Source organism: Sphingopyxis sp. LC363 (assembly GCF_000756385.1).
Lineage (GTDB): Bacteria > Pseudomonadota > Alphaproteobacteria > Sphingomonadales > Sphingomonadaceae > Sphingopyxis.
Genome location: NZ_JNFC01000023.1, coordinates 1 through 115,343, shown reverse-complemented (window position 1 = coordinate 115,343; position 115,343 = coordinate 1). Strand labels below are relative to the sequence as shown.

At 64.8% G+C, this 115,343-nt stretch carries 102 protein-coding genes, 2 tRNA genes and 1 pseudogene (1 of these 105 running past the window's edge); 54 read left to right on the top strand and 51 right to left on the bottom strand.

Going from position 1 to position 115,343, the window contains the following annotated elements:
* On the bottom strand, window positions 1-341 hold the 5' portion of the coding sequence (locus FG95_RS10165) for a hypothetical protein (RefSeq protein ID WP_052182275.1). Its footprint begins 331 nt before the window's first position; the window shows 341 of its 672 coding nt (coding positions 1-341); it begins with the start codon at window positions 339-341; its stop codon lies off the left edge, out of view.
* A 172-nt stretch (window positions 342-513) separates the two neighbouring features.
* Here FG95_RS10165 and ispH point away from each other — a divergent pair, with 172 nt between their 5' ends.
* The 3 genes from ispH (at window position 514) to rnhA (ending at window position 3,194) form a co-directional block, all read left to right on the top strand.
* Window positions 514-1,494 carry a 4-hydroxy-3-methylbut-2-enyl diphosphate reductase gene (ispH, locus tag FG95_RS10160; protein WP_052182274.1) on the top strand — a complete coding sequence of 327 codons (981 nt, stop codon included), beginning with the start codon at window positions 514-516 and terminating at the stop codon, window positions 1,492-1,494.
* A gap of 267 nt (window positions 1,495-1,761) precedes the next feature.
* Window positions 1,762-2,724, top strand: a complete 963-nt coding sequence (gene thrB, locus FG95_RS10155) for a homoserine kinase (protein ID WP_037555817.1) — start codon at window positions 1,762-1,764, stop codon at window positions 2,722-2,724.
* Window positions 2,721-3,194, top strand: coding sequence for a ribonuclease HI (gene rnhA / locus FG95_RS10150; RefSeq protein ID WP_037555650.1), 474 nt, complete (start codon window positions 2,721-2,723; stop codon window positions 3,192-3,194). Before thrB ends, rnhA begins: the two co-directional genes overlap by 4 nt.
* 10 nt (window positions 3,195-3,204) lie before the next feature.
* Here the strand turns inward: rnhA and FG95_RS10145 are convergent, their stop codons facing one another.
* Window positions 3,205-3,381, bottom strand: coding sequence for a YegP family protein (locus FG95_RS10145; RefSeq protein ID WP_081933099.1), 177 nt, complete (start codon window positions 3,379-3,381; stop codon window positions 3,205-3,207).
* 87 nt (window positions 3,382-3,468) lie between these two features.
* Window positions 3,469-4,599, bottom strand: a complete 1,131-nt coding sequence (locus FG95_RS10140; RefSeq protein ID WP_037555648.1) for an NAD(P)/FAD-dependent oxidoreductase — start codon at window positions 4,597-4,599, stop codon at window positions 3,469-3,471.
* 93 nt (window positions 4,600-4,692) lie between these two features.
* On the opposite strand from FG95_RS10140, the gene FG95_RS10135 reads away from it, so the two are divergent.
* The 7 genes from FG95_RS10135 (at window position 4,693) to FG95_RS10105 (ending at window position 11,774) form a co-directional block, all read left to right on the top strand.
* The gene (locus tag FG95_RS10135) at window positions 4,693-5,175 is read left to right on the top strand and encodes an A24 family peptidase (RefSeq protein WP_037555647.1); all 483 of its coding nucleotides are present in this window, start codon (window positions 4,693-4,695) and stop codon (window positions 5,173-5,175) included.
* 54 nt (window positions 5,176-5,229) lie between these two features.
* Window positions 5,230-6,270 (top strand): Flp pilus assembly protein CpaB, encoded by a 1,041-nt coding sequence (gene cpaB / locus FG95_RS10130; protein ID WP_037555646.1) that lies wholly within the window; start codon window positions 5,230-5,232, stop codon window positions 6,268-6,270.
* Window position 6,271: 1 nt separating this feature from the next.
* Complete coding sequence (locus FG95_RS10125; protein ID WP_037555645.1) at window positions 6,272-7,753, top strand: type II and III secretion system protein family protein; 1,482 nt, start codon at window positions 6,272-6,274, stop codon at window positions 7,751-7,753.
* Between the two features lie 25 nt (window positions 7,754-7,778).
* On the top strand, window positions 7,779-8,420 hold the full coding sequence (locus tag FG95_RS10120; protein WP_037555643.1) for a CpaD family pilus assembly protein: 642 nt from the start codon (window positions 7,779-7,781) through the stop codon (window positions 8,418-8,420).
* The gene (locus tag FG95_RS10115; RefSeq protein WP_037555642.1) at window positions 8,417-9,688 is read left to right on the top strand and encodes a pilus assembly protein CpaE; all 1,272 of its coding nucleotides are present in this window, start codon (window positions 8,417-8,419) and stop codon (window positions 9,686-9,688) included. The genes FG95_RS10120 and FG95_RS10115 overlap by 4 nt, the downstream gene beginning before the upstream one ends.
* A gap of 57 nt (window positions 9,689-9,745) precedes the next feature.
* The gene (locus tag FG95_RS10110) at window positions 9,746-10,714 is read left to right on the top strand and encodes a type II secretion system F family protein (protein WP_037555639.1); all 969 of its coding nucleotides are present in this window, start codon (window positions 9,746-9,748) and stop codon (window positions 10,712-10,714) included.
* A 103-nt stretch (window positions 10,715-10,817) separates the two neighbouring features.
* Window positions 10,818-11,774 carry a type II secretion system F family protein gene (locus FG95_RS10105; RefSeq protein WP_052182284.1) on the top strand — a complete coding sequence of 319 codons (957 nt, stop codon included), beginning with the start codon at window positions 10,818-10,820 and terminating at the stop codon, window positions 11,772-11,774.
* Between the two features lie 57 nt (window positions 11,775-11,831).
* On the opposite strand, the gene FG95_RS10100 is transcribed toward FG95_RS10105, so the two are convergent.
* Window positions 11,832-12,833 (bottom strand): fumarylacetoacetate hydrolase family protein, encoded by a 1,002-nt coding sequence (locus FG95_RS10100; protein WP_037555638.1) that lies wholly within the window; start codon window positions 12,831-12,833, stop codon window positions 11,832-11,834.
* A 59-nt stretch (window positions 12,834-12,892) separates the two neighbouring features.
* Window positions 12,893-13,306, bottom strand: a complete 414-nt coding sequence (locus FG95_RS10095) for a hypothetical protein (RefSeq protein ID WP_037555813.1) — start codon at window positions 13,304-13,306, stop codon at window positions 12,893-12,895.
* Window positions 13,307-13,455: 149 nt separating this feature from the next.
* On the opposite strand from FG95_RS10095, the gene FG95_RS10090 reads away from it, so the two are divergent.
* Window positions 13,456-14,679 (top strand): ATP-binding protein, encoded by a 1,224-nt coding sequence (locus tag FG95_RS10090; protein WP_037555811.1) that lies wholly within the window; start codon window positions 13,456-13,458, stop codon window positions 14,677-14,679.
* Here FG95_RS10090 and FG95_RS10085 read toward each other — a convergent pair.
* Complete coding sequence (locus FG95_RS10085) at window positions 14,676-15,992, bottom strand: aspartate aminotransferase family protein (RefSeq protein ID WP_200880183.1); 1,317 nt, start codon at window positions 15,990-15,992, stop codon at window positions 14,676-14,678. The two genes, FG95_RS10090 and FG95_RS10085, sit on opposite strands and share 4 nt — an antisense overlap.
* Window positions 15,993-16,141: 149 nt before the next feature.
* Between FG95_RS10085 and FG95_RS10080 the strand changes: the two genes are divergently transcribed.
* The 7 genes from FG95_RS10080 (at window position 16,142) to FG95_RS10050 (ending at window position 24,232) form a co-directional block, all read left to right on the top strand.
* Complete coding sequence (locus tag FG95_RS10080) at window positions 16,142-17,488, top strand: glutamine synthetase family protein (protein WP_037555636.1); 1,347 nt, start codon at window positions 16,142-16,144, stop codon at window positions 17,486-17,488.
* Between the two features lie 14 nt (window positions 17,489-17,502).
* Window positions 17,503-18,729 (top strand): NAD(P)/FAD-dependent oxidoreductase, encoded by a 1,227-nt coding sequence (locus FG95_RS10075; protein WP_037555809.1) that lies wholly within the window; start codon window positions 17,503-17,505, stop codon window positions 18,727-18,729.
* A 10-nt stretch (window positions 18,730-18,739) separates the two neighbouring features.
* Window positions 18,740-20,131, top strand: a complete 1,392-nt coding sequence (locus FG95_RS10070; RefSeq protein WP_037555635.1) for a glutamine synthetase family protein — start codon at window positions 18,740-18,742, stop codon at window positions 20,129-20,131.
* Window positions 20,132-20,222: 91 nt separating this feature from the next.
* Window positions 20,223-21,329, top strand: a complete 1,107-nt coding sequence (locus FG95_RS10065) for an ABC transporter substrate-binding protein (RefSeq protein WP_052182273.1) — start codon at window positions 20,223-20,225, stop codon at window positions 21,327-21,329.
* A gap of 22 nt (window positions 21,330-21,351) precedes the next feature.
* Window positions 21,352-22,257: an ABC transporter permease gene (locus tag FG95_RS10060; RefSeq protein WP_037555634.1), complete on the top strand. Its 906-nt coding sequence runs from the start codon at window positions 21,352-21,354 to the stop codon at window positions 22,255-22,257.
* A complete protein-coding gene (locus FG95_RS10055) occupies window positions 22,257-23,099 on the top strand; it encodes an ABC transporter permease (RefSeq protein WP_037555633.1) in 843 nt (280 codons plus the stop codon). The genes FG95_RS10060 and FG95_RS10055 overlap by 1 nt, the downstream gene beginning before the upstream one ends.
* Before the next feature lie 2 nt (window positions 23,100-23,101).
* Window positions 23,102-24,232 (top strand): ABC transporter ATP-binding protein, encoded by a 1,131-nt coding sequence (locus FG95_RS10050; protein WP_037555632.1) that lies wholly within the window; start codon window positions 23,102-23,104, stop codon window positions 24,230-24,232.
* A gap of 5 nt (window positions 24,233-24,237) precedes the next feature.
* Here FG95_RS10050 and FG95_RS10045 read toward each other — a convergent pair whose 3' ends face one another.
* The 4 genes from FG95_RS10045 to FG95_RS10030 all read right to left on the bottom strand — a co-directional run bounded on the left by FG95_RS10045 (window position 24,238) and on the right by FG95_RS10030 (window position 28,683).
* A complete protein-coding gene (locus FG95_RS10045) occupies window positions 24,238-25,176 on the bottom strand; it encodes a DUF808 domain-containing protein (protein WP_037555631.1) in 939 nt (312 codons plus the stop codon).
* Between the two features lie 20 nt (window positions 25,177-25,196).
* Complete coding sequence (locus FG95_RS10040; RefSeq protein WP_037555806.1) at window positions 25,197-26,570, bottom strand: aspartate aminotransferase family protein; 1,374 nt, start codon at window positions 26,568-26,570, stop codon at window positions 25,197-25,199.
* A gap of 182 nt (window positions 26,571-26,752) precedes the next feature.
* On the bottom strand, window positions 26,753-27,493 hold the full coding sequence (locus tag FG95_RS10035) for a gamma-glutamyl-gamma-aminobutyrate hydrolase family protein (protein ID WP_037555628.1): 741 nt from the start codon (window positions 27,491-27,493) through the stop codon (window positions 26,753-26,755).
* A gap of 215 nt (window positions 27,494-27,708) precedes the next feature.
* On the bottom strand, window positions 27,709-28,683 hold the full coding sequence (locus FG95_RS10030) for a glucokinase (protein ID WP_037555625.1): 975 nt from the start codon (window positions 28,681-28,683) through the stop codon (window positions 27,709-27,711).
* A 223-nt stretch (window positions 28,684-28,906) separates the two neighbouring features.
* Between FG95_RS10030 and FG95_RS10025 the strand changes: the two genes are divergently transcribed.
* The 4 genes from FG95_RS10025 (at window position 28,907) to FG95_RS10010 (ending at window position 36,296) form a co-directional block, all read left to right on the top strand.
* Window positions 28,907-32,122 carry an autotransporter outer membrane beta-barrel domain-containing protein gene (locus FG95_RS10025; protein WP_037555623.1) on the top strand — a complete coding sequence of 1,072 codons (3,216 nt, stop codon included), beginning with the start codon at window positions 28,907-28,909 and terminating at the stop codon, window positions 32,120-32,122.
* Between the two features lie 235 nt (window positions 32,123-32,357).
* Window positions 32,358-32,879, top strand: a complete 522-nt coding sequence (locus FG95_RS10020; RefSeq protein WP_037555622.1) for an RNA polymerase sigma factor — start codon at window positions 32,358-32,360, stop codon at window positions 32,877-32,879.
* Window positions 32,869-33,801 (top strand): FecR family protein, encoded by a 933-nt coding sequence (locus tag FG95_RS10015; protein WP_037555621.1) that lies wholly within the window; start codon window positions 32,869-32,871, stop codon window positions 33,799-33,801. The genes FG95_RS10020 and FG95_RS10015 overlap by 11 nt, the downstream gene beginning before the upstream one ends.
* Entirely contained in the window at window positions 33,783-36,296 is a 2,514-nt protein-coding gene (locus tag FG95_RS10010) for a TonB-dependent receptor domain-containing protein (protein ID WP_235211524.1), read from the top strand. The genes FG95_RS10015 and FG95_RS10010 overlap by 19 nt, the downstream gene beginning before the upstream one ends.
* A gap of 205 nt (window positions 36,297-36,501) precedes the next feature.
* Here the strand turns inward: FG95_RS10010 and FG95_RS10005 are convergent, their stop codons facing one another.
* From FG95_RS10005 to FG95_RS09975, 7 genes are all read right to left on the bottom strand, one after another.
* Entirely contained in the window at window positions 36,502-37,641 is a 1,140-nt protein-coding gene (locus FG95_RS10005; RefSeq protein WP_037555619.1) for an acyl-CoA dehydrogenase family protein, read from the bottom strand.
* A gap of 93 nt (window positions 37,642-37,734) precedes the next feature.
* The gene (locus FG95_RS10000) at window positions 37,735-38,928 is read right to left on the bottom strand and encodes an acyl-CoA dehydrogenase family protein (RefSeq protein WP_037555618.1); all 1,194 of its coding nucleotides are present in this window, start codon (window positions 38,926-38,928) and stop codon (window positions 37,735-37,737) included.
* A gap of 147 nt (window positions 38,929-39,075) precedes the next feature.
* The gene (locus tag FG95_RS09995) at window positions 39,076-39,975 is read right to left on the bottom strand and encodes a PAS domain-containing protein (RefSeq protein ID WP_037555802.1); all 900 of its coding nucleotides are present in this window, start codon (window positions 39,973-39,975) and stop codon (window positions 39,076-39,078) included.
* A 91-nt stretch (window positions 39,976-40,066) separates the two neighbouring features.
* Entirely contained in the window at window positions 40,067-41,695 is a 1,629-nt protein-coding gene (locus FG95_RS09990; RefSeq protein ID WP_052182271.1) for a TadG family pilus assembly protein, read from the bottom strand.
* Window positions 41,696-41,697: 2 nt separating this feature from the next.
* Window positions 41,698-42,141 carry a TadE/TadG family type IV pilus assembly protein gene (locus tag FG95_RS09985; protein ID WP_052182270.1) on the bottom strand — a complete coding sequence of 148 codons (444 nt, stop codon included), beginning with the start codon at window positions 42,139-42,141 and terminating at the stop codon, window positions 41,698-41,700.
* 168 nt (window positions 42,142-42,309) lie between these two features.
* Entirely contained in the window at window positions 42,310-43,185 is an 876-nt protein-coding gene (yghU, locus tag FG95_RS09980; protein WP_037555616.1) for a glutathione-dependent disulfide-bond oxidoreductase, read from the bottom strand.
* 74 nt (window positions 43,186-43,259) lie between these two features.
* Window positions 43,260-44,438 (bottom strand): CaiB/BaiF CoA transferase family protein, encoded by a 1,179-nt coding sequence (locus tag FG95_RS09975; protein ID WP_037555614.1) that lies wholly within the window; start codon window positions 44,436-44,438, stop codon window positions 43,260-43,262.
* A gap of 142 nt (window positions 44,439-44,580) precedes the next feature.
* Here FG95_RS09975 and FG95_RS09970 point away from each other — a divergent pair, with 142 nt between their 5' ends.
* The 4 genes from FG95_RS09970 to FG95_RS09955 all read left to right on the top strand — a co-directional run bounded on the left by FG95_RS09970 (window position 44,581) and on the right by FG95_RS09955 (window position 49,753).
* On the top strand, window positions 44,581-47,814 hold the full coding sequence (locus FG95_RS09970; RefSeq protein ID WP_037555613.1) for an amidohydrolase family protein: 3,234 nt from the start codon (window positions 44,581-44,583) through the stop codon (window positions 47,812-47,814).
* A 92-nt stretch (window positions 47,815-47,906) separates the two neighbouring features.
* Window positions 47,907-47,996, top strand: a tRNA-Ser gene (locus tag FG95_RS09965).
* Between the two features lie 603 nt (window positions 47,997-48,599).
* Window positions 48,600-48,968, top strand: coding sequence for a VOC family protein (locus tag FG95_RS09960; RefSeq protein WP_200880182.1), 369 nt, complete (start codon window positions 48,600-48,602; stop codon window positions 48,966-48,968).
* A gap of 41 nt (window positions 48,969-49,009) precedes the next feature.
* Window positions 49,010-49,753: a DUF899 family protein gene (locus FG95_RS09955; protein WP_037555611.1), complete on the top strand. Its 744-nt coding sequence runs from the start codon at window positions 49,010-49,012 to the stop codon at window positions 49,751-49,753.
* A 45-nt stretch (window positions 49,754-49,798) separates the two neighbouring features.
* Here FG95_RS09955 and FG95_RS09950 read toward each other — a convergent pair whose 3' ends face one another.
* Window positions 49,799-50,704 carry a LysR substrate-binding domain-containing protein gene (locus tag FG95_RS09950; protein WP_037555610.1) on the bottom strand — a complete coding sequence of 302 codons (906 nt, stop codon included), beginning with the start codon at window positions 50,702-50,704 and terminating at the stop codon, window positions 49,799-49,801.
* A 64-nt stretch (window positions 50,705-50,768) separates the two neighbouring features.
* Here FG95_RS09950 and FG95_RS09945 point away from each other — a divergent pair, with 64 nt between their 5' ends.
* On the top strand, window positions 50,769-52,688 hold the full coding sequence (locus tag FG95_RS09945; RefSeq protein ID WP_052182269.1) for a TonB-dependent siderophore receptor: 1,920 nt from the start codon (window positions 50,769-50,771) through the stop codon (window positions 52,686-52,688).
* Window positions 52,689-52,862: 174 nt separating this feature from the next.
* Complete coding sequence (locus FG95_RS09940) at window positions 52,863-54,698, top strand: cation:proton antiporter (protein WP_052182268.1); 1,836 nt, start codon at window positions 52,863-52,865, stop codon at window positions 54,696-54,698.
* A 24-nt stretch (window positions 54,699-54,722) separates the two neighbouring features.
* Here the strand turns inward: FG95_RS09940 and FG95_RS09935 are convergent, their stop codons facing one another.
* Together FG95_RS09935 and FG95_RS09930 are read right to left on the bottom strand one after the other, a co-directional pair.
* Window positions 54,723-55,907 carry an SGNH/GDSL hydrolase family protein gene (locus FG95_RS09935; RefSeq protein WP_052182267.1) on the bottom strand — a complete coding sequence of 395 codons (1,185 nt, stop codon included), beginning with the start codon at window positions 55,905-55,907 and terminating at the stop codon, window positions 54,723-54,725.
* Window positions 55,908-56,038: 131 nt separating this feature from the next.
* A complete protein-coding gene (locus FG95_RS09930) occupies window positions 56,039-56,665 on the bottom strand; it encodes a Yip1 family protein (protein WP_037555608.1) in 627 nt (208 codons plus the stop codon).
* A 178-nt stretch (window positions 56,666-56,843) separates the two neighbouring features.
* Between FG95_RS09930 and hspQ the strand changes: the two genes are divergently transcribed.
* On the top strand, window positions 56,844-57,218 hold the full coding sequence (gene hspQ, locus FG95_RS09925) for a heat shock protein HspQ (RefSeq protein WP_037555607.1): 375 nt from the start codon (window positions 56,844-56,846) through the stop codon (window positions 57,216-57,218).
* A gap of 146 nt (window positions 57,219-57,364) precedes the next feature.
* Here the strand turns inward: hspQ and FG95_RS09920 are convergent, their stop codons facing one another.
* A complete protein-coding gene (locus tag FG95_RS09920; protein ID WP_037555606.1) occupies window positions 57,365-58,237 on the bottom strand; it encodes an ABC transporter permease in 873 nt (290 codons plus the stop codon).
* A gap of 118 nt (window positions 58,238-58,355) precedes the next feature.
* On the opposite strand from FG95_RS09920, the gene FG95_RS09915 reads away from it, so the two are divergent.
* A complete protein-coding gene (locus FG95_RS09915) occupies window positions 58,356-59,036 on the top strand; it encodes a GcrA family cell cycle regulator (protein ID WP_037555605.1) in 681 nt (226 codons plus the stop codon).
* A gap of 9 nt (window positions 59,037-59,045) precedes the next feature.
* Window positions 59,046-59,444, top strand: a complete 399-nt coding sequence (locus tag FG95_RS09910; RefSeq protein ID WP_037555604.1) for a PaaI family thioesterase — start codon at window positions 59,046-59,048, stop codon at window positions 59,442-59,444.
* A gap of 201 nt (window positions 59,445-59,645) precedes the next feature.
* Here FG95_RS09910 and FG95_RS09905 read toward each other — a convergent pair whose 3' ends face one another.
* Complete coding sequence (locus tag FG95_RS09905) at window positions 59,646-60,479, bottom strand: outer membrane protein (RefSeq protein WP_037555603.1); 834 nt, start codon at window positions 60,477-60,479, stop codon at window positions 59,646-59,648.
* A 171-nt stretch (window positions 60,480-60,650) separates the two neighbouring features.
* Here FG95_RS09905 and parE point away from each other — a divergent pair, with 171 nt between their 5' ends.
* The 4 genes from parE (at window position 60,651) to FG95_RS09885 (ending at window position 65,137) form a co-directional block, all read left to right on the top strand.
* Complete coding sequence (parE, locus tag FG95_RS09900; protein WP_037555793.1) at window positions 60,651-62,630, top strand: DNA topoisomerase IV subunit B; 1,980 nt, start codon at window positions 60,651-60,653, stop codon at window positions 62,628-62,630.
* A gap of 82 nt (window positions 62,631-62,712) precedes the next feature.
* Window positions 62,713-63,237, top strand: a complete 525-nt coding sequence (locus tag FG95_RS09895; protein WP_200880181.1) for an RNA polymerase sigma factor — start codon at window positions 62,713-62,715, stop codon at window positions 63,235-63,237.
* The gene (locus FG95_RS09890) at window positions 63,234-63,824 is read left to right on the top strand and encodes a hypothetical protein (protein ID WP_037555601.1); all 591 of its coding nucleotides are present in this window, start codon (window positions 63,234-63,236) and stop codon (window positions 63,822-63,824) included. The genes FG95_RS09895 and FG95_RS09890 overlap by 4 nt, the downstream gene beginning before the upstream one ends.
* Window positions 63,821-65,137, top strand: coding sequence for a class A beta-lactamase-related serine hydrolase (locus tag FG95_RS09885; RefSeq protein ID WP_235211523.1), 1,317 nt, complete (start codon window positions 63,821-63,823; stop codon window positions 65,135-65,137). The genes FG95_RS09890 and FG95_RS09885 overlap by 4 nt, the downstream gene beginning before the upstream one ends.
* A gap of 29 nt (window positions 65,138-65,166) precedes the next feature.
* On the opposite strand, the gene FG95_RS09880 is transcribed toward FG95_RS09885, so the two are convergent.
* From FG95_RS09880 to uvrC, 7 genes are all read right to left on the bottom strand, one after another.
* Window positions 65,167-65,961 (bottom strand): LysR family transcriptional regulator, encoded by a 795-nt coding sequence (locus FG95_RS09880; RefSeq protein WP_037555599.1) that lies wholly within the window; start codon window positions 65,959-65,961, stop codon window positions 65,167-65,169.
* The gene (apaG, locus tag FG95_RS09875; protein WP_037555790.1) at window positions 65,958-66,359 is read right to left on the bottom strand and encodes a Co2+/Mg2+ efflux protein ApaG; all 402 of its coding nucleotides are present in this window, start codon (window positions 66,357-66,359) and stop codon (window positions 65,958-65,960) included. The genes FG95_RS09880 and apaG overlap by 4 nt, the downstream gene beginning before the upstream one ends.
* Before the next feature lie 17 nt (window positions 66,360-66,376).
* Window positions 66,377-67,585 carry a trans-sulfuration enzyme family protein gene (locus FG95_RS09870; protein ID WP_037555598.1) on the bottom strand — a complete coding sequence of 403 codons (1,209 nt, stop codon included), beginning with the start codon at window positions 67,583-67,585 and terminating at the stop codon, window positions 66,377-66,379.
* 5 nt (window positions 67,586-67,590) lie between these two features.
* Entirely contained in the window at window positions 67,591-68,637 is a 1,047-nt protein-coding gene (gene leuB, locus FG95_RS09865) for a 3-isopropylmalate dehydrogenase (RefSeq protein WP_037555597.1), read from the bottom strand.
* A 164-nt stretch (window positions 68,638-68,801) separates the two neighbouring features.
* A complete protein-coding gene (gene recO / locus FG95_RS09860; RefSeq protein ID WP_037555594.1) occupies window positions 68,802-69,539 on the bottom strand; it encodes a DNA repair protein RecO in 738 nt (245 codons plus the stop codon).
* A complete protein-coding gene (locus tag FG95_RS09855) occupies window positions 69,527-69,919 on the bottom strand; it encodes a PaaI family thioesterase (RefSeq protein WP_037555592.1) in 393 nt (130 codons plus the stop codon). The genes recO and FG95_RS09855 overlap by 13 nt, the downstream gene beginning before the upstream one ends.
* 111 nt (window positions 69,920-70,030) lie before the next feature.
* A complete protein-coding gene (uvrC, locus tag FG95_RS09850; protein ID WP_037555591.1) occupies window positions 70,031-71,962 on the bottom strand; it encodes an excinuclease ABC subunit UvrC in 1,932 nt (643 codons plus the stop codon).
* 68 nt (window positions 71,963-72,030) lie between these two features.
* Here uvrC and FG95_RS09845 point away from each other — a divergent pair, with 68 nt between their 5' ends.
* Window positions 72,031-72,750, top strand: coding sequence for an SDR family oxidoreductase (locus FG95_RS09845; protein WP_037555590.1), 720 nt, complete (start codon window positions 72,031-72,033; stop codon window positions 72,748-72,750).
* 277 nt (window positions 72,751-73,027) lie between these two features.
* Here FG95_RS09845 and FG95_RS09840 read toward each other — a convergent pair whose 3' ends face one another.
* The 6 genes from FG95_RS09840 to FG95_RS09815 form a co-directional block, all read right to left on the bottom strand.
* Window positions 73,028-74,167, bottom strand: coding sequence for a zinc-binding dehydrogenase (locus FG95_RS09840; RefSeq protein ID WP_081933097.1), 1,140 nt, complete (start codon window positions 74,165-74,167; stop codon window positions 73,028-73,030).
* Between the two features lie 118 nt (window positions 74,168-74,285).
* Window positions 74,286-75,044: an SDR family oxidoreductase gene (locus tag FG95_RS09835; protein ID WP_037555588.1), complete on the bottom strand. Its 759-nt coding sequence runs from the start codon at window positions 75,042-75,044 to the stop codon at window positions 74,286-74,288.
* 114 nt (window positions 75,045-75,158) lie between these two features.
* Window positions 75,159-75,905, bottom strand: a complete 747-nt coding sequence (locus tag FG95_RS09830; RefSeq protein WP_037555587.1) for a 3'(2'),5'-bisphosphate nucleotidase CysQ — start codon at window positions 75,903-75,905, stop codon at window positions 75,159-75,161.
* Between the two features lie 9 nt (window positions 75,906-75,914).
* Window positions 75,915-77,816 carry a sulfate adenylyltransferase subunit CysN gene (gene cysN, locus FG95_RS09825; protein WP_037555586.1) on the bottom strand — a complete coding sequence of 634 codons (1,902 nt, stop codon included), beginning with the start codon at window positions 77,814-77,816 and terminating at the stop codon, window positions 75,915-75,917.
* Entirely contained in the window at window positions 77,816-78,667 is an 852-nt protein-coding gene (cysD, locus tag FG95_RS09820) for a sulfate adenylyltransferase subunit CysD (RefSeq protein WP_052182283.1), read from the bottom strand. The genes cysN and cysD overlap by 1 nt, the downstream gene beginning before the upstream one ends.
* A 224-nt stretch (window positions 78,668-78,891) precedes the next feature.
* Window positions 78,892-79,794, bottom strand: coding sequence for a LysR family transcriptional regulator (locus FG95_RS09815; RefSeq protein ID WP_052182265.1), 903 nt, complete (start codon window positions 79,792-79,794; stop codon window positions 78,892-78,894).
* Window positions 79,795-79,894: 100 nt separating this feature from the next.
* On the opposite strand from FG95_RS09815, the gene FG95_RS09810 reads away from it, so the two are divergent.
* Genes FG95_RS09810 through FG95_RS09790 form a run of 5 tightly spaced genes read left to right on the top strand, consistent with a single transcriptional unit; the run spans window position 79,895 to window position 82,500 of the window.
* A complete protein-coding gene (locus FG95_RS09810) occupies window positions 79,895-81,064 on the top strand; it encodes an isovaleryl-CoA dehydrogenase (protein ID WP_037555584.1) in 1,170 nt (389 codons plus the stop codon).
* Window positions 81,061-81,411 (top strand): hypothetical protein, encoded by a 351-nt coding sequence (locus FG95_RS09805; protein ID WP_052182264.1) that lies wholly within the window; start codon window positions 81,061-81,063, stop codon window positions 81,409-81,411. Before FG95_RS09810 ends, FG95_RS09805 begins: the two co-directional genes overlap by 4 nt.
* A complete protein-coding gene (locus FG95_RS09800; RefSeq protein WP_037555583.1) occupies window positions 81,408-81,827 on the top strand; it encodes a VOC family protein in 420 nt (139 codons plus the stop codon). The genes FG95_RS09805 and FG95_RS09800 overlap by 4 nt, the downstream gene beginning before the upstream one ends.
* The gene (locus FG95_RS09795; RefSeq protein ID WP_037555582.1) at window positions 81,824-82,216 is read left to right on the top strand and encodes a VOC family protein; all 393 of its coding nucleotides are present in this window, start codon (window positions 81,824-81,826) and stop codon (window positions 82,214-82,216) included. The genes FG95_RS09800 and FG95_RS09795 overlap by 4 nt, the downstream gene beginning before the upstream one ends.
* Entirely contained in the window at window positions 82,213-82,500 is a 288-nt protein-coding gene (locus tag FG95_RS09790) for a hypothetical protein (RefSeq protein WP_037555581.1), read from the top strand. Before FG95_RS09795 ends, FG95_RS09790 begins: the two co-directional genes overlap by 4 nt.
* Window positions 82,501-82,521: 21 nt before the next feature.
* On the opposite strand, the gene FG95_RS09785 is transcribed toward FG95_RS09790, so the two are convergent.
* On the bottom strand, window positions 82,522-84,615 hold the full coding sequence (locus FG95_RS09785; protein ID WP_152567619.1) for a M13 family metallopeptidase: 2,094 nt from the start codon (window positions 84,613-84,615) through the stop codon (window positions 82,522-82,524).
* Between the two features lie 145 nt (window positions 84,616-84,760).
* Between FG95_RS09785 and FG95_RS09780 the strand changes: the two genes are divergently transcribed.
* Genes FG95_RS09780 through FG95_RS09765 form a run of 4 tightly spaced genes read left to right on the top strand, consistent with a single transcriptional unit; the run spans window position 84,761 to window position 89,509 of the window.
* Complete coding sequence (locus tag FG95_RS09780; RefSeq protein ID WP_037555579.1) at window positions 84,761-86,359, top strand: carboxyl transferase domain-containing protein; 1,599 nt, start codon at window positions 84,761-84,763, stop codon at window positions 86,357-86,359.
* 5 nt (window positions 86,360-86,364) lie between these two features.
* Complete coding sequence (locus tag FG95_RS09775) at window positions 86,365-88,206, top strand: acetyl/propionyl/methylcrotonyl-CoA carboxylase subunit alpha (protein WP_037555784.1); 1,842 nt, start codon at window positions 86,365-86,367, stop codon at window positions 88,204-88,206.
* Complete coding sequence (locus FG95_RS09770; RefSeq protein WP_037555578.1) at window positions 88,206-88,658, top strand: MaoC family dehydratase; 453 nt, start codon at window positions 88,206-88,208, stop codon at window positions 88,656-88,658. Before FG95_RS09775 ends, FG95_RS09770 begins: the two co-directional genes overlap by 1 nt.
* Window positions 88,658-89,509, top strand: a complete 852-nt coding sequence (locus FG95_RS09765; RefSeq protein ID WP_037555577.1) for an HpcH/HpaI aldolase/citrate lyase family protein — start codon at window positions 88,658-88,660, stop codon at window positions 89,507-89,509. The genes FG95_RS09770 and FG95_RS09765 overlap by 1 nt, the downstream gene beginning before the upstream one ends.
* A gap of 118 nt (window positions 89,510-89,627) precedes the next feature.
* Here the strand turns inward: FG95_RS09765 and FG95_RS09760 are convergent, their stop codons facing one another.
* The 5 genes from FG95_RS09760 to hisI all read right to left on the bottom strand — a co-directional run bounded on the left by FG95_RS09760 (window position 89,628) and on the right by hisI (window position 94,433).
* A complete protein-coding gene (locus FG95_RS09760) occupies window positions 89,628-91,121 on the bottom strand; it encodes a phospholipase D-like domain-containing protein (RefSeq protein ID WP_037555783.1) in 1,494 nt (497 codons plus the stop codon).
* A gap of 46 nt (window positions 91,122-91,167) precedes the next feature.
* On the bottom strand, window positions 91,168-92,970 hold the full coding sequence (locus tag FG95_RS09755) for an acyl-CoA dehydrogenase C-terminal domain-containing protein (RefSeq protein WP_037555576.1): 1,803 nt from the start codon (window positions 92,968-92,970) through the stop codon (window positions 91,168-91,170).
* 73 nt (window positions 92,971-93,043) lie between these two features.
* Complete coding sequence (locus FG95_RS09750) at window positions 93,044-93,466, bottom strand: MerR family transcriptional regulator (protein ID WP_037555574.1); 423 nt, start codon at window positions 93,464-93,466, stop codon at window positions 93,044-93,046.
* Window positions 93,467-93,532: 66 nt separating this feature from the next.
* Entirely contained in the window at window positions 93,533-94,066 is a 534-nt protein-coding gene (locus FG95_RS09745; protein ID WP_037555573.1) for a hypothetical protein, read from the bottom strand.
* Complete coding sequence (gene hisI, locus FG95_RS09740; RefSeq protein ID WP_037555572.1) at window positions 94,053-94,433, bottom strand: phosphoribosyl-AMP cyclohydrolase; 381 nt, start codon at window positions 94,431-94,433, stop codon at window positions 94,053-94,055. The genes FG95_RS09745 and hisI overlap by 14 nt, the downstream gene beginning before the upstream one ends.
* A gap of 155 nt (window positions 94,434-94,588) precedes the next feature.
* Between hisI and purF the strand changes: the two genes are divergently transcribed.
* From purF to FG95_RS09725, 3 genes are all read left to right on the top strand, one after another.
* The gene (gene purF / locus FG95_RS09735) at window positions 94,589-96,046 is read left to right on the top strand and encodes an amidophosphoribosyltransferase (RefSeq protein ID WP_037555571.1); all 1,458 of its coding nucleotides are present in this window, start codon (window positions 94,589-94,591) and stop codon (window positions 96,044-96,046) included.
* Between the two features lie 4 nt (window positions 96,047-96,050).
* Entirely contained in the window at window positions 96,051-96,785 is a 735-nt protein-coding gene (locus FG95_RS09730; RefSeq protein WP_037555570.1) for an SDR family NAD(P)-dependent oxidoreductase, read from the top strand.
* A gap of 64 nt (window positions 96,786-96,849) precedes the next feature.
* Window positions 96,850-97,236, top strand: a complete 387-nt coding sequence (locus FG95_RS09725; RefSeq protein WP_037555569.1) for a hypothetical protein — start codon at window positions 96,850-96,852, stop codon at window positions 97,234-97,236.
* A gap of 38 nt (window positions 97,237-97,274) precedes the next feature.
* Here FG95_RS09725 and FG95_RS09720 read toward each other — a convergent pair whose 3' ends face one another.
* The 5 genes from FG95_RS09720 to FG95_RS09700 form a co-directional block, all read right to left on the bottom strand.
* Window positions 97,275-98,450: a serine hydrolase domain-containing protein gene (locus FG95_RS09720; protein WP_037555568.1), complete on the bottom strand. Its 1,176-nt coding sequence runs from the start codon at window positions 98,448-98,450 to the stop codon at window positions 97,275-97,277.
* Between the two features lie 19 nt (window positions 98,451-98,469).
* The gene (locus tag FG95_RS09715) at window positions 98,470-99,750 is read right to left on the bottom strand and encodes an SAM-dependent methyltransferase (RefSeq protein WP_037555567.1); all 1,281 of its coding nucleotides are present in this window, start codon (window positions 99,748-99,750) and stop codon (window positions 98,470-98,472) included.
* Between the two features lie 77 nt (window positions 99,751-99,827).
* The gene (locus FG95_RS09710) at window positions 99,828-100,781 is read right to left on the bottom strand and encodes a metal-dependent hydrolase (protein ID WP_037555566.1); all 954 of its coding nucleotides are present in this window, start codon (window positions 100,779-100,781) and stop codon (window positions 99,828-99,830) included.
* Window positions 100,782-100,819: 38 nt separating this feature from the next.
* The gene (locus FG95_RS09705; protein WP_037555565.1) at window positions 100,820-101,857 is read right to left on the bottom strand and encodes a 2-oxoacid:ferredoxin oxidoreductase subunit beta; all 1,038 of its coding nucleotides are present in this window, start codon (window positions 101,855-101,857) and stop codon (window positions 100,820-100,822) included.
* Between the two features lie 100 nt (window positions 101,858-101,957).
* Window positions 101,958-103,823, bottom strand: a complete 1,866-nt coding sequence (locus FG95_RS09700) for a 2-oxoacid:acceptor oxidoreductase subunit alpha (protein ID WP_037555563.1) — start codon at window positions 103,821-103,823, stop codon at window positions 101,958-101,960.
* A gap of 184 nt (window positions 103,824-104,007) precedes the next feature.
* Between FG95_RS09700 and FG95_RS09695 the strand changes: the two genes are divergently transcribed.
* Together FG95_RS09695 and FG95_RS09690 are read left to right on the top strand one after the other, a co-directional pair.
* Window positions 104,008-104,955, top strand: coding sequence for an alpha/beta hydrolase (locus FG95_RS09695; RefSeq protein WP_037555562.1), 948 nt, complete (start codon window positions 104,008-104,010; stop codon window positions 104,953-104,955).
* Complete coding sequence (locus tag FG95_RS09690; RefSeq protein WP_037555561.1) at window positions 104,952-105,428, top strand: RNA pyrophosphohydrolase; 477 nt, start codon at window positions 104,952-104,954, stop codon at window positions 105,426-105,428. The genes FG95_RS09695 and FG95_RS09690 overlap by 4 nt, the downstream gene beginning before the upstream one ends.
* Here the strand turns inward: FG95_RS09690 and FG95_RS09685 are convergent.
* Entirely contained in the window at window positions 105,389-106,078 is a 690-nt protein-coding gene (locus tag FG95_RS09685) for a uracil-DNA glycosylase (RefSeq protein ID WP_037555560.1), read from the bottom strand. The genes FG95_RS09690 and FG95_RS09685 overlap by 40 nt on opposite strands.
* Before the next feature lie 23 nt (window positions 106,079-106,101).
* Here FG95_RS09685 and folK point away from each other — a divergent pair, with 23 nt between their 5' ends.
* The gene (folK, locus tag FG95_RS09680) at window positions 106,102-106,623 is read left to right on the top strand and encodes a 2-amino-4-hydroxy-6-hydroxymethyldihydropteridine diphosphokinase (RefSeq protein WP_037555559.1); all 522 of its coding nucleotides are present in this window, start codon (window positions 106,102-106,104) and stop codon (window positions 106,621-106,623) included.
* A 43-nt stretch (window positions 106,624-106,666) separates the two neighbouring features.
* A tRNA-Lys gene (locus FG95_RS09675) sits at window positions 106,667-106,742 on the top strand.
* A gap of 75 nt (window positions 106,743-106,817) precedes the next feature.
* On the opposite strand, the gene FG95_RS09670 is transcribed toward FG95_RS09675, so the two are convergent.
* The 3 genes from FG95_RS09670 to FG95_RS21085 all read right to left on the bottom strand — a co-directional run bounded on the left by FG95_RS09670 (window position 106,818) and on the right by FG95_RS21085 (window position 108,839).
* A complete protein-coding gene (locus FG95_RS09670; protein WP_037555558.1) occupies window positions 106,818-107,708 on the bottom strand; it encodes a hypothetical protein in 891 nt (296 codons plus the stop codon).
* A gap of 62 nt (window positions 107,709-107,770) precedes the next feature.
* Window positions 107,771-108,346: a PIN domain-containing protein gene (locus FG95_RS09665; protein WP_052182263.1), complete on the bottom strand. Its 576-nt coding sequence runs from the start codon at window positions 108,344-108,346 to the stop codon at window positions 107,771-107,773.
* A gap of 1 nt (window position 108,347) precedes the next feature.
* A complete protein-coding gene (locus FG95_RS21085) occupies window positions 108,348-108,839 on the bottom strand; it encodes an excisionase family DNA-binding protein (protein ID WP_037555557.1) in 492 nt (163 codons plus the stop codon).
* Between the two features lie 1,309 nt (window positions 108,840-110,148).
* On the opposite strand from FG95_RS21085, the gene FG95_RS09655 reads away from it, so the two are divergent.
* Together FG95_RS09655 and manD are read left to right on the top strand one after the other, a co-directional pair.
* Window positions 110,149-113,148, top strand: a complete 3,000-nt coding sequence (locus tag FG95_RS09655; RefSeq protein ID WP_037555556.1) for a TonB-dependent receptor — start codon at window positions 110,149-110,151, stop codon at window positions 113,146-113,148.
* A 129-nt stretch (window positions 113,149-113,277) separates the two neighbouring features.
* Window positions 113,278-114,486: a D-mannonate dehydratase ManD gene (gene manD / locus FG95_RS09650; RefSeq protein WP_037555555.1), complete on the top strand. Its 1,209-nt coding sequence runs from the start codon at window positions 113,278-113,280 to the stop codon at window positions 114,484-114,486.
* 72 nt (window positions 114,487-114,558) lie between these two features.
* Here manD and FG95_RS09645 read toward each other — a convergent pair.
* Window positions 114,559-115,343 (bottom strand): annotated as a pseudogene (locus tag FG95_RS09645) (mannitol dehydrogenase family protein); the annotation flags it as partial.

Below are 115,343 nucleotides of genomic sequence, written 5' to 3'. Positions count from 1 at the left end.
GTGCGCGCCGGTCCGGCCTCGCGCCGCGTCGCGACGACTTCGAAGCTCGCTAGCTGATAGACTTTCTCGCCCGTTTCGTTGCACTGCGGCGTCACATTGGTGATCGCCGCGACGACGTCGATCGCGCGCGCGTCGCGGCTGGTCGCGGGATCGAACAACGTGATATCGCCCGTGTGCAGCGGCACAGCGACCGCCGGACACGCGCTGCGTGTCGCGGTGATGCCGACGCCGCCCGAAAGCTCGATTTCATTGTCCTTCGCACAGCCCGCCGCCGTCGCCATGGCTGCCGTGCCGCACAGCACAGTCAGAAACTTACGCGACGGGAACGAATTGGACATCATGATAATCGGGCTTTCCAAACAGGCGCTTTGACAGGTGCCGGGACGATTGATCCCGCTTCATGCGCGCCGCTTCTTATCGGTGCGATGAACGCGGCGCAACAAAGAGAACGACCAATCGACGGGACGAAGCGGCTTTACCCCGTGGGACTTGCTGCGCTAGAGCGCGCGCATCATGAACGCACCCCACCCGACGACGCCTGCGCCCGGCCATGAAGCGGCGGAACTCAAGGTTTTGATCGCCGCGCCGCGCGGTTTTTGCGCCGGGGTCGATCGCGCGATCCGTATCGTCGAACTCGCGCTGCAGAAATATGGTGCGCCGGTCTATGTCCGGCACGAGATCGTGCATAACCGCTATGTCGTTGACTCATTGAAAGCGAAAGGCGCGATTTTCGTCGAATCGCTCGACCAGGTTCCCGATGGCGTTCCGGTCGTGTTCAGCGCGCATGGCGTGCCCAAGGCGGTTCCCGCGAAAGCCGAGCTGCGGGGGCTCGACTATATCGACGCGACCTGCCCCCTGGTGTCGAAGGTGCACCGCCAAGCCGAACGCGCGCATGAAGCGGGACGGCATATCGTCTTTGTCGGACACGCGGGCCATCCCGAAGTCGTCGGCACGCTGGGCCAGCTTCCCGAAGGCGCGATGACGCTGGTGGAATCGGTCGACGATGTCGCCGCGCTCGTACCCGCCGACCCCGCGATGCTGTCCTATCTGACGCAGACGACGCTGTCGGTCGACGATACGCGCGACATTATAGCGGCGCTTCAGCACAAATTTCCCGCGATCAGCGGGCCGCGCGGCGAGGATATCTGCTATGCCACCTCGAACCGGCAGGACGCGGTGAAGGCGATCGCCGGGCAGTGCGACCGTATGATCGTGATCGGGGCGCCGAACAGCTCGAACAGCCTGCGCCTTGTCGAGGTGGCCGAGCGGCTCGGCACCCCCGCCCATCTCGTCCAGCGCGGCAGCGACATCAATCCGGCCTGGCTGGAAGATATTGCAACGCTCGGTATCACGGCCGGCGCGAGCGCGCCGGAAACGTTGGTTCGCGAAGTGATCGACGCCGTTGCGGCCGTGAGGACGATCGTCGAAGATATCGTCGTGACCGCCGAAGAGCATATGATCTTCAAGCTGCCGCGCGGGCTCGAAGCGGCATAGGGTCAAAACCCGCGTATGACGCGGTCGAGGTTTGAAGCGATTTTGTTCACGGCAAGGAAGTGAGACGTAGGCATATGAATATATTCCAAGGCTCGCTGACGCAGCCGTGGACAAAATCGATCAAATCCCCTCGGGACATCGAAATGGCTTCGATCTCGTCTCCGCGCCCCCTTGAAGATGGAACCACCATCTTCGGCGGTCACGCAAAGCCGATATCTTCGCCATTTCGACGCCTCGATCGCGTCATACGCGGGTTTTGACCCTGCGATGGCGGTCTATACCCACGTCGAGCCCGACGACCTTGCGGCGCTGGTGGCGCGTTACGACATCGGCACCGTCGTCTCGTGCAAGGGCATCGCCGAGGGCGTCGAGAACAGCAACTTCCTGCTCGAAACCACGGGCGGCCGCTTTATCCTGACGCTTTACGAAAAGCGCGTCAGCGAAGGCGACCTGCCCTTCTTCGTCGATCTGCTCGACCATCTCGCAAACCGGAGCTGCCCGGTTCCGGCGATGATCCGCGACTGCGAGGGCGTCGCCATCCAGCAGGTTTCGGGACGAGCCGCCTGCGTCATCCAGTTTCTTCAGGGCATTTCGCTGACCCAGCCGACACCCGGCCAGTGCGAAGCCGCCGGCGCGGCGCTCGGCGCGATGCACCGCGCGCTCGAAACCTATGCCGGCGCGCGCGAGAACAGCATGGGCCATCGTCACTGGCGCACGGTGGCCGAGGGGGCGGGCGATCTCGACGCGGTTCTCCCGGGGCTGCAAGCGATCGTCGACGGCGAGCTGGAACATCTCGACAGGCACTGGCCGACCGGTTTGCCGGCGCATGTGATCCATGCCGACCTGTTCCCCGACAATGTTCTGATGCTCGGCGATCGCGTCACCGGCTTGATCGACTTCTATTTCGCCGCGAGCGATTTTCGCGCCTATGATCTTGCCATCACCCACGCGTCCTGGACTTTTTCGGCCGACGGCAAAGCGTGCGATCCGGCGCGCGCGCGCGCGCTGATGCGGGGCTATGCTCGCGAAATCGCGCTGACCGATGCGGAGATTGCCGCCCTGCCCCTGCTTGCGCGCGGCGCGTCGCTTCGCTTCCTGCTGACCCGCGCGCACGACTGGGTGCACACACCCGCCGACGCGCTCGTCACGCGCAAGGATCCCTCGCCCTTCCTCGCCCGCCTGCAGCGCTATCGCGCCGCCGACGCTGCCGACCTGTTCACGCTCGCATGACGACAAGCACCGGCAAGACCGTGATCGTCGCCACCGACGGCGCGTGCAAGGGCAATCCCGGCCCTGGCGGCTGGGGTGCCGTGCTGCGCTGGGGCGACGTCGTGAAGACCCTGTCGGGGGGCGAGCCCGATACGACGAACAACCGCATGGAACTGATGGCCGCGATCGAGGCGCTCGCCGCGCTTAAGCGCAGTTGCAACGTCGAGTTGTCGACCGACAGCGTCTATGTCCGCGACGGCATCACCAAATGGATATTCGGCTGGCAGAAGAACGGCTGGAAAACGGCCGCCAAAAAGCCCGTCGCCAATGCCGATCTTTGGCAGCGGCTGGTCAGCGAAAACGCGCGGCACAAGGTCGAATGGATCTGGGTCAAGGGCCACGCGGGCCACGGCGACAACGAACTCGCCGACCAGCTCGCCAGCGATGCCGCGATCGAGGTCGCGCGGGCGCGCAGGGCGCCCGCGCGCTAACCCCTGAAGATCACTCGGCCTCGCGAACTTCGGCGCCGGGACCGTTTTTCAGGATCGAGTCGATGGCATTTTGCGCGGAGGCTTTGCTGCTATAGCCTTCGGTCCAGAAGATCGGCTCGCTGTTATATTTGAAATAGGCGACAAATTCGCCGGCCTTGTTCTTCTTGATCTCGAAATAATGGGCCATGCCATCCTCCACACGTCGCGCCGCGCCGGGGGTGGCGGGCTAAACATATGTTAATTCGCTCGTTTCGCCGTGCAAGACAAGATCGGCTCAGGTGAAGCGTGCGGGAGCGAAGGGCAATGGGTCGACCCGTCCGATCGCGCCCGGTGGCGGCGGCGCTCCCAGTTGCGCCGCGAGCAACCCGGCGATCGCCGGCGCGGTCTGAATGCCGAACCCGCCCTGCCCCGCGCACCAGATGAAACGGCCTTCATGGGGATCCGGACCGAAGACGGGGATCCGGTCGGGGGCGAAGCTACGCAGCCCCGCCCATTTGCGCTCGACGGCGGCGACCGGCCAGTCGACGACCGATTGCATGCGCTCGATGGCGGTTGCGACGTCCCAATCTTCGGGCGCCACGTCATGCGCGATGCTTGGGGTCTCGTCGTGCGGGCTCAGCCATACACGCCCGACACTTTCGCCCTTGAAATAGAATTGGCCGCCGACATGGATCACCAGCGGCAGTTCGGCCGGAACCGCGACGTCGAGACGAACCTGCAGAACTGTCCGCCGATACGGCTGGATCCCGAGCGGCGCGATACCGCAAGCGGCCGCGACCGTGTCGGCCCATGCGCCCGCGGCGTTGACGATCACCGCTGCGTCCACCTCCTCCTCACCCAGCGCGACCCTCCATCCGTCGCGGACGCGGCGGGCACTGCGCAGCGGCGCGCGGGTGGCGAGCAAGGCGCCCGCCCGCTTCGCGGCGCGAAGATAGGCGGCGTGGAGGCCGCCGACGTCGATATCCCGACACGCCGCCTCATAGGCGGCTTCGCTCCATTCGGAACGCAGCCCCGGAACTCTCGAGGCAACGGCGGCGCCCGACATGCGCTCGACATCGACACCCTTCGCCCGGAACTCGGCGACGAAGGCATCGACCGCTGCCGCTTCGGATGTCCGTCCGATCGTCAATGCCGAGCGCGGCGACAGGAAAGCACGATCAGAAAAGGCCGGATCTGGGTTCCGCAGCGTCCCCAGCGAAGCCAGCGTCAGGGGTTGCACTGCCGCCCCGCCATAGGTTTCGTGCCAGAACGCTGCAGACCGGCCTGTGGCGTGATAGCCGGGTATATCCTCGGCTTCGACCAGCACGACGCGGCGCCAGGGCGCAAGCGCAGCCGCCAGGCTCGCGCCGGCGATACCGGCGCCTACGATCAGCACATCGGTGGCGGAGGGCGGCCGGTCGGTCATGGCCCGCCGCATATCGGCTGGACCGCGGAATGCAAGCCGCGTCGCCCGCAACATGGTTACTCTTTGGTAAGCCATGTTGCGTAGGAGGAGCCGATGAATAGCGACGCGATCTCGCTCGGCCTGATGGCCCTACTCGGCCTGCTGATGATTGCCGCGGCGATCAGCGATGTCGGGTCGCGAACGATTTCCAACCGGCTCAACGCCGCGATGGCGCTGCTCGCGATCCCCTTCTGGATCGCTTCCGGCCTCGCGCTCTGGCCCGAGGTCGCGATCCAGTTCGGCGCGGCCTTTCTGGTTTTCCTTCTCTTCGCCGGATTGTTCGCGATCGGAGCGATGGGCGGCGGCGACGTGAAAATGATCGGTGCGGTAATGCTCTGGATCCCGCTTCCGCTGTTTCTGTCGATGCTGACGGTCATGGCCATCGGCGGCGGCATCCTGTCCGCCCTGATGCTTATCCATATGAAATTGCGACCTTCGGACAAGCCGGTCGAGGTGCCCTACGGGGTCGCTATCGCCGCGGCGGGCCTGTGGGCGCTTCACCAACACTATCTTAACCAGTTTCAGGTTATCGGATGACCTGAGGGAAAAGCACGACCGTCTCTGGTGGGTGCAGGAGGGCGAAAACTCGTCATGGATACGCGAAAGATTATGCTGATCGTCGGCGCGCTGGTGATTGCCATCGGCGCGGCGTTCGGGGTCAACAAGATGATGCGCGGCGCCGCCGCTCCGTCGGCACGCGCCGCCGCGGCGCCGGAAATTACGGGCCCGATGATCCTTGTCGCGACGCGGCAGCTGCCGGTCGGCACGATCATCGGCCCTGACAGTTTCCGGTTTCAGCCATGGCCGAAGGAATTGGTCGAACAGGCCTATTTTCTGAAGGACAAGACCGACGTGAACACGCTGGTCGGCACCGTCGTGCGTCACGCGATAACCGCCGGACAGCCGCTCACGCAGGGCGCCCTCGTTCATCCCGACGACCGCGGCTTCCTCGCTGCGGCGCTTGGTCCGGGCATGCGCGCGGTCACCGTGAAGGTTTCGCGCGAAGAGGGCGTCGGCGGTTTCGTCTTTCCGGGCGACCGTGTCGACGTCGTGCTCGCGCAGCAGATCTCGGTCGATTCCGAAACGTCGTCCTACCCGGACAAGGAATTGTTCACCGCAGAGACGATCATCCGCAACGTTCGCGTTCTGGCGACCGACCAGCGCTTTAATGCCGAGGACGAGACGGGCAAGACGCCGGTACGCACCTTCAGCTCGGTGACGCTCGAAGCAACGCCGGAGATCGCCGAGAAAATCGCCGTCGCCCAGGACATGGGAAAGTTGTCGCTCGCGCTGCGGCCGCTGGCCGAAAGCGCAGGCGAACTCGAAGCCGCGATCGCCTCGGGCGAGATTGACGTCCCCGCAGGGGCCGATACCGCCGCCGAAAAGAAGATGCTGGCCCAAGCCGCCGCGCGTCCGACCGCCAGCCGCTCGTCGGCGACGACCGGCGGCGACGTGTCGCGTTTCTGGATCCCGGTGCGCGGCCGCGTCACCTCGCCGCGCCCGCAGCAGTCCGAGAACAGCGGCGGCTATGCACCGTCCAATGCTGGGCGACAGGCGGCGGTGCCGACCGGCCCGGTCGTGCGCGTCACCCGCGGCGACAAGATGACCGAAGTTCCCGTGGGGGGTAAGTAAGATGAACAGCAACGCCAATTTCAAGGTGGCGGCACTGGCGCGCACCCTGGCCATCGGCCTGGTGGCGGCGACGCTCGTCGCGGCGCCTTCGCAAACCGCTATCGCCCAAGCCGTCCAGAATGCGAGCGGCAGCCTCGAACTCTCGGTGGGGCGCGGCCGCCTGGTCAGCCTTCCCGCCACGATGTCCGACGTCTTCGTCGCCAATGACGAAGTCGCCGACGTTCAGGTCCGCTCGGGCCGCCAGCTCTATGTCTTTGGCAAAAAGCCGGGCGAAACCAGCATCTATGCTACCGATGCCAGCGGTCGGGTCGTCTTTTCGACCGTCGCCCGCGTCGGCAACAATATCGAAACCATCGACCAGATGCTGTCGCTCGCGATGCCGGAAGCCAGCATTGCGGCGAACCCGATGAACGGCTTTGTGCTGCTCACCGGAACGGTTCGGTCGCCCGACGACGCCGCCGAAGCGGAACGGCTGGTTCAGGCCTTTGTCGGCGAGGAAACCAAGGTGCTCTCGCGCCTGCGTACCGCCACGCCCCTGCAGGTCAATCTGCAGGTCCGCATTGCCGAAGTGAACCGGTCGCTGGTCAAGGAAATCAGCGGCAACCTCCTGACCCGCGACACCGACGGCCCGCTTGGCAACGGCTTTCTGGGTGGGGTTTTCGGAGGGCGTCAAGCGGGCACGATCACGACCGATGCCAATGGCAACACCACCTATACGATCAACACGCCAGCGGGGACGCGCAGCCTCGCCGGTGCCGGCCGCCTGTTCGGGCTCGATCTGATTGCCTCACTCGATATCGGCGAGCGATCGGGCTTGGTCGCAACGCTGGCGCAGCCCAACCTGACCGCAATTTCCGGCGAAACCGCCGACTTCCTGGCGGGCGGTGAATTCCCGGTACCGATCCCGGGGAATTTCGCGGGCACGACGATCGAATATCGCAAATATGGCGTCAGCCTCGCCTACACGCCGACCGTATTGTCGAACGGCCGGATCAGCCTGCGCGTCCGCCCCGAGGTGTCCGAACTGTCGACCGAGGGCGCGATCGAGATGCAGGGCTTTCAGGTCCCCGCGCTGACAATCCGCCGCGCCGAAACGACGGTCGAACTCGGATCGGGCGAAAGCTTCATGATCGCGGGGTTGCTGAACAACCGCTCGATCGGCGCGATCGACAAGATGCCCGGACTCGGAGACGTCCCGCTGCTCGGCATGCTGTTCAAGTCGGACAGTTTCCGCCGCGGCGAAACCGAACTCGTGATCGTCGTGACGCCCTATCTGGTCCAGCCCGTGTCGGCGAATGACATCAAGCTGCCGACCGACGCCTTCCAGGACACGCACGACCTGCAGCGGTTGCTGCTCAACCAGACGAGCGACGGCGTAACCGGCGGCGACCGCCCCAAACCGCGGCTCGATACCAATGTCGGCGACGCCGACCGTCCGCGGACCGGCAGCGGCAACGCGGCGCCCGGTTTCAACATCAAGTGACGCGCTGGATCTCAGGAGCAAAGTGATGAAGAAAATCGCAACTTGGACGGTCCTGGCATGCGCGACCTCGCTCGCCGGATGCACCGGCGCAGCATATAGCAATCGCAGCCTGGAATCGGTGCATCAGCCGGTGGTGCGCAACAATCTTTATCAATTCGACGTCGCAACCGCGAATGGCGAACTGCCGCCCGGCGAGCAGGGCCGGCTGCAAGGCTGGCTCGACGCGATGGGCGTTCGCTACGGCGACCGCATCGCGGTCGAAGACCCCTCGACATATGGGGCAACGTCGGCGCAGGCGACCGTCCGTGCGATGGTCGAACGTCGCGGACTGTTGCTGAGCCGGGACGTGCCGGTGACGACGGGCGCAGTTCCGGAAGGATATTTGCGCGTCGTCGTGACGCGCGCGTCGGCTTCGGTTCCAGGATGTCCCAACTGGGAAAGCAAGTCCTCCTTGAACCCGGCCAATGCGACCTCGTCCAATTATGGCTGCGCAATCAACAGCAACCTCGCCACGATGGTCGCCGATCCCAACGACCTCATCAAAGGCACGCGCGACACGGGGCATGACCCGCTCGCTGCGACGCGCGCGATCCAGACCTATCGGACGAAACCCCAGACCGGTGCCGGCGAGTTGACCAAAGCACCCACCAGCGGAGGTGGCCAGTGAACGCTCCTTTCAAATCAGCAGGACTGCGTGATCCTTTCAACGCCTTCGTCTGCGACGACGATACGCTGGAGTTGATCCGCGCGGCGGCGGGCGACATGGGCTGGCCGATCGAAAAGTGCAACAAGGGCGGCCTGCGCAACGCGGTGCAGTCGCTGTCGGTGTCGGCGAGCCCGAATATCCTGTTCGTCGACATGTCCGAATCGGGCGACCCGATCAACGATATCAATGCGCTGGCTGAAGTCTGCGAGCCCGGAACGGTCGTGATCGCCGCCGGTCAGGTCAACGATGTGCGCCTGTATCGCGACCTTCTGTCAAGCGGCATTCAGGACTATCTTCTGAAGCCGCTGTCGCTCGAACAGGTCCGCGAATCGCTGACCATGGCGCAAGCCATGCTTTCGGCCCCGAAACACGCCGATATGCACGACGACAAGCCGCATCACATGATGGGTGTCGTGGGTGTGCGGGGCGGCGTCGGCGCATCGCTCGTCGCGACGTCGCTCGCCTGGGCGATCAGCGAACAGGCGGATCGCCAGACCGCTCTGCTTGATCTCGACGTCCATTTCGGAACGGGCGCGCTTACGCTCGACCTCGAACCCGGGCGCGGCCTGATCGACGCGATCGACAATCCGAGCCGCATCGACGGCCTGTTCATCGAGCGCGCGATGGTGCGCGCGTCGGACAAGCTCAGCCTGCTTTCGGCCGAAGCGCCGATCCATCAGCCGGTGATGACCGACGGCTCAGCCTTTTTTCAGCTCGAGGAAGAGTTGCGCAACGCGTTCGAGATGACGATCGTCGACATCCCGCGTCAGGTGCTGATCCCCTTCCCGCACCTCGTGTCGGAAATGGGGACCATCCTGCTCGTCAGCGACGTGACGCTCGCGGCGGCGCGGGACACGATCCGGCTTCTGTCGTGGTTCAAGCAAAACGTTCCCGGCGCGCGCGTCGTGCTCGTCGCCAACAAGTTCCAGAACGCGATCGGCGAACTGTCGCGCAAGGAGTTCGAATCCTCGATCGAACGGCCGATCGACATCGTCATCCCGTTCGATCCCAAGCTCGTCGCCCAGTCGGCGAAGCTCGGAAAATCCTACGCCGAAACCTGCAAGGGCACCAAATCGGCGCAGGTTTGGAACAATCTGATGCGTCTCGTCCTCGACGGCGCCGACGTCGATGCCGAGGACGCACCGGTCTCGGCCGCGAAAAGCAAATCAGGCGGTTCGCTGCTCGGCAAGCTCGGCTTGACCAAAAAGGGCGCGAAGCAGGCGGCGTGAGGACGCCACCGGCACGCCGTCGCGATCCTCTGTCATAGAAGCGGACACCAGCTGACCATGAACCTGCCAGTCATCCTTATCATCGCCGGGGCCCTTCTCGCTTTCGTCCTCCTCGTGATCCTGCTCGGCGGGCCTTCGGAGGGCAAGGCGAAGACGCGGCGACTGGCGATGGTCAAGGATCGCCATGCGGCTTCGACCGAAGCGGTCGTCGCGGCGCAGATGCGCAAGACGATCCAGTCGGGCCGCGCGGGCGACTCGTCGCTGACCCATCTGCTGCCACGCCGCGAAGAGCTTGAGAAGCGCATCCGCCGTACCGGCAAGAACTGGACGCTGACGCAATATATGTTTGCGACGATGATCGTGTTCGTCGTCGCCACCGGCGCGATGCTTATCGTCCGCGCGCCCGTCCTGATGGCCGGCCTGGTCGGATTGTTGCTCAGCCTTGGGCTCCCCTATCTCGTCGTCGGCATGACGATCAAAAGGCGCGTAGCCGCTTTCAACAGCCGCTTTCCCGACGCGATCGACCTGCTCGTCCGCGGTCTCAAGTCGGGCTTGCCGGTCACCGAGACCTTTCAGGTGGTTAGCCAGGAACTTCCCGGGCCGGTCGGTGAAGAGTTCAAGGGCGTCGTCGAGCGCATCCGCATCGGCAATACGATGGAAGCCGCGCTACAGGAATCGGCCGAAATGCTCGGCACTCCCGAATTCCAGTTCTTCTGTATCACGATTCAGATCCAGCGCGAAACCGGCGGCAATCTGGCCGAAACGCTGGCCAACCTGTCCGACGTCCTGCGCAAGCGCGCCCAGATGAAACTCAAGATCCGCGCGATGTCGTCGGAGGCCAAGGCGTCTGCTTACATCGTTGGCGCGCTGCCCTTCTTCGTGTTCGGCGTCGTCTGGACGGTAAACCCCGGCTACCTTGAAGGCTTTTTCGTCGAGGAACGCCTTATCATTGCCGGTATCGGCGGCCTGATCTGGATGAGCATCGGCGCCGGCATCATGGCCAAGATGGTCAATTTCGAAATCTAAGGGGGCAGAAACAGTGAACAGCAGCCTCCTTCTCTCGTCCGCCTTCACAGGCGCACAAAGCGGCCCGACCCTGCTCGGCATCGACGTCGTATGGGCCGGCACCATGCTGGCGGCGGTCGGGGTCTTCGCCGTGCTGTTCGCGATCTATAACGCGCTGACCGTACGCAATCCGATGACGAAACGCGTCAAGGCGCTCAACGATCGACGCGAACAACTGAAGGCCGGCATCACGGCCTCGACGGCGAAGCGCCGCGCCCGGCTGGTCCGCAAGAACCAGACCGCCGACAAGATGCGCACTTTTCTGGGCAAACTCCAGGTCCTGCAGGATGGTCAGATCAAGGAAGTCCAGCAGAAGCTCGCGCAGGCTGGTATCCGGTCGAAGGATCTCGCCGTTGCGGTGATCTTCGGCCGCATGGTGTTGCCGATCCTGTTTGGGGGCCTTGCGCTTTTTCTGATCTATGGGGTCGATATGTGGCCCGACCTGACTTCGTTCAAACGCTCGGCCTATACGATGGGTGCGTTGATCCTCGGCTACAAGGCACCGGACCTCTTCGTCGACAATATGCGCCAAAAGCGCACCGACGCGATCCGCAAAGGCCTCCCCGACGCGCTCGACCTCCTCGTCATCTGCGCCGAGGCGGGCCTGACGGTCGACTCCGCCTTCGCACGTGTGTCGAAGGAACTGGGCCGCGCCTATCCCGAACTGGGCGAGGAATTCGCCCTGACGTCGATCGAACTCGGCTTCCTGACCGAGCGCCGACAGGCGTTCGAAAATTTCGCCTATCGCGTGAATCTTGAATCGGTGAAGGGCGTGGTCACAACCATGATCCAGACCGAAAAATACGGCACGCCGCTCGCGTCTGCACTTCGCGTCCTGTCGGCCGAATTCCGCAACGAACGCATGATGCGCGCCGAGGAAAAGGCTGCACGCCTGCCCGCGATCATGACGGTGCCGCTGATCCTGTTCATCCTGCCGGTGCTGTTCATCGTCATTTTGGGCCCGGCTGCCTGTTCGCTGAGCGACGCGATGTCGGGCGGCAGCTTCGGCGGCAAGGGCTGATCACAGCTCCAGCGCCGGTTAAAGAAAGAGGGCGGAGGCGACTTCCGCCCTCTTTTATCAGGCCACGCTTTGTTCGATCGCGCCGAAGATGCTGTGGTGACGGTCATCGTCCATCCAGATGCGGACCGTATCGCCCTTTTTCATGAACGGGGTCTTGGGCTCACCCAGTTGGATCGTCTCGACCGTCCGCACTTCGGCAAGGCAGCTATAACCCAGCCCGCCTTCGCTGATCGGCTTGCCCGGGCCGCCGTCGGCGTCGCGGTTCGACACCGTGCCCGACCCGATGATCGTGCCCGCGCCCAGATCGCGCGTTTTCGCGGCGTGCGCGATCAGCGCGCCGAAGTCGAAGGTCATGTCGACCCCGGCATCGGCGCGGCCCAGCGGTTCGCCGTTCAGGTCGACCGAAAGCGTCCCGTGCAGCTTGCCGTCCTGCCAGCGATCGCCCAGCGCCTCGGGCGTCACGAACACCGGCGACATCGCGCTCGACGGTTTCGACTGGAAAAAGCCGAAGCCCTTGGCGAGTTCGGCGGGAATCAGCCCGCGCAGCGACACATCGTTGGTGAGGCCGACGAGAAGGATCTTGTCGCGCGCCGCGGCGGCATCGATACCGGCGGGCACATCGCCCGTCACGACCACCACCTCGGCCTCCATGTCGCAGCCCCACGCGGGATCGCCGAGCGGGATCGGGTCCCGGGGGGCCAGAAAGGCGTCGCTGCCCCCCTGATACATCAGCGGGTCGTGCCAGAAGCTGTCAGGCATTTCGGCGCCGCGCGCCTGCCGGACGAGCGCGACATGGTTCACATACGCGCTGCCGTCGGCCCATTGATAGGCGCGCGGCAGCGGCGACGCCGCATCGCGCTCGTGAAACCGCTCCTTCGGGATCGCGTCGTGGTTGAGGTCCTCGGCGAGCGCGGCGAGGCGCGGCGCGGCATAGGCCCAATTGTCGAGCGCCGCCTGCATCGTCGCCGCGATCTCGCCGGCGTCGGCATACCAGGCGAGATCGTCCGAAACGACGACCAGACGGCCGTCGCGGCCCTTTTTGAGCGATGCTAGTTTCACGAAAACTCCCTTGTCTGACGATGCGGCTGAAACCGTCATCGCCTGTCGGGAAGCGATAATCAGCGCGACGTCGTGATCGATGCGAAACAGGTAAAGCCGCTCTGCCCTGCCTGCAAGCGCCGGATATATTGCAGATAGGCTTGCGACTGGTTGTAGGTCGTTCCGGGCAGCGTCTGGCCGCGGAAGGCGCGTTTCACTTCCTCGCCCGTAAACGGCCGCGGCGCTCCCGGAAACGCACCTTTCGTCCCCGGAGGCACCAGCTTGCCCGCGCGGTCGATATATTGGCCCGCTGCCGTGGGGCTCGGAACCGGAATCTCGCAATTCATCACCGACACCGCGGTCTGCGCAAAGGCGGGCCGGATCGTCAGCGCCGCCGACACGCCGGCGGCGCCAAGCGCCAGCATCTTGCGGCGCGACGGCACGGCTTCGTCATCCATTTCGGGCGGCCCTGCGGGAATGTCGCTGTTTTCCATGGTCGGCGCATAACGCAATGAAGCGCCTAGGAAAAGAAAAAGACCGCCGCAGATCACCGGCTTCCCGCTTTGGCACATGCGGGCAAAAAGCGTTAACGACCGCAAAGCCGCTTGCGCTGATCCCCCGCTTCGTGCGACCCGAGCGGCGCATGTTCGATCGTCTGTCCAGCCTCGTCATCGCCCTGACGCTGGTCGTCATCGCGGCGATCTTTGCCGCGCTGACGGGGGGCGACCCCTTGTCGATCGCGATGATGGCGATCGCGGGCTTCGCCGCCGCAGGCACGGTTTACAGCGCGCTTCCCGCCCCGCTCCCGGACGCGCCGGGTGCGGCGCCGGCGGCTGATGCCCCGCCGGTCTCGCTTCTCCGCCACCCCGATTTCGCACGCTGGGTCGACCAGGAAAAAGACCCGCTCCTCGGCGTTTCCGACAACATCGTTGCAATCGCCAACGACGCGGCGATCCGCCTGCTCGGGCGCCATATCGTCGGCGCCGACATACGCACCGCGATCCGCCATCCGGCGGCCACAGAGTGGTTGTCGCGCATCAACAGTGACGGCCCGCTGGAAACGGTCAATCTCGTCGATTTCCCCCGCCCCGGCCAGCGCTGGACGATGCGCGTCGCGGCGCTATCGGGCGGACAGCGCATCATCATGCTGTCGGACCATTCGGCAATCGACGCCGCCGACCGCATGCGATCGGATTTCGTCGCCAATGCGAGCCACGAGCTGCGCACCCCGCTCGCCGCGATCCTCGGCTATGTCGAAACGCTGCAGGACATGAACGGCGATACCGACGCGCCGACGCGCAGCCGCTTCCTGTCGATCATCCACCGCGAAGCGGGGCGGATGCAGCAGCTCGTCATCGACCTGCTCTCGATCTCGCGGGTCGAGGCCGACCGCTTTCGCCGCCCGACGACGCCGGTCGACCTAGTGGCGATCGTCCAGACGTCGGTCGCGCAGCTTCGCGACAGCGAACAGCCGCGCGCGAAGGACATCGTCGCGATGCTGGGCGACGCGCCGCAGCCGATGCTCGGCGACGGCGCGCAGCTGGGCCAGCTCGCGCACAATATCATTTCGAACGCGATGAAATATGGCCATCCGGGAACCCCCGTCACGGTCGAACTTGCGCGCGAGGGAAGCCGCGTGCGGCTGTCGGTCAGCGACGAAGGCGACGGCATCGCGCCCGATCATCTGCCGCGCCTGACCGAACGTTTCTATCGCGTCGACGAAGCGCGCAGCCGCTCGGTCGGCGGCACCGGCCTCGGCCTCGCGATCGTCAAGCATATCAGCGAACGCCACCAGGGCCAGCTCGACATAGAGAGCGAGCTTGGCAAGGGAACGAAGGTATCGGTGACCTTCCCGCTCGCCGCCTAGTCGATCGCGCTCAGCAGATCGGCGATCCTTCCGAACATCTCGTCGATCTGCGGTTTTTCGACAATCAGCGGCGGCGACAGCGCGATGATGTCGCCCGTCGCGCGGACGAGCAGCCCGTTGTCGAAACAGGCGTGAAACAACTCCATCGCGCGCGCGGTCGGTTCCCCCGGCCGCGGTTCGAGTTCGATCCCCGCGACGAGCCCGATCGTGCGGATATCGATGACATGGCGCGCACCTTTCAGGCTGTGCGCCGCATCCTCCCAATGGCTGCCCAGCTCGTTCGCGCGGTCGAACAGCCGCTCGCGCGCATACAGATCGAGCGTCGCGAGCCCCGCCGCACTCGCCAGCGGATGCCCCGAGTATGTATAGCCGTGGAACAGCTCGATCCCGCCCGGCACGCTGTCGATCACCGCATCGTGCAGTTCACGCTTCACCGCGACCGCGCCCATCGGCACCGCCGCGTTGGTGAGGCCCTTCGCCATGGTGATTATGTCGGGTGTCACACCCCAGGTTTCGGACGCCGTCGCGCCGCCGACGCGCCCGAAGGCTGTGATCACCTCGTCGAAGATCAGGATAATGCCGTGCCGGTCGCAAATCTCGCGCAGGCGCCGGAGATAGCCGATCGGCGGCACGAGCACCCCCGTCGATCCCGCCATCGGCTCGACGATCACCGCGGCGATCGTCTCGGCGCCGTGCAGATCGACGAGGCGCTGGAGATCGTCGGCAAGCTCGGCACCATGCTGGGGGAATCCTCGGGTAAAGGCGTTGCGTTCGATGTCGTGCGTGTGCCGCAGATAATCGACCCCGGACAGCCCGCCGCCGAACGCGCGCCGGTTGTTGACGAGCCCGCCGACGCTAATCCCGCCGAAGCCGGTGCCGTGATAGCCGCGCTCGCGCCCGATCAGCCGCGTGCGTGTTCCCTCGCCCTTCGCGCGCTGGATAGCGAGCGCAATCTTAAGCGCGGTATCGACCGACTCCGATCCGCTATTCGTAAAGAAGATTCGATCGAGCCCTTCGGGCATCAATTCGGCGAGCCGCTGCGCCAGTTCGAACGGCAGCGGGTGGCCGAGCTGAAACGTCGGCGCGAAATCGAGCGTCGCGGCCGCCTTTGCGATCGCCTCGCTGATCTCGGGGCGGCAATGGCCCGCGTTGCTGCACCACAGACCCGATGTCCCGTCGAGGATCTCGCGCCCGTCGCTCGACCGATAGAACATGCCGCTCGCCGAAACGAGCTGGCGCGGCTGGCGCTTGAAGGCCCGGTTCGCGGTAAAGGGCATCCAGAAGGAGGCCAGCTGGTCGTTGTCACCGCGCATCGCGAACATCTCCTGATCTTGTCGGGCCCAATCTGGCGGGTGCACGCACGGCTGGCAATGTCAAAACCCGCCCCTCTGGCGCTTGAGCCAACTTCAGGATAGGCTTGTCTTCCACAAGCGGGCCGGCTCCTCGGCCCAATCGGGGGCGCATGTCAGTCAATCTGGAACAATGGATCAGCGACCATAATATCGACGAAGTCGAATGTATCGTCCCCGACATCAACGGGGTTCAGCGCGGCAAGGTGTTGCCGGCCAAGAAGTTCCTGTCGTCGGTCAAGGACAAGTCGCTGCGCATCCCGGGCAGCGTCTTCATCTGCACGATCGACGGCCATTATCCCGAAGACATCGACGACATTTGGGACAAGGATCCCGACAAGGTCCTGATCGCCGACCCCGACACGATCTGCGTCGCACCGGGCTTCACCTCGCCGACCGCCTTCGTCATCGCCGACGCGTTCAACCGCGACGGCACCGAAGTCGACATCGCGCCGCGCACGATCCTTAAGAAGGTGCTCGGCCTCTACGAAGAAAAGGGCTGGAAACCGATCATCGCGCCCGAGGTCGAATTCTATCTCGTCTCTCAGAACACCGACCCCGATTTCCCGCTCACCCCGCCCACCGGCCAGTCGGGACGCAGCGAGAGCGCCAGCCAGCCCTATGGGCTCGAGGCGATGAACGAATATGAAGATATCATCGATCATATCTATGACGATTGCGAGCTGATGGGGCTCGATATCGACACGATGATCCACGAAATGGGCGCCGCGCAGCTCGAGGTGAATTTCATCCACGGCGACCCGCTGCGTCTCGCCGACGAGGTCTTCCTGTTCAAGCGCGTCGTGCGCAACGTCGCGAAGCAGCACAATGTCTATGCGACCTTCATGGCGAACCCGATGGCGGGCCAGCCGGGCAGCGCGATGCACGTCCACCAGTCGGTGGTCGATGCCGAGACCGGGCGCAACCTGTTCGCGACCGCCAATGGCCGCGACAGCGCGGCGTTCCGCAGCTATATCGCCGGCCTCATCCGCTTCATGCCGCAAATCTCGCCGATGTGGGCGCCCAATGTGAACAGCTTTCGCCGCATGCGTCCCGACAGCGCCGCGCCGATCAACGTCCAGTGGGGCGAGGATAACCGGAGCTGCGGCTTTCGCGTGCCCATCGCCGACAAGCACAACCGCCGCGTCGAAAATCGTCTCCCGGGCGCCGACAGCAATCCCTATCTGGCGATCGCGGCATCGCTCGTCTGCGGCTATATCGGCATGGTCGACCGCATGGTCCCGCCCAAGCCGATCAGCGGTAGCGCGTACAACCGCGCACGCACGCTGCCGCGCACCCTCGAAGCGGCGCTCGACCGCTTCGCCTCGTGCAAGAAAGTGCGCAACCTGCTCGGCGACGATTTCTTCGAAATCTTCTTTGCGGTGAAGGATTATGAGCTGTTCAACTATCAGTCGGTCGTGTCGAGTTGGGAACGCGAGCACCTGTTGATGCGGGTCTGATCCGCGCGCCGGCGATGACCGATCCGCTGAACCACAGCTATTATGCGGCGACCGCGCATAAGCGGCAGCCGCAGCGCGACATCGAAGGCGACCTTCAATGCGACGTCGCGGTCATCGGTGGCGGCTTCACCGGGCTTGGCGCCGCGCTCGCCTGCGCCGAGCGCGGCTTTTCGGTCATCCTTTTCGAAGCCGAACATGTCGGTTTCGGTGCGTCGGGGCGCAACGGCGGGCAGCTTATTCCCGGCCTCCGCTGGACCGCGTCCGAAATCGAAAGGGAATTCGGACGCGAGCGCGCCGGTGCACTGTTCGATCTCTGCTGGCGCGACAATCGCGTGAAGAACCGGATCGCGAGGCACGGCATCGACTGCGATCTGAAGGCCGGGCATTTGGAGGCGGCATGGACGCCGAAAGACTTCGACGACATGCGGCGCGAGGCCGATTATCTTGCCAACCGCTTCGACTATCGGACCGAGATTGTCGCCAAAGGCGAGATGAGCAGACATATCGCCAGCCCGCTCTATCACGGCGGCATCCATGATCCGCAGGGCGGACATTTCCATCCGCTGAATTATGCGATCGGCCTCGCGCAGGCCGCCGAGACGGCTGGCGTGCGGATCGTCGAGGGGCGCCGTGCATCGCTCGACACCGCCAAGGCGCGCTATGTCATCGACGCCACCGACAGCTGGATCGGCGACGTCGAGCCCGCTCTCGGCCGCTACACCGTGCCGATCATGAACTATAATATCGCGACTGCACCGCTCGCGAATGCCGACGAACTGCTCCCCACCGACGCGGCGGTCGCCGACAGCCGCTTCGTGCTCAACTATTTCCGCCTTTCGGCCGACAAGCGGCTGATCTTCGGCGGCGGCGAGCGTTACTCACAAACCCCGCCGCGCGACATCGCGGCGTTCGTGCGGCCCTTCATGGCCGAAGTCTTCCCGCAGATCGCCGACGCGAAGATCGACTATGGCTGGGGCGGCGCGGTGGCGGTGACGATGAACCGGCTGCCGCATATCGGGCGTCGCGGAAACATCTTTTTCGCCCACGGTTTTTCGGGGCACGGCGCGCTGGTGACGACGCTCGCGGGCGAACTGATCGCCGAGGCGATGGCGGAAACCGCCGAACGCTTCGACATTCTCGCGAACCTGCCTTCGAAGCCCTTCCCCGGCGGAAAATGGCTGCGCCGCCCGCTCGCCACGCTTGGTTTGCTCTGGTATGCGCTGCGCGACCGGTTGGGGTGAAGGAGCATTTATGTCGAAGTCATCGGGCGTGATCGCGCCGCGCTCCGAGGCGGAGGCCTTCTTCAAGGCGAACCCCGACGTCGATTCGATCGAGATGATCTACACCGACATGGGCGGCGTGCCGCGCGGCAAGCGGCTGCGCCAGCACGAGGTGCTTGCGGTGTATGAAAGCGGCCGCATGATGCCGGGATCGATCACCGTCGTCGACATCACCGGGCAGGACACGGTCGAAACGGGCCTCGTGTGGGAGGATGGCGATGCCGACCGCTCGATGAAGCCGGCCCCCGGCACGCTCGTCCGCACCCCATGGGGCGGCGAGAATGCCGGGCAGTTCCTCGTCGGTTTCTACGAACTCGACGGCACCCCGCACGACCTCGACCCGCGCCACGTCCTCGGCCGCGTCATCGACCGCTATACCGCCGATGACCTGACCCCGGTGCTCGCGGTCGAACTCGAATTCTACCTCGTCGATCCGCGTCGCGCGCGCGACGGCCGCATCCGCCCCGCACGCCCCGGCTACAGCCGCGACACCCCGCGCAATGTCGAGGTTTATGGCCTCCGCGAACTCGACGATTTCCGCCCATTCTTCGATGCGCTCTACGCCGCGACCGATGTGCAGGGCCTGCCGCTCGAAAGCGCGATCTCCGAATTCGCGCCCGGGCAATTCGAGCTGACGCTACGCCACAAGCCCGACGCGCTGCGCGCCTGCGACGATGCCATCATGTACAAGCGCCTCGTCAAGGCGATCGCGCAGCAACATGGGCTCGAGGCGACCTTCATGGCCAAGCCCTTCGCCGATCAGGCGGGCAGCGGCATGCACATCCACGTCTCGGTCAACGACGCGGCGGGCGCGAATATCTTCGCCAGCGACGACCCCGAAGGTACGCCCGCGCTTCGCCACGCGATCGGCGGGGTGATCGGCAGCGGCGGCGACGGTTTCGCGCTCTTCGCTCCGCATGCGAACAGCTATCGCCGTTTCAAGGCGAACAGCTACGCCCCCGTCGCGCCGACGTGGGGCGTCAACAACCGCACCGTGTCGTTCCGCATCCCCGCCGGCGCGCCGGTGAGCCGCCACGTCGAGCATCGCGCGTGCGGCGCCGACGCCAACCCCTATCTCGCCGTCGCAGCCGTTCTTGCCGGCATGCACCACGGCATGGCGAACCAGAGCGATCCCGGCCCCGCCGTCATCGGCAACGGCTACGATCGCGACAATAGCGGCGACGACAAACCGCCCTCGAACTGGTTCGCTGCGGTCGACCGCTTTCAAGGCTCCAAGCTGATGCGCGATTATCTCGGGGCCCGGTTCGTCGAGATGTTCAGCATCGTGAAGCGCGTCGAACAGGACAATTATTTCAGCGTGGTACCGGCGCTCGATTACGATTGGTATTTGCGCAACGCATGATAATTTCACAAAATCTTGGTGCAGCGCAAAAAAGCCTCTTTCCAAGCCGCCCTTATTGAGTCAGCTTGAGTCCCATACAGGGAGGCTGGCCATGGATTTCAACGAACTGATCAAGCAAACCCGCGGGCGCCGCTCGCTGCTCCAGGCGCTCGGTGTCGCGGCGGTCGGGATCAGCTTCGGCGGGCTCGCGGCGTGCAGCAAGCAGGGCGGCAAAACGCTCGCGAACGGCGAGGAAGCCAAGCTCAATTTCTACAATTGGGACACTTATATCGGCGAAAACACGCTCGATAATTTCAAGGAAGCGACCGGCGTCGACGTCACGATGGACCTGTTCGACAGCAACGACGTGCTGTTCGCCAAATTCAAGGCGGGCAACCCCGGTTACGACGTGATCGTGCCGTCGAACGACTTCGTCGAGCGGATGTCGAAGGCCGGCATGCTCTTGCCGCTCGACCATAGCCTGATTCCGAACAAGCGGAATATCGACCCCGCCTATATCAACGTCGAATATGACCTCCAGCGCAAATTCTCGATGCCTTACACCTGGCTTGCGCTCGGCATCGGCTATCGCAAGTCGAAGGTATCGGCGACGCCCGACAGTTGGAAGGTGCTGTTCGACAGTCCCGAATATGCGGGCCGCATCGCCTGGTTGTCGGAGGCGGGCGACATGTTCCGGCTTTTCGGCAAATATCTTGGCAAATCGGTTAATGCGCTGACCCCGGCGGACATTGCGACGATCGAAAAGATGATGATCAAGCAAAAACCCAATGTGAAGAAATTCCACGAGGATGACGGGCAGGACCTGCTTCTGAAGGGCGACTGCGACGTCGTGCTCGAATATAATGGCGACATCGCGCAGGCGATGGTCGAGGACAAGGACATCGATTTCGTCATTCCGAAGGAGGGCAGCCAGCTCAACTCGGACAATCTCTGCATCCCGAAGGGCGCGCCGCACCCGAAGAATGCGCATGCCTTTATCAACTATATCCTCGACGCCAATGTCGACAAGCATATCACCGAGACGATCCTCTATCCGACGCCCAACACTGCGGCGCGAAAGCTGATGCCCGACAGCTATCAGAACAATCCGGTCATCTTCCCGCCCGCGGAAGCCTTGGCGAAGTGCGAATATGCGCGTTTCAATCCCGAGCTTCAGCCGCTCTATGAAGAAGCCTTTACAAGGGTGCGGGCCGCATAAGGGTCAACAGGGGCATCGGGGGGTGGCCGAGCAGGACTGGAAAGCGAACAGGAGAGCCTTCGCGGCCGTGTCGCTGCCGACGCTCTTCTGGATCGTTCTTTTCTTCCTCGTGCCGATGGCGATCGTCTGGCTCTACAGCTTCGGCGAAAACCGGGGCCTCACCGAGATCGAAATTTCGGGCACGCTCAGCAATTACAAGCGCGCGACCGAGTGGCTTTATCTCACGATTTTCGGCAAGAGTTTCGCGGTCGCGGCGCTCGTCACCTTGATCTGCCTGATCCTTGGCTTTCCGGTTGCGATGGCGATCACCTTCGCGAGCGAGAAGTGGCGGCCGTGGCTGCTCCTCGGCATCATGCTCCCCTTCTGGACCAATTTGCTCATCCGCACCTATGCGCTGATGATGCTGCTCGGCACGCAGGGCTTCGCGAACAAGGGGCTCGGCGCGCTCTGGGAGGGAACGAGCTGGATCAAGACGCTCGTCGGGCTGCAACCGCTCCCGACATGGGAGCCGGTACAGCTCCTATTCAATAATTTCGCGGTCGTCTTCGGGCTCGTCTATGTCCACCTGCCCTTCATGGTCCTGCCGCTCTATGCGGCGCTCGACCGGCTCGACCGCAGCCTGATCGAGGCGAGCCTCGACCTCGGCGCCGGCCATTTCCGCACGATCATGCGCATTGTCATACCGCTCGCCGCGCCCGGCATCATCGCCGGGGTGATGATCACCCTCATCCCCGCATTGGGCGCCTACCTCACGCCCGACCTGATGGGCGGGACCGACAGCCAGATGATCGCCAATGTGATCGAACGCCAGTTCAAGAAGGCGAACGACTGGCCGTTCGGCGCCGCGCTTTCCTTCCTGCTCATATATGCGATGTTCGCGCTGATCGCGATACAGTCGATGCGCCGCAAAGTGCCGGAGGCGCATTGATGGCGCTCTTCGCCCGCATCCCGCGCGCACCGCTCGAATATAGCCGCACCCTCTGGATGCGCCTGTGGGTCGGCGCGGTGATGCTGTTCCTCTACGCTCCACTGATCGTACTCGTGATCTTCAGCTTCAACGACAGCAAGCGCAACGTCGTCTGGCGCGGCTTCACAACGAAATATTATGAGAAGGCGCTGGGTAACGACCAGCTCGTCGAGGCGCTGCTCAACTCGCTGACCATCGCGGCGCTCGCGACGATCGTCAGCCTCGCGCTCGGCGCGGTCGCCGCGGTGATGCTCTGGCGTTTCCGCTTTCCATTGAAGGGCGCGGTCGACGGCACGGTCTCGCTGCCGATCATCGTCCCCGAAATCTGCCTCGGCGTCGCCTTTCTGATGTTCTTTGCCGCGGTGGGCTGGCCGACCGACCTCGTCTGGCCGTTCAACCTCGGCGCGATCACCATCGCGCACGTCACCTTCTGCTTCCCCTTCGTGACGATGGTCGTGCGGTCGCGCCTCGCAAGCTTCAACCGCGAGCAGGAAGAAGCGGCGAAGGATCTCGGCGCGAGCGAGTGGCAGGTGTTTCGCGACGTCCTCATCCCGCACATCAAACCCGCGCTCGTCGCGGGGGCCTTGCTGTCCTTCACGCTCAGCCTCGACGATTTCGTCATCACCTATTTCACCAGCGGCCCCGACACGATCACCTTCCCCGTGAAAGTCTATTCGATGGTCCGCTTCTCCGTGACGCCCGAGGTCAACGCCGCCTCGACTTTGCTCATCATCCTGACCGTCGCCCTCACCTTCGTCGCCCTGAAGGCGCAGGGCGTGAAAGCCATTGCGGAAACCCACTGACCATGACCGATCCCGCCAAACCGATCATACAGATCCAGAATGTCTCGAAACGCTTTGGCAAGGTCACCGCGGTCGACAATGTCAGCCTCGACATCAACGCTGGCGAATTTTTCGTCCTGCTTGGCCCGTCGGGCTGCGGCAAGACGACGCTGCTGCGTATGATCGCGGGGTTCGAACTGCCGACCGAAGGGCGCATCCTGATCGACGGACAAGACATGGAGGGCATCCCGCCGAACAAGCGGCCCGTGAACATGGTGTTCCAGAGCTACGCCGTCTTCCCGCACATGAGCGTCGCCGACAATGTCGCCTACGGCCTCAAGATCGCGGGCGTGAAGGGCGGCGAAGTCAAGGATCGCGTCGCTGAGGCGCTCGAACTGGTGAAACTCGGCGGCTTCGAGACGCGCATGCCCGATCAGATGTCGGGCGGACAGCGCCAGCGCGTTGCGCTCGCGCGCAGTCTCGTCATGCGGCCCAAGGTGCTGCTGCTCGACGAACCGCTGTCGGCGCTCGACGCCAAACTCCGAGCGCAGATGCAGTTCGAGCTGTCGGAGCTTCAGGAAAAGGTCGGCATCACCTTCGTCACTGTGACCCACGACCAGGACGAGGCGCTGTCGATGGCGTGCCGGATAGCCGTGATCAACAAGGGCGAGGTGTCGCAGCTCGCGGCGCCGTCGGATCTTTACGAATTTCCCGCGAACCGTTTCGTCGCCGACTTTGTAGGATCGGTGAATATCTTCGAGGGGAAGTTGACGCTCGACGAGCCCGACAGGGCGGCGGTGGACTGTCCAGGATTAGGAAAAATATATCTAAATCATGGCGTTACGGGCCCGCATGGCGCCGACGTCTGGGTCGCGCTGCGGCCCGAGAAAATCTATCTCCACGTCCCCGGCGCGGGCAAGGCGGTCACGGCCGCGGCGCAGGATGCGCCCGAAGGTCACAATTTCGCGCGCGGGACGATCAGGGGCATGTCCTACCTCGGCGACATCACGCTGTTCGAGATCGAGCTCGAGACCGGCGCGCGCATCCGGGTGTCGCGCCCGAACCTGTCGCGCCGCGACCAGGAGGATTTCACCTGGGGCGACAAGGTCAGCATGCACTGGCGCGCCGACAGCCCGGTCGTTTTGCTGGGGTGACGATCTCAGTGAGCGGCCTTCTTCCCCGGAATGAAGTGCAGCACGCCGACGATCAGACCGCCGAGCAGCAGGCCGAATATGCCCGCACCGGCCGCGTTGATCAGCCATTCCCAGACGCCCGCGCCGGGCAGATTGCCCGCGACCGCATGGGCGAAGTCGTGGAGGCCGTGGCCGATGTTGCCGATATGATATTCGTCGAGACCGTGGAGGAAAATCTGGCCGCCGACCCACAGCATCGCGGCGGTGCCGATCAGCGCCAGCGCCGCGAGCAGCTTGGGCATGAAGGTCACAAGCCCGCGCCCGATCGCGCGGCGCGCATTGCTCCCTTCCTTCGCCATGTGGAGCCCGATGTCGTCCATCTTCACGATCAGCCCGACGACGCCGTAAACCGCTATGGTGATCGCGATCGCGACCACCGCGAGCGTCGCGGCGCGCATCGCGAAATGTTCGTCGAGCACTTCGTTCAAGGCGATCACCATGATCTCGGCCGAAAGGATGAAGTCGGTCCGCACCGCGCCCTTCACCATCGCCTCTTCATGGTCCTGGTCGGCGACGATCGCCGCATCTTCGGCAAGGCTCGTCTTGTCCTTCTGAAGCGAGTGCAGCACCTTCTCTGCCCCCTCGAAACAGAGATAGGCGCCGCCGATCATCAAGAGCGGGGTGATCGCCCATTGCGCGACCGCCGACAGCAACAGCAATGCGGGCAGGATCAGCACCAGCTTGTTGAAGATCGACCCCTTGGTGATCCGCCAGATGATCGGGAGTTCGCGGTCGGGGGTGAAGCCGGTGACGTAGCGCGGCGTCACCGCGGTATCGTCGACGACGACCCCCGCCGCCTTGACCCCGGCCTTCGACGCCGCGGCGCCGATATCGTCGATGCTCGCGGCGGCGACCTTGGCGATGGTCGCAATGTCGTCGAGCAGGGCAAAAAGGCCGGAGGGCATAAGGGTTTGGTCTTTCCTGTTCAGAGCGCGCGGAGTTTGGGCATCACCTCATCCAAGGATTTGCGGATGATGGCAACCATCTCGTCGATCTGCTGCGTGGTGATGATGAGCGGCGGGCACATGACGAGGCTGTCGCGGATGCCGCGCACCATCAGCCCGTTCGCGATGCACGCGTCGCGCGCCATCGGGCCGGCGGTTCCCTCGGCGCCGCCGAAGCGGGCGCGGCTTTCCTTGTCGGCGACGATCTCGACCGCGCCGAGCAGCCCGACCGAGCGCGTCTCGCCGACGAGCGGATGATCGTTCAGCGTCGCGAGCGCCTTGGCCAGATGCGGCCCGGTGACGTTGCCGGTGCGCTCGACCAAGCCTTCGCGCTCGATGATCTCGATATTCTTGAGCGCGACCGCCGCGGCGACAGGATGCCCCGAGTAAGTGAAGCCATGGACGAAATCGCCGCCGGTCTTGAGCGTCTCGACGACATGCGCGGCAACCGCAGTTGCCGAAATCGGCAGATAGCCCGACGAAAGCCCCTTCGCCATCGGCATCAGGTCGGGGGTGAAGCCCATCGTCTCGTGCCCCCACATGCTGCCGGTGCGCCCGAAGCCGCAGATCACCTCATCGGACACCAAGAGCAGGCCATATTTGCGGACCACCGCCTCGACCTTGGGCCAATAGCCCTGGGGCGGGATGATCACGCCCCCCGCCCCCTGTACCGGCTCGCCGATGAAGGCGGCGCAATTTTCAGGGCCGACCTCGAGAATCTTGTCCTCGATCGCCTGCACACAGGCGTCGCAAAACTCTTCCTCGGTCATCCCCTGCCCTTCGCCATAGGCATAGGGTTGGCGCACATGCTCGACGCCCGGGATCGGCAGGTCGCCCTGTACGTGCATCGCCTTCATGCCGCCGAGCGACACGCCCGCGACGGTCGAGCCGTGATAGGCGTTCCAGCGGCTGATGAAGATCGTACGTTTGGGTTCGCCCTTCAGCTTCCAATAATGGCGCACCATACGGAACACGGTGTCGTTCGCTTCGCTGCCCGAGGCGTTGAAGAAGATATGCGGCAGGCGATTGCCTGTCAGGCTCGCGATCTTTGCCGCGAGCGTCACCGTCGGCGGCGTCGCGGTCTTGAAGAAGGTGTTGTAAAAGGGCAGCTCGCGCATCTGCGCCGCCGCCGCCTCGACCAGTTCTTCGCGGCCATAGCCGACATTGACGCACCAGAGGCCCGCCATGCCGTCGAGGATGCGGTGGCCGTCGCCATCGGTGATGTAGCAGCCCTCGGCATGGGTGATGATGCGGCTGCCGCCCAAAGCTTCGATTTCGGCCCAATCGGCCTGCGCGGGAAGATGGTGCGCGATGTCGAGGCGCTTGAGTTCGGCGATGTCGTGATTGCGGGGCATAATCTTGTTCCTGATCCAGAAGTCCGTTCGCATCGAGCGAAGTCGAGATGTCTCTCGATCCTGCGCTACGACGATGGGTGTCTCGACTTCGCTCGACACGAGCGGACGAGAGCCGCGGCTCTTCGATCAGGGCGAAAAGCTGATCCGCGCGAGGTAGCGGTCGTAACGGGTGACGCGGCGGTTCATAATTCGCCTCTTAACGCGCGCCCGAGAAGGTGGAAATAGGTCTGGCTCTGGTCGCTTGCGTCGGCGCGCCATTCGGGATGCCATTGCACCGCGAGCAGTGGCGCGCCGTTCGGCCGCGCGCTATAGGCCTCGACCAGCCCGTCGGGAGCGCGCGCCTCGACCGCCAGCCCGTCGGCGAGCGCGCCGATGCCCTGATAATGAACCGAATTCACATCGAGCGACGGCGCGCCATAGGCCGAGGCGAGCAAGCCGCCTTCGACCAGATCGACCTTGTGATGGTGATCGAACATGCCGTCGAAGCCGACGCCATCGGGCGCATGATGGTGGAGCAGTTCGTCGCTCGCCGAGGTGTCGCGGCGTAATGTGCCGCCGAGCGCGACATTGATCTCCTGAAAGCCGCGGCAGATGCCGAACAGCGGCCGCTGCGCCGCGATGACCGCCTCGACCAGTTCGGTCATCATGCGGTCGCGATCGGGGTCGAAGGGTCCCTCGCCTTCGGACGCATCGCCGTAGCGCACGGGTTCGACGTTCGACGGTGTGCCGGTGAGCAACACCCCGTCGAGCCGACCGACGATCTCGGTGGCGCGCATATAGTCGGGAAGCGAGGGAATGATCAGCGCCGCACAGTCGGCATGGCGCATCGCCGCGGTCGCATAGCGGTTGATCACCGTCTGCGCGATCTCGGTCCCGACGGTGCGGTTGCAGGCGATAATGCCGAGGACGGGGCGTTGCGACATGGCGCCCACGCTGCCGCGTTTCGGGGACGGGCGCCAGCGAAATATGGGGCGTGGGTGGTGTCGGTTTTGGGGTGGGGAGCGGACATTCCACAACCGTCGCCCCCGCGAAGGCGGGGGCCGCTAGCGGCCTTACTCAGCGGCATTGTGTAAAACGACAGCGGCCCCCGCCTTCGCGGGGGCGACGGCTAGGTTCGGTCGCTAGCGGATAGCGCCAGCTATTCCGCGTGCTGCCGCGCGAACGCCGCCGCCGCGCCGAACAGGCCCGGTTGCGGGTGGGTGATCAGCTTGACCGGCAGCGCCGACATGAAGCCTTCGAAGCGTCCCTTTTCGATGAAGCGTTCGGGGAAGCCCGAGCGGACGAGGCTGTCGCGGATGCGCAGGCCGAGCCCCCCCGCGACGACGACGCCGCTGGCGCCCTGCGCCAGCGCGAGGTCGCCCGCGACGCTGCCGAGCGAGAGGCAGAAGCGGTCGACCGCCGCGGCTGCGAGGCTGTCCTCGCGGTTCATCGCCCGGGTCCAGATCGCCTTGTCGTCGAGCGGGGTCACCGCGCGCCCTTCGAGCGCGGCGAGCGTTTCGTAGATATCGACGATCGCCGGGCCCGATACGATCCGCTCGACCGATACGCGCCGGTGGCGCTTGCGCAGCCGCGCGAGGATCGCATCCTCGATGCTGTCGAGCGGGGCGAAGTCGATATGCCCGCCCTCGGTCGCCTGGACACGATATTGGTGGCCGTCGCGCCAGATATGCGCGACGCCGAGCCCGGTGCCGGGGCCGATGACCGTGATCGTGCCGGTCGCGGGCAGCGGTTGGTCGGGGCCGGCGAGCCGCTCGAAATACCCCTCGTCGGCCTGCGCGACGGCATGGCCGACGGCTTCGAAATCATTGACGAGCACATAGCGGTCGACGTTCAGCTTTTCGCCGATCAGCGCCGGGCGGATGATCCACGGATTGTTGGTGAAGCGGATGATCTCGCCGCGCGTCGGACCCGCGATCGCGATGGCGACGGCGCGCGGCAAGGTTCCGCCCTGCTGCCGTTCGAAATCCTGCCACGCGGTCTGGAAGCTCGCATGATCCTTGGTGTGCAGCGTCGTCGCTTCGCCGAGCGAAAGGACGCGGCCGCCCTCGACCTCGGCGATGGCGAAGCGCGCGTGCGTGCCGCCGATGTCCACCGTGACGATCTGTTCGCTCATGACTCTCCCTTGCCGGTCCCTGCGCCGGTGCCATGGTGGCATGTCGCACAGCCGAAATCGATGCAACAGGGCATAGCTATGCGCGCGCGCCTCTTGCGCGGCAGGCGGGCTGCGGAAGACGTCATCGAACCTCGCGCATTTTTTTCCAAGGCCGCGCGGACAGCATTCCGTCTTGTGATTGTCGCCGGGAAGAGGTCCCGGTCCCGATCTCAAGAGGAACCCGATGCGCAAGACCTTGCTGGCCTCCACCTGCCTGGCCACCCTGATTTCAACCGCCGCCCACGCCGAAACGACGATCACCACCGCGACGACGGCGCCGGTGCGCACCTCGACGATCAAGTCCGGCGCGCCCGACGATATCAAGATCACCTCGGCGGGGTCGATCAAGCCGACCGTTGCCGGGCCCGCGGTCACGATCGACAGCAATCACAAGGTCGTCAACGAAGGCACGATCGAGTTCACCAATGTCGACGGGGCGACGGGCATCCTCGCGGGCGCCGGCACCTCGGGCGGCATCACGAACGGCGCGACCGGCAAGATCACGATCGGGGAAACCTATGCCGCGACCGACATCGACAAGGATGGCGACATCGACGGTCCGTTCGCGATCGGCAGCAACCGCGTCGGCATCGCGACCGCGGGCGCCTTTACCGGCAACATCGTCAATTCGGGCGCGATCGCGATCGAAGGCAATGATTCGGCGGGTATCCGCCTCGGCGGTCCGCTGACGGGCAAATTCACCAACGACGGGACGATCAGCGTTCTCGGCGACCGCGCGCTCGGCGTCGGGTTGCAGGATGTGACGGGCGATGTCCGCATCGCTGGAACCATCTCCGCCACGGGTGTCGACGCGATCGGCGCGCGCCTCGCCGGCGACGTCACCGGTGCGCTGGTCGTCCAGGGCAATCTTACCGCCACCGGCTATCGCGTCACCACGCCGCCGGCCGACCCGTCGAAGCTCGACGCCGACGACCTGTTGATCGGCGGCAACGCGCTCTCGGTCGAAGGCGATGTGACCGGCGGCATCGTCCTCGCCGTCGCGCCCAAGGATGCCAAGCCCGACGACAAGGACGAGGACAAGGACGGGATCGAAGACGCCAAGGAAGGCAATGCCGTCGTGCGCTCCTACGGCTCGGCTGCGGCGATCCGCATCGGGTCGGCCGACCGCGATGTCGCGATCGGCGCGGTTGCCGGGACCGGCACGGGGCTTGGCTTCATCATCGACGGCGCGGTGCTCGGCGACGGGCTTTATGCGGGCAAGGACGGCAACGGGATCCAGATCGGCGGGCTCGGCGGCGCGGTGACCATTGCCGGCGGCATCGGCATCGGCGCGACCGGCAGCGTCGCGGCGAAGTCGCACGACAAGGCGGCAACGGCGATCCGCATCGGCAGCGGCGCGACGACCCCCGAAATCCGCAACGCGGGCAAGATCGAGGCGACGAGCGGCGGCAAGGACGCCGGCGCGGTCGCGACGGCCGTGCTCGTCGAAGCCGGCGGCGATGTCGCGCTGATCCGCAACAGCGGCTCGATCGCCGCCAAGACCGGGGGCGACGGCGGTACCGCGCGCGCTATCGTCGATCTGTCGGGGACGGTCGATACGGTCGAGAACAGCGGCACGATCAGTGCCAGCGGCGCGCTCGCCTCGTCGGACCGCAATATCGCGATCGACCTGTCGGCGAACGGCAATGGCGCGACCGTGAAGCAGACCGCGGTCGCCTCGGGCATCACGGCGCCGAGCATCGTCGGCGACGTCCGCTTCGGCGGCGGCAACGACGTGTTCGACATCGCCGACGGTTCGGTGAAGGGGAACAGCTTCTTCGGCGCCGGCGACAACAAGCTCGCGCTGTCGGGCGATGCGACCTACGCCGGCAACGCCCGCTTCGGCGCCGGCAGCGACACGATGACGCTGGCCGGGACCTCGACGTTCACCGGGCTCGCCGATTTCGGCGGCGGCGCCGACACGCTGACGATCGGCGGCACCTCGACCTTTGCGGGCACGCTCGCCAATTCGCAGGGCCTCGCGGTTTCGGTAGCCGGCGGCACCTTCGACGTCGGCGGCGCGGCGACGATCTCGTCGCTCGCGGTGACCGAAAAGGGCACGCTGGCGGTGATGCTCGATACCGGCGCGACCGGCACCAATCTTCAGGTCACCGGCAACGCCAGCTTCGGCGAAGAATCGAAACTCGCGCTCAAGCTGTCGAGCATCGAGCAGGCCGAGGGCCAGCATGTCGTGCTGACCGCCGGCACGCTGACCGGCGCGGACAAGCTGACCGCGTCGCAGACGCTGCTGCCCTTCCTCTACAAGGGTACGCTGAGCTCGAACGCCACCCAGCTGATCGTCGACGTGTCGCGCAAGAGCACGAGCGAGCTCGGCCTCAACCGTTCGGAAAGCGGCGCTTTCGATGCGGTGCTCGATGCCGTCGTCGCCGACGAGAAGATCGAGGACGTCTTCCTCGGCATCACCGACGGCGACCAGTTCCGGGGCCAGCTCGGCCAGATGCTGCCCGAGCATGAAGGCGGCGTGTTCGAAACCGTCACCTCGGGCTCGCGCGCGCTGTCGCGCTATCTCCAGGATCCCAACGCGCCGTTCCAGGACGAGGGCAAATGGGGCTATTGGGTCAACCAGGCGGTCTGGGGCACATCGAAGAGCGTCGGCGATACCGCGAGCTATGACGTCAGCGGCTGGGGCATCTCGCTCGGCGCCGAGATCGAGAGCGACGTCGGCAATTTCGGCGGCTCGATCGGCTATCTCAGCGGCAAGGACGGCAACGGCAGCAACGCCAATGAAGTCAGCACCAGCCAGTTCGAAGGCGCGCTGCACTGGCGCCTGCGCTCCGACGGTTTCATGGCGAACGCCCGCGTCTCGGGCGCGCCGATCAGCCTGAAGGGCACGCGCATCTTCCGCGCCGAAGCCGGCGCCGAGGACATCGAAAAGACGATGAAGGGCAAGTGGGACGCGACGCTGTGGTCGGCGTCGGGCTCGCTCGCCTATGACACGCGGGTCGGCGGCCTCACCCTCCGCCCGATGGTCGCGGTCGACTATTTCAAGCTGAAGGAGGACGGTTATCAGGAAACGGGCGGCGGCGACGCGCTCGACCTGACGGTCCTGAGCCGCGATAGCGACGAGCTCGCGGTGTCGGGCACGATGACGCTCGGCCTCGAATTCGGCGGCGCCGACGAATATGACGGCTGGACGCGCTTCGAACTCGAAGGCGGCCGCCGCCAGATCGTCAGCGGCGCGCTGGGCGCGACGACCGCGTCGTTCAAGGACGGCACGCCCTTCACGCTGGTTCCGGATGATCGCACGAGCGGCTGGGTCGGCCGTTTCCGCGGCATCGCCGGCAACTCGGCCTTCCAGTTCGCCGGTGAAGTCTCCGCGGAAGAACAGCAAAGCCACATCGGCTGGGCGTTCCGTGCGAGCCTGCGGGTCGGTCTCTAGCCCCCCGGGCCGACCCCGCCCGCAAGGGGGAAGCGCATCCCCTACCCACGCTTCCCCCTTGCATAGGCAGAAATGAATGAAGAAGACGATGCTTGCACTGTCCATCCCCGCTTTCCCGGCACCGCGGTTGCGCGGTGGAGCCTGGACGCTATATGACGGCGTCATCAGGGGGACGTATGGCGCAGGGCGAAGCGGCGCTACCCGACGGAAGATGGCGTTCCAGAGCAAGCAATCCATGACCCATACGCAGGATCGAACCGACGCCGCCCAGGGCATCGAAGGCGTGTTGCTTGCCAACCGCGACCGTATCGTGCGTTTCCTAGAGGTTCGCGGCGCGGGCGACGGCGCCGAGGATCTGTTCCAGGATTTGTGGATGCGGCTTACCGACCGGCGCATGGGGCCGATTTCGGACCCCCTGCCCTATGTGATGCGCGCCGCGAACAATCTGATGCTCGACCGCTACCGCTCGGCACGCCAGCGCGAGCTGCGCGACAAGGCATGGGGCGAAGCATCGGCGACGCAAAGTCCATCGAGCGAAAGCGCGCTGATTTCGCGCGAACAGCTCGCAATCGTCGAAAGTGCGATTGCGGCAATGGGCGAGCGCCCTGCCCGGATTTTCAGGCGCTTTCGCGTCGACGGGATCCATCAACGCGATATTGCCAGTGAAATGGGGGTCAGCCTGAGCACCGTCGAAGCCGATCTGCGCAAGGTCTATGCGAAGCTCGCCGAAATCCGGAGGCAGTTCGATGCAGGTTGAACGGGCGGACGCCGAAGCGCGCGCGATCGACTGGCTGGTCCGCCAGCGCGATCCCGATTTCACCGACTGGGGCGGCTTTGCCGACTGGCTCGCCGAAGATGACTCGCACGCCGCGATTTACGACGCGGTCGCGAGCCTTGATCGCGACCTCGATGCACTGCCGCCCTCCCCTGCGCCGTCGGTCGTGATGATCCCCGACGCCCCGCGCCGGCCTTCGCGGCGCGCCTGGTTCGGCGGCGCCATGGCCGCCGCGATCGTCGGGGTGATCGGCATCTCGGGGCTCGGCCTGTTGGGTGGCGGCGACCGGATCGAGACCCTTGCGGGCGAACATCGCACCGTCCCCCTCGCCGACGGATCGAAGATCGAGATCAACGGCGCCTCGGTGGTCGAAATCGACGCGGATCGTCCGCGTTTTGCCAAGCTCGAATCGGGCGAGGCGATGTTCCATGTCGTGCACCGCGATAACGATCCCTTTATTGTCGAGACGGGCGGCGCAAAGATCGTCGATCTCGGCACGGCCTTCAACGTCGTGCGCCGCGACCGTCAGACCAGCGTTGCCGTGTCCGAAGGCATCGTCCTCTACAACCCCGACCGCGACAATGTCCGGCTCGTCGCGGGCAAAGGCATTGAAGTGCGCGACGGCGACCGCAACCCGCCGGTCGTACAGGACATCGACGTCGCGAATGTCGGCGGCTGGCGCAGCGGTTTGCTCGTATATAACGGCACGCCGCTCGCCGTCGTCGCCGAGGATCTGAAGCGCACCGCCGGGATGGAGGTGCGCATCGCGCCGGAGGCGACCGACCTGTCGTTCCGCGGCGCGCTGATCATCGACAAGAACCGCGACCGCACGATCGCCGACCTTGCCGCATTGTCGGGGACGAAGGCCGCGCGGCAAGGCGATGGATGGATCTTGACCCGCTGACCATGCACCCGCGCCTTTCCCTCGCCGTCGCAGCGATAGCGCTGTGCCTGCCCGCGCAGGCGCTGGCGGCGGACGAGCGCGCGTTCAATGTGCCGAAAGGCAGCCTGTCGTCCGCTCTCCCGCTGATCAGCCGGCAGGCGGGCGTCAGTATCAGCGTCGCCGACGCGAAGCTGTGGCAGGCGCGCGTCAAGCCCGTGCGCGGGCGGATGAGCGTCGAAAAGGCGATCCAGCGCCTGCTCGACGGCTCCGATGCGCGCGCGGTCCGGGTCAGCGCGACGAGCTGGCGGATCGAACGGCGGCCCGCGCCGGCCCGCGTCGCGAAGGCCGCCGCTGCGCCGCGACCGGTGCCGCAGCCGCGGGCGCGCGAACCGGCGAACGACCTGATCGCGGCGGCGCGAGACGAGATCATCGTCACCGCGTCGAAGACCGACCTTCCCCATTCGCATTTCGCGGGCGTCGTCACCCGATTGGATGGCGACGATTTGGCGTTTGGCGGTGAACGCGGGATGGATTCGATCCTCTCGCGCACCGCGACCGTTTCCTCGACCCATCTGGGTTCGGGGCGCAACAAGCTGTTCATCCGCGGCATCGCCGATTCGAGCTTCACCGGCCCGACGCAATCGACCGTCGGCCAATATTTCGGCGACATCCGCCTCAGCTACAACGCGCCCGACCCCGACCTGCGCCTCTACGACATCGACAATGTCGAAATCCTCGAAGGGCCGCAGGGCACGCTCTATGGCGCGGGCTCGCTGGGCGGGATCATCCACGTCGTGCCGAAAGCGCCCGATCCGCGCGCGATGAGCGTCCAGGCGATCGCCGGCCTGTCGGTGACCCAACATGGCGACCCCGGCGGCGACATCGCCGCGATCGCCAACCTGCCCGTGGGCGACAACGGACATGCGCTGCGCCTGGTCGGCTATATGCTCACCGACGGCGGTTATATCGACAATCCGCTGCGCGGACAGAATGACGTCAACCGCGTCCATGTCCGCGGCGGACGGGGCACCTTCCGCCTTGAGGCCGGCGACGGCTGGACGGTCGATTTCGGCGGCATCTATCAGGCGATCACCTCCGACGACGCGCAATATGCCGACAAGGACGCGCCGCCGCTGACCCGCGCCTCGATGGTCGAGCAGAATGCGACCGCGCGTTATGGCATGGGCACGATCGTCGTGATGAAGGATTGGGGCGACCTGTATTTCCAGTCGTCCAACGCCTTCATCGACCATCGCCTTTTCGAGCGGTTCGATGCGAGCCTGCCCGAATCGCGGCGCGGCGACGGGGACGGTGCCGGCGCCGCCATGGGCGCGGTCGATGTCGAGCGCCTGTTCGCCCCGGTCGAGGTCGTGCCGATGGCCGACGTGCCGCGCGTGCTCGACCAGCACAATGACACGCGCATGTTCGTCAGCGAGAACCGCCTGTCGCGGCCCTATCACGACGGGCTCGGCTGGGTGGTCGGCGCGAGCTTCATCCACAATCGCGCGCGGCAGGACCGCGAATATGCCTATGGCCCACTTAGCGCGGTCCTGCCCGGCGTCACCAACCGGATCACCGAGGTCACCGGCTATGCCGAGGCGACGGTCGAAATCATGCCCAATCTGATCGCCTCGGGCGGCCTGCGCCTCTCGCACGCGCGGCTGGGCGGCGAGGCCGAGGGTGTTTCCTTTGCCTTGGCGGAAGCGAACCGCGCGACGACCGCATCGCGCAACGAAACCGATCTGCTGCCGTCGGTTTCGCTGCTGGCGACCCCGCTCGACAACGTCCGGCTCTACGCACGCTATCAGGAGGGGTTCCGCCCCGGCGGCCTTGCGGTCGACGGCAATTTCGTGCGGCGGTTCCTCAACGATCAGGTGCGCACCTGGGAAGCGGGAATGCGGTTCGGCGACAAGGGACGGAGCCTGCTCGACGCGAGCATTTCGGTTTCGCACAGCCGCTGGCGCAACATCCAGGCGGATTTTATCGACAGCAGCGGCTTTCCGACCACCGCCAATATCGGCAACGGCCGGATCACCAGCCTGTCGGGTGCGGTCGCGATGCGGCCGACCGATGCGCTGACCTTTGAACTCGGCGCGGTCTATAACCACAGCCGCGTCGACGATCTTTCGCCGCAGATCCTGCCGGTGTTCGCCGCGGCGCCCGCGCGGCTCGGCCGCATCCCCAATGTCGCGAGCCATGCGGTGCGCGGGTCGGTCAACTATGCGACGATGATCGGCGACGAGGATTTCCGCGTGAACGGCTGGGCGAATTATATCGGGCCGTCGCGGCTCGGCATCGGTCCGGTGCTGGGCGAAAGCCAGGGCGATTATGTCGATACCGGGCTTGCGATGCGGGTCGGCAACAATCGCCGCGGGCTGTCGCTGACCCTCACCAATTTGTTCGATTCGCGCGGCAACCGCTTTTCGCTGGGAACGCCGTTCCTCGAGGGGAACGAGGGCTTTCTCACGCCGCTGCGCCCGCGCACGCTGCGGATCGCGGTGGACGTGGCCTATTGAGCGCGAGATCCTCCCTGTGCCGCAGGCATGGGGAGGTGGCAGCCCGCAGGGCTGACGGAGGGGCCCTTGGCGCGGCGGCGCGGCCCCTCCACCATTCGCTTCGCGAAAGTGCCGGGTCGTCCAGCCCCAGGACTGGACTTGGATTGCCGGGGGCAATCCATCCCTGCACTCCCCCTCCCCATCGCTTCGCGACAGGGAGGATCAATTAATCCGCCAGCGTGATCCGCTCGTAGCGGTCCATATGAAAATCGGCGCTGCCGAACTGGCCTTCGATCATCGTCGCGCGCTTGAAATAATGGCCGATCGCCAGTTCCTGCGTGATGCCGATGCCGCCGTGGGTCTGGATCGCATTCTGCCCGACGAAATTCGCGCCGCGCGCAACCTTGTTCTTCGCCGCCGACACCGCCGCCATGCGTTCGTTCGCGGGCAGGCCCAGCTTCAGCGTCGCCATGATCGTCATCGATCGCGCCTGTTCGACCTCCATGAACATGTCGACCATCCGGTGCTGGAGCACCTGGAACTTCGCGATCGGCACGCCGAACTGCTTGCGCTGCTGCGTATATTCGAGCGTGCCTTCGTGCAGTTTCTGCATCACGCCGGTCGCTTCGGCGCAGACGGCCACCGTCGCTTCGTCGACGATCTGCTCGACAAGCGGCAGGCCTGCGCCTTCGCCGCCGAGCAACGCGTCGCCGGGGATCGCGACATTTTCGAAATAGATTTCCGACGCGCGGCTGCCGTCGACCGTCGGATAGTCGCGGCGGACGATGCCGGGCAGATTGGCGTCGATCAGGAACAGCGACACGCCGTCCTTGTCGCGCTGAGCGCCGCCGGTGCGTGCGGTGACGAGCAGGTGCGTCGCCCAGGGCGCGGCATAGACGACGCCCTTGTGACCGTTCAGCACGTAACCCGCGCCATCCTTCTTCGCCGTGGTGCGCAGATTGGCGAGGTCGTAGCGCCCCTGCGGCTCGGCATAGGCGAAAGCGACGATCGCATTGCCCGCGATGATCTCGGGAATCATCGCATCGGCCTGCGCGCCGCCGACGGCCTTCAAGGCGCCGCCCGCGATGACGACGGTCGGCAGATAGGGCTCGATCCCGATGAACTTGCCCAGTTCCTCCATCACGATCGCATTTTCGAGCGCGCCGCCGCCGAGGCCGCCATGCTCTTCGGCAAAGGGCGCGCCGAGCATGCCGAGCTCCTGCGCGAGCGCGGTCCAGATCGCCGGATCGCGGCCGCTGTCCGAGTTGATGAACTTCTGGCGCGTCTCGAAGTCATAGGTGTCGCTGAGGAAGCGCGACAGCGTGTCGCGGATCATGTCCTGCGTTTCGGTGTAGGTGAAATCCACTATCTTATCCTCTATTTCACCGTCATCCCGGCGAAGGGTGCTCAGAGTCACGGCCTCTGAGCACCCTTCGCCGGGATGACGTCGATTATCTGATCAAAGGCCGAGCACCATCTTCGCGATGATGTTGCGCTGGATCTCGTTCGATCCGCCATAGATGGTCGTCTTGCGCATGTTGAAATAGGTCGGCGCGGCGCGGTGCGCATAATCGGGGCCGATCGGATGCTCGTTGTCGCCCTCTCCGAAGCCGCGAAAGTAAGGAGCGCCATAATGGCCGACGGCTTCGAGCGCCAGTTCGGTGAGGCGCTGCTGGATTTCCGAGCCCTTGATCTTGAGCAGGCTCGACTCGGGTCCCGGTCCCTTGCCCGCATTGGCGCCGGCGAGGCTGCGGAGTTCGGTGAATTCGAGCGCGGTCAGGTCGACCTCGAGCTCGGCGACCTTGCGCTTGAAGAAGGGGTTCTGAAGCAACGGCTTGTCGCCGTCGAGTTCGGTGCGCGCGATGTCCTTCACCTTCTCGATCCCGCGCTTCGACGCCGCGACGCCCGCGATGCCGGTGCGTTCGTGCGCGAGCAGGAATTTGGCGCAGGTCCAGCCCTTATTCTCTTCATAGACGCGCTGCGATTGCGGTACGCGGACGTCCTCGAGCCAGACCTCGTTGACCTCATGCTCGCCGCCGAGCGTAATGATCGGGCGGACGGTGATGCCGGGCGATTTCATGTCGATGAGGAGGAAGCTGATGCCCTCCTGCTGCTTCGCGTCCTTGTCGGTACGGACGAGAAAAAAGCCCCAGTCGGCGTGCTGCGCGAGCGTCGTCCAGGTCTTTTGCCCGTTGACGATATAGTCGTCGCCGTCGCGGACGGCCGTTGTGCGGAGCGAAGCGAGGTCGCTGCCCGAGCCCGGTTCCGAATAGCCCTGGCACCACCAATCCTCGCCCGACAGGATGCGCGGCAGGAAATGCGCCTTCTGTTCGGGGGTGCCGAAGGTGTAGATGACGGGGCCGACCATCGCGAGGCCGAAGGGCATCAGGCGGATGCAGTCGGCGCGCGCGGTCTCTTCGGACCAGATGAAGCGCTGCGTCGGCGTCCAGCCGGTGCCGCCATATTCGACCGGCCAGGCGGGCGCGATCCAGCCCTTCTTGTACAGGATCTTGTGCCAGGCGAGGAAATCCTCCTTGGACAATTCTTCGCCCTCGTCCTGTTTGCCGCGGAGTTCCGCGGGGTAATTTTCGGCGATGAATTGGCGCACTTCCTGCTGGAAGGCCAAATCCTCGGGGCTGAATTCCATGTCCATCACGAATCTCCCATTGGGCACTGACGCCCTTATAGTGGGCGCTCACCTTTACGTAAACGGCAAGTTGCGACTTGCAACGTTTCGCGGGGCGATGATTGCGCGGAATGCGAGAGCTTGTCCAGCCGGGGCGACAGGTGGGGGCGGCGGCTAGTCCGTGCGGCGTGTGACGAGGATGACCGCGCCGTCGCTGGCATAAGGTCCGCGGACTTCGGCAATCGTCAGGTTGACGGCGACGACGCCCCCGTCGCGTGTCACCATTTGCGACGCGATGCGGGCGGGATCGCCCGAACGGAAGACCGATTCGAGCGCCTCGACGAAGGCGGCGCGTTGCCCCACGGGCAGGAGCGCGGAAAAACGCACCCGGCGGATCGCGGCGGGATCGACGCCGACCAGTTCGGTGAGCATTGCATTGGCCGATTCCACCGCCTCGCGAACCGAAATGCGGGCGTGACCGATCCCGCCGTCGACCTCTACGGCCTCCAGCATTGCGGCACGCATGCCGCCAGCCGCGAAATCCTCCATCGCTCCGCTGACGTCACGCAGCATGATCGCACCGCCGACGGGCGCTGGAACCAGATCGACGTGCAGCCATTGGCGCGGTCGCAGCAGCCCCGGCAAGTCGCCCGAAAACCTCTCCCTATGGTCGAGCAGGCGGACGATGTGATGAAGGATGAGGCTGTCGCCGAGCGACGGCAGCGCGGCGGTCAACTCCTCGCCGATCAGGTCCGCCGCGGGCATTTCGAGCATGTCGGACGCCGCCGGATTGACCGCGACGATGCGTCGCTGCCGGTCGATCAGGATCACCGCGTCGCGGACCGATTCGACGAGCCCGGCGAGCGAGGCCTGGAGCATATCCGAAGCCGCGGCGACATCGCGCGCCGTCTTGCCGTCGAGACGGCGATAATCGTCGAGCGAGATCAGCACATGCGCGTCCTTGCCGTGATGCGTCACGACGACGGGCTTGCGCGCCGACTGCAATCGCCAATTGGCAAAGCCGCGGATGAAATCCGCCGCCGATACGCGCTGTGGTTCTTGTGCGGTCGCCACGCTCACCCCCAAATTCTTTCGACCATTATAGGGCGTGCAAGGGGTGATCGGGCGCGCCATTATATCCTTATTGGCGCCACTCCGCGCGCGATCAGACCAGCCGCGCCTTGCCGCAGCGCAGCGCGTTGACCCGCGTGTCGGCCTGCCCGACCTGCAGGCCGAGCAAGCCCGTGAGATCGGCGAGGACGGTATCGAGCACCGGCGCCGCGAGCGCGACGGTTTCGCCCACTACCGCCGTCAACGCTTTCAGATTGAGCGCGAGGCCGAGGACATTAACGTCGAGTTCCATCCGGTCCGAAAGCGATTCCCCCGCACCCGCGACCAGCCCGCTGCTCGACACGGTCTTGACCTGCCCGTCGTCGATCTCGCTTCGCGAAAAGGCCACCTGCTTTTCATTGAGGTCGGACAGGATCAGTTCGGCCTGTGCGTCGATGCTGACGAGCGGCAGTTTCACCACGCGGGCGGGCTGGGGCTCAAGCGGGCGCTGCATGTCCTGAAAATCGCTGTCGGGAACCGTGCCGATCGCCACCATCGCCGGCGAGGTGACGACGCCGAGCGAGACCGCGGCGGCGCTGTCCGGCGCACAATCGATGTCGGTGATCCGCGCCGACGCCGATCCAAGCTCCGCAAGCAGCGGCACATGGACGCTGGCGAGCGGCGTCGCGACGCGCGTATCGACCTTCAAGCGGACCTGCGCGGTGCGGACGACGACGTCATTGGTATCGGTCACCGCGATGAGCGGAGAATCGGCGGGTGGTTCGCCGACCAGCAGCGCGACGTCGATGCCCGATCCGCCGGGCAGGCTGCTCGCGAGCGACAGGTCGACTTGGCGGTTCGCATTGCCGAGGAGCAACATCGTGCGCAGCAGGCCGAGCGCATTGACCTTCACCGGATTGGCGGCGTCGATGCGGATGCTCGACGACCGCGGCCCGAGGTCGATCGCGCGCGACGGCAGCAGCGCGCGCGGCAGCGCGGCATCGGCGATATGTTCGAGCGCGCTCGCCGCCTGCCCGTCCGACGCACTCGCCAGCGCCGACACCACCTGCGGCAGCGTCGCCTGCGTGTTCAGCGTCTGACCGAAGGTCAATACATCGGCATCGAGTTCGGTGCGGAGCGCGTCGGAAAAGGCGAGCAGATCGATGTCGGTGCTGGCGAGCGCATTATAATCCATCACCGACAGATTGACCTCGCTGCCGGTCAGGCTGGACAGCAGCGCGTTGGGCAGGCCGCCGTTGAGCGCCGCGACGCGCGATCCGAGCGAAAAGGCGGCATAGCCGCGCCGTGCGCCCGTCGCGGTCGCGCGGATGATGCTGTCCTGCCGGCCCGTCAGGAAACTGCCGAAGAACAGCGGGCGATCGCGCGTCAGCGTGACGCGTATCGCGTTCGGCGACGCACCGCCGCCGGTGAAGCGCTGTTCCGCCTGAACCGAAGGATCCGCGGTGTAGGTGCCCGGCGTAAGCGCGGCGATTTCGATGCCGCAGTCGCAATTGGCCGCGATGATCCGCTCCGCCGCCGCGCGCTCCTCGCCGGGCCGCGCCGCCGCCGCCATCGCCGCGGCATCAGCGATCCCCTGCAATTTGCGGCGATCGAGATAGAGCGAGCCGAGGTCGACCGCGAAGGCGGCCGAGCCGATCAGCATCGCCATGCCGAAGGCGGTCGTGATGCTGATGCTCGCGCGGCGGCTGCGGGCGAGGCGGCGAAGGAACGGAAAGAACGCCACGGTCAGTCGGCCGGCAATTCGAAGGTCGCGCGGGCGCGGATGATATGGTCCGGCGACGGAACGAGGCTCGAGCGCAAGAGGCTGCCCTGCGGCGCGGTATAGGTGACGGCGACGGTGATCGCCTCGCTCGTTTCGGACACAGCGACGCTGTGCGTGCCGCCGACTGCCAACAGGCTGCGCGCCACCGCGCGGCTCGCGACCGCACTGCGGTCGGCGGCGTCGAGGCCGACGATCGACGCCCGCGCGCCATCGTTGGCGGCCTGCTGCACATTATGCGCGAGCATGAAATATTGGCCGTAGACGAGAACGCCCATCAGCAACGCGAGGAGCAGCGGCAGCACCAGCGCCATTTCGACGATGGCGGCGCCACGCTCCCCGCGCGCCAGGGTAAGGCCTGTGACGCCGATCTTGCGGATGCGCCGCGAAAAGAAGCTGGAGCCGGTCATGCGGCCAGGATGGCGCGGGCGAATGAAAGCGGCGTCGAGAAGACCCGACGCCGCCTTTATGTATTTTGCAGGATTTCGCCGCGCATCATGTCGCGGCGATCGGCGGCACAGCGGCAGCTATTGCGCGATCGTTAATCGCCGCGATGTCCCGCTGTGCGCAAAATGCGCTTATTCGGCGTTCTCCAGCTTGTCCTGCGTGCGCAGATCGAAGTCCGACGCGTCGTGGCGCTCGCGAAGCTGGCTTGCCGGATCGCCGGTCACGCGGTTGACCATGCGCCCGCGCTTGACCGCCGGGCGCGTCGCGAGCTGATCGGTCCAGCGCTGGACATTCTTGTAATCGTCGACCTGCAGAAATTCGCCGGCGTCATAGACGAGCCCCTTGGCGAGCGCGCCATACCAGGGCCAGATCGCCATGTCGGCGATCGTATAGTCGGCGCCGGCGATATATTCATGCTCCGCGAGGCGCCGGTCGAGCACGTCGAGCTGGCGCTTCACCTCCATCGCATAGCGATTGATCGGATATTCCTGCTTCGTCGGCGCATAGGCATAGAAATGGCCGAAACCGCCGCCGAGGAAGGGGGTGCTGCCCATCTGCCACATCAGCCACGACAAGGTTTCGGCGCGCTTCGCGGGGTCGGTGGGCAGAAAGGCGCCGAATTTTTCGGCGAGATGGATCAGGATCGCCCCCGATTCGAACACCCGGATCGGTTCGGCGCCGCTGCGGTCGACAAGCGCGGGGATCTTGCTGTTCGGATTGGCGCCAACGAAGCCGCTCGAAAACTGGTCGCCCTCGCCGATGTTGATCAGCCAAGCGTCATATTCGGCGCCGCCGTGGCCCGCCGCGAGCAATTCCTCGAGCATCACGGTGACCTTCACGCCGTTGGGCGTGCCGAGCGAATAAAGCTGGAGCGGATGCTTGCCGACCGGCAGGTCCTTGGCGTGCGTCGGACCCGCGACGGGCCGGTTGATATTGGCGAAACGACCGCCGCTTTCCTTGTCCCACGTCCAGATCTTCGGCGGCACATATTCGCTGTTATCGGTCATCGGGAGCTCCTCGGCTGATTTTTATACTGACCGGTAACTTAAGTCGCGATTGCCGTTTGTCCACCCTCCCCCCTTCAAATAATCTTTGCCGCGCGCAAAGCCGATATGGCCGCGGCGTCATAACCGAGTTCGGAAAGGATCGCGTCGCTATGCTCGCCGACCCGCGGTGCGCGCGCCGGATCGACCTTGTCGCTTCCGGAAAGTCGGATCGGCGCCCGGATGACGGGAACCGCGCCGTGGGCGCCCGGATAATCGACGGGCTCGACCAATCCCATCGCGGCGACCTGCGGCTGCGCGAGCGCCTCGCCCGCGCGCAGCACCGGCGCGGCGGGAACGCGCGCGGCGGCGAGTTCAGCGATCGCGTCGAGGCTTGTCCGATCGATGCACCAGCGCTGCATGATCGCGCTGAGTTCCTCGCCATTGTCGCCGCGCAAGATGTCGCTGGCGTAAAGCGGATCGTCGACCAATTCGGGGCGCCCGACAAGTTCGGCCCAGCGCGCGAAGATGCCATTCCCGACGATTTGGGTGACGATCCAGCCGTCGCGCGTCCTGAACAGGTCGGTCGGCCCCGAACTGAAAGCGCGGTTGCCGATCGGCTGGCGGTCGATGCCGTTCAGCGCATGGTCGATCGTCAGCGCGTTCGACAGCGCGAGCGCGGTGCCGAGCAGCGATCCCGACACGCATTGCCCCTTCCCCGTCGCCTCGCGTTCGCGCAGCGCGAGCATGATGCCGAAGGCGCAGTGGAGCGCGGTGCCGAAATCGACATAATTGACCTGCGCGCGATAGGGCTGGTCGGGGGTGCCGGTGAGGTGCACCGTTCCCGACATCGCCTGTCCGACCGCGTCGAAACCGACGCGGCTGGCGAGCGGGCCTTCGCTGCCGAATGCCGATGCGGTCGCGAGGATGATGCGCGGGTTGATCGCGGAAAGGCTGTCATAGTCGAGGCCCAATTTGACCAGCGCGTCGTCCGGCAGATTGGCGATCACGACATCGGCGGTTTCGACAAGGCGGCGGACGATCTCGCGTCCCTCCGGGCTGCCGGGTTTCAGGGTCAGGCCGCGCTTGGCGCGGTTCATCTGCATGAACATCGCGCCCGATCCGTCGTCGGCGACCGGCACCGTATAGCGGTCGTCATTGCCGCCGGGCGCCTCGATCCGGATCACGTCGGCGCCATAATCGGCGAGCAGCGCCGCGCAATAGGGGCCGGCGATATAACGGCCGAAATCCAGTACCCTGATCCCTTTTAACGGCACACCTCATCCTCTCCGATCCTTGTCTTTCGACCGGGCTAGCAGCCGCCCGTCGAGCCTGCCAGCGCCTTCGTCGAAAGCTGTCGCTTGCATGTTCGCCCTCGCGCCATATGCTCGGCACATAATTTCAAACGGGGATAATTTCATGGCGCGCTTCGCTCTCGCCCTTGCGGCGACTTTGGCTTGTTCAACCTCGGTCTGGGCGCAGGCCGCGCCTGACGCCGACACGAAGAAGGAGGACAAGTGGGACGTCAATGCGCCGCCGGGCCTCGCGACGCGCAAGGTGCCGATCGCGGTCGACGAGGGAAGCTGGATGAACGTCGACGTCGCGCCCGACGGCCGCACGATCGCCTTCGACCTGCTCGGTGACATCTACACCATGCCGATCGAGGGCGGGACGCCGACGCGGATTGCCGAGGGGCTCGCCTTTGAACATCAGCCGCGCTTCTCGCCCGACGGCCAGCGCATCGCCTTTGTCTCCGACCGTGCGGGCGGTGACAATATCTGGCTGATGAACCGCGACGGCAGCGACAAGCGCCAGATTTCGAAAGAGGATTTCCGCCTGCTCAACCAGCCGAGCTGGTCGCCCGACGGCCAGTTCCTCGTCGCCAAGAAGCATTTCACCACGGGCCGGTCGCTCGGCACCGGCGAGGTGTGGATGTATCATGTGTCGGGCGGCGCGGGCGTGCCTCTGGTCAAGAAGCCCAATGAAAAGCATCAGAAGGAGCTCGGCGAACCGATCTTCGCTCCCGACGGCAAGAGCGTCTATTATACGCGCAACGTCACGCCCGGGCCGATCTTCGAATATGCGCAGGACAGCAACACCGACCTGTTCCACATCGAAAGCTACAGCCTCGAGGATGGCGAAATCAGCACCGCGGCGTCGGGCCCCGGCGGCGCGGTGCGCCCGACGCCTTCGCCCGACGGCAAGCGCCTCGCCTTTGTGCGGCGCGAGGGCACGCAGTCGAAGCTCTATGTGAAAGATCTCGCCTCGGGCGCCGAGAAGAAGGTTTATGACGCGCTCGACCAGGATGTGCAGGAAACCTGGGCGGTCACCGGCGTCTATCCGAACATGGCGTGGACACCCGACAGCCGCGACATCGTCTTCTGGGCCGGCGGCAAGCTGCGCCGCGTGAGCGGCGACGGCGGCGAGGCCCAGGTCATCCCGTTCGCGATCAACGACGACCGCGTGATCGTCGATGCGACGCATCCGGCGGTCGAGGTCGCGCCCGACAGCTTTGCCACGCAAATGCCGCGCTGGGCCGAAGTGTCGCCCGACGGCCGCAGCGTTGTCTTCGAAACGCTCGGCAAGCTCTGGATCAAGCCCGCGACCGGCGGCACCGCGCGGCGGCTGACGAGCGCCAAGGATGCGGCGATGGAATTGTGGCCGAGCTGGTCGCGCGATGGCAAGTCGGTGGTCTTTGTGCGCTGGACCGATGCCGGCCTTGGCGAAATCCACGTCACCGGCGCGGGCGGCGGCGCGTCGCGCAAGGTGACGACGACGCCCGGCCATTATGCCGAACCGCGTTTCTCGCCCGACGGCAAGACGATCGTGTTCGAGCGGCGTAGCGGCGGCGACCTCACCTCGGGCCGCTGGGGCGAGGACCCCGGCGTCTATCGCATCGCCGCCGCCGGCGGCACGGCCGAACGGATCGCGAGCGATGGCGCCAAGCCGCAATTCGGCGCGACGAGCGACCGGGTGTTCATGGTCACCGCGAGCGATGGCAAGCGCCAGCTCGTCAGCACCGATCTTCATGGTCAGGACAAGCGTGTGCACGCCAATGGCGAGCTCGTCAGCGATTACGAGATTTCGCCTGACGGCCGCACACTCGCCTTCCGGCAGAATTACGACGCCTATGTCACCCCGTTGATGCCCGGCGGGCAGGATGTGTCGCTCGGCACGAAGAGCGCCGCGCTCCCCGTGACGCGCGTTTCGGGCAGCGGCGCCGAATATATGCACTGGTCCGACGGCGGCCGCCGTCTCCACTGGAGCCGCGGCGCAACCTTGTTCAGCGCCGATCTTGCGAGCCTTTTCGCAAGCGCGCCGGTCGACGAAAAGGCGCCGAAGTTCGCTCCGCCGACCGATGGCGTGTCGCTCTCGATGACGCGCGAGGCGGCAAAGCACGAGGGCGTCGTCGTCATCACCGGCGCCAAGATCGTGACGATGGCCGACAAGGACGGCGGCGTGATCGAAAATGGCGCGATCGTCATCGACGGCGACCGCATCACGGCGGTCGGCGTGGCGGGCACGATTACCGTTCCGGCGGGCGCGGTGACGGTCGATGCGGCGGGCAAGACGATCGTCCCCGGCTTCGTCGATGCGCACGCGCACGGATCGCACGGCGACGACGAGCTGGTACCGCAGCAGAACTGGTCGGAGATCGTCAACCTGGCGATGGGCACCACGACGAGCCACAACCCCTCGTCGCGCGCGTCGGAAATCTTCGTATCGTCCGAAATGCAGCGCGCCGGGCTGATCCTCGCACCGCGCATCTTTTCGACCGGCGAGGTCATCTATGGCGCGAAGGCGGCGGGCGTCTATGCCGAGATCAACGGCTATGACGATGCGCTTGCGCACGTGCGCCGCCTGAAGGCGCAGGGCGCACACAGCGTCAAAAATTACAACCAGCCGCGCCGCGACCAGCGGCAGATGGTCGTCAAGGCCGCGCAGATGGAAGGCATGACCGTCGTACCCGAGGGCGGCTCGCTGTTCACGCAGGACGTGACGCTGATCCAGGACGGCAACTCGACCGTCGAGCACAACATCCCGCTCGACATCTTCTACAAGGATCTCGTCCAGCTGTGGGGCCAGACGCAGGTCGATTATACCCCGACGCTGGTCGTCACCTATGGCGGCCCCGCCGGCGACCCCTATTGGCGCGCGCACACGAACGTCTGGGAGCATCCGATCCTGACCAAGCACATTCCGCCGGCCGAACTCGCGGCGAACAACAAGCGCCGCGTGATCGCCCCTGAGAGCGACTATGTCGACGATGATTCGGCGCGCGAGGCGGGCAAGATCGCCGCGGCGGGCCGCATGGTATCGATCGGTGCGCACGGCCAGCAATCGGGGCTCGGAGCACATTGGGAAATCTGGTCGTTCGTGCGCGGCGGCTGGAGCAATATCGACGCGCTGCGCGCCGCGACGATCATGCCGGCGACGTCCTTGGGCTATGGCAAGGATGTCGGGTCGCTCGAGGCGGGCAAGCTTGCCGATCTGGTGATTCTCGACGCCGATCCGACGCAGGACATCCGCAATACCGAGAAAATCCACCGCGTGATGATCGGCGGGCGGCTCTACGACCCGCTGACGATGAACGAGGTCGCGACGGGCGACCGCAAGCGCCAGCCCTATTGGTGGGAGGCCGACAAGCCCTGAGTCGCCCGCCAAAATCAGCGGCGGGCCGCAATTTTGTGACGAGAGGGTTGCAAGACGTGCGGACCGCCGCTAGGGGCGTCTCCTCTCAGCGAGGAGAGTTGGCTGAGTGGTCGAAAGCGTCGCACTCGAAATGCGAAGTGCCGGCAACGGTACCGAGGGTTCGAATCCCTCACTCTCCTCCATTTTCCTTTCCTAGTGGATTGAAAATGCTTGAAAATTGGGGATTTCGACCGTCCCCGTCCCAAGCCCCATCCTAATTTCGGACAATGCACGTAAATTTGCGGGCGTTGAGATTCGCTTAGGTAGCTTGGTCAGGCGTTGACAACGATGCGCCTCGATCCTCTCATTCAACAAGCGCCAATCGCGGGGGTGAGGGTATGGTTGATGTTAGCGTAGAACTATCTGGCCCCGGTGCCGAATTGGCCAAGGAGGTCGCGGGTGGCAGCCGTGGCGCTCTGCGTCGCGTGTTCGGTCCGGCATTGACCGAGTTCGGTGAAATGCTCGGCGACCAAATGGAGCAGTGATCGGCGTGCATTCGCCCGCGGCGCCAATCGGGTATCCCGGACCGACCGAAATGTACAACTAGCCCGGATAACCGGACGCTGGATCGTCCGGAGTTTCGCGCGTGGAACCGGCCCCGTGACGCGCCGACGGTGGATGAATTCGCACCGTTCGGTGTGCGCCATATACGCATGTCCTGCGCGACCCATGCACGGAACCAAGGCCTCCTCCTGCGGTATATGGAAGGAAGGCCACGCCGCGATCACAGGCGAGGAAAGCCGGAGATGCCAAAAATGAAAGTGGAGAAAATCTATCCTTCGTTGCTCGTCGCGGATCTCGCCATGGCCGAGCGCTGGTATACGGGCCTGCTCGGTCGCGGGCCCGATCATCGACCCATGCCCACTTTGCTGCACTGGGAATTGTTCGACGAATGCGGGCTCATGGTCTCGACCAGCGACGAGATTGCCGGCCGGGGTTCGATCTTCCTCTATGTGGCGGAGCTTGAAGCGGAGCGCCGCCGGCTTGAAAGCGCCGGTATCGCGCTCGGCGAAGACATTGCAGGCGACTATTCGACCCTCGCGCAAGTGCGTGATCCCGACGGCAATCTGGTGACGCTGGCGACACCGCCCTCGCGTGCCTTCCCGGCGGCGTGATGCGTGCCGGTCGGCGGGCCTCATAAGATATGGAGAGAAAGATGCACATAGCCGAAGGTGAAGCCGCCACGCCCGAGATCGCGGACCGGGCGGCATTTCAGGCGCAACTGGACGAACTGCGCGCGCGCGAAAAGGCGCATACGCGCGCCGGCGACGAAATCGCCGCGGCGCGGCGCCGGCTGCCGATGGTGGCGGTCGACGGCGCCGCGCGGCTGATCGGCAAGGACGGCCCCACGACATTGCTCGACGCGTTCGAGGGCCGGCGAATGCTGATCGCCTATTATTATATGTGGTTCACCGGCCGGCCCGCGGAAAGACAATGCCAGGGATGCAGCTGGTTCACCTCGCAGGTGCGCGAGCTCAGCTACATCCATTCGCGCGACGCGACCTATGCGACATTCTGCCAAGGTCCGTATGAAGAGAGCAGCCGGTATCGCGATTTCATGGGATGGAACATGCCATGGTATTCAGTGACGGAGGGGCTCGACACCCTGCTGGCCGGCCGCGAGGCGGGCAGCATGTACCTCATCTGTTATCTGCGCCGCGGCTCCGATGTCTTCGAGACCTATTGGACGACGCGCCGCGGGGTCGAGGCGATGGACAATAGCTACAGGCTCCTCGACCTCACCGTCTATGGACGGCAAGAGGAGCAGGAAATCTCGCCCCCCGGCTGGCCGCAAGGCTGGGGAGAAAATGAAAAGGTGCACCCCTTCCGCAGCGATGGGCGTCCCATCGGGCAATGGCAGCGCCTCGAAGCCGGTTTTTCGGACGATCTGGGCAACTGACCCGAAGGAGAACCGCGCCGTCAGGCGGCGCGGGGCGCCGGGCGATTACGCCGTTTTTTCCAACCTGTCTTCAGCCGCGAGCGCCAGAATCCGGTCGCGCACGGTTAGGACGGCCTGACGGGTTTCGCCCGCGCGCACGCAAACGAAATGGCTGGCGGGATTCGCCATCGTCTGCAGCGTTATCGTCGTCAGCCGGCCGTCGGTCAGCCAGTCGGCCGCGAGAGGCTGGCGAATGAGCGCGACGCCGAGCCCCGCCTCCGCCGCGGCGAGGACGGTATCATAATCCTCGAAGCGCCGGTCCTGCCAGCGCGGCCGGTACGATACACCTGCCCGGCTCAGAAAAGCCCGCCACTGCGATGTATCGGAGTCGTGCAGCAACGGCCATTGAAGCAGTTCGTCGATCACAGGCGCGGCGCTCATCCGGTCGCGCAGCCCGGGCGAGGCGGCGGGCGCGAGCATTTCCTCGACGATCTGCCGCGCATCGACGCCGACCCATGTGCCGCGCCCATAGCGTATCACCACCTCGGCTTCGCGGTTGTCGAGGTCGGTCATCCGGTGATCGAGCGACAGGTCGATATGCGTATCGCTTTGCTCGATGGCCGGGAGGCGGCGCAGCAGCCAGAGCCGCGCGAAGGACGGGACGACCGACATCCGGACCGTCTGACGGCCGCGTCGCGGCCGCCATTGCTCGGCACTGTGCGACAATCGGCCGAGGCTCTGCCGGGCGTCCCTGACAAATCGCAGTCCCGCCGGCGTGAGCCGGACGCCCCGACCATGGCGTTCGAAGAGCGACGCTCCCAGCCAGTGCTCGAGCGCCGCGATCCGGCGGCTGACCGAGCCGTGGGTAAGCCCCAATTTCCCCGCCGCCGCGCTGAAGGACCCTTCCTCCGCCGCGGCGAGCATCGCGGTCAGGCCGTCGAGCGGCGGGAGATCGTATGAGCTGTGCGCCATTCACACACGATCGCTGCGACCCTTGTGTAATGTCAAGCGTCATTCGCGGTGTGAATATGTGTGCATGGCACGATTCAGAACTATAGCCGGTATCGCCGCATCGCTTGTCGCCCTACCGGCTCACTCACCCGCGTTCGCCCAGAGGGCGGACGACAACGCGATCGCCGACGCCGAGGACGCGTTCGGTTCCAACGACGGCGGCGAAACGCTCGGCATCTACAGTCCGAACTCGGTACGCGGCTTCTCGCCGATCGACGCCGGTAATGTGCGGCTCGAAGGCCTGTATTTCGACCGCCAAGGCGATTTTTCGCCCAGGCTTGTCGAAGGCAACCGGATCAGGGTCGGCCCCTCGGCGGTCAGCTACCCCTTTCCGGCGCCATCGGGCGTCGTCGACTATCGCCTTCGTTCGCCCGGCGAGGACGCGATGTTGAGCGGCGTGATCCAGGCCAATAGCTGGGGCGGTGCACTGGTCGAGATCGACGCCGCACTGCCGATAAACGACGTGCTGAACCTCGGAGGGGGCGCGAGCTTCAGCCGGAGCGAATATCCTTCGGGGAACAACGCCGACATCACCAACCTCGCCGCGATCGCGCATTTGCGGCCCACAGCCGGAACCGATCTGAAGCTGTTCGGAAGCCGCACGCGCATCGCCGACGAGGACATCTATCCCATCATCCTGGGAAACGGCGCGGAGACGCCGGGCCGCCTGACGCGGCGGCGGTTTCTGGGTCAGAAATGGGCGGATGTCGAGACCGAGCGCTACACCTTCGGCGCGATGGGCCGCACCGGCATCGCCGGCTTTGCGGTGCGCGCCGGACTGTTCCGGTCGGACAACGCGGTGCGCGAGGGACACAATATCTTTCTGCGCGCCGCCCCCTTGGGGGCGCCGGCCGACCGCATCGTCAGCACCTATCCGGGCCGGACCGGCGTTTCGACAAGCGGCGAGCTGGGCGTCGCGCGCAGTTTCTCTACCGGTGCCTTCGAACATCGCATCCAGCTCGTCGCGCGCGGGCGCGCCCAAGACCGGCGGTACGGCGGTTCGATCCGGCGCTCGCTGGGATCCGCACCGTTCGGAGAAGCCGATTATGTCGCCCGGCCGGACTTCGATTTCGCGGCGCAGTCCAACGACCGCGTTCGGCAATGGTCGATCGGTCTCGACTATCAGCTGCGGGTACAGCGCCTCGGACAATTCAGCATCGGTGCGCAGAAGGTCGACTATAGCAAGCGGGTGACCACGCCGAACGGCCCCGCGCCCGAATCACGCGATACGCCGTGGCTGATCAACGCGACCGCGACGATCGATCTCGCCGCCGCGATATCGCTTTATGCTTCTTTCGCGCGCGGGCTGGAGGAGAGCGATGTTGCGCCGGAAACCGCGGTGAACCGCGACGAGGCACCGCCTGCGATCCGGACGCGGCAAGTCGATGCCGGCGTGAAGTTGCGTACAGGCGGAATGACGCTGATCGCGGGTGCATTCGATATCGAACGACCTTATTTCGGTGTCGATGGAGGTAATTTCTTCCGGCGGCTGGGTGTGGTGCGACACCGCGGAATAGAGGCGTCGCTGAGCGGTTCGCCCACGCCCGGATTGACGCTGGTCGCGGGCGGGTCGTTTATCCGGGCACGCGTCAGGGGCGACGAAGCCGCGTCCGGCGCGATCGGCCGTCGGCCGATCGACGTGCCGTCGCGAAAGATCGTCGCCAGCGTCGATTGGCGGTGGCCGTCATCCCCGACCTCAATCGATGCCACCGTCGAGCATGTCGGGCGGAACACCGCGGACAGGCTGAACCTTGTCGACGTCGCATCCTATACAACGGTCAATATCGGACTGCGCCAACGCTTCGCCATAGGCCGATCGACCGCCGTCTTTCGTATCCAGGCCACGAACCTGTTCAACGCTTATGGTTGGGAAGTCGCGGGCGACAATGCCTTCGTCTACATTCAGCCTCGACAAATCGCGGCCAGAATTACAATGGACCTGTAATCGATCCGTCGAAACAGGAAACCGGATATGGCATCGGAGCATCCAGCTGCAGCCCTTACATGCTCCGCGGCACGACTCCGCCGGGCTCCCGGCCGGAGCATCGGCGAAAAGACGCGATACCCGATGGCGCATCGAGGCGGGAACCATAGCGCCCTTCCCGCATAGCTTGCCCATATGTTCGCAATCGACTCGCTGCTCGTCAAAATCGCGCTTATCGGCATCATCGGCCTGGGCGCCCAGTGGATTGCCTGGCGAACGGGGCGGCCCGCGATCGCCCTGATGCTGATCGCGGGGATCGTCGCGGGACCGATTCTGGGCTTCATCAATCCCGAGCGGGATTTTGGCGCGCTGCGCGAGCCCATCATCAAGCTGGCCGTGGCGGTGATCCTCTTCGAGGGCGGACTCAGCCTCAAGTTCCGCGAGCTGCGACAGGCCGGCACCGCGGTGCTGATGCTCGTGTTCATCGGCGTCCCTCTCGGCTGGGCGCTCGGCACCGCCGCCGCCTATTATGGCGCGGGCCTGCCGCTCGAACTCGCGGCGCTCTTCGGCGGCGTGATGGTTGTCACGGGGCCGACCGTCATCGCCCCGCTGCTCCGCTCGCTCAACATTCCGCCGCGTGTCAAACACATGCTCAAGTGGGAAGCGATCGTGAACGACCCGATCGGCGCGCTGATCGCCGTCGGCGTCTACAGCTATATCACCCACGGCGGCAGCGCGGCGGCAAGCACGGTCGTCATCGATGTCGCGGCGGCAAGCCTGCTCGCCATCCTCCTCGGCACCGCGGCCGGCTTTGCCCTCACCACGGCCTATCTCCGCGGCTGGATTCCGGAGTATCTTAAGGCGCCCATCCTGCTGACGTCGGTGATCGGAGTGTTCGTCCTGTCGGATCTGGTGATGCACGAGACGGGGCTCATCACCGTGACGGCGATGGGAGTCGTGATGGCCAATCGCGAAACCTATTCAAGCCACATGCTCCGGCGGTTCAAGGAAGATCTGACGATCCTGCTCGTGTCGGGCGTCTTCATCATTCTGTCCGCAACGCTCGACTGGCAGGTCGTCCGCAATTTCGAACTGCGCTTTGTCCTGTTCCTGTTGCTGCTCCTCTTCGTCGTCCGCCCGCTCACGATCATGACCGCGCTGCTCTTCACGCGCATCCCGCTACGCGAGCGCCTGTTCGTCGCGTGGATCGCGCCGCGCGGCATCGTCGCGGTCGCCGTGACCGGCCTCTTCGCGCTTCGCCTCACGGACTATGGCGTTCCGGGCGCCGAGGCGCTCGTGCCCCTGGGCTTTGGCGTGGTGATCGTGACGATCTTCGCGCACGGCTTTACGGCGGGAACCGTGGCGCGGCTGCTCGACCTCGATCGCGGCAAGGGCAATGGCGTCCTGCTCGTCGGTGCCAACAGCTGGACGATCGCCTTTGCCGAGTTCGTGAAGGGGCAAGAACGCAACGTGCTGATCGCCGACGAAGACAAGCTCGCGCTCCGCCGCGCACGCCGCGCCGACATTCCGGTCTATCACGGCAATATTCTCGACGAGGCGCATGAGGACGAGATCGAACTCGGCCAGTATCGCCAATTGATCGCGGCGACCGGTAGCGACAGCTACAACGCCCTCGTCTGCAGCGAGCTTGCGCCCGAGATCGGTGCCGACCGCGTCAGCCGCACCGGCGGACAATCGCGCCTGAAGGGCCTGCGTCGCGGCCGCGTTTTCACCCTTGCGGGCACGCCTATCGAGGAGTTGCTCGACCGCCTCCAGGCCGGCTGGAGTTTCGGGCGGACGCGCATCACGGAGAAATTCACCTATGATGATTTTGTCGCGCGGATGAAGGCGAACGGCGGCGACAGCCTCGCCGTTGCGAAAGCGTCGGGCGAGCTCGTCATCTTCTCGAGCGACAGGCGCCCTACGATCGAGCCGGAGGATGTGATCTGGACATTCGTTCCGCCCGAAGCGCCGCCCATATCCGAAGCGTCCGCCCGATCGAACAACGCGCCTTCCGGAGCCGCACCGTAGGTTATAGTCTCGAAGGGAGCCGCTTCATTCGAACAGGTCGAGCGGGATCGCCTCGCCGATCCGCGTTTGACCATGGCCGTTGGGATGCAGATAGTCGCCGCGATGCAATGCCGGATCGAGGCGCCTGGGATTCGCGGGGTCGGCGACCGACTTCTCCATATCGATGACGGCGTCGAACGCGCCCGACGTGCGGATCCAGTCGTTGACGCGCTGGCGCATCGCTTCGCCCGCCGCCGTGTGATAATTGGCGCCTTCGAACGGCAATATGGTCATACCGATCGCCTTGATACCGTGCCGATGCGCGCTTGCGACAAGCGTTCGATAGCCTTCGATCAGATGGTCATAGGACAGGGTCGGCGCGGCCGTGCCGTCGGGGCGCCGACGGCCCGAACCCCCGATATCATTGACCCCTTCGAGAATGACGACATGGGTCACGCCCGGCAGCCCCAGAACGTCGCGATCGAAGCGTTCGACCGCGCTGGGTCCCGAGCCGCGCGAAATGACGCGGTTGCCCGAAATCGCCTGCGTCACGACGACATGGGGCTTGCCCGCCCGCGCGAGGCGGCGGCCGAGCACGTCACCCCACCGGCATATCGGCACGGCGTCGTTGGCGCATCCCGGATTGTCGGTGATCGAATCGCCGAAGGCGACGACGACCGGCCGCTGGGCCTTGCCCAGCACATCGACGCCCGCGAGCAGCGGCCGGGTATCAGCTGTGCGCACCGCGACGAAGCCCGCCCGCGTGAAATCGCCCGGCGCCGATATCTGCGTCCGGGCCCCGCCGGCGCCATGGACCGTGTTCAGCTTTACGGCATCGGGAAGATAGACCGAAACCTCGACCACATCGAACGCCCCGACGCGAAGCTCCGCCGCGTCGCTGACCAGGGTCGTGCCGGCGGATGCGCGCACCGACGCCTGACCGCCGAAGCGGACGGGCACCGCCTTTTCGCCCGGCTTTCGAACGCTGACCGCGCCGATGAGCAGCGGCTCGCCATATTCGTTGGACAATCGGAGCCGGACGCCGTCACCCGCAGCGCCGACGCGAACGGCAAAGCGCAGCGTCGCATCGTCGACCGCGACTTTCTGCTTCTCGTTCGCCGCTTCCCACATGCTCGCCGACCAGGCCGGCGTCCATTCGCCTTTCGCCGGGGCGGCGGCGACCAGCAGCAAAGCCGACGCGGCAGCGAAGAACTTCCAAGGATGAGGCATCACATACTCCCTGTTCAGCGGCGCGTCCCGAGGATGGTCGCAGCGGACCGCATCGGACCGGCCATATCGGCCGAACGGCAGATCGTCCGCGCCGCTGAAGAGGTGATATATATGATAATATCAGACCACGGCTAGCCCCGGATGCTGAGCAGCGACGGCGCCGTCAGCGAAGCGACGATCGCGCTGACGATGAATATCAGCACGATCGCGACAATCACGACAACGGCGGTATAGCCGAGCGCCTTGTCCAGCGGCACCTTCATCAGCACCGGCAAGCCGAGATAGAGAAGATAGAGCCCGTAGAGCGCGAACAGCATCCCGATTAGGCCGAGCGCCGGGATCAACCCGAAAATTCCGCCGACCCAGCCGGCGGTTGCCGAATAGGCCGCGACCTTGAGCGCCTGCACCTGATCCTTCTGCCCACCGAAATTGGGTGCCAACCCGTCGATGACGAGCGCAAGGACAAAGACCATTGCGAGCGACAGCCCATAGGACAGGACCGCCGAGCCCAGCGCGGTACCGATCGGCGGGGGATAGGTGACCCCGAAGGCGGTGAAACCGAAGACCTGCCCGCCGATAAACTGCGCAATCGGCCCGATCGCGGCGAGCACGACGACATAGGGGACGTAGATCGACTGCGTTGTCGCCGGCTCGGCCGCGATCACCGGCCATGTTTCCTTCGGCTTGAGCAGGATATCCTTAACGCGCTGGACAATGCCCGATGCGGGTCCGGAGATATTGGGTGGTACGTCAGCCATAATGCTTCTCCCCTGAAGGTGCGGCCCGCAACCCGAACGGGAAATGCACAAGCCAGAGGAGCAACTTAGCCCGATTGGCCAGTCCATCTGTAACGCTGATCACAGCCGATTCGGCAAATCGCGGCCGACGTGAATGTAACGGACTTGAAACAGGCGTAAACAGCCATAGATTGATCTTATGACACCCGAGTCCTCTTCCGCCCTTGGCGCAACCGTTACAGCGCCGCTGATCGGCCGCGCGCGCTTCGCGCCGGGCGACATCGTGCGCCATCGCATGTTCGACTTTCGCGGCGTCGTGTTCGACATCGACCCCGTCTTTGCGAACACCGACGAATGGTATGAGGCGATCCCCGAAGAAATCCGCCCCGCCAAGGAACAGCCCTATTACCATTTGCTCGCCGAAAACGGCGATTCATCCTATATCGCCTATGTCAGCCAGCAGAATCTGGTTGCCGACGGCGACGGCGGGCCCATCGACCATCCGCAGATCGACGCGATGTTCGACGGGCTCGATCACGGCCGCTACCGCGTCCGCGCGATCCACAGGCATTAAATGGAAAATGATCCTCTCTGTGCCGCAGGCATGGGGAGGTGGCAGCGCGCAGCGCTGACGGAGGGGCTCGTGACACGGCCCCTCCACCACTCGCTACGCGAGCGGTCCCCGTCCCCATTGCTGCGCAACAGGGAGGACTTGCAAGATCAGGCCTTCAGCTTCCAGCCCGACGCCAGCAGGCGGTAGGTAATCACACCGAGCAGGATGTTGACTGCGACGAGCACCAGCACCGCGGTCAGCACCGGATTGGCGATCGTCGAATCGACCGTGCCGATGAAGCCGTAGCGAAAGCCCATAATCGCGTAATAGACGGGATTGCCGTGCGCGATCGTCTGGAACCAGGGCGCCAGCTTGTCGACCGAATAGAAAGTGCCAGAGAGCAGCGCGAGCGGCGTCACGACGAAATTGGTCACCGCGGCGGCATGGTCGAACTTCTCCGCCCACACCGAGGTCATCAGCCCGAGGAAACCGAGCATCATCGCGCCGAGAATGCCGAAAACGGCGACCGCCCAGAAATGATCGGTGCCGACATGCACGCCCGGCCACAGCAGCATCGCGAGCCAGAGCGCGAAGCCGACGAGGATCGCGCGCGTGATCGCGGCGCCGACGAGCGCGATGATCAGTTCGCCGACGGCAAGCGGCGGCATCAGATAGTCGACGATCGTCCCCTGGATCTTGCCGACGAGGAGCGAGAAGCTGGAATTGGCGAAGCTGTTCTGCAGCATCGCCATCATGATCAGGCCGGGCGCGATGAAATCGGCGAAGGGCACGCCGATGACGGTGCGCCCCGCGCCACCGAGCGCGACGGTGAAAATGACGAGAAAAAGGAGCGTGGTGATCGCCGGAGCCCAGATTGTTTGGAGCTGGACCTTGAAAAAGCGCCGCACCTCCTTGACATATAGCGCCTGCATGCCCGGCACGTTCAGCGTGTGGATGTGCGGGACGCCGGGTTCGGCGAAAGCCTGACCCGAGCGGATATTTGCTGAGTCGGGGTTCGAAATTTGGGGCTGGTCGTTCATGGCGTTCTCGCCTATCGCCTCCCCGATCTTACCGCAAGCTGGGCCGTCGCGACATCGATCCGAAAGGGTCGCGATACGACGATATGGCCCGCGGCGTGGAATGATGAGGAATTTTTAGATGTCATGGACTGACGAGCGCATCGAACAGCTGCGCAGCATGTGGGAAAAGGGCCTGACCGCCAGCCAGATTGCCGACGAGCTCGGCGGGGTCAGCCGCAATGCGGTGATCGGCAAGGCGCACCGCCTCGGCCTGAAGTCGCGCCCCTCGCCGGTCAAGGCGACCGACAAGATCGCCAAGCCGGCCAAGGCGGCCGCGCCGAAGCCCGCGGCGCCCGCCGCCGCGCCGCGCCCGGCCGCGCCGGTGGCACCGCGCCCCGTGGCAGCAGCGCCGAAAGCCGAACCCAAACCGCCGGTCCAGGCATCGGGGACGGACGGCGCCGACGCCGCGCCGAAGCCCGATGCGCCGCGCATCGTTTCGATCGGCCCCGGCGGCTTCATCCGCCAAGGCCCCGGCGACCAGCAGGCGCCAATCCCGCCCGCGCCGCCGCGCCGGCTGGTGCCCGCGAAGCCGAGCCCCGAAATCGCCGACAAGACCAGCCTGCTCGACCTCAACGACCGCATCTGCCGCTGGCCGATGGGGCATCCGGGCGAACCCGATTTCCATTTCTGCGGCGAGGCGGTGAACCCCGGCTTCCCCTATTGCGTCGAGCATTGCGGCCGCGCCTATCAGGCGCAACTTCCGCGCGGCACGCGCCGCCCGCCCCCGCCCCCGCCCTTCGGCGGCCCCCGGGTTCGTTAAGCGCGTCCGGTGAGGCCCTTCGGGCAGGATTTCGAATTCGCCCGCGCGCTCGGCCTGCAAATGGTCGAGCGCGGCGGCGGGCGCTGCACGATGGCGATCGATATCGAGGCCGCACGCCATTTCAATCCGCAGGGCGTCGCGCACGGCGGCGTCGCCTATTCGCTCGCCGATACCGCGATGGGCGGGGCGCTATTCAGCACGCTGGACGAGGGTTTCTGGTGCGCCACGCTGGAAATCAAGTTCAATTACCACGTCGGCGTGCGCGAAGGGCGGCTGACCTGCGATGCGAGCGTGCTGCACAAGGGCAAGCGCGTCGCCAATATCGACGCGCGACTGTTCCAACACGACCGCCTCGTCGCGAGCGCCAACGGCAATTTCGCGATCTTCGCCGCACCGCACACGCGCTAAAGCCGATCATCATACATGGAATCGTCATCCCGGCGAAGGCCGGGATCCCGCCGGTGCCCCAAGGCGAGGCGATCAGATCCCGGCCTTCGCCGGGATGACGGGACAAGGAAGGCCGTGTTTCAGTCTAACCCGATCACGCGCTAGACAAACGAAAGGCGCCGGATCGTAAGATCCGGCGCCTCCCTTTCCGCTCCCAAGAGGTCAGAAGCGGTAGCTCAACGTCCCGCGCACGCTGTGCGTCTGGAAATTCGGGTCGCTGCGGCGGAGATCGGTCCCGCCGCCGTTCAGCAGAAACGGATTGGTCGCAGGCGCGGTGCCGGCCCCAACGTTCACGACATAATCCTTGTCCTTGACGTCGGTGTACAGATATTCGAGCCCGAGCCCGATATTGTTCGTCACCATCACCTCGGCACCGCCGCCGACGGTATAGCCCCACGCATTGGTCTTGCCGTTATCGTCGAAGCTGTTGGCGGTGTTGCTCGTCACGAACTTGTTGTCGAGGCGGGCATAAGCGCCGCCGCCGGTGACATAGAAGAGCGCGCCGCCGCCCGGCGTATAGCCGGCACGCAGGCGGGCGTTCGCCTGATAATCGGCCTCACGGCTCATCGTGTAGCTCGCGGGCGTCGTCGAAAAGCCGCTGACGCTGTCGCGCGCGACGCTGTGACCGCCCTCGACGACCGCACCGAGCACGAAATTGCCCATGCGCTTGTCATAGCCGAGACGCCCGAAGAATTCGGGGCCGTCCTTGTCGTTGCGGCAGCCGAGATTGGCAGTGCCGGTGGCCGCGCCGTTACAGAAGCCCGGCGAGAAGGCATCGGTGCCGCCCACGGTCGTCACCTGGTCGCCATAAGTGCCGTCCTGATCGGTATCGAAAATCAGGGTTTCGCCGCGGTCGCTTCCCTGAAGCGACGCGCCGCCGCCGATCGAGATATAGGGACCGTCGAAGTCCTGCGACGTGTCGCGATTGTCCTGCGCGAAGGCCGGAACGGCGAACATGGAAGCCGCCGAAACGGCGAGGAGAGCTGCGAATTTCATTGTTATTACTCCACTTTTTGATGACCTTGCGGTCGCCAGTGCAACCCGGCAGCGTCCGCCAAAGTTCCTTGCGTTCGTCGAAATGCGATGAGCCGAGCCCGCGGCAAGATGCGTATGCGCGGCGCAAAACCGCGCTTGCCAGCGCCCTTCCCCGCCCCTTATAGCCATAGCATGAGTCACGATTTGTTCGACGCCGCGAACCCCGCCACCGACAGCTACAATGCTTCGCAGATCGAGGTGCTGGAGGGACTCGAACCCGTCCGGCGGCGTCCCGGCATGTATATCGGCGGCACCGACGAACGCGCGCTCCATCACCTCGCCGCCGAGGTCATCGACAACAGCATGGACGAAGCCGTCGCCGGCCACGCGACGCGCATCGAGATCACCCTCGACGTCGGCAACCGGCTGACCGTCGTCGACAACGGACGCGGCATGCCGGTCGATCCGCATCCGAAATTCCCGGACAAGTCGGCACTCGAAGTCATCATGACGATGCTCCATTCGGGCGGGAAGTTCGAGGGCAAGGCCTATGCGACCTCGGGCGGCCTTCACGGCGTCGGGGTCAGCGTCGTCAATGCCCTGTCGACCGATACGGTGATCGAGGTGGCGCGGAGCAAGCAACTCTATCGCCAGCGTTTTTCGCGCGGCACCCCGCTCGGCGGGCTCGAAGAGCTGGGCCCGACGCCCAATCGCCGCGGCACCAGCGTCTCCTTCGTCCCCGATCCCGAAATCTTCGGCGAGCATGGCCGCTTCAAGCCGCAGCGCCTCTATCGCATGGCACGCTCGAAGGCCTATCTGTTCGCGGGCGTCGAAATCCGCTGGAAATGCGCGCCCGAACTGATCGGCGACGACACGCCGGCCGAGGCGGTGTTCCAATTTCCCGGCGGCCTCGCCGATCATCTGAAGGAACAGATCGGGTCGCGCGAATGCGCGACCGCCGAACCTTTCGTCGGGCGGCAGGAATTTCCGGGCGAACAGGGCCGCGCCGAATGGGCGATCGCTTGGCCGCTGTGGTCCGATGGCTCTTACAGCTGGTATTGCAACACCATCCCCACGCCCGCGGGCGGCACGCACGAAGCGGGGCTGCGCGCGGCGCTCACCAAGGGTTTGCGCGCCTTTGGCGAGCTGATCGGGCAGAAAAAAGCGGCGCAGATCACCGCCGAGGACGTGTTCAACGGCGGCGAGATGATGCTGTCGGTGTTCATCCGCGATCCGCAGTTCCAGAGCCAGACCAAGGACCGGCTGTCGAGCCCCGAGGCCGCGCGCCTTACCGAAAATGCCGTGCGCGATCATTTCGACCATTTCCTGTCGGACAATATGGACCGCGGGCGCGCGCTTCTCGGCCTCGTTCTCGACCGGATGGACGAGCGGCTGAAGCGCAAGGCCGAGCGCGAGGTGAAGCGCAAGACCGCAACGAGCGGCCGCAAGCTGCGCCTGCCCGGCAAGCTCACGGACTGTGCGAACGACGGGCCCGAAGGCACGGAATTATTTATCGTCGAAGGCGACAGCGCGGGCGGCAGCGCCAAGCAGGCGCGCGACCGCAAGACGCAGGCGATCCTGCCGATCCGCGGCAAGATATTGAACGTCGCGAGCGCCAGCGCCGACAAGATCCGCGCCAATCAGGAAATCGCCGACCTCGCGCTCGCGCTGGGCTGCGGGATGCGCAAGGATTGCGACGCCGATCGCCTTCGCTACGAGAAGATCGTGATCATGACCGATGCCGACGTCGACGGCGCGCATATCGCGACCTTGCTGATGACCTTCTTCTTTCAGGAAATGCCCGACATCGTGCGCGAGGGGCATGTCTACCTCGCGCAGCCGCCGCTTTATCGCCTCACGGCGGGCAACCTCTCGGCCTATGCGCGCGACGACGCGCATCGCGCCGAGCTCGAAGCGACGACGTTCAAGGGCAAGAAGGTCGAGGTCGGGCGCTTCAAAGGATTGGGAGAAATGAACCCCAACCAATTGAAAGAAACGACGATGGACCCCGCGACGCGGTCGATGCTGCGCGTCACGCTGCCGCAGGAATATGAGGAACGGCATCAGGTCAAGGATCTGGTCGACCGCCTGATGGGCAAGCATCCCGAGCATCGATTCCAGTTCATCCAGGCCAATGCCGCGACGCTCGACGAGGCGGCGATCGACGCCTGAGGAGAAAATTTTCCCGTCGCCGTCAGAAAGTCGCGTCGCCCCCGACTAAATGGGTATGCGACACGAAAGATTGGAGAGCGGCGTGGCCGAGGGGGATCAGGATCGGCTTTTTACGGAAGCGATCGACCGCTTCGGCGGCGCGCTCGCCCGTCTCGCGCGCGGCTATGAAGCCGATGCCGACCTGCGGTGCGACCTCGAACAGGAATTGCAGGTCGCGCTGTGGCAGAGTTTCGCCACCTTCGACGGCCGCTGCTCGCTCAGCACCTGGGTGTGGCGCGTCGCGCACAATCGCGCGACATCGCACATGCTTGCGAACAAGCGCCGCGCGCAACGCGGCTGGTCGTCGATCGAGGATGTCGAGATCGCCGATGCCGACGCCACCCCGTTCGAGCGCGCCGACAGCGACCGTGCCATGGCGCTGATCCTGTCGATCATCGAGCGGCTCGATCCGCCCGATCGACAGATATTGCTCCTCTATCTCGAAGGCGTGGCCGCGGCGGAAATCGGTGCGGTCACCGGCGTTTCGTCCGATACGGTCGCTACCAAGGTCCATCGCTTCAAATCCATGCTGACACGCCGCTTTGCCGGCGCCGGAGACGCAAGATGACCGATTTCTCCGACAAAGGGCTCCATACCCTCTGGCACGAGAGCCAGCCCGCCTTCGAACCGCTCGCGCTGGAAGAGATCAAGCGCCAGGCGGGACGGTTTGGCGACGCCATACGCCGCCGCAATCGACGCGAATATGCCGCAACCGCGCTAGTGGTAGTCGTCTTTGCCCTGTACGCCGTGATCTTCGCCGAACCGCTGATCAAGATCGGCAGCTTGCTCGTCATCGCAGGCGCGATGGTCGTCGCGTGGCAGCTCGCCCGTCGCACGTCGCGGCCCGATCCCGACGCCGAGGCGCAGGACATCAGCGGCTATTACCGCGAACGGCTTATACGCGAGGAACATATACTCGCCCGCGTCGGTCGCTGGTATCTCGCGCCTTTCGTACCCGGCCTACTGGTCTTCATGCTCGGACAGGCCAAGGCAAGCGGAATGGGTGGCTCGCTCGTATTCCTGTTCGTTGTCGCGCTCCAGTTGCTGGTATTCGGCGGGGTATGGATCCTCAACCGGCGCGCGGCGGCCATGCTGCGCGGGCAGATCGAGCGGCTCGACGCGGCATCGCCCCCAACCGAAGGAGATGGGAAATGAAGTGCTTGCTGATGCCGGCGCTGCTCGCCGCGGCCACCCTTTCCGGCGCGCCGTCGGCCGCCCATGCGATCCAGCCGCCCGAAGTGGTCCCGGCTCAGGGCCGCGCATTCGAGCGGCGCGCGGCAGAGCTCGTCGACCTGCTCACCGGCAAGATCGCCTACCCCGATTATTTCGATGCCGCGTTCCAGAAAGCGGTCCCCAAGGAAAAATTCGACGCGATCACCGCCAGCCTCATCGCACAATATGGCCAGCCCATATCGGTCGAAAAGGCGACCTCGACCAACGGACGCTCGGGTACCGTGCAACTGCGTTTCGAAAGGGGCGTCGGCACGCTTTCGCTCGAGGTCGGCGCCGGGCCGGACGAGAAGGTGTTCGGGCTCGTTTTCACGAATTTCGAAATGGCGAACGACAGTTTCGACAAGATCGCCGCCGAATTCGCCGCACTGCCGGGGAATACCGGTTTTCTGGTGGCCGAGCTCGACGGCGGCACCATCCGTCCACTCGCGGCGGCGCATGCCGATACGCAATTCGCTGTGGGGTCGACGATCAAGCTCTATATCCTCGACGAACTCGCCGCCCAGATCGCGGCGGGGACACGGAAATGGAGCGACGTCGCGCCGCTCTCGCACCTCAGCTTCTCGTCGGCGGGCACCGCGAACTGGCCGAAGGGTACGCCGGTTACGCTCCAGACGCTCGCCAACTGGATGATCTCGGTCAGCGACAATGGCGCGACCGACACGCTGATCCACCTGCTCGGCCGCGAACGCATCGAGGCGCGGATGAAGAGCGCGGGGCACAGCGCGCCGTCGCGCAACATCCCCCTGCTGACCACGGTCGAGGCGTTCGCGCTCAAGGGCAATAATTTCAACGACCTGCGCCCGCTCTTTATCAAGGGTGATGATGCGGCGCAGCGCCGGCTGATCGAGAGCAACGAGAACCGCCTCACGCTCTCGAACGTCGACGGCGTGAGCTTCGTCGAGGGACCGCGATTTATCGACAGTCTCGAATGGTTTGCGAGCCCGAACGACATCGCACGCGCGATGGTAGATCTGCGCGCGCGCGGTTCCGCGCCGACGATGTCGGCGCTGGCAATCAACAATGGCGTCGGCCCGGCGGCGGCCCAACCGTGGCGCTATCTCGGCTACAAGGGCGGTTCGGAAAACGGCGTATTGTCGATGAGCCTGCTCGGCGAGCGCAAGGCCGACGGGAAATGGTTCGTGGTGACCGCGAGCTGGAACGATCCGAAAGCCAATCTCGACGCGGACAGGATGGTCGGGCTGGTCACGCGCATGCTGGCGCTCGCGGCGAAATAGCGAGCTATCCCTATGTCGTTTCAGTGGATTCAGGCCGCCGTCAGCGCGGCGACCAGCGCCTTGACCTTCGCCTGCCGCCATTGCGGCGTCGGCGCGACCAGCCAGTAGCCGCGCTTCACCGGAAAGGCCTCGCGGACCAGCCGCACGCGTCCGGCGGCGATATCCGCCTCGGCGAGCATCGCGGGGACGTTCGCCTGCCCCAGCCCGTTCGCCGCCGCGTCGATCGCGAGCCCCGCGTCGCCCAGCCGCAGCGCCGGCTCGCCTTCGTCGGCGGGGCAGCCCGGCCATGCGATGCGCGTTTCGCTTTCGCTGCCGGGTCCCGCAACGGTCACCATCACCGGGTCGGAAAGCGCCACGCCTTCGTGTTCGCCCGCGCCGTCGGTCCAGAAGATCGCGAGGTCGAGGTTCGCTTCGGTAAAATCGATCCCGCTATCGGCCGACACCAGGGTGAAACGCACATCGGGCGCCTGCTGGCTGTAGCGCGCGAGCCGCGGCGCGAGCCATTTCGCGGTGAGATCGCGCGGCGCGGCGATCGTCAGCGACTGCGACGACTGCCCCGCCTGCATCGCGCGCACCGATTCCTCAAACTGCAAAAAGCCCTGACGCAGCGCATCGAGCCCGGCGTTGGCCTCGCCGGTCAATTCCAGCCCCTTGGGCGTGCGGCGGAACAGCACGACGCCAAGCATATCCTCGAGCGCGCGAATCTGTTGCCCGACCGCGGCTGGGGTCACCGCCAGTTCGTCGGCGGCGCGCGTGAAGCTCAGGTGCCGGGCAGCGGCGTCGAAGACGCGGAGCGCGTTGAGGGGCAGGTGCGTGCGTTTCATGACGCGGTCGCGGGCGCCTGAAGCGGGAAATGCGGGATGGCGACGAGCATCTGCGATCCGTCGCCCAGCTCCATCGCATAGCTGCCGACCATCGACCCTTCGGGGGTTGGCAGCGGGCAGCCCGAAACATAATCATAGGCGCCGCCGGGCACGATCAACGGCTGTTCGCCGACGACACCCTCGCCTTCGACTTCGCTGGTCTGACCGCGCCCGTCGCTGATCCGCCAATGGCGACTGATCAGCTGCACCGCATCGTCGCCATGATTCTCGATGCGGACATGATAGGCCCAGAACCAGCGCCCGAGCGCCGGGTGCGATTGTTCGGGCAGATAGCTGACCGCGACGCGCACGGTGATCGACCCGGTGGTCGCCGAAAAGGGGAAGAAGGAGTCGATCATTTCCATGGCAGATTCGCCTAAAGCCCGACCTTGGTCAATGCCTGGTCGAGGTCGGCGATGACATCGCGCGGATCCTCGAGCCCGATATTGATGCGTAGCATACCCTCGACGACACCCATATCGATGCGCGCTTCTTCGCTGACGCCATAATGCGTCGTCGACCAAGGGTGACAGCAAAGGCTGCGCGAATCGCCGATATTGTTGCTGATGTCGACGAGTTCGAGCGCGTTGAGGAAGGCCATAGCCTGTTCGCGGCCGCCATCGAGTACGAAGGAAAAAATCGGTCCGCACGCGCTCGACTGGCTCATCGCCAGATTATGCTGCGGGTGGCTGGCGAGTCCCGGATGCAGCATGCGTGCGACGCGCCCCTCGATCGCCTTGCCGACCGCGAGTGCATTTTCCGACTGGCGCCGTGCGCGCAGGTCGAGCGTTTCGAGGCCCTTGAGCACGACCCACGCGTTGAACGGCGACAGATTGGGGCCGGTGTTGCGCTGGAACGGCAGCAGCACATCGTTGATGAACTTCTCGGTCCCGCAAACGGCGCCCGCGAGCACGCGCCCCTGCCCTTCCATCAGCTTGGTCGCCGAATAAGCGACGACATCGGCGCCGAAATCCATCGGACGCTGGAGCACGCTCGTCGCAAAGGCGTTGTCGACGACCGTGGTGATCCCGTGCGCCTTCGCGAGGCCGCAGACATGCTTCATGTCGACGATATCCATCGTCGGGTTCGCCGGGGTTTCGAAGAAAAAGACCTTGGTGTTCGGCTTGATCGCCTTTTCCCACGCGTCGTTATCGCGGCCGTCGACGACGGTGGTTTCGATCCCGAAGCGCGGACAGAGATGGTCGACGAGCCAGCGGCATGAACCGAAGGCGGCCTTTGCGGCGACGATATGATCGCCCGCCGACAATTGACACAGCAGCGCGGTCGTCATCGCCGCCATGCCGGTCGCCTGCGTCCGGCACGCCTCGGCGCCTTCCATCAGCGCGATGCGCTCCTCGAGCATCGCGACCGTCGGGTTCTGGAGGCGCGAATAGGTCATGCCCTGTTCTTCGCCCGCGAAGCGCGCCGCGACTTCCTCGGCGCTCTCATAGGTGTAGCCCGAGGTCAGAAAGAGCGCCTCCGACGTTTCGCCATGCTCGCTGCGCCAGGTGCCGCCGCGCACCGCCTGCGTCGCGGGATGCCAGGTCTTCGTCTTGCTGCGGTCGAAACCCGTCGTCTTTTTCATCTCATCTATCCGTTCAAAGCCGAAACAACCGCATCGCCCAAGGCCGCCGTTCCCATATTGCCCCCCAGATCCGCACCGCGCGCGCCGCCAGCCAGCACCTTCGCCACCGCCGCCTCGGTCCGCGCCGCGCTCGCCTCGTCGCCGCCCGAATGGCGCAGCAGCATCGCAAGGCTCAGGATCATCGCCAGCGGATTGGCAACGCCCTTGCCTGCGATATCGGGCGCGCTGCCGTGGATCGGCTCGTACAATCCGAGCTTGCCGTCGCTCAGCGACGCCGACGCGAGCAGGCCGATCGACCCGACGCACATCGACGCCTGATCGGACAGGATATCGCCGAACAGATTGCCGGTGACGACGACGTCGAACTGGCCCGGATTGCGCACGAGCTGCATCGCGGCATTGTCGACATACATATGGCTGAGCGCGACGTCGGGATATTCCTTCGCGACCTCGATCACCACATCGCGCCACAGCTGCGAGGTTTCGAGCACATTCGCCTTGTCGACCGAGCAGAGCCGCTTCGCGCGGCCCTGCGCCGCGCGGAAGGCGACATGCGCGATGCGCCGCACTTCGCTCTCGCTGTACGACATTACGTCATAGCCTTCGCGCTCGCCGCTCGCCGTCGTGCGCATGCCCTTTTCGCCGAAATAGACGTCGCCGTTGAGCTCGCGGACGATCAAGAGGTCGATCGCCGACGCGACCTCGGGACGCAGCGCCGAGCTGTCTTCGAGCCCAGCGAACAGCTTGGCGGGACGCAGATTGGCGAAGAGGCCGAGCTCGGCGCGCAGGCCGAGGATCGCCTGTTCGGGGCGCAGGTGGCGCTCGACAGTGTCGAAACGCGGGTCGCCGACCGCGCCGAACAGCAACGCATCGGCGGCTTTCGCCTTCGCGAGCGTTTCGGGCGGCAACGGGTGGCCCGTGGCTTCATACGCCGCACCGCCGACGAGCGCGCGGTCGAGCGTCACGGGAAGCGCGAGCGCGGCAAGGACCTTTTCGGCCTCCGCCATGATTTCCGGACCGATACCGTCGCCAGCCAGCAGCAGGATTTTCAACTTTTGACCTTCCGTCCAAATACGCCGTTCGCCCTGAGCTTGTCGAAGGGCCGCTCTTCTCTTCGGCGCCGTCGAAAGAAGGACGGTGCTTCGACAAGCTCAGCACAAACGGAAAGGGCGGATAGCCTTGGTTTGACGGTGCCGCTCTAGACAGCGGCGGCGCGTCACGCAACCGCCCTGCCCAGCCGGCCGATCAATCTTTCCCTTGCGGTCAGCAAGTCACGGTTGCGTCCGTCGAGGACGTCGCGATCGAGGAAGTGGCGGGTAATGACGAGGCCGTCGAGCACCGCGCTCATCGCGGGCGCCGCGTCCTGTCCGCGCAGAAAGGGCGGCAGGCGAAACAGGTGTTCCTCATATCCGGCGGCGGCGCTGGCGCTGACCGCGCCGCCCGACTTGGGGCTGACAAAGGCGAGATCGGAAACAGCCCCCGTCACCACACAATCTTCGAGGTTGAGGCCGAAGCCCAGTTCGGCGAGTAGCAGCAGCTCGTACCGTGCCAGCGCCGCGGCCCACATGCGCGCCGACGGGGCGACGCCGATCGCGTCGAGCACCGCGCCCAGCGCCGAATAGAGCGCGGGATAGGGCTGGTTTTCGGGCAAGGTCGCCGCGGTCAGGCTCGTCACCCAGTCGATGGCGGCCGCCGCGAGCGGCTCGGCGAGCAGCGGCGCGCGGCTTTCGAGCAGTTCGACCGTCGCGCCGCCAAGCTGCTCCTCGGTCCGCGCGCGCAATTCGAGCGCCACCAGATTGCCGGGCATCAGGATCGGGCGGAGCCGCCGCGAGCGTCCGCCGCGAACATAGCCCGCGACCAGCCCCGCTTCCGCCGTCAGCGCGCGCAGGATCGCGCCATGCTCGCCGTGCGCTCGCACCGCGCAGACGATGGCATCGGCGGTCAGGCTTGCCAAAGCACCATCTGCGTCTGCGTCACCAGCGCGACCTCGGCGCCCGCCTCGGTGCGGATACGCGTCTGCCACACCGACAGCCGCTTGCCGATCTTCACCGGGGTCGCTTCGCCGACGAGCGTCGTGCCGACGGGCCCGCCGCCGAGAAAATTGGTCTTGCTCTCGATCGTCGTCGTGCCGCTCGCGCCCTCGGGCAAAGTCAGAAACGCGCCGACGGCACCGAGGCAATCGGCAAAGGCCATGATCGCCCCGCCATGGACGATCCCGCCTGCGGTGCAGATTTCGGGCCGCACGGGCAGCTTGCCCGCGACGCGATCCTTGCTGCCTTCGTCGATCGTGACCCCCAGCGTTCCCGCAAGCGGCATGGTGGCGGCGAAATCCATTATGTCCTCCTCTCTTACTTCGTCACCCCGGCGAAGGCCGGGGTCTCACCGGTGCGCTATGGCGATAAGGCGAGATCCCGGCCTTCGCCGGGATGACGAATGGCGTAATGCTCACCGTCCCGCATGATAGAAATCATGCACCGCCTGCGCGACCGCGGCGCTGACGCCCGGCGCCTTGCGCAAATCCTCGAGGCTCGCGCCGCGCACCGCGCGTGCGGTGCCGAAGTGCATCAGCAGCGCCTTCTTGCGCGCGGGGCCGATGCCCGGAACCTCGTCGAGCGGCGACGATCCCATCGCCTTCGCGCGCTTCTGCCGATGGGCGCCGATCGCGAAGCGGTGCGCCTCGTCGCGCAGCCGCTGGATATAGAAGAGCACGGCATTGTTCGGCGGGAGCGTGAATTCGCGCCCGTCGGGGTGATAAAAGGTTTCGCGTCCGGCATTGCGGTCGGGGCCCTTGGCTACGCCGACATAAGTGAGGTCGTCGATGCCGAGTTCGGCGAGCACCGCGCCCGCCGCCGAGACCTGCCCCTTGCCGCCGTCGATCAGCACAAGGTCGGGCCATTCGCCCTTCGTCCGCTCGGGATCTTCCTCGATCGCGCGCGCGAAGCGGCGCTGGAACACTTCGCGCATCATCGCGAAATCGTCACCCGGCTGCGTTTCGGGCCGCTTGATGTTGAACTTGCGATAGGCGCCCTTGATCCAGCCCTCGGGGCCCGCGACGACCATCGCGCCGAGCGCATTGGTCCCCTGGATATGGCTGTTATCGTAAATCTCGATTCGCCGCGGCGGATTTTCAAGGTCGAACAGCTCGGCCAATTCGCGCCCGAGCTTTGCCTGGCTGCTGCTTTCGGCGAGGCGCCGGTCGAGTTCCTCGCCGGCATTGCGCACCGCCTGTTCGAGCAGGCGGCGGCGGTTGCCGCGCTGCGGCACGCTGATTTCGACCCTCCGGTTCGCGCTCTCGCCCAGCGCTTCGGCGAGCAGCGCGCATTCGTCGGGCTCGCGGTCGACGAGGATCGTCTTCGGCGGCGGCACCCCTTCGTAGAATTGCATCAGGAAGCTTGCCATCACCTCGCTCTCGGGCACGCCCGCGACATGCGCGGGAAAAAAGCTGCGGTGCCCCCAATTTTGGCCGCCGCGGATGAAGAAGCCCGCGATGCACAGCTGCCCGCCCTTCGCCGCGAGCGCGAACACATCGGCGTCGCCGAGCCCGTCCGCGTGGACCGACTGGCTGCCCTGGATGAAGGTCAACGACTTCAGCCGGTCGCGGATCACCGCTGCCTGCTCATAATCCATTGCCTCGGCCGCCTGCGTCATCGCCGCGCCCAGCCTTTTCTGCACCGCGGTCGAACGCCCTTCGAGGAAATCCTGCGCGTCGCTCACCAGCCCGGCATAATCCTCCTTCGAGATGCGGTCGACGCACGGCGCGCTGCACCGCTTGATCTGATAGAGCAAACACGGCCGCGAGCGGTTGGCGAAGAAGCTGTCGGTGCAACTGCGGAGCAGAAAGGTTTTCTGCAGCGCATTGAGCGTCTGGCCCACCGACCCCGCGCTCGCGAACGGACCATAATAACGGCCCTTCGCACGCCGCGCGCCGCGATGTTTCTGGACGCGCGGAAAATCATGGTCGGTGCGCAGCAGGATGAAGGGGAAGCTTTTGTCGTCGCGCAGCAGTACATTGTAAGGCGGGCGGTAACGCTTGATCAGCTGCGCTTCGAGCAGCAGCGCCTCGGCCTCGCTGACCGTCGTGACAATCTCCATCGCGCGCGTCTGCGACACCATGCGCTGGAGCCGCTGCGGCAGTCGCGCGACCTGCGTGTAATTGGTGACGCGATTCTTGAGCGCGCGCGCCTTCCCTACATAGAGCACGTCGCCGCGCGCATCGAGCATGCGATAGACGCCGGGGCGCGTCGGCAGCTTGCGCACGACGCTGCGGATCGCCTCGGCGCCGCGTTCGAGGTCGGGCTGGTCGCCCTCCGCGTCGCCGCGGATCACATAGGTCGCTTTTTCTTCGTTGAATCGGTCGGGAGCATTCGGGCGGGCCATGATTTTGCATGTAGGCGATGGCGATGCGACCCGCCATAGTGGGCGAGGTAAAACATGGGAGGGGTCTTATGGAATTACGCGGCAAACTGGCTCTCGTTACGGGCGGCAGCGACGGCATCGGGCGCGAGATCGCCCTGCAATTGCAGGGCGCGGGCGCCGACGTTATCGTCACGGGGCGGTCGGCGGAAAAATTGCGGGCGATGGCAGGCCTCGGATTCGGAACGATCGCGGGCGATCTCTCGACGCCGGCGGGGGTCGATGCGGTCGTCGAGGGCGTGGCGGGCAAGCCGCTCGCGCTGCTCGTCAACAATGCCGGGGTCGGCAGCGAATATGAACTGGACCGGCCCGAAACGCTGGACAGTGCGGCGCATTGCATCCGCACCAACCTCGATGCGCCGATCGCGTTGTGCACCCGGTTGCTGCCGGTGCTTCGCGCGCAGCCCGAAGCCGCGATCGTCAACGTCACCTCCGGCCTCGCGATCGCGCCGCGCGCGGGCGGTTCGGTCTATTGCGCGACCAAGGCGGGGCTGCGCAGCTATACGCAGGCGATCCGCCATATGCTGAAGGACAGCAATGTTCGGGTGATCGAGGCGCTGCCCCCGGTGGTCGAAACGAACATGACCGCCGGCCGCGCGGGCAGGAAGATGAACGCGCATGACTGCGCCGCCGAAATCGTCCGTGGCATCCGCACCGGCAAGAGCGAGGTCAACGCCGGGATGGTGAAGCTGCTCCAGCTGGTTCACAGCATCTCGCCCGCGCTCGCGCGGCGGATCATGATCCGGTTTTGAGGCGGCTCAGCGTCTGTTTTGGGGTGGGAAGCTGTCGTCCAGATCCTCCCCTTTGCGCAGCAATGGGGAGGTGGCAGCCCGCAGGCTGACGGAGGGGTCGACGCCGTCAGGCGTCGATGCAAGGCCAGCCCCCTCCACCACCGCTTCGCGGAGTGTAGGGTTGGATTGCCCCCGGCAATCCAAGTCCAGTCCGGGGGACTGGACGACCCAACACTCCCCCTCCCCAGCGCTTCGCGATGGGGAGGATCGAGCGGCCGCAACCGGTCGCCAGCCGCCACTAGCCGTGCGGCTTGATCAGATATTTCTCGCCCGTGCGCTTCGCATTGTAAGCCTGAGCCGTATCGAGGTTTAGCGCCTCAGTCAGCGACACTTCATGGCTGTAATGGCTCTTGAACGTCGTCGTAAGTTCATCGACCACCCGTTTGCGCATCCGTCCGACAACTTCCGGCCCCGCCTTCGCCATGAAAGGCGTCAGCAGGAAACCGCCGAGCGCCCATGTCAGGCCGAAGCTCCGCGCCGAGAAGGTCGTCGGCGACAGGTCGAGCGCGCCGTAGATATAAACCTGCTTGAACGTGTCCGAGCCATAGCGGCTGTAGCTCGTCATCCGCTTGACCGCGGCGGCTTCCATCGCGGTCAGGATCTGCCCCGCGAGCTTGCCGCCGCCGGTCGCGTCGAAACCGAGCGTTGCGCCCGTCTCGACGATCGCGTCGATCAGCCGATCCATGAAATCGTCGGCGCTGCTGTTGACGATATATTTGGCGCCGATGCCCTTCAAAATTTCGACCTGCGCGTCGCTGCGCACGATGTTGACGAGCGGGATGCCGTCCTTTGCGCAAATCTTGACGAGCATCTGGCCGAGGTTCGACGCCGCGGCGGTGTGGACGATCGCGCTGTGGTTCTCCATCCGCATCGTCTCGGTGAACGCGAGGCTGGTCAGCGGATTGACGAAGCAGGAGGCACCGTCGGCGGGGTCGGTGCCGTCGGGCAGCGGCATTACCATCTGCACCGGCAGGCAGCGATATTCGGCGTACATCTCGCCGCCAAGCAGCGCGACGGTCTTGCCGAGCAGCGCTTGCGCTTCGGGCGAATCCCCCGCCGCGACGACGGTGCCGCATCCTTCGTTGCCGATCGCGAGCGCGTCACCGATACGGCCGCCCATCGCGCGCATCCCGGCGGGCGGGACATCGGCGGTGATGACGGGCAGGCCGTCGCGTGTCGATGCGCGCGCGGTCGACATGTCGGCGCCGCCGAACAGCAGGCCAAGATCCGACGGGTTGATCGGTGCGGCGAGGACCTTCACCAGCACTTCGTGCGGCTTCGGCACCGGCATCGGACGACGCTCGAGCGATACTTCGAGCTGTCCTTCGGGCTTCACGAGCGTCAGCATGGTGAGGTTGGTTTCAGGCAGGTCGGTCAACATGCGTCTCCCGTGTTCGGTTTCTCGATGAAACCGAAATAGGGCACCATGATCACGCTGGCAATCGCCGCCGCGAAAAATGCGGCGGACGATTGCCCGCATCCCGGCCGTGCCGCCCTCACACCAACCGCACCGAGATCCCGCCATCGGCGATCATCGGGCTTCCCGTCATGAAGCTCGACCGATCGGACAGAAGGAACAGCGCCGCCTGCGCGATCTCGACGGGCGCCGCCATCCGTTTCATCGGGTGCAATCCGGCGATAAACTCCAGAGCCGCCGGGTCCCCTTCGCCCCCGGCCGGCGTGATCGTGCCGCCGGGCAACAGCGCATTGACCCTGATGCCCTCGGCGGCATGGTCCGATGCCAGCGACCGGGCCAAACCGATCAGTCCCGCCTTGGATGCCGCATAGGCGCCCATGCCCGGCATCCCGCCGTTGCTGAAGCCCACGAAGGACGAGGTGAAGACGATCGAGCCCCGCCCGCGCGCCTTCATCGCCGGTATCTGCGCCTTGGCCGCCAGAAAGGCGGCCGTCAGATTGACCGACATCACATCGGTCCAGTTGTCGATGGCCATATCGGGGACGGGCTGCATTTCGCCTACGATACCGGCATTGTTGAACGCGCCGTCCAGTCCGCCGAACGCCTTTCCAGCAAGATCGACGAGCGCCGCGGCATATCCCGCGTCCCTCACGTCGCCGGCGAGGAACACCGCCCGGTCGTCGGCTTTGTTAATCGACGCTGCAAGGGCCTCGAGTTCGGCGCCGCGACGCGCGCCGAGCACCAGATTCGCCCCTTCGGATGCGAACAGCTTGGCCGCCGCCGCACCGATCCCGCTGCTCGCGCCGGTGACGATGATGGTCTTGTTTTCGAGTTCCATGACGTGCCTTTCCTGACATTGGTCATGGCGGTCTATGGACGCGGCGGAGAGCGCGGCGACCCGATTCTTGCGCTCAAATCGCCTTTCGCCGAAACAGGGCAGCGACGCCCGGCGCTAGCCCGCGGGAGAATATTCCGCGGCGAGGCGCAGCACGCCGGTCGCCAGTTCCTTACGGCAGATCAGCAGGTCGGGCAGGTAGGTATCGGGATTATTGTAACGGATCGGCGAGCCGTCGACGCGGCTGACGTGCAGGCCCGCGGCCTGCGCGACGGCGACGGGCGCGCAATTGTCCCATTCATATTGGCCGCCGGTGTGGAGGTAGATATCGGCTTCGCCGCGCACGACCGCCATCGCCTTGGCCCCCGCCGACCCCATCGCGAGCAGTTCGGCGCCAAGCCTGTCGGCGACAAACACCGCTTCCGCCGCGGGACGCGTCCGGCTGACGAGCATTTTGAGCGGCTGGTTCGCGGGCTGGAGTGATACGGGAGCAGCCGACGTCAGCGTCAGCCCGAGCCCCGGGAGCGCAACCGCGCCGACCGCCGCGATGCCATCTACCGCGAGCGCAACATGCACTGCCCAATCGTCGCGGCCCTCGCCATATTCGCGCGTGCCGTCGAGCGGATCGACGATCCAGACGCGGCGTTGCCCGCAACGCGCGATATTGTCCTTTTCCTCTTCGGACAAAAGCGCATCGTCGGGACGTGCGGCGCGAATCTCGCGGCAGAGCAGCGCATTCGCCTGCTCGTCGCCCGCTTTTCCGAGCGCCTTGCCCTCGAGCTCGCCCTTTGCACGCAGGTCGAGCAGGATGCGGCCCGCGGCCGTCGCCAACCGCTCGGCGAGTTGTTCGTCGCTCTCTCCCACGCGTCCCCCTTAACCCAGTAGCCGATCGATGATCAGGTCCGCCGCCTCTTCGGGCGTCATCGCGGTCGTGTCGATACGAATTTCGGGATTCTCGGGTGCCTCATAGGGGCTGTCGATGCCGGTGAAATTCTTGAGCTGGCCCGCGCGCGCCTTTTTGTAGAGGCCCTTCACGTCGCGCTTCTCGGCCTCGGCGAGCGGGGTGTCGATGAAGATTTCGAGGAACTCGCCTTCGGGCAACATGCCGCGCACCATTTCGCGTTCGGCGCGGAAGGGCGAGATGAAGGCGGTGATGACGATCAGCCCCGCATCGCTCATCAGCTTCGCAACCTCGCCGACGCGGCGGATATTCTCGATCCGGTCGGCCTCAGTAAAGCCGAGGTCGCGGTTGAGCCCGTGCCGGACATTGTCGCCGTCGAGCAGGAAGCTGTGCCGGTTCATGCGGTGCAGCTTCTTCTCGACGAGGTTCGCAATCGTCGACTTGCCCGACCCCGACAGGCCGGTGAACCAGAGCAGCGCGGGGCGCTGGTTCTTGAGGTTCGCGCGCATGTCTCGGTCGATGTCGGTCGCCTGCCAATGAACATTCTGCGCGCGGCGGAGGCTGAAGTGCAGCATGCCCGCCGCCACCGTGGCGTTGGTCAGCTTGTCGATCAGGATGAAACCACCGAGCGTGCGGTTGTCGGCATAGGCCTCGAAGGTGATCGGCTTGTCGGTCGACAGTTCGACAACGCCGATGCCGTTGAGTTCGAGCGTCTTTGCCGCGAGATGATCGAGCGTGTTGACGTTGATCTCATATTTCGGCGCCTGCACCGTCGCCGAAACGCTCTGCGTCGCGAGCTTGAGCCAATAGGCGCGGCCCGCGATCATCGCCTCGTCGGCCATCCAGACGAGCGTCGCCTCGAACTGGTCCGCCGCCTCGGGCGGCGCATCGGCGGCGGCGATGACGTCGCCGCGCGAGCAATCGACTTCGTCGGCGAGGGTCAGCGTCACCGACTGGCCCGCCACGGCTTGATCGAGGTCGCCGTCGAGGGTGACGATGCGGTCGACCGTCGTGGTCTTGCCGCTCGGCAGAATGCGTACGGCATCGCCGGGCCTGACCCGGCCGCTCGCGAGTTGGCCAGAGAAGCCGCGGAAATCGAGGTTCGGGCGGTTGACCCACTGGACCGGCAAACGGAACGGCTTCGCTTCATCGGCGGCGCTGCCGACCTCCACATTTTCGAGATGCTCGATCAGCGCCGGCCCCTTGAACCACGGCGTATTGTCCGAGAGCGCGGTGATATTGTCGCCCTTGAAGCCCGAGATCGGGATCGCGGTGAAATTGGTGATGCCGATCTCGCTCGCGAAGGCGCGGTACGCCAGCGTGATGCGGTCGAACACCGCCTTGTCATAATCGACAAGGTCCATCTTGTTCACCGCGAGTATGATATGCTTGATGCCGATCAGGTGCGCGAGGAAGCTGTGGCGGCGCGTCTGCGTGAGGACGCCCTTGCGCGCGTCGATCAGGATCACGGCGAGGTCGGCGGTCGAGGCGCCGGTGACCATGTTTCGCGTATATTGTTCGTGCCCAGGAGTGTCGGCGACGATGAACTTGCGCTTCTCGGTCGTGAAAAAGCGATACGCGACGTCGATCGTGATCCCCTGCTCGCGCTCGGCGGCGAGGCCGTCGACGAGCAGCGCGAAATCGATCTCCTGCCCCTGCGTGCCGACGCGCTTGCTGTCGGCTTCGAGCGCGGCGAGCTGATCCTCGAAGATCATCTTCGAGTCATAGAGCAGGCGCCCGATCAGCGTCGACTTGCCGTCGTCGACCGAGCCGCAGGTGATGAACCGCAGCAGCGACTTCTTTTCGTGGCCCGCCAGATAAGCGTCGATGTCCTCGGCGATCAGCGCGTCGGTGACGTAAACAGGATCGGTCATCAGAAATACCCCTCCTGCTTCTTCTTCTCCATGCTGGCGTCGCCGCCATCCTTGTCGATGATGCGGCCCTGCCGTTCACTCGTGGTGGTCAGGAGCATTTCCTGGATCACTTCGGACAGTGTGCGGGCCTCGCTCTCGACCGCGCCGGTGAGCGGATAACAGCCGAGGGTGCGAAAGCGCACCGAGCGTTCGACGGGCACTTCGCCGTCCTTGAGCGGGAAGCGATCGTCGTCGACCATCAGCAGCAAGCCGTCACGCTCGACCGTCGGACGCGGCGCGGCGAAATAGAGCGGCACGATCGGGATATTCTCGCGCGCGATATATTGCCAGATGTCGAGCTCGGTCCAGTTCGAGATCGGGAATACGCGGATGCTTTCGCCCTTCGCCTTGCGCGCATTGTAGAGGTTCCAGAGCTCGGGGCGTTGCTTCTTGGGATCCCAGCCGTGGCTCGCGGTGCGGAAGGAGAAGATGCGCTCCTTGGCGCGGCTCTTTTCTTCGTCGCGGCGCGCGCCGCCGAAGGCGACGTCGAAGCCGTGGAGATCGAGCGCTTGCTTCAGCCCCTCGGTCTTCCACATGTCGGTGTGGAGCGGACCATGGTCGAACGGATTGATCCCGCGCGCCTTTGCTTCGGGGTTCTGGTAGACGATGAGTTCCATACCGCTCTCGGCGGCCATGCGGTCGCGCAGCTCATACATCGCCTGGAACTTCCACGTCGTGTCGACGTGGAGCAACGGGAACGGCGGCGGCGAGGGATAAAAGGCCTTGCGCGCGAGATGGAGCATCACCGCGCTGTCCTTGCCGACGCTGTAGAGCATCACGGGCTTGGTGGCATCGGCCATCACTTCGCGCATGATATGGATGCTCTCGGCCTCGAGCCGGTCGAGATGCGTCAACTCGGACGACAACAAACTTCGTCTCCTCACACTTCCGCCGTGCGCCAGCGGAATAGGCTATTTCAAATTCCGTCATACGTCCAAACGGACGGGGTGGATGAGGCCGCCGTAGCTCCGCGCGACGTTGGCGGGCAAACGTTATGGCCTTTCGGCGCTGCAAGCCAGACTTGGGAGGTCTCGCGTCAGGCAGCGGCGTCGACCCGCGACCGGCGCCATTCGGCCGCGATTGCACCGATCGTTTCAAGCGCATGCGCAAGGCGCGGCGCCACCTCGGGCAGCGCACGCCACGCCGGAGCGAGCAGCAGCCCGAGTTCACGGCGAAAGTCATAGCCCGCGACCTTGAGCGGAACGATGCCCTCGATCGCGAGCGACATCGGCGCGGTGGTGATGCCGACGCCGGCCGCGACCATGCGCAGGCAGCGCTCGTCGCTTTCGCTGCGCAACGCAAAGCGCGGACGAACGCCGTGGCGCGTGAAGAAGCGGCTCGTCGCGCCGAGAAATTCGCACGAGCGGCGCGCGATCATCGTCTCGGCGGCGAGTTCCTCGGGCCCGACCTCGATCCGCCCCGCGAGCGGATGGTCCGCCGCGACGAACATCGCAAGCGGTTCCTCGTAGAGCGGCACGACATGCTCGCCGCGCTCGCCATCGCGCAGCGGAACAAGCGCCATATGGAGCCGGCCGCTGCCCAGCGCCGAGCGTAGCTCGGAATCACTGTTTTCGACGAGTTCGATCGAAAAGCCCGGGCGCAACGCGGCGGCGATCGCCTGCAGCAATTCGCCCGGCGCCGAGCGGATGATGCCGAGCTTGAGTTCGACCGCCTGCCGGTCGGCGTCGCGGCCGAAGCCGTCGGCGGCGCGAAAGCCGCGTTCGAGGTCGCGCGCGATCGGCAGGAAGCGCCCGCCCGCCTCGGTCAGCCGGATCTGGCGGCGGTTGCGGATGAAGAGCGGGGTGCCGACGAGCTTTTCGAGTTCGGCGATCCCGGTCGACAGCGCCGGTTGGGTCACGCGAATGCGGAGCGCGGCCTGCGTGAAACTGCCCGCGTCGACCACGGCGAGGAATTGGCGGATGTGCGCACGTTTAATCATAGATTTTACTTATGATAAATGTGCATTCGTTTCAATTTCCCTATGATTGAATTTTGATGCACACTCGCGCGCAATCCCGCCCTCCGTCGATAGGTCCCCCATGCGCGCCACTCCCGATTTCGACTTCGCGCTCGGCGAAACCGCCGAGATGATCCGTGACACCACCGCCCGCTTCGCCGACGAACGGATCGCGCCGCTCGCCGCCAAGGCCGACGCGCAGGACTGGTTTCCGCGCGACGAGCTGTGGACGGCGATGGGCGAGCTTGGCCTGCACGGCATCACCGTCGAGGAAGAGTTCGGCGGGCTCGGGCTCGGCTATCTCGAGCATGTCATCGCGGTCGAGGAAGTGAGCCGCGCGAGCGCAGCGATCGGCCTTTCCTACGGCGCGCACTCGAACCTTTGCGTCAACCAGATCCGCCGCTGGGGCAACGCCGCGCAAAAGGCGAAATATCTCCCCAAGCTGATCTCGGGCGAGCATGTCGGCAGCCTTGCGATGTCCGAAGCGGGCGCCGGCAGCGACGTCGTGTCGATGAAGCTGAAGGCCGACAAGGTTCAGGGCGGCTACGTCCTCAACGGCACCAAATTCTGGATCACCAATGCGACCTGCGCCGACACGCTGGTCGTCTATGCCAAGACCAGCCCCGAAGCGGGATCGCGCGGCATCACCGCCTTCCTGGTCGAAAAGGACATGCCGGGTTTCGCCATCGGGCAAAAGATCGACAAGGTCGGTATGCGCGGCTCGCCGACCGCCGAGCTTGTCTTCACCGACTGCGAAGTGTCCGAAGAACAGGTCATGGGGCCCGAGAATGGCGGCGTCGGCGTGCTGATGTCGGGGCTCGATTACGAACGCGTCGTGCTCGCCGGGCTCCAGCTCGGTATCATGCAGGCGTGCCTCGATACGGTCATCCCCTATGTTCGCGAGCGCAAGCAGTTCGGCAAGCCGATCGGATCGTTCCAGCTGATGCAGGCGAAGGTCGCCGACATGTATGTGATGCTCCAGTCGGCGCGCTCCTATGTCTATAATGTCGCCAAGGCATGCGACGCGGGGCAGACGACGCGCTTCGACGCCGCGGGCGCGATCCTGCTCGCGAGCGAGAATGCCGTGAAGGTCGCGGGCGAAGCGATCCAGGCCTTGGGCGGCGCGGGCTACACCAAGGACTGGCCGGTCGAACGCTACTGGCGCGACGCCAAGCTGCTCGACATCGGCGCGGGCACGAACGAGATCCGCCGCATGCTGATCGGCCGCGAACTGATCGGCGCCGGCGCGTGATCTGGCTCTGGCTGTCGACCGCCTTCATGGTGACGACGGCCGGGGTTCATTCGGTGCTCGGCTATCGTCGGATGATGGTGCCGTTGTTGCGCGGCGAGGCGGGCTCGCTTGCCGACCCGCTGACGCGCCGGATCATCCGCTTCGCATGGCATGCGACGTCGGTGCTGATGCTTATTTCGGCGGCAGCGGTCGCATGGCCCGGCACGCCCAAGGGTGTATTGATCGTCATCGGCGGCGGATGGCTTGCCTCGGGGCTGTTCGATGCCGCCTATACGAAGGGCCGCCATGTCGCATGGCCGGCGCTCGCCGGCGCGGGCATCCTTGCCTTGATCGGCGCGTTGGCATGACCATGCGCGGGCTCGTCCATCACATTGACCTGACGGTCGCCGACAAAGAGCGGTCGCGTCCATTCTATGACGCTGTGCTTGGCTTCCTCGGCTATCGCCGCTCGGCCGACGACGAGCGTGGCAGCGACTGGGACCGCGACGGGGAGCCCTTCCATTCGATCGGCATCGTCGAGGCGCGGGGTGACGGAGCCGCGAGGATACACGACCGCTATTCGCCGGGTCTGCATCACCTCGCATGGGCGGCGGAGAGCCGCGAGGACGTCGACGCGCTGCACGATCTGCTGCGCGGCATCGGCGCGACGATCCTCGACGCGCCCGCCGACTACCCGCGTTACGGCCCAACCTATTATGCGGTCTTTTTTGCCGATCCCGACGGGCTGAAGCTTGAGTATGTTTTCGGGGCAACAAGCGCATGACCGAATTTCGCGTCACCGGTTTCGATCATATCGTGCTGTGCGTGCGCCACGTCGCCGCGACGCGAGATTTCTACGAGCGCGTTTTGGGCATGACCGCGCGCGAGGAGCGGCCCGGCAAATATTCGCTGCAATTCGGCGAAAACAAGATCAGTCTTCAGGATGCCGCCAACAGCCCGACCATCGCGCGCGATACCGTGCCGGGCAGCGGCAATTTCTGCCTGCTCAGCGATACGCCGGTGGCTGAATGGCGGGCGCATCTGGAAGCACAGGGCGTTGCCATCATCGACGCGGGATTGCGCGACGGCGCGACCGGGACGATCGACTCGCTCTATTTCCATGATCCCGACGGCAATCTCGTCGAGGTCAGCAATCTGGTCGATCGCCGGTGAGCCAGGGGCTGCTCGACATCCTGCAATATTATGGCGCGGGGGCGGCGACGCTCGCAGCGCTGCTCGTTTCGCTCAACCTCGGGCGGCGCTGGACCGGCTGGGCGTTCGTCATCTTCGTGACGAGCAGCCTCGCACTGATCGGCTGGGGCTTCCTGCAACCCGACAGCGAGGGCATCGGGTGGCAGAATATCGCCCTGCTCTGCATCAACTGCGTCGGCGTCTATCGCTATCTGGTCCTGAAGGAAAAGCCCGGCGAGCCGGCGAGCCAAGGCGGGACCGACTAAGTGCCCCGCCCTTGCCCGTCATCAGCCCCAGACGCGGACGCGCTTGTCGGGCGCGAGGTAGAGCTTGTCGCCTTCCTTGACGTCGAACGCCTTGTACCAGGCGTCGAGGTTGCGGACGGTGAGCGCGCGGTAATTGCCAGGTGCGTGGCCGTCGGTCGCGACGCGCGCGCGAAGCGCCTCGTCGCGCATCTTGGTCGCCCAGGTCTGCGCATAGGCGATGAAGAAGCGCTGGTCGCCGGTGAAGCCGCCGATCACCGGCGCTTCCTTGCCGTTCAGCGACGCGCGATACGCGTCATACGCCGCCTGAAGACCCGCGACGTCGGCGATATTCTCGCCCAGCGTCAGCTTGCCGTTCACCGCAAGGTCGGGGAACGGCTTGTAGCTGTCATATTGCGCGGCCAGCACCGACCCCGCTTCCTCGAACTTCTTGAGGTCGGCGGCGGTCCACCAATTGCGCAGCGCGCCGGTCGAGTCGAACGCCGCGCCATTATTGTCGAAGCTGTGGCTGATCTCGTGGCCGATCACCGCTCCGATCGCGCCGTAATTATAGGCCGGGTCGGCCTTGGCGTTGAAGAAGGGCGGCTGGAGGATCGCGGCGGGGAAGTTCAGCGCGTTCTGCACGGGCAGGTTGACCGCGTTGACCGTCTGCGGGGTCATCCACCATTCGGCCTTGTCCATCGGCTTGCCGATCTTCGCGAGCTGGTGGGCATATTCGGCCTTCTCGCCCGCAATCTCGTTCGCATAGGCGTCGGTCGCGCTGACGCTGTAGCTGCCATAGTCGCGCCAGCTTTCGGGATAGCCGACGCCGACGACGATCGTTTCGACCTTCTTGATCGCTTCCCTCTTGGTTTCAGGCGCCATCCAGTCAATGCCGTTTACGCGCGTCGCAAACGCCGCCTTGATCCCCTTCACCATGTCGCCGACTTCGGCTTTGGCGGAGGCGGGGAAATATTTCTCGGCATAGACGCGGCCGACCGCGTCGCCGAGGTCGGTGTTCAGCGCGTCGAGCGCGCGCTTGTCGCGGCTGCGCTGCTGCGGTGTGCCCGCAAGCGTCGTGCCGTAAAAGGCGAAGTGGGCATTGTCGATCGCGCTCGGCAGCACGTCGCTATGGCTGTTGATCTGATGGAACGTCAGCCAGTCCTTCCACGCATCGAGCGGCTCCGACGCCACAAGCGCCGACAGGCCGGTGATCGCGTTCGCGTGATAGGCACCGAACTTGCCGGCCTTGTCGAGTCCGGCCGCAGCGAACCAGGCGCCCCAGTCGATGCCCGGCGCTTTCTTGGCGAAATCGGCCTTCGTCCAGACGTCGGCCGATTGGGTAAAGTCCTCGCTCTGTTCGCGGCTGGCGTGCGCGCGCGCGATCTTGAGTTCGAGGTCGTAGATGCGCTTGGCCTTCGCCGCCGCGTCGCTCTGCCCCGCCGCGCTCAGCAGCTTTTCGATATAGGCCTGATAGTCGGTGCGGATCTTCGCCATCTTGGGGTCGGACGACAGATAATATTCGCGCTCGGGAAGCCCGAGGCCGCCCTGCAGCATATAGGGAATCACGTCGCCCGGCGTCGCGAGCCCCTGTGTCACGAAGATGCCGAAGAGATTTTCGGTGCCGAAATCGGTGGCGTTGAGGGGGTCGACGTCGGCGCGGGTCTGTTCGCCGAGGACCCTCGACAGCGCCGCCTTGTCGGTGATCGCGGCGAAGCGCGCGAGGTCGGCGGCGACCGGTTTGATACCCGTCGCGTCGATCGCCTGGGTGTTCATATAGGCCTTGTAGAAGGCCGCGATGCGCCCTTCGTCGGTGGTCGGCTCGCCGCCCTTCTGGACGATCGCGCCGACGAGTTCGCGGACGCGCTTCTCGGTTTCGAGGAAGGCGATGTAGAAGGCGCCGATCGACGAACGGTCGGCAGGAATCTCGGTCGTTCTTTGCCAATTGCCGTTGGCATAGGCGTAAAAGTCGTCGCCGGGCTTTACGCTCGTGTCCATCGCGGCCTTGCTGATCCCGAGTTCGGTGCCGACAGTGTAGCTGGCGTCGGCCTGGTCAGTCTGGTCGCCCTTCGAACAGGCGACGGGCCCCCCGACGATCGCGGCGGTCGAAAGCAAGATGGCGAAGACGGCTTTTTTCATGGGAATGACCTTGTTTCTAACGGGCATGCAGGGGGCATAGGCCTGTGACGAACCGGTTTCAACGCCAACCATTTTCGGCCTGCGGTCCTTGTCGCTCGACGAGCGGCGGGATAGTCCGGCCCGACTTCAGAGGAGAATTCGAGACGTGAGCGCACCTGTTCTGGGCACGATGGTGAATAGCGAAAGCGACGCGTTCCGCGCCAATGCCGCGCACAATCGCGGCTTGCGCGACGAGCTTTATGCGCGCGTCGCCGAGGCCGGCCTCGGCGGCAACGAAAAGTCGCGCGAGCGACACACGAGCCGCGGCAAGCTGCTGCCGCGCGAGCGCGTCGAGCGGCTGCTCGATCCGGGCTCGCCCTTCCTCGAGATCGGCCAGCTCGCCGCGTGCGACATGTATGGCGGCGAAATCCCCGGCGCGGGGATGATTGCTGGCATCGGGCGCGTATCAGGGCGGCAGGCGATGATCGTCTGCAACGACGCGACGGTGAAGGGCGGCACCTATTATCCGATGACGGTGAAGAAGCATCTTCGCGCGCAGGAGATCGCCGAGGCGAACCGCCTGCCCTGCATCTACCTAGTCGACAGCGGCGGCGCGAACCTGCCGCATCAGGATCAGGTCTTTCCCGACCGCGACCATTTCGGGCGCATCTTCTTCAACCAGGCGAATATGTCGGCGAAGCGTATCCCGCAGATCGCGTGCGTGATGGGAAGCTGCACCGCGGGCGGCGCTTACGTTCCCGCGATGAGCGACGAAACCGTCATCGTGCGCAATCAAGGCACGATCTTCCTCGCTGGTCCGCCGCTGGTGAAGGCAGCGACGGGCGAAGAGATCAGCGCCGAGGATCTTGGCGGCGGCGACCTGCACGCGAAGAAATCGGGCGTCGTCGACCACCTCGCCGAGAATGACGAGCATGCGCTGACCATCGTGCGCGATATCGTCAGTCATCTCGGCGCCGACGAAGGTTTCAAGGTCGAAATGAAGGACCCGCGGCCGCCGAAATATGACGCCGAGGAGCTCTACGGCATCATTCCGCAGGATGTGCGCGCACCCTATGACGTACACGAGGTGATTGCGCGCATCGTCGACGGCAGCGAGTTTCACGAGTTCAAGGCGAATTACGGCAGCACGCTCGTTTGCGGCTTCGCGCATATCTGGGGCATTCCGGTCGCGATCCTCGCGAACAATGGCGTGCTGTTCAGCGAGAGCGCGGTCAAGGGCGCGCATTTCATCGAACTGGCGCAGCAACGCCGCATTCCACTGCTCTTCCTTCAGAATATCTCGGGCTTCATGGTCGGCGGCAAATATGAGGCCGAGGGCATCGCCAAGCATGGCGCGAAGCTGGTGACCGCGGTCGCAACCGCAACGGTGCCGAAGATTACCGTGCTGATCGGCGGCAGCTTCGGCGCGGGCAATTATGGGATGTGCGGGCGCGCCTATAGCCCACGCTTCCTCTTCACCTGGCCCAATGCGCGGATCAGCGTGATGGGCGGCGAACAGGCGGCGTCGGTGCTGGCCACGGTCCACCGCGACGCCGACAAATGGACGGCGGAGGAAGCCGAGGCCTTCAAGGCGCCGATCCGCCAGAAATATGAGGACGAAGGCAACCCCTATCACGCCACCGCGCGCCTGTGGGACGATGGCATCATCGACCCCGCGCAGACCCGCGACGTGCTGGGGCTGGCCTTCTCCGCGACGTTGAACGCCCCGGTCGAAGACCGCGGTTTCGGCGTGTTCAGGATGTAATGACGATGATCACCTCCCTCCTCATCGCCAATCGTGGCGAAATCGCCTGTCGCATCATCCGCACCGCGCGCGAGATGGGCATAAGAACCGTTGCGGTCTACTCGGATGCCGACGCCAAGGCGCTGCATGTGCGCGAGGCCGACGAGGCCGTGCATATCGGACCCTCGCCGGCGCGCGAATCCTATCTGATCGGCGAAAAGATCATCGCCGCCGCCAAGGCGACCGGCGCCGAGGCGATCCATCCGGGCTATGGCTTCCTGTCCGAGAACGCCGAGTTCGCGCAGGCGGTCGCCGATGCGGGGCTCGTGTGGGTTGGACCGAAGCCCTCGTCGATCACCGCGATGGGGCTGAAGGACGCCGCGAAGAAGCTGATGGCCGACGCCGGAGTGCCGGTGACGCCGGGCTATATGGGCGAAAATCAGGATCCCGCTTTCCTCGCCGAACAGGCGGCCGGGATCGGCTACCCCGTGCTGATCAAGGCGGTCGCGGGCGGCGGCGGCAAGGGGATGCGCAAGGTCGACGCTGCGGCCGATTTTGCGGACATGCTCGCGTCGTGCCAGCGTGAGGCGGCCGCCTCGTTCGGCAACGACCATGTGCTGATCGAGAAATATATCCTGACCCCGCGCCATATCGAGGTGCAGGTTTTCGGCGACACCCACGGCAATGTCGTCCACCTGTTCGAGCGAGACTGTTCGCTTCAGCGCCGCCACCAGAAGGTGATCGAGGAAGCCCCTGCCCCCGGCATGGACGAGGCGACGCGCGCCGAACTCTGCGCCGCTGCGGTCCGCGCCGCGAAGGCGGTCGACTATGTCGGTGCGGGGACGATCGAGTTCATCGCCGACGCGTCGGAGGGCCTTCGCGCCGACCGCATCTGGTTCATGGAGATGAACACGCGGCTTCAGGTCGAGCATCCGGTGACCGAAGAGATCACCGGGATCGACCTCGTCGAATGGCAGCTCCGCGTCGCGTCGGGTGAGCCCATCCCGCTCAAACAGGACGAGCTCGCGATCAACGGCTGGGCGATGGAAGCACGGCTTTATGCGGAGGACCCTGCCAAGGGCTTCTTGCCCTCGATCGGCACGCTCGAACTCTTCCAGCTTCCCGAACATAGCGGCCGCGTCGACACCGGCGTCTATGAGGGCGCCGAAGTCTCGCCCTTCTATGACCCGATGATCGCGAAGGTCATCGCGTGGGGCGAGGACCGCGAGGAAGCGCGCGAACTGTTGTCGGAAATGCTAGAGGACAGCGCGATCTGGCCAGTAAAAACCAACTCGGCGTTCCTGATCAATGCGCTCGATCATCCCGATTTCGTCGCTGGCACCGTCGATACCGGCCTGATCGGCCGCGACGGCGACGCGATGGCCGAGGAGCCGGTGCCGACGAGCCAAGCGCTCACCAACGCCGCGATGGCGATGGTGCCGCGCGCGCTGCAATCGGGCTTCCGTCTCAATGCGGCCGATGTGCGCAGCGCGCCGTTCCTGCTCGACGGCAAGCGCGTCGAGGTCGAACTGCATGGCCCCGGCGCCGAAGCACCTGCCCCCGCGATGCTCGTCGCCGAGGCTGGGTCGGTGTGGCAGCTCGCGCCATGGCGCGCCGACGCGAGCGCGGGCGGAGCCGCCGGCGACGGCGCGATCCTGTCGCCGATGCCCGGCAAGGTCATCGCGGTCGACGTCGCCGCGGGCGACAAGGTGACCAAGGGGCAGAAATTGCTGACGCTCGAAGCGATGAAGATGGAGCACAGCCTGACCGCGCCGTTCGACGGTGTCGTCGCCGAACTCAATGCGAGTGCCGGCGCACAGGTTCAGGTCGAGGCGCTGCTCGCGAAAATCGAGAAGGAAGAAGCATAATGGCCGGCAAATATTTCGACGAATGGCAGATCGGCGACACGCTGGCGCACGACATCCGCCGCACCGTGACCGAGACCGACAATCTGCTGTTCACGACGATGACGCATAATCCGCAGCCGCTCCACCTCGACATCGAGGCGGCGAAAGCTTCGGAGTTCGGCCAAATCCTCGTCAACGGCACCTTCACCTTCAGCCTGATGGTCGGGCTGTCGGTCGGCGATACGACGCTCGGAACGCTCGTCGCGAACCTTGGTTACGACAAGCTCGTCATGCCGAAGCCGGTGTTCATCGGCGACACGCTGCGCGCGGAAAGTGAGGTCATCGGCCTCAAGGAATCGAAATCGCGGCCGAATGCAGGTATCGTGACCTTCCTGCACCGCGCGATCAACCAGCAGGGCGAGATCGTCTGCCAGTGCGAACGCTCCGCGCTCATCAAGAAAAAGGACGCCTGATGCGCCTCCGTTCCCTCCTCTTCGTCCCGGGCGACCGGCCCGAACGCTTTGCCAAGGCGGCGGCCTCGGGTGCCGACGCGATCATCCTCGACCTTGAGGATTCGGTTGCGCTCGCGAACAAGGAGACGGCGCGCGCCGCGATCGCCGATTATCTGGCCGGCGAGCGCGAGGTCATCACGCTGGTGCGCGTCAACCCGCTCGACGGCCATATGACGGCCGCCGACGTCGCCGCGATCGCGGGCGCGCGTCCCGACGCGATCATGCTGCCCAAAGCCGAAGGCGCGCCAAGCATCCTTCAGCTCGACACCGTGCTGCGCAGCGAATCGGCGCAGGGCGCCTCGCTGCCCGCCGTGCTGCCGATCGCGACCGAGACGCCCGCCGCTATCTTCACCCTCGGCAGCTACCGCGAAGTGAAGGACCGGCTGCTCGGCCTGACTTGGGGCGCCGAAGATCTGCCTGCCGCAATCGGCGCGACGACCAGCCGGAACGACGACGGCAGTTATACCTCGCCCTATGAGACCGCGCGCGCGCTGACGCTGTTCGCCGCGCATGGCGCGAATACCGCCGCGATCGACACCGTTTTTCCCGCGATCAAGGACGAGGCCGGCCTTGGCGCCTATGCCGCGCGCGCGCGGCGCGACGGCTTTACCGGCATGATGGCGATCCACCCGTCGCAGGTCGGCCCGATCAACGCCGCCTTTACCCCCTCGACCGACGAGGTGGCGCGCGCGCAGGCGATCGTCGATGCGTTCGCGGCCAACCCCGGCGTCGGCGTGCTCCAGGTCGACGGCAAGATGGTCGACGCACCGCACCTCAAGCAGGCGCATCATATCCTGTCGCTGGCGGATTGATTATTCATCGTCATCCCGGCGAAGGCCGGGATCTCACCCTATCGTGTTGCCGCACCGACGAGATCCCGGCCTTCGCCGGGATGACGAGATAGGAAGCGGTGATTTTGTCCGACCCGACCTAGGCCTTGCGCCGAAAGGGCCGATGCCGCTTCATCCAAGACTTGCCGCGATGCCAGCTTTTCCTGAGGCCGCGCTCGGTCAGGCTTTCGAACATGTCGTCGGGGCTCGTCGGATCGAGCAATTCATTCTCGGCGATGAATTCGTCGAACGGACCCGGCTTGGTCAGATCGAGCAGCTCGAGCGACCGCCCGCTGCCGCGAAGCGCCTCGATCGTCGCGATCAGCGATCCTGTCGCATCGAACCGGCTGCCGACCTCGGCCGGATCAACGTCCAGATGCTCGGCGATCAGCGATTCGCGCAGGCGCCGGATCGCAGGGCCGGCGCCGGCGTTCGCGGGCAAGGCGGCGTCGATCGTCACGTCGCATTCGCTGTCGAGCCCCATCGAGCGATTGTTCATATTGGCGGAGCCGACGCGGATCATCCGGTCGTCGATCACCGCGGTCTTGGCGTGGACATAGATGGGATCGCCCTTTGCCGTCCGCGGGAAATAGACCTTCAAACGGTCGCCATGCTTCGCTTTCGCGATTTCGCGGACGAGCTGCACGCGCGCGGCGTCCATCGCCATCTGTTCGAGCCAGCCATCGGCCGTCTCGGGCATCACCATCACGAATTCGGGCGCGTCGTCCTCGTCGAGCCGCTCGGCGATCGCGGCGGCGATCTTGGCGCAGGTGAAGTACTGGTTTTCGAAATAGATGAAGTGTTTCGCCGCCGCGATCATGTCGAGATAGAGCTGTTCGATCTCGCGGATTTCGCCATAACCGTCATATTCGGCGCGCGTGCGCGAAATGGCGACATCGACGCCCTCGAAGTCGGGCTCCAGATCGTCGGGCCAATTCTCGCCCTTGCCCGTCAGATCGCGGAGCGGCTTTTTCGTCGCGCGTTGCCAGCGTTCATTACCGAGGTCGGCGAGCGCGTTGCCGACCGGCCCCGCCAAGATCATCGTGCTGTCGTGCCACGGCATATAGGCCTTGCCGTCGGGCGCGGTGCGGTGCGGATCGCCATCCTTGTGATCGCGGGTATCCCAGCGGCGCGACCCGACGTCGATGCCGCCGCACACGGCGAGATGGTCGTCGAACACCGCGACCTTCTGGTGATGGCTGCACCCGACGGGATGCGCGCTGTCGAGGCGGAAGCTGATCGATCGCGTCAATTTCCAGCGCGCGACCATCGACAGGATGCGCGGCATCGCGAATTGTTTCAGCGCACCGAAATTCCAGCGCAATATGTCGATATCGCGATCGGGCTTTTCCTTTGCGAGACGAAGCAAATAGTCGCCGAGCGGTTCGCCCTTGCCGTCCTTGCCGGGCTTGAGCGCGATGCGCGGGTCGAAGTCCCAGCCGATGAGCAGGATACGCTGTTTCGCGTCGGCCATCAGTCGTTCGAGCAGCGCGTAATAGTCCGCCGCATCGACAATCATGCGCGCCTTTTCGGCGCGTTCTATCCGCCAGCAATTGCGGCCTTCGACGACTATTGGTGCAAGCTCTGTCCCCATCGCCGCCACCACGCATGATGGCGGCGATAGTTGCAAGTCCTATCGATCAGGCTGCGACGAACTGCTCGGGCGTCAGCGCCATCATCGCGTCGCTGCCCGCCTCGATCTTGCGGCGGAGCGACCCGGCGTCGGGCAGAAAGCGTTCGGCGAAATAGCGCGCGGTGACGAGCTTGGCTTCGAGGAACGCCTTGTTGCCGCGTCCCTCGGCGAGCGCCTTCTGCGCCGCTTCGGCCATCATAAGCCACATCGAGCCCAAGGCGACGATCCCCAATATGTGCATATAGTGATGCGCGCCGGCGCCGACATTGTTGGGGTTCGCCATGCCATTTTGCATGAACCACATCGTCGCGGCCTTGAGCTCGCCATTGGCCTTTTCGAGCCGGCCCGCGAAATCGGCAAGCGCCTCATCACCCTTGGCGCGGCCGCATTCCTCGTCGACGATCGCGAAGAAAGCCTGGATGGCGCGCCCGCCATTTTGCGCGAGCTTGCGGCCGACGAGGTCCATCGCCTGCACCCCGTTGGCGCCTTCGTAGATCATCGTGATGCGCGCATCGCGGACATACTGCGACATGCCCTGTTCTTCGATGTAGCCGTGGCCACCGAACACCTGCTGCGCATTGGTCGCGACCTCATAGCCCTTGTCGGTGCCATAGCCCTTGATGACCGGAGTGAGCAGACTGACCAGATCGTCGGCGCGCTGGCGCTCCTCCTCGCTCTCGGCGACATGCGCGAGGTCGACCTGCAGCGCCCCCCAGGTGCAGAGCGCGCGCAGCCCCTCGACCGTCGCCTTGCCGTCCATCAACATGCGGCGCACATCGGGGTGGACGAACAGCGGATCGGCCTTTTCTTGCGGATCCTTGGGCCCGGTGAGAGCGCGGCCCTGACGGCGATCCTGTGCATATTGCACGGCGTTCTGATAGGCGACATCGGCCTGGCCGAGCCCCTGGATGCCGACGCCGAGGCGCGCGGCGTTCATCATCACGAACATCGCGGCGAGCCCCTTATTCTCCTCGCCGACCATCCAGCCCTTCGCGCCATCATAGTTCATGACGCATGTCGAATTGGCATGGATGCCCATCTTGTGCTCGATCGACCCGCACGACAGCGTGTTGCGGTCGCCGAGCGAGCCGTCGTCATTGACGAGGAACTTGGGCACGATGAACAACGAGATGCCCTTGACGCTGTCGGGGGCGTCGGGGGTCTTGGCGAGGACGAGGTGGATGATATTCTCGGTGAGGTCGTGCTCGCCCGACGAAATGAAAATCTTGGTGCCGGTGACGGCATAGCTGCCGTCGCCGTTCGGCACCGCCCGCGTGCGGATGAGGCCAAGATCGGTGCCGCAATGCGGCTCGGTCAGGTTCATCGTCCCGCCCCAGTCGCCCGCGATCATCTTGGGCACATAGGTCGCCTTCTGCTCGTCCGACCCCTTGACGAGGATCGCCGCGGTCGCGCCCTGCGTCAGTCCCGGATACATGGCGAACGCCTGATTGGCGGCGTTGCGATATTCCTCGACCGGAAAACCGATCACATGCGGCAATCCCTGCCCGCCGAATTCCTCGGGCGCGGTGAGCAGGCCCCAGCCGGCTTCCGAATAGGCCTTATACGCTTCCTTGAATCCCTTGGGCGTCGTCACCGACCCGTCGTCGTGGCGCGTGCAACCTTCGAGGTCGCCCGACTGGTTGATCGGAAACAGCACTTCCTCGCAGAATTTTCCCGCCTCGGTCAGCACCGCCTCGATCATGTCGGGGGTCGCATTGGCGAAACCGGGCAGGTTCGAATAACGCTCGATCCCGAGCACGTCGTTGAGAAGAAACAGCGTGTCCTGCACGGGAGCGCGATAGACGGGCATGGGAAATCCTTCTGAAAAGCAGTTTCGATGTCAACTTGCCTGGGGAGAGGCAGAGGGTCAGCAGCCGTGCGGCCTATTGGCCCGCGTCGACTTTCTTCACCGTATCGATGAAGCGTGACAGCTCATCTACAGCGCTGTCAATATCGTCGCGCTGGCGGCGGAGCAACGCAATGCGTTCCTCGCATTTTTCGATCGTCACCTGCCGCTGCAATTTGCGGCCGTCGCCGACGTCGTAAAGGTCGATCATCTCGCGAATGTCGGCAAGGCTGAACCCGGTGCGCTTCGCGCGCAATATCCACGCGAGCCGCGCGCGATCGCGCTTCGAATAGATACGCGACAGCCCCTTGCGCGACGGGCTGATCAGGCCTTCATCCTCATAGAAACGCAGCGCACGCGCCGTCACCCCGAACTCGGTCGACAGGTCGGTGATACTGAATTGCTCGCGCCCCAGATGATCGGGCGTATCGATATGGGCGTGGCCGTAGGGTTCGGTCATGCCGAGGAAACTAGTTTCCGTTGACGTGAACGTCAATAGCGCCGGATCGGCCGATTTCAGGACAGGTCAGCCCGCGCAGGGATGCGTCATATTGCCGCTTCGCTCGGTGATCCGCAAGTCCCTCGCATCGTCCGCCGACCAGCTCGCGCGCGGCAGCCGCAAACCCGAAAGCGAGGCGCGGTTCGGGCACAGCCGCGCGCATTGCGGCGGCAGGCGGCCCGGCAGGCGCAATTCATCCTCTTCCTCGTGCACCAGCGCCTCGCAGCCCTCCGCACCGGCGAAGCGCATCCGCCATTTGTCGCCCTCGCGCGCCATCGTCCCGGTCGCAAGGCAGGACAGGGTCGTTCCGAAGGAGGCGGTGACCGCGAAGCGCCATTTCCCGGTCCCGTCGGGAACGACGCACATCGCGTCGCGGCCGAGGTCGTGCCGGCGCTCGAACACGCCGACCGGCGAGTCCGTTTCGGGACGGACGACGCCGCGCTCGCGCGCCGCGACCTCTAACGGATTGCGCGCGTCGATCCCTTTCGTATCGGGCTCGGGCCGCCCGCACCCCGCGAGCAGCGTCGCCGCCAGCACCAGAAGGGCTTCAGCCTTGCGCATCGTCCGCCAGAAAGGTCAGGCGGCCATCGGCCTCGACGCGGCGATAGAAACAGGAGCGGCGCCCGGTATGGCACGCGGGACCCGCGGGCCGCACGCGCAGCAGCAGCGCGTCCTGATCGCAATCGACGCGCATTTCGACCATCGTCAGTCCGTTGCCCGAGGTTTCGCCCTTGCGCCACAGCGAGCCGCGCGAGCGCGACCAGAAATGCGCCTGCCCCGTCTCGCGCGTTATTGCGATCGCCTCTTCGTTCATATGCGCGACCATCAGCAGCACATGGCTATCGGCGTCGGTCACGATCGCGGTGACAAGGCCCGCGGCATCGAAACGCGGAAGAAATCGGTCGGTCGTGTCGCGCTGATCATCCATAAATGGCGCTCTAGAGCAGGATTAAGGCCGCTGCCACCCCGTCCGGCGCACCCTGTGTTACAAATGCGTGATTAGGGGGGCGACATTTGCGATTGCCGTCCCTATATGCGCCGCAGTCACTGCCCCCCTGCCCCTGGCCCCGACCCTGGAATGACATGCTGACGACCCATCCTTTCGACGACGACAAGCTCCGCGAGGAGTGCGGCGTATTTGGTATTCACGGCGCCGACAGCGCCGCCGCGGTTGTCGCGCTGGGGCTTCACGCCCTGCAGCACCGCGGACAGGAAGCCGCGGGCATCACCGCCTTTGACGGCGAGGATTTCCACACCCACCGCGCGATGGGCCATGTCGCGGGCAATTTCGACCGCGACGACATCATGCGCCAGTTGCAGGGCGCGTCGGCGATCGGCCATGTCCGTTACTCGACGACGGGCGAGACCGCGCTGCGCAATGTCCAGCCGCTGTTCGCCGACCTCGCGACCGGCGGCTTCGCGGTCGCCCACAACGGCAATATCTCGAACGCCGCGGCGCTGCGCAAGGTGCTCGTCCGCCGCGGTTCGATCTTCCAGTCGACGAGCGATACCGAGGTGATCATCCATCTCGTCGCGACCTCGAACTATCGTTCGCTGCTCGACCGCTTCATCGACGCGTTGAAACAGGTCGAGGGTGCTTACTCGCTGATATGCCTGACCGCCGAGGGCATGATCGGCTGCCGCGATCCGCTGGGCATCCGTCCGCTCGTCATCGGCAAGCTCGGCGATGCGCATATCCTGGCCTCCGAAACCGTCGCCCTCGACGTCGTCGGGGCCGAATTCGTGCGCTCGGTCGAACCCGGCGAACTCGTCATCGTCCGCGACGGCCAGTTGACTTCGCACCGTCCCTTCGCCGAGCAGTCGGCGCGGCCGTGCATCTTTGAATATGTCTATTTCTCGCGCCCCGATTCGATCGTCGATGGAACGAGCGTCTATTCGGTGCGCAAGTCGATCGGCGCCGAGCTCGCGCGCGAAAATCCGGTCGACGCCGACCTTGTCATCCCCGTGCCCGATTCGGGTACGCCCGCGGCGATCGGCTATGCGCAGGAATCGGGCATTCCGTTCGAACTCGGCATCATCCGCTCGCACTATGTCGGGCGCACCTTCATCCAGCCCGGCGACAAGGTCCGTCACCTGGGCGTCAAGTTGAAGCATAACGCCAACCGCGCGCTGATCGCGGGCAAGCGCATCGTACTGATCGACGATTCGATCGTGCGCGGCACGACGAGTCTGAAGATCGTCCAGATGATGCGCGACGCCGGCGCCGCCGAAGTGCATATGCGTATCGCGAGTCCGCCGACCCAGCACAGCTGCTTTTACGGCGTCGACACGCCCGAACGCGCGAAATTGCTCGCGGCGCAGATGACGGTCGGTCAGATGGCGAATTTCATCAACGCCGACAGCCTGGCCTTCCTGACGATCGACGGCCTGTACCGCGCGCTTGGCGAAGCCGAGCGCCAGCATGACGCCCCCAAATATTGCGATGCCTGCTTCACCGGCGACTATCCGACCACGCTCACAGATTTCGACGAGCATGGGCTGGAAGATCAGTTTTCTCTGCTCGCCGAACGGGTTGTCTGACACAATGACGAACAAGTCTGAAGAACTGGCGGGCCAGGTCGCGCTCGTCACCGGGGCGAGCCGCGGCATCGGCGAAGCGATCGCCGAAGCACTGGCGGCGCGCGGCGCGCATGTCGTGATCACCGCGCGCACGGCGGGCGGACTCGAGGAACTCGAGGATCGCATCCATGCCGCGGGCGGCAGCGCGACGATCGCGCCGCTCGACCTCACCGATGGCGACAGCATCGCCCGGCTCGCGAGCGCGATGGCCGAACGCTGGCAGCAGCTCGACATGCTCGTGCTCAACGCCGCGATGCTCGGCACGCTGACTCCCGTCCCGGCGATCGATGGCAAGGAATTCAACAAGCTGCTGACGCTGAACCTGATCGCGCAGCAGGCGCTGATCGCCAATTTCGATCCGCTGCTGCGCCGCGCGCCGAACGGCCGCCTTCTCGCGCTGTCGAGCGGCGTCGCTCGCGAACCGCGGGCCTACTGGGGCGCCTATGCCGCGTCGAAGGCGGCATTCGAGACGCTGGTGACAAGCTATGGCGCCGAAATGCGTAATATCTCTACCCTGCGCACAGCGATCCTCGACCCCGGCGGCACGCGCACCCAGATGCGCGCGCGTGCCTATCCGGGCGAGGATCCGCAAAGCATCAAGGACCCGGCTGCGGTCGGCGAATATGTCGCGAAGCTGATGGTCGAGGGCTTCGACAGCACCGCGTCCCACGCCCTGCCGAAGGTCATGGAAAAAGCTTAACGCCATCTTCGTTTTCCTGCGCTAAGATGCTCACACAAGAGGGTTTGCGAGGTCGCGGGAAATAATGATCAAGACACTTTTTCGATCGGCGGTTGCCGCTGTGGTCGGCATCCTCGTGGCTTTCGGGCTCATCTGGCTGGCGCAATATGCCGGCAGCGAAGTTTCGCCCTCTGAATATGATGTTGCGACGGGCGAAATTTTGATCCCGATCGGCTCTACGGTCGCTCTTATCGTTGGCTGGTTTCTGGCTACCTTTGCAGGCAGTTGGCTTGCCATGCGGATTTCCGGCGAAACCGGCGCTGGATGGGTGGTCGCCGGCGCTGTTATCGGCGCCGCCCTCTATACCGCCGTGGACTTCTCCGACGCGTGGTGGATCATGGCGCTGGGCGCCCTCGTGCCGCTTTTGGCGGTCTGGCTGGCGCAGCGCGCGGCGGCATCTGTCGTCGAATAGCGATTTTGTCATCCCGCCCAAGGCCGGGATGACATAAATCAGTTTGCGGCCTCTTTATCCACCGCCGCCTGGACACTCTTGTAGAATGCCTCGCGCGCCGCGCCGACCCCTTCGGGGTCGGTCGCGGTCGGCCAGTTGCCGTTCGACGCGATCACCAGCTTCCGCTTGGGATCGATGAAGATTCCCTGCCCAAAGATTCCCTGCGCCGCGAAGCTGCCATCGTCGTTCGTCCACCATTGGTAACCGTAACCACGCCCCGGCACGTCGATACCCGCCTGCTTGGTGGTGGCCGAAGCAAGCCAGTCATCGGGCAGCACCTTCTGGCCGCCCGCGACGCCGCCGTTAAGGATGAACTGGCCGAAGCGCGCATAATCCTTGAGGCTCGCAGACATGCAGCAACCGCTGATTTCGTGCCCCGTCGCGCCGAGCATCCACACCGCGTCCTGCTCCATGCCAAAGGGCTGCCAGATCTTTTCGGACAGATATTGCGACAGCGTCTTGCCCGTCGCGCTCGACACGAGCACGCCGATCAGATTGGTCTCACCGGTCTTGTACACCCACTTCGATCCCGCAGGCGCTTCGCGCGGCAAGGTCTTCATATAGCTGACCGTTATGTCCTCGCCCGCGACGGGCTTTTGCAGATTGAACTGCGCGACGTCCGACTTGGGATCGGTATAATCCTCGTTCCATTTGACGCCGGAGGTCATCGTCAGCAGCTGCTTTACCGAGACATCGTCATAGGCCGAGCCCTTGAGCCCGGGGATATAGGCGGTAACCTTGTCGTCGAGGCTCTTGATATAGCCATCCTTCACCGCCGCACCGACGAGCGTCGAGGTGAAGCTCTTCGCGACCGAAAAGCTCGTCCAGCGTCCCGCCGCGCCATAGCCGAGCGCATATTTCTGGAGGCGGACCTTGCCGTCCTGCACGATGACCAGCCCCGCGTTGCGCTGCTTCGCCATATAGGCGTCGACATCGCCGCCAAGGTCCAGCGGCGTGCCCTCTGGCAGCGGATAGACGGGCCCGCCCGACTTCACCGTGTTCACGACGACCTTAGGGACCGTCTCCATCGTCCGGAAAGCGGCGTCGCGTTGATCTTGGGTCCAGAACAGCACATTCAGATCCTTTGGCAGTTGATCGGTGGTTTGCGTCGTCGCGGGCGCGCTGCATGCCGCCGCCGCGGTGCCGAGCAGCACCGCCGCCAAAAATCTTCGCATATGCTTTCCTCCCCTGTTTTCAGACTATCTTTTCAAGCGTAACTTGCGCGACGTCGATCCCGCCGCCGCGAAAGCCGCCCTCGCAATATTGCAGATAATAGCGCCAGAGCCGCACGAAGCGACCATCGAACCCCGCCGGAAGTTGCTCGGCGGCGACCGCCGCGTCGAAGCGTTCGCGCCATTGACGCAACGTCTCGGCATAATCGCCGCCGAACCGGCGCACGTCGCGCCACGCGAGACCCCTCGCCTCGGCGAGCGCACGAAAGCGGCTTTCCGAGATGAGGCAGCCGCCCGGAAAGATGTAGGCCTGGATGAAGTCGCTGCTCGCGGCATAGCGTTCGAACAGCGCGTCGTTGATCAATATATACTGGATCGCCGCCTTGCCGCCGGGACGCAGCAGCCGCGCGATCGCGTCGAGATAAGCGGGCCAATAGGCCTCGCCCACCGCCTCGACCATCTCGACGCTGGCGATCGCGTCATAGGGGCCCTGCGCGTCGCGATAATCGCACAGCTCGATCCGCGAACGCCCCGACAGGTCGACCGCGTGGAGCCGCGCGTCGGCGATTTCGGCCTGCGCCGGCGACAGGGTGATGCCGGTATAGAGCACGTCGTGCCGTTCGACCGCGCGTTCGGCGAGCGCGCCCCAGCCGCAGCCGATTTCGAGCAGCCGGCTTCCCGAACGCAGGTCGAGCCGGTCGAGGATCGCATCGACCTTCGCCGCCTGCGCATCCTCGAGCGACTGGTGCGGGTCGGCGAACAGCGCGCTCGAATAATTCATCGCAGAATCGAGCCACAAGCGATAGAAATCATTACCTAAATCATAGTGGGCATGGATGTTCCGTTTGGCCCCACGGCGGTCGTTGCGATTAAGCCAATGGATCGCGCGGTTCAGCCAGCGCCAAGGCCCCCGCGCGCGCCCGACATTACCCAGCGCCTCGCCATTGCGCATGAACAGGTCGAACAGCGGCACCGGATCGGGCGACGACCATTCGCGCGCCTCAAACGCTCGATACCAGCCAACCGACCCCGACAGCGCGAGCCGCGCCAGCGCCGTCCAGCTATGAAGATGGACGACCGCCATCGGGCCTTTTCCACGTCCGCCGAGCAGCCGGACGCTCCCGTCGGGCAGATGCCCCTCGATCGTGCCGTAAGCCAGCCCTGCGTCGATCCTGTCGAGCATATGGTGGAAGATGCGCGCCGGCGCCAGCGCCATCAGCCGCGCCATCCCGCCGCCCGCGCGATAGGCGCGATCGGCGCGGAGCAGTTCCTTACCGCGGCGCGGGCTGACATGCGTGTTCATTAACACCTTCCTGCCCCAAACGCACCGCGCTGACAATCGGTTGAAACGCACGCCGCCATGACGTCACATGCGTACGGTCATTCAGGATAGCTTGCCGTATCGGGCGCGGCCAGCCGCACCTGAAACTGCTCCTGCGCCAGTGGGTGCATGAAACGCTGGTCGCGGAGCAGGATGGCCTCGCCATCCTTTTGCGCCACGGGCATGCGCGACCAGAAGAGGAACGCGCGCGCCGCCGGATCGGCCCTGACCCAGGTCGCAAGTCGCGGATCGTCCATGCCCGTCGGCGCGCCGGTCAAATCGACCTCGCCGCCAATGCCCGGCACGAAACTCGCATTCCCGTAACGATCGGCGGTTCGCCAGAAGATGTCCCGTTTCCAGAATGCGAGCGGCGGCGGGCTCGCAACGACCAACGCGTCCTTATGCCCGCCAGCTTCGAGCGCGCGCGACGTCATCCGCTCCGCGGCCCCGGTAATCAGGCCATTGGCGAAGATATAGCCGCATACGAAGATGAAGCCGATCCACGCCGGCAACTGCCAGGTCGCCACCGCGCGCCGTTCGCGGCGGAAGGACATCCAAATCGACACGCCCAGCGCAATCCATATCCACAGGTCGATGATGAAGATGCTGTCGCCATAGAACCAGCGATGGCTGAACGGCTCGAGGAGGCGGATGCCGTAATTGTTGAGCCAGTCGAGCGCCGGATGACTGAGGCAGCCGATATAGGCGAGCGCAAGCAGCCAGCCCTTATGGAGAGGCAGCCGATCGGCGGGCCGCTTGCCGCGCCGCGTTTGCCAGCGGTCGAAGGCGAGCATCAGCCCCCAGAGGATAAGCGGCAGTACAAGAAGGGCAATCGGCCCGTGCGTGATCCCGCGCCGCATCGCCAGCGATTCGATCCCGTAGATCGCGCAGCCGGCGTCGATATCGGGCAGGTTCGCCGCGATGATCAGCGTCGGCATCGCAAGGCCGGTCTTTTTCTTGAGCCCCATCTGGCCCAGCAGTGCGCCGACAAGGCTATGCGTCAGATTGTCCATGCGAATCTATAAATCCGACCCGGAGAGCCGCCGCCAGATCAGAGTTCGGGCCCGCCCTCGGTTACCGTCCAGGTCTGCCCCTTTTTGAGCAGTCCCTGCAGATCGGCCTTCTTGCCTTCCGCCGCCGCCTTGTTCTGGCGCACGACATCGGCCTCGAAGGTCGGGCGCGGGTCGTCGTAGAGGATACCGAGCGCCATCGGGAATTCGCCGAAACGCATCTCGACGAGCATGTGCGCGACGCTGCGGTTGGTGACGTCGTGCACGATCACGCCCGCCGCTTCCCAGTCGCCATCGACGACATCGACGGTCTTGAGATGCAGCGCCTCCGCATCGAGCGCGATACCCTTGGTGCCCTTGGCATAGACCATCGGCTCACCCTGCTTCAGCCAGAGCTGGCGGTCTTCGGCGCCCTTGGGCGCGGCGAAATCCTCGAACACGTCTTTGTTATAGACGATACAATTCTGGAAAATCTCGATAAAGGCGGCGCCCTTGTGCGCATGCGCGGCTTTCAGCACATTCGGCAATTCCTTCGACACGTCGAAGCCGCGCGCGACGAAGCGCGCGCCCGCCCCCAATGCAAAGGCCGCGGGCTGCGCGGGACGATCGACCGAGCCATAGGGCGTCGAAGGGCTCGTGGTGCCGACGCGGCTCGTCGGCGAATATTGCCCTTTCGTAAGACCGTAGATCTCATTGTTGAACAACATGATCTGGCAATCGAGATTGCGGCGAATGAGGTGCATCGTGTGGTTGCCGCCGATCGACAGCCCGTCGCCGTCGCCGGTGACGATCCAGATATCGAGCTCGGGATTGGCGAGCTTCAGCCCGGTCGCAAATGCCGGCGCGCGGCCGTGGATCGTGTGGAAACCATAGGTTTCCATATAATAGGGGAAGCGCGACGAGCAGCCGATGCCGCTGACGAATACGGTGTTCTCGGGCGCCGTCCCGATCTCGGGCATCGTGCGCTGCACCGCTTTGAGGATCGCATAGTCGCCGCAGCCAGGGCACCAGCGGACTTCCTGATCGGTTTCCCAATCCTTGAGCGTCGTCGGGCGCGCGATGGTCGTCATTTCGTTCATTTGAGCACCGTGAAAAGAATGATAGGAAGGAAGGCGGCGGCCCCAAGGACATAGAACATCGCGGTCAGTTTCTTCTGCGAAGGGTTCAGGTCGCGAATTCTCATGCCAACGCCTCCTCGATCGCGCTCTCGATTTCGGCGATGGTGAAGGGCTGGCCCGACACCTTGTTCACCGGCTTGGCGTCCACCAGATACTGGTCGCGCAACACGGTCTTGAGCTGTCCCGTGTTCATTTCGGGCACGATCACCTTGTCATAGCTCTTCAAAAGCTCGCCGAGATTGGCGGGCAGCGGCCAGATGTGGCGAATATGGATATGGCTGACGTCGGCGCCCTGCGCCCGCTGGCGGCGCACCGCCTGATGGATCGGGCCGAAGGTCGAGCCCCAGCCGACGACCGCGAGCTTGCCGCCCTCAGCGCCCAATTCGACGACCTGATCGAGGACCTTGATCCCGTCGATCTTGGCCTTGCGGATGTCGGTCATCGCCTGGTGATTGCCCGGCGCGTAATTGATGTGGCCGGTGTCGACCTCTTTCTCGATCCCGCCGATGCGGTGGAGCAGGTCCGGGGTGCCGGGCTTGACCCACGGGCGCGCGAGCTTTTCGTCGCGGCCATAGGGTTTGAAGCCGCCCTCGGGCACTTCAGTCAGGAACTCGACCGGGAACGCCTCATAGGTCGTAAGATCAGGCACCGCCCAGGGTTCGGCGGCGTTCGCGATATAGCCGTCGGTGAGCAGCATCACCGGGGTCATATATTGCACCGCGATGCGCACCGCCTCGATCGCGCATTCGAACGCGTCGCCGGGCGAGCGCGCCGCGACGACGGGCATCGGCGCGTCGCCGTTGCGGCCGTAAACCGCCTGATAGAGATCGGACTGCTCGGTCTTGGTCGGGAGGCCCGTCGATGGCCCGCCGCGCTGCGAATTGACGATGACGAGCGGCAGCTCGGTCATAATCGCGAGGCCCATCGCCTCACCCTTCAGCGCGATGCCGGGGCCCGACGATGACGTCACGCCGAGCGAACCGCCGTAGCTCGCACCGATCGCCGAACAGATCGCCGCGATCTCGTCCTCGGCCTGGAAGGTCGTGACGTCATATTCCTTGAGCCGCGAGAGGTGATGCAGGATCGCCGACGCGGGGGTGATCGGATAGCCGCCGAAGAACATCGGCAGCTTGGAGAGCTGCGCGCCCGCGACGAGGCCGAGCGCAATGCCCTCGGCGCCGGTGAGCGTGCGATAGAGGCCCGGCGCGACCGGCGCGGGATCGACATGATGCTGCTTGAGCGGCCCCGCCAGCTCGGCGGTCTCGCCATAGGCGTGCCCAGCGTTGAGCGCCGCGACGTTCGCCGCCGCCAGATCGGGCGCCTTGGCGAACTTGGCATTGAGCCAGTCGACGAGCGGCTGGCGATCACGGTCGAACATCCAGAGCGCGAGCCCCAGCGTCCACATATTCTTGCAGCGCAGCGCCTCTTTGTTGCCGAGCCCGAAGGGTTTGACCGCGTCCATGGTGAGCTGGCTGATGTTGAGTTTCAGCAGCTGCCATTTCGCGAGGCTGCCGTCCTCAAGCGGGTTGGCGTCGTACTTCGCCTTGGCGAGATTGCGGTCGTTGAACTCACCCTCGTCGGCGATGATCAGCCCGCCGGGCTTAAGTTGTGGCACATTGGTCTTGAGCGCCGCGGGGTTCATTGCGACGAGTACGTCGGGCGCGTCGCCCGCAGTGTCGATCGCCGACGAACCGAAATTGATCTGGAAGGCCGACACGCCGAACAGCGTGCCCTGCGGTGCGCGGATTTCGGCGGGGAAATCGGGGAAGGTCGCGAAGTCATTGCCCGCGAGCGCCGAAGACAAAGTGAATTGCCCACCGGTCAGCTGCATCCCGTCGCCGCTGTCGCCGGCGAATCTGACTACCACCGCATCCGAAAGGGGGGACTGCCGCTCGCCGTCGGCCCGGTCCTCTACCGCTGTCGCCATTTTTTCCTCTGCCTCAAATCTTGCGAACCTCTGACATGGGCGTAGGCCTCTGCGCCCCAAGCCGCAATTGAGAAAAAATTGTGCGCCGCAAAGGGTGAAGCGCAGGTGAGTTTCATTTCGGGATTGAATTTGCCCCGCCGATACCGAATAGCATGGCAAAAATATCGATCAGGGAGAGATGCGAATGACCGACGGCACCACCCAGCAGGCGCGCCCCGACGTGGCGGCTTTCCTCGCCTTTCTGAATGCACAGGAAGGCCCGAAGATGGAGGAGCTGCCGCCCGCGGGTGCGCGCGAGATGTTCCGGGTGATGGGTCAGCTTGCTGACGTTCCGCGCGGCGAGATCGCGAAGGTCGAAGATCGCACGATTCCCGGCCCGGCGGGCGATATTCCGATCCGAATCTATGACAGCCATCCGGGCCGCGAAACGGGGCCGGTTATGGTCTTCTACCACGGCGGCGGCTGGGTGATCGGCGATCTCGATACGCACGATCCCTATTGCGCCGAGGCCGCGCGGCAGCTCGACATGCCGGTGATCGCGGTCGACTATCGCCTCGCGCCCGAGCACCCCTTCCCCGCGGCGCCGGAGGATTGCGAAGCTGCGACGCGCTGGGTCGCCGACAATATTCCCTGCACCGGACTCATACTCTCGGGCGAAAGCGCTGGCGGCAACCTCACCATCGCGACCGCGCTGACGCTCCGCGACAAGCCCGCATCAAAGCCGGTCATCGCGATCCATCCTATCTATCCCGCGGTCACGACGCACAGCGACTGGCAGAGCTACCGCGATTTTGGAGAGGGTCATTTGCTGACCCAAGGCAGCATGACCTGGTTCGGGAATCACTACGCCGCCGATCCCGCCGACTATCGCGCCTCGCCGCTCGATTTCCCGGCGGAGGGCCTGCCGCCGACCTTGCTCATCACCGCGGGTCTCGACCCCTTGCGCGATCAGGGTCGCGCCTATGCCGCAAAGCTGATCGAAGCCGGCGTGCCCACCACCTATCGCGAGGCGAAGGGCAATATCCACGGCTATATCAACCTGTCGCAGGGCATCCCGAGTGCGCGCGAAGATATTCGCGGTGCATTGACAGTATTGAAGGCGATCGTCGCCGAAGCTACCGGGGCGCGATGATCGACCACAGCAAACTTCCCTATCGCCCCTGCGCGGGCGTCATGCTCGCCAACCGCCACGGCCGCATCTTCGTCGGCCAGCGGCTCGATACGACGACCGAAGCGTGGCAGATGCCGCAAGGCGGGATCGACGATGGCGAGGATGCCGAAACGGCGGCAATTCGCGAACTCGGCGAGGAAACCGGAGTGCATGCCGGGCTGGTCGAGATCATTGCGCGCGGCCGCGAGGAATATTTCTACGACCTCCCCGATCATCTGATCGGCAAGATGTGGGGCGGCAAATATCGTGGCCAACGCCAGCATTGGTTTTTGATGCGCTTCATGGGCGAGGACAGCGACGTCAACATCCACACGAAGCATCAGGAATTCCGCGCTTGGAAATGGGCCGAACTGGGTGAGATCGAGAAGCTGATCGTGCCCTTCAAGCGCGCGCTTTACCGCGGGCTGGTCGAGGAATTCGGCCCGCTCGTCTGATCCCTCAGCGCCACCGCGGAGCGGAAGACGTCGGCAAACATCGTCGGCGTCAGCCGTCCGGTGTTCGTGTTGTAGCGCGAGCAATGATAGCTATCGACGAGATGCCGCCCATCGGACAGCGCGTGGACCGCGCCATGCGCGAAAGGGTACGCGGCGAGGCGCTCGCCTGCGGCACGCAGCGTCGCATCGTGGGCGATCCGTCCGAGCGCGATGATCACGCGCACGTTCGGCAAGGCCGCAAGCTGACGCTCGAAAAAGGGCCGGCAATTTGCGATTTCCATCGGCGTCGGCCTGTTCTGCGGCGGCAGGCATTTGACGCTGTTGACGATGATCGCGCCGTCGAGCGACAGACCATCGTCGATCCGCGCATCATATCGCCCCCGGCTCAGCCCGAATTCGGCGAGCGTTGCGAACAAGAGGTCGCCGGCATAGTCGCCAGTGAACGGTCGCCCGGTGCGGTTCGCGCCATGCTTGCCCGGCGCCAATCCCGCGAACGCCAGCCACGCATCTGGATCGCCGAAGGCGTGGACGGGCGCGTTCCACCAGCCGGGATGCTCGGCCCGGCATTCGCGCCGCAAAGCGACAAGGCGCGGGCAGCGCGGGCAATCGCGCGGCGGCTCGGTTCCGGCCAATGGGCTACCAATTTCCATGCGTCTGCGATAGGCGCGAGGGCATGAGCAACGCAATGCCGCTCCCCCTTTATGCCATCGGCCTCGGGTCGAATCGCCGCCACGCACGTTACGGCGACCCCCGGGCCGTGCTGCTCGCCGCGCTCGCGGCGCTCGTAAGCGACGACATCGAGGCCGTCGATGCGAGCCCGATCATCGCGAGCGATCCGCTCGGCCCGTCGCGCCGGCGCTATGCGAACGCCGTCGCGCTCGTCGCCTCGCAACTGAGTCCGCCCGAAATGCTCGTGCGCCTGCAAGAGATCGAAGCGAATTTCGGCCGCCGCACCGGCCAGCGCTGGAGCGCGCGCACGCTCGATCTCGATATATTGCTCTGGTCGGGCGGCGCCTGGTCCGATGCGAGCTTGAAGATCCCTCACCCCGCGATGGCACAGCGCGCTTTCGTGCTCGGCCCGCTCCGCGCGATAGCCCCCGAATGGCAGCACCCCTTGACCGGACGCAGCATCCGCCAGCTTGCCGCGCGCCTGACGCGTCCGAAGCCGGTTGACCGGGGCGCCTCGGCGCACTAGGGCGACGGCTCACTTCGCAAGCCCGCTTCGGCGGCGCCGCGATGGGCCCTTAGCTCAGTCGGTAGAGCAACTGACTTTTAATCAGTAGGTCGCTGGTTCGAACCCAGCAGGGCTCACCACTATAAAATCCACCATTTTCTGACAGATTGAACGGCTCCCTGATTAGGGCGGATTCGGTTGAAATAAGTATATGGTCAGGATCGCGCGTCACGTTGCGGATAAGTGCAATTCCTCCTGCCCGCTGCCACAGCAAGCCGCATCACGATGTGATCGACGGGGGAAGGTATGGAGAAGCCGACGCTGCTCGAGCGGATGCAATCAGCGGGCATGGAGCAATGGCTGGACCATCTAGCGGGCCAATAGCCTATTCGAGCAGCCCCCCCGTTCGATCTGCTGCTGGATTTCGAGCATCCGGCGCTTGATCGCGACGCGGTTCTTCCGCACGTCCGTGATGCCGGCCTCGGCGCCGAGCGCGTCGGTTCGTCGCGCATGGCGTCGGTCTGCAGGCGAGCAATGCGTTCCTGCTCCTCGCGCGAGATAGCCAGCTGATAAGCCGTCTCGCGGCCCTGCACGGTGATTTCGTCGGCGTCGCCATAGAGATTATCGATGATCTTGCGGCGAGCGTCGGCCTCCTCGCCGGTGAGCGTCTTTTTGCGCACAGCCTCGTCGATATCCTTGCGGCGCATCTCGGCTTCGAGTGCGAGCGCCTGGCGGGCGATATCGGCGCGCGCGGTCGCCGACGTGGCCACCTGTTCCTTGGCTCGCGATTCTTCGAGCTGAAGCTGGCGCAGTTCCTGTTCGTTGCGAAACTGCGCGTCGAGGGGATCGTCCGCGGCGCGGGTGCGAGGGGTTCTGGTCTTTTTCGGGGTGGCGGTCGATCCCGCGGGCGCCGATTGGCTGCCGTCGAGATCAACGCCCTTGGCATTGCCGAGTGCGCGCGCCTCGATTAGCTTGCGCAGGCCCCTTTCCAGATCTTGCTCGGCCTCAATTTTTCGCTCGGCTCGGACAATCTGCGGGCTCTTGCGGCCTTCGCGGATGGCACCCGGATTTGCGGCGCGGGCAGCGCGCAGATATTCGTTGAGCACCGCCTGTCGCCCCTCTGTACGAGGAACAGTGAGGGTCCGGTTGCCGCCGGGCCCTCACTTCTTCATAAGAGCTCCTTGTGCGGCAAGAGCCGCTGATGTGCCTGGATGAGCCCGCATATCTCGAACCGTTCGAGATATTGTTCGGCCGTCGGCATGGTGACGGTCATGGCCTCACGGTGCCGCTTGCACGCCGCGATCGCCTTGTTTTCGTCGATATCGATGATGTTGACGATGAAGTCGTCGGGGTGGACGACCTCGATCCCGAACTTCGAGACCACCTCGACAGGAAAATGCTTGAGGTTCGCTGTGATGATCCCATGGCACCGACCGACGATCGCCGCGGCGAGGACGTGACGATCGTCGGGGTCCGGAAGCTCCAACGCTTCTATGAATGCGGCATAGTCGGTCACTTCGGCATCGGGAAATTGCGACGTGAAGATCGCCTGGAGCCGGTCGACTTTCGTATCGTCGAGATCGGCGTGCCGTCGCTGGATGCTCCGCCGCCACTCGGCGAGAACGTCTTGCGACCAGACAGGGCGAAGCAGCCGCGCGTCCGCAAACCAGAGCAAAGCTCCCCGCAGGAATGCTGGGTGGAGCACATTGGCGTCAAGGAAAGCGGAATAGCGGCCGACGAGCATCTCAGTCCTTCGATCCCACGCGTTCGTCGTCGATCAGGCCATATTCCTCGTCGAGCTCGGTCATCGAGGCCAGCGCCTTGCGGCGTTCGAGGACGGTCTTCTCACGATAGTTAAGCACTTCGCGCGCCAGAAGCTTTCGATGCGTTCCCACCATGCGGTAAGGGATCGCTCCTTCGCCAAGCAGCTTGACCAGATGCGGCCGCGAGACGTTCAGAAGGTCAGCGGCCTGCTGGGTAGTCAGCTCGGCACTTACCGGTACGACGGCGACAGCATTGCCATTGCCCATTTCGACGAGCATCTTGATGATGGTCTGAAAGATATTCGCGGGGATCGTGATCGGCTCGACAGGCTCGGCGTCAGGCGCCTTGGCGGTAAAGCTGATCGAGGCACTGCGATCGAAGCGCGAGAATTGCCGCGCAGCCGTGCGCGCGGCATCGATTTCGTCGACACTCGGTTCGTGCACGTCTTCCAGATTTACGGGCAGTGCAGCCATGACAGTCTCTCCTTCGCGGTCGTGCCCATATAGGGCATAAACGAAATAAACGCAATAGACGAAATAAACGAAATGGATTCCTTCATCCTTTACGCATCAAGCTTCGTTTCTATCCTCGGCCGAACCGATCATGCGCAGATCGAGGTGGAATAAACAGCGACCGCGGCGAGACTCGGGCCAATGATACAGACATCAAACCCGCAAAATCCGCTTCGCACAGAAGAGCCCATATCGAACAGTAACGACCGCACTAGTGCGAGTTGGCCTAGTTCGCGAGGGCGGACATGAGACGCGAATTTGTCGCCATCCTTGTCGTGATCGACTGACCGCTTTCAGGCATGAAGCAAATTAGGCCGGAACGGCCGACATGAGGCGTATTCTGTTGAAAAACTCCGGCGACGCATCTCGCCCACGCCTCCGTCGTAATAAACATGTACGAAGAGGCCGGGTGGCGATCCAAAGTTATGTCGTAACTAGAAATGCGCTAATATTTGTACTCGCGCCGAGGTGCCCAAAGCTGTTTACAGAGTTTTTCAACAGAATAAGGCGCAAAGCGGTCGGCAGGATGGGGGCGGCGACATGGCGGGGCTTCAGACCGAAGCTGTCTCAAAGGTTGCCCACCTCAAGCGCACCATGGTCGCCGCCAGACGGAGGTTATGAGCTGTAAAGCGGAGCTGGATGGTCGGACCGTTCACGCAAAGCGTATTGTGGATCTCGGCGGGAAGATAAACCTGCAGCTCCTTGGGTTGCACAACGTCGACCCGCGCTCAGCGAGATGCGGTCCATCGCCCGGTCGTTCGATACAAGCGTAAGTCCCCCGCCTGGAAGGCGACGCCGGGTACCGGCGGCCGCGCCGGCTCGTCACGCAGGCGTGCGACGCGGTGCTCCGTACGGACATCTAAGCCTTCGAGCCATTGGCCTTACCAAATATGACGAGACGGCCCCCTAATCTATCAAAATTGGCACGAGGGACTAATGCGCCCGGCTCGGGGCCCGACAGCTCGGCGCCGGCCCATTCCGAATTTAGGGTTAGAAATCAACCATTGTCGACGCGACTCGCCTGTGGCCCGGTCGAATCTTGGTTTTCTTCGTTGATCACATCCTTCCGCTGCCCATGCCGTGCAGGCACGGCGGTGGCGGGACATGTGGCGCGCAACCTGAGCGTAATCCCGACCATTTCGAAATTGGTAAGGCCTATTGTAAAATTGGACTGACAGGACTATCCCGCGACAGGATACACGACGTCAAATCGATCGCCCGTGACCCAATCAGGACGATGGATCTTGGTGCACATCGAAGGGAGAGTAGAATGAGTCGAGATAGCCGCAGCCGTCACCTGCTTGTTTCAACGAGTTTGCTGAGCTTGCTGATCGTGTCGCCAGCGCATGGCCAGACCACCACGCAACAGTCGGCCGAACAAACCAGTGCGACAGGCGAGAACGCCGCCTCCTCCCAGTCTGACACGCAAGAGATCATCGTCACCGGTTTCCGTGGTTCGCTTAATAGCGCGCTGAACCTGAAGCGGCAGGAAACCGCGGCCGTCGACAGCATCGTCTCCGAAGACATCGGCAAATTTCCCGATTCCAATCTCGCGGAATCGATGCAGCGCATTCCCGGCGTCGCCTTGTCGCGCGGTGATGGCGGCGAAGGGCGCAATATCTCGGTTCGCGGTCTCGGCGCGCAATTTACTCGCGTGCGGATCAACGGAATGGAGGGCACCTCGCAGGTCAGCGGCAGCGATATCCGCGGCGGGGTCGCCACGGGGCGCTCGTTCGACTTCGTGACCTTCCCGACCGAAATCTTCTCCGCGCTTTCGGTCCGCAAGACGACTTCCGCCGACGTCGAGGAAGGTTCGCTCGGCGCGACGGTCGACCTGCGCGCACCCCGGCCGTTCGACCAGAATGAGGACTTTGTCTTCTCGGGCACGGCACGCGGAATCTACAACGACATCAGCAAGAAGGCTGATCCGCGGCTATCCGCACTCGTTTCCAAACAGTTCGGCGATACGTTCGGCGTGCTCGCCAGCCTTGCCTATTCGAAGCGTCACATCGACGAATACGCCTATTCGGCGGTCGACATCCTGCCGTCCTACGTCGCCGGGCAACAGCAGCCGGGCGGCATCATCTTCCCCTTTTGCACGCCCGTCGGCTACACCTATGGCGGCGTGCCGGTGGACAGCCCCGCGCCGGGCTATGCCAATGGCGGCACCCCGGTCGGTGCCGATGCCAACAACTGCAGCGCCGGCAACCCCCGCACCAGCACCAAGGAGGCTTATGACTATATCATGAGCCGAACGGGCGTGTCGGGCCGCCCGGGCGGTGGGGTGTTCCTCCCGCGCCTGCCCCGTCCGGTGAAGGGCAGCCAGAATCAGGAGCGCATGGCCGGGTCGCTTACGCTGCAATGGAAACCCACCGACGACACCGACATCTCGCTCGACGGCCTTTACTCCCGCTTCAAGGTCAATCGCCTCGACACGATGCTCGATGCACGCTCGATGGGCCGCACCGCCGCGAACAACGGCCAGCCGATGATGTCGATCCGCGAGATCGAAGTCGATGACAACGGGTCGCTGATCCACGGGCTGTGGGACGGCGTGGACTTGCGGTCGGAAATGCAGGACGAGCATTTCACTTCGACGTTCCGCCAGGTGAACCTCAACATAGACCATCGCTTCTCCGACACGTTCCGCGTCTTCGGCCTTGCCGGCATCAACGATTCCAAATTGAACGTGGATCGCCTTCAGGTCGCTATGGATTCGAACGACACGGACAATTTTTCGATCGACTTCCGCGACAATCCGGACATCCCGAAGATCGGCTACGGCATCGACCTGACCAATCCGGCCAATTTCCTCTATGGCCCGCCGCTGGCCGACGGCACGCAGCGCGGTCAGATTTCGAGTTTCATCCGTAAAAACACGATCGTCAGCAAGACCTTCGAACTCAACGGCGAGTGGGAGGCGGCGCCGAACTTCACCGTTCAGGTGGGTGGCCAGTATCGCACCAACAAGTATACCGCGCGCGAGCGCCAGCTGATCCCTGCCCAGTCACTGCCGCAGTTGCTCCCCGCCGGCGTGTCGCTCGCCGACATCACCTTCGTGACGAAGGGCATCGGCAAGAATCTGAACGGCCAGATGCAGGATTTCCTTGCCATCGATCCGGACAAGTTTCGCGAGGCGGTGAATTTCAGCAGTTATCAATATTGCAACCTCGAGTGCGCCAAGGGCACCTATGGCGGGGTCGACGAGAAATACACGTCGGGCTATGTCATGGTGAGGTTCAACACCGAAGACGCCTTGCCGTTCGCGCTGCGGGGCGATGCCGGTGTCCGTTATGTCCGCACCAGCTTCGACACCTATGGGCCGATCCCCACCGCCGCGCCCGCCGGGTCGCCCTATCCCACGCAATATGTGATCTCAAGGGTGGATCGTTCGTACGAGGACTGGCTGCCGTCGGTCAATCTCGCCCTTGACATCACACCCGACCTGATCGCGCGCTTCTCGGCAGCGCGCGTGATGTCACGTCCGTCCTATGGACAACTCATCCCCAGCGGCAGCGCGAACATCGTGATCCGCACTGCATCGATCACCAACCCCTATCTCGATCCGATCCGGGCCAACACGCTCGACGCCGCGCTCGAATGGTATTTTGCGCCCGGTTCGTTGCTGTCAGTTGCCTATTTTTACAAGAATATCGAGACCTATATCCAGAACACAAACCAGCTGGTGCCGTTCCGCGATCTTGGGCTCCCGCTGTCGCTGCTCGAGGGCACGGGCACGGGCGTCACGCCCGACGAACTCTTCAGCGTGACGCGCAGCAACAACACCGACGGCGGTCCCCTGCGCGGGTTCGAGGCGAACCTCCAGCTACCGTTCCGTTTCCTGCCAGGGGCGCTCAGCAATTTCGGTCTGCTCGCCAACTTCACGCGCGTGCGATCGAGCATCAATTACATCATCTCGCCAACCCTCACGCGCAAGGCGCCTCTCGTCGGGCTCTCGCCGGAAACCGCCAGCGCCACGCTCTATTATGAAGACGACAAGTTCAGCATCCGCTCGACGCTCAACTATCGTGCGGCCTTCCTCACCGGCGTCCCCGGTCCGACCGACAGCGACGCGAACCTAAACGCGAGCTCGATCTTCGTCGACGCCTCGGCCTCCTACAACATCAACGACAATATCAAGCTCGTCGCCGAGGTGTCGAACATCACCAACGAGACCAACCGCCTCTACACTGACACAACGCGGAAAGACCCGCTCTACACCTCCTATTTCGGTCGCACGTTCAGCCTGGCAGTCAATTTCCAGTTCTGAGCTTCGCATCTCGCCGTGAGCATCGATCGGTTTTCCGGACAAGCTCACGGCGATATGTTGCGGTATATCAACGACAAATTCTACAGGGCCCAGCCGACCCGCTTCCCGTAACGAGAACAGGAAAATCGCATGAAGATCCAGTCCGCCCGCGTCATCGTGACATGTCCGGGGCGTAATTTCGTCACCTTGAAGATCGAGACCGATCAGGGGGTTTTCGGAATCGGCGATGCGACGCTGAACGGGCGCGAACTCTCGGTCGTTTCCTATCTCGAAGACCATGTCATCCCTTGCCTGATCGGGATGGACCCGCGCCGGATCGAGGATATCTGGCAATATCTCTATCGCGGCGCCTATTGGCGGCGCGGTCCCGTCACCATGTCGGCGATCGCGGCGGTCGACACGGCGCTTTGGGATATCAAGGGCAAGATGGCGGGCATGCCGATCTATGACCTGCTCGGCGGAAAGAGCCGCGACGGCGTGATGGTCTATGGCCATGCCAATGGCGCCGATATCGCGGAAACTATCGACGCGGTCGGCCATTATATCGACCTGGGATATAAGGCCATTCGCGCGCAATCAGGCGTCCCGGGGATCAGGGACGCCTATGGTGTCGGCCGCGGCAAGCTCTTCTACGAGCCCGCCGACGCGGCGCTGCCGTCGCTGACGATCTGGGATACGAAGAAATATCTCGCTCATATCCCCAAATTGTTCGAAAAAATCCGCGACACCTATGGATTCGAGCATCATCTGCTCCATGACGGTCATCATCGGATGACCCCCATCGAAGCCGCCCAGCTCGGCAAGGCGCTGGAGCCCGCAAAACTGTTCTGGCTCGAAGATGCGACGCCGGCGGAGAATCAGGACGCGTTCAAGCTCATTCGGCAGCATACGACGACCCCGCTGGCCGTCGGAGAGGTTTTCAACACGATCTGGGACTGCAAGGAGCTGATCCAGAACCAGCTGATCGATTATATCCGCGCGACCGTGGTCCATGCCGGCGGGATCACCCATCTGCGGCGGATCGCCGACCTCGCCGCGATCTATCAGATCAAGACCGGCAGCCATGGCGCGACCGACCTGTCGCCCGTGTGCATGGGCGCGGCCCTCCACTTCGACACATGGGTCCCCAATTTCGGAATCCAAGAATATATGCGCCACACGCCCGAGACCGACGAAGTCTTCCCGCACAGCTACCGGTTCGAGCAGGGATATATGTATGCCGGCGACGCGCCGGGGCATGGCGTCGACATCGACGAGAAGCTGGCGGCGAAATATCCCTATCAGCCCGCCTATCTGCCCGTCGCCCGGCTCGAAGACGGAACGATGTTCAACTGGTAGGCTGCCTCGAGGCGGCCCAGCCCGAGCCGATGCATGGGCAACCGCCAGCCCCGTTTCCCCGATCCGTCGCGGTCAAGCGATGATGTCTTCGGGGTGCCATCCCGAAGGGAGCAGGCCGCCTTCGCCGAACAGCCTTGCCATCGCATCGGGGCCTGCCGCCGCTTCGCGCAACTTGTCTGCAAGCGGGTCGTCGATCGGACGATCGCTCCTCAGAATGGCAATCCATGCCGCGATCGCTACTTCGATCGACGGGCAACGCGTCCCGCGCGCCTGATGCCAGGCCATGGTTTCGAGCCAGCGCTGTGGGATCTTCTGGCTGCCGTCCATCGCGATCTGGATCAGCCGGTGGTCGAGCGCGGGGTTGGCGAAGCGGCCCAGCAACGCATCGGCATAGGCGGCGAGATCCTGCCCCGGCGCGGCGTCGATCGTCGGCGCGGCTTCGCCCAGCATCAGCCGTTCGATGACCGGACGGATTTCGGGATCGGCGATCGCCTGATGGACAAATTCGTGTCCGCGCCCCAGTCCGATATAGGCGAGCGCCGAATGCGCGCCGTTGAGCATGCGCAGCTTCGCGGCCTCATAGGGCGCGACGTCGGCCACCAGTTTGGCGCCTCCAGCTTCCCAGCGCGGGCGCGGGCCGGCGAAATCATCCTCGATCACCCACTGGCTGAAAGCTTCGGTGACCACCGCGCCCTCGTCGCGTGCGCCGAGCGCGGCTTCGACCGCGGCACGGTCGGCGTCGGTCGTGGCGGGGACGATGCGGTCGATCATCGTCGCGGGACAGGTGCATTCGCCATCGAACCACGCCGACAGGTCGGGGTGATAGGCGGCGAGATATTCGCGCATCAAACGGCGCA

Coding starts and splice junctions, on each gene's coding strand:
- manD (WP_037555555.1), top strand. CDS start 113,278: ATGAAGATCCAGTCCGCCCGCGTCATCGTGACATGTCCGGGGCGTAAT.
- FG95_RS10120 (WP_037555643.1), top strand. CDS start 7,779: ATGAAGAAAATCGCAACTTGGACGGTCCTGGCATGCGCGACCTCGCTC.
- FG95_RS09750 (WP_037555574.1), bottom strand. CDS start 93,466: ATGACCGAACCCTACGGCCACGCCCATATCGATACGCCCGATCATCTG.
- FG95_RS10035 (WP_037555628.1), bottom strand. CDS start 27,493: ATGTCGCAACGCCCCGTCCTCGGCATTATCGCCTGCAACCGCACCGTC.
- FG95_RS09890 (WP_037555601.1), top strand. CDS start 63,234: ATGACCGATTTCTCCGACAAAGGGCTCCATACCCTCTGGCACGAGAGC.
- cpaB (WP_037555646.1), top strand. CDS start 5,230: ATGGATACGCGAAAGATTATGCTGATCGTCGGCGCGCTGGTGATTGCC.
- FG95_RS09700 (WP_037555563.1), bottom strand. CDS start 103,823: ATGGCGACAGCGGTAGAGGACCGGGCCGACGGCGAGCGGCAGTCCCCC.
- FG95_RS09880 (WP_037555599.1), bottom strand. CDS start 65,961: ATGAAACGCACGCACCTGCCCCTCAACGCGCTCCGCGTCTTCGACGCC.
- FG95_RS09715 (WP_037555567.1), bottom strand. CDS start 99,750: ATGAACACGCATGTCAGCCCGCGCCGCGGTAAGGAACTGCTCCGCGCC.
- FG95_RS09770 (WP_037555578.1), top strand. CDS start 88,206: ATGGCCGGCAAATATTTCGACGAATGGCAGATCGGCGACACGCTGGCG.
- FG95_RS10125 (WP_037555645.1), top strand. CDS start 6,272: ATGAACAGCAACGCCAATTTCAAGGTGGCGGCACTGGCGCGCACCCTG.
- FG95_RS09950 (WP_037555610.1), bottom strand. CDS start 50,704: ATGGCGCACAGCTCATACGATCTCCCGCCGCTCGACGGCCTGACCGCG.
- FG95_RS10065 (WP_052182273.1), top strand. CDS start 20,223: ATGGATTTCAACGAACTGATCAAGCAAACCCGCGGGCGCCGCTCGCTG.
- FG95_RS09870 (WP_037555598.1), bottom strand. CDS start 67,585: ATGAAAAAGACGACGGGTTTCGACCGCAGCAAGACGAAGACCTGGCAT.
- ispH (WP_052182274.1), top strand. CDS start 514: ATGAACGCACCCCACCCGACGACGCCTGCGCCCGGCCATGAAGCGGCG.
- FG95_RS09835 (WP_037555588.1), bottom strand. CDS start 75,044: ATGGAACTCGAAAACAAGACCATCATCGTCACCGGCGCGAGCAGCGGG.
- FG95_RS10075 (WP_037555809.1), top strand. CDS start 17,503: ATGACCGATCCGCTGAACCACAGCTATTATGCGGCGACCGCGCATAAG.
- FG95_RS09810 (WP_037555584.1), top strand. CDS start 79,895: ATGCGCGCCACTCCCGATTTCGACTTCGCGCTCGGCGAAACCGCCGAG.
- FG95_RS09935 (WP_052182267.1), bottom strand. CDS start 55,907: ATGCCTCATCCTTGGAAGTTCTTCGCTGCCGCGTCGGCTTTGCTGCTG.
- FG95_RS09845 (WP_037555590.1), top strand. CDS start 72,031: ATGGAATTACGCGGCAAACTGGCTCTCGTTACGGGCGGCAGCGACGGC.
- FG95_RS09745 (WP_037555573.1), bottom strand. CDS start 94,066: ATGCGCAAGGCTGAAGCCCTTCTGGTGCTGGCGGCGACGCTGCTCGCG.
- FG95_RS10090 (WP_037555811.1), top strand. CDS start 13,456: ATGTTCGATCGTCTGTCCAGCCTCGTCATCGCCCTGACGCTGGTCGTC.
- FG95_RS10025 (WP_037555623.1), top strand. CDS start 28,907: ATGCGCAAGACCTTGCTGGCCTCCACCTGCCTGGCCACCCTGATTTCA.
- FG95_RS09765 (WP_037555577.1), top strand. CDS start 88,658: ATGCGCCTCCGTTCCCTCCTCTTCGTCCCGGGCGACCGGCCCGAACGC.
- FG95_RS09905 (WP_037555603.1), bottom strand. CDS start 60,479: ATGAAATTCGCAGCTCTCCTCGCCGTTTCGGCGGCTTCCATGTTCGCC.
- FG95_RS09685 (WP_037555560.1), bottom strand. CDS start 106,078: ATGGAAATTGGTAGCCCATTGGCCGGAACCGAGCCGCCGCGCGATTGC.
- FG95_RS09655 (WP_037555556.1), top strand. CDS start 110,149: ATGAGTCGAGATAGCCGCAGCCGTCACCTGCTTGTTTCAACGAGTTTG.
- parE (WP_037555793.1), top strand. CDS start 60,651: ATGAGTCACGATTTGTTCGACGCCGCGAACCCCGCCACCGACAGCTAC.
- FG95_RS09690 (WP_037555561.1), top strand. CDS start 104,952: ATGATCGACCACAGCAAACTTCCCTATCGCCCCTGCGCGGGCGTCATG.
- FG95_RS10095 (WP_037555813.1), bottom strand. CDS start 13,306: ATGGAAAACAGCGACATTCCCGCAGGGCCGCCCGAAATGGATGACGAA.
- FG95_RS09795 (WP_037555582.1), top strand. CDS start 81,824: ATGACCGAATTTCGCGTCACCGGTTTCGATCATATCGTGCTGTGCGTG.
- FG95_RS10110 (WP_037555639.1), top strand. CDS start 9,746: ATGAACCTGCCAGTCATCCTTATCATCGCCGGGGCCCTTCTCGCTTTC.
- FG95_RS09955 (WP_037555611.1), top strand. CDS start 49,010: ATGCACATAGCCGAAGGTGAAGCCGCCACGCCCGAGATCGCGGACCGG.
- FG95_RS09775 (WP_037555784.1), top strand. CDS start 86,365: ATGATCACCTCCCTCCTCATCGCCAATCGTGGCGAAATCGCCTGTCGC.
- hisI (WP_037555572.1), bottom strand. CDS start 94,433: ATGGATGATCAGCGCGACACGACCGACCGATTTCTTCCGCGTTTCGAT.
- FG95_RS09915 (WP_037555605.1), top strand. CDS start 58,356: ATGTCATGGACTGACGAGCGCATCGAACAGCTGCGCAGCATGTGGGAA.
- FG95_RS10000 (WP_037555618.1), bottom strand. CDS start 38,928: ATGGACATGGAATTCAGCCCCGAGGATTTGGCCTTCCAGCAGGAAGTG.
- FG95_RS09760 (WP_037555783.1), bottom strand. CDS start 91,121: ATGGGGACAGAGCTTGCACCAATAGTCGTCGAAGGCCGCAATTGCTGG.
- FG95_RS10070 (WP_037555635.1), top strand. CDS start 18,740: ATGTCGAAGTCATCGGGCGTGATCGCGCCGCGCTCCGAGGCGGAGGCC.
- FG95_RS09985 (WP_052182270.1), bottom strand. CDS start 42,141: ATGACCGGCTCCAGCTTCTTTTCGCGGCGCATCCGCAAGATCGGCGTC.
- FG95_RS21085 (WP_037555557.1), bottom strand. CDS start 108,839: ATGGCTGCACTGCCCGTAAATCTGGAAGACGTGCACGAACCGAGTGTC.
- FG95_RS10030 (WP_037555625.1), bottom strand. CDS start 28,683: ATGAGCGAACAGATCGTCACGGTGGACATCGGCGGCACGCACGCGCGC.
- FG95_RS09970 (WP_037555613.1), top strand. CDS start 44,581: ATGGCGCGCTTCGCTCTCGCCCTTGCGGCGACTTTGGCTTGTTCAACC.
- FG95_RS09720 (WP_037555568.1), bottom strand. CDS start 98,450: ATGCGAAGATTTTTGGCGGCGGTGCTGCTCGGCACCGCGGCGGCGGCA.
- FG95_RS09930 (WP_037555608.1), bottom strand. CDS start 56,665: ATGGCTGACGTACCACCCAATATCTCCGGACCCGCATCGGGCATTGTC.
- yghU (WP_037555616.1), bottom strand. CDS start 43,185: ATGACCGATAACAGCGAATATGTGCCGCCGAAGATCTGGACGTGGGAC.
- FG95_RS09855 (WP_037555592.1), bottom strand. CDS start 69,919: ATGGATTTCGCCGCCACCATGCCGCTTGCGGGAACGCTGGGGGTCACG.
- hspQ (WP_037555607.1), top strand. CDS start 56,844: ATGACACCCGAGTCCTCTTCCGCCCTTGGCGCAACCGTTACAGCGCCG.
- FG95_RS09815 (WP_052182265.1), bottom strand. CDS start 79,794: ATGATTAAACGTGCGCACATCCGCCAATTCCTCGCCGTGGTCGACGCG.
- FG95_RS10085 (WP_200880183.1), bottom strand. CDS start 15,992: ATGCGCGGTGACAACGACCAGCTGGCCTCCTTCTGGATGCCCTTTACC.
- apaG (WP_037555790.1), bottom strand. CDS start 66,359: ATGATCGACTCCTTCTTCCCCTTTTCGGCGACCACCGGGTCGATCACC.
- FG95_RS09785 (WP_152567619.1), bottom strand. CDS start 84,615: ATGAAAAAAGCCGTCTTCGCCATCTTGCTTTCGACCGCCGCGATCGTC.
- cysD (WP_052182283.1), bottom strand. CDS start 78,667: ATGCGCGAAGTGATGGCCGATGCCACCAAGCCCGTGATGCTCTACAGC.
- FG95_RS09960 (WP_200880182.1), top strand. CDS start 48,600: ATGCCAAAAATGAAAGTGGAGAAAATCTATCCTTCGTTGCTCGTCGCG.
- FG95_RS10045 (WP_037555631.1), bottom strand. CDS start 25,176: ATGCCCTCCGGCCTTTTTGCCCTGCTCGACGACATTGCGACCATCGCC.
- FG95_RS09940 (WP_052182268.1), top strand. CDS start 52,863: ATGTTCGCAATCGACTCGCTGCTCGTCAAAATCGCGCTTATCGGCATC.
- FG95_RS09945 (WP_052182269.1), top strand. CDS start 50,769: ATGGCACGATTCAGAACTATAGCCGGTATCGCCGCATCGCTTGTCGCC.
- FG95_RS10055 (WP_037555633.1), top strand. CDS start 22,257: ATGGCGCTCTTCGCCCGCATCCCGCGCGCACCGCTCGAATATAGCCGC.
- FG95_RS10140 (WP_037555648.1), bottom strand. CDS start 4,599: ATGACCGACCGGCCGCCCTCCGCCACCGATGTGCTGATCGTAGGCGCC.
- FG95_RS10105 (WP_052182284.1), top strand. CDS start 10,818: ATGCTGGCGGCGGTCGGGGTCTTCGCCGTGCTGTTCGCGATCTATAAC.
- FG95_RS10145 (WP_081933099.1), bottom strand. CDS start 3,381: ATGGCCCATTATTTCGAGATCAAGAAGAACAAGGCCGGCGAATTTGTC.
- FG95_RS09710 (WP_037555566.1), bottom strand. CDS start 100,781: ATGGACAATCTGACGCATAGCCTTGTCGGCGCACTGCTGGGCCAGATG.
- FG95_RS09725 (WP_037555569.1), top strand. CDS start 96,850: ATGATCAAGACACTTTTTCGATCGGCGGTTGCCGCTGTGGTCGGCATC.
- FG95_RS10050 (WP_037555632.1), top strand. CDS start 23,102: ATGACCGATCCCGCCAAACCGATCATACAGATCCAGAATGTCTCGAAA.
- FG95_RS09800 (WP_037555583.1), top strand. CDS start 81,408: ATGACCATGCGCGGGCTCGTCCATCACATTGACCTGACGGTCGCCGAC.
- FG95_RS10010 (WP_235211524.1), top strand. CDS start 33,783: ATGGATCTTGACCCGCTGACCATGCACCCGCGCCTTTCCCTCGCCGTC.
- FG95_RS10015 (WP_037555621.1), top strand. CDS start 32,869: ATGCAGGTTGAACGGGCGGACGCCGAAGCGCGCGCGATCGACTGGCTG.
- FG95_RS09665 (WP_052182263.1), bottom strand. CDS start 108,346: ATGCTCGTCGGCCGCTATTCCGCTTTCCTTGACGCCAATGTGCTCCAC.
- FG95_RS09705 (WP_037555565.1), bottom strand. CDS start 101,857: ATGAACGAAATGACGACCATCGCGCGCCCGACGACGCTCAAGGATTGG.
- folK (WP_037555559.1), top strand. CDS start 106,102: ATGAGCAACGCAATGCCGCTCCCCCTTTATGCCATCGGCCTCGGGTCG.
- FG95_RS09920 (WP_037555606.1), bottom strand. CDS start 58,237: ATGAACGACCAGCCCCAAATTTCGAACCCCGACTCAGCAAATATCCGC.
- rnhA (WP_037555650.1), top strand. CDS start 2,721: ATGACGACAAGCACCGGCAAGACCGTGATCGTCGCCACCGACGGCGCG.
- thrB (WP_037555817.1), top strand. CDS start 1,762: ATGGCGGTCTATACCCACGTCGAGCCCGACGACCTTGCGGCGCTGGTG.
- FG95_RS09885 (WP_235211523.1), top strand. CDS start 63,821: ATGAAGTGCTTGCTGATGCCGGCGCTGCTCGCCGCGGCCACCCTTTCC.
- purF (WP_037555571.1), top strand. CDS start 94,589: ATGCTGACGACCCATCCTTTCGACGACGACAAGCTCCGCGAGGAGTGC.
- FG95_RS10080 (WP_037555636.1), top strand. CDS start 16,142: ATGTCAGTCAATCTGGAACAATGGATCAGCGACCATAATATCGACGAA.
- cysN (WP_037555586.1), bottom strand. CDS start 77,816: ATGACCGATCCTGTTTACGTCACCGACGCGCTGATCGCCGAGGACATC.
- FG95_RS10020 (WP_037555622.1), top strand. CDS start 32,358: ATGACCCATACGCAGGATCGAACCGACGCCGCCCAGGGCATCGAAGGC.
- FG95_RS09695 (WP_037555562.1), top strand. CDS start 104,008: ATGACCGACGGCACCACCCAGCAGGCGCGCCCCGACGTGGCGGCTTTC.
- FG95_RS09755 (WP_037555576.1), bottom strand. CDS start 92,970: ATGCCCGTCTATCGCGCTCCCGTGCAGGACACGCTGTTTCTTCTCAAC.
- uvrC (WP_037555591.1), bottom strand. CDS start 71,962: ATGGCCCGCCCGAATGCTCCCGACCGATTCAACGAAGAAAAAGCGACC.
- FG95_RS10040 (WP_037555806.1), bottom strand. CDS start 26,570: ATGCCCCGCAATCACGACATCGCCGAACTCAAGCGCCTCGACATCGCG.
- FG95_RS09730 (WP_037555570.1), top strand. CDS start 96,051: ATGACGAACAAGTCTGAAGAACTGGCGGGCCAGGTCGCGCTCGTCACC.
- FG95_RS10135 (WP_037555647.1), top strand. CDS start 4,693: ATGAATAGCGACGCGATCTCGCTCGGCCTGATGGCCCTACTCGGCCTG.